Raw genomic sequence first — 115,343 nt, 5'->3', positions numbered from 1 at the left:
AACTGCATGTTTATCAAAATCAGAATCAAAAAATAAGGTGTGATGACATACTTCTTTTATTTTTTTATCAAAACCTACATAAAATAATAAAGAAGATGGGGCTAATACTTTTTTATCCCAATACTTTTCAGAATACTGACGGTATGGTTTATCTAACAACGTTTCTGTATGATTATAATCTGCCCCACTTAAAACAACATCTGCTTTTAAAAGCAAATTATCTACTTGGACTCCTATTGTTTTACCATCTTCAACTACAATTTTTGAAACATTGCTATTTTTTCTTATCTCTACGCCTAAACTGGTTGCAAGATTTGTCATAGCTTTAATAACTTCATGCATACCACCCTTTGGATGCCAGGTTCCTAAACCAAAATCGGCATAATTCATGAAATTATAAAAAGAAGGTGTATTACTAGGCTTAGCCCCTAAAAATAGTACTGGAAACTCCAATATTTGTATCAACTTTTGGTTCTTTATTTTTTTTCTAACCTTTTTTCTAATACTTGTAAAAAACTGATTGACTCTTTTTATAGTAACTGGAGTTATTAGTTCAGCAATAGAAACCCCTGGTTGATAAACCAAATCCTTTATGGCTACTTCATAATTAAATTTAGCAGAATCTATAAAATCTTGAAGATATTTAGAACTTCCTGGTTCAATTTCATCAAAAGTCTTTTTAATATCATTTAAATTATCTGATATTTTTATACTATCTGATGTATTGAAGTAGACCTGATAAGCAGGACTTAATTTACTCAAATCATAATAATCTGACACTTTATGCTCAAAATCAGCGAAAAAACTTTCAAAAACGTCTGGCATCCAATACCAAGAGGGTCCCATATCAAATTTAAAACCGTCTTTTTCGAACACTCTCGCTCTACCCCCAACCATTTCATTTTTCTCTAAAATAGTAACGGAATAGCCCGCCTTAGCTAGATAACAAGAGGCCGCTAATGAAGAAAAGCCTGATCCAATAATAATAATTTTGTTTTTCATATTGTTTAACAAATATACAATTTTATTAAACAAAACAAAATTATATTATTTATATTTTATCTAAGGCTTGCACGAGTGAACCAATGGCCTCAATTTGTGAGTAAGATTTTGAATTTTCATATTGTGAAGATTTCCTTCCTAAAAACCAAAAATTATTATCTGTTCCTTTCAGCAACTTCTCATTGATGTCTTCTAAATATTGTCCAATATTATTTTCATTAGGTTCAACTGTAAAATAGGAAATAAACTGAACATTATTATATAAAGGTTTTATGTCTTGTACTGCATCAATAGCAATATTTTGACCTAAGTAAATTGAATGATAACCACGTAAAATCAATTCGTAATGCAAATACAAAAGTCCTAATTCATGTATTTCTTTCATGGGTAAAAATAATACATACGTCTTTTCATTTTCTTTAAAACTTGTTACCTGACTTCGTTCAATATTTGACTGTATTTTTTGCATAATCAAATTTGAAACAAAATGTTCATGTACTGGTTTTATAGATTTATGCTGCCATAAAAATCCTATTTGAATTAACAAAGGAATAAATACTTCTAAAAATATTTCTCGAAAAGATTTATATGCTAATAATTTATTGTAAGCTTCATTAAATGAAACGGCATCAAAATTGAGCATTGCAATCTTAAATTCATTTATAACTCCGTCTTCCAACGCCTTATCAGTAGTCAATTCTTTAACTTTCAAGAGCAATACATCATCCGAGAAATCAGCAATTTTAGAAATTTTAAAACCATTATTATATAATAAATTGATGTTTAATAATTTCACAAAATTATCGCCATCATAGTATCTTATATTGGTATCTGTTCTAGAAGGCTCAAGTAGATTATATCTTTTTTCCCAAATTCTAATGGTATGGGGTTTAATTCCTGTGAAATTTTCTAAGTCCTTAATAGAAAATTTAGTTTTAATATTGTTTAACATAATTAGGTTATTGTGAAACAAATGTACGTTTTTTTATTTATTAATAAAGAATCTTGTAACAAAACGTTATTTTGTACTACTAATACCTTGAAATTAACCACCAGTGAACAAAGAATTAGAGCTAAAATTTATTTCAGATTTAGAAGAAAATCAAAATATAGTGCATAAGGTATGTAGGATATATACCAATAATAAAGATGCTCATAATGATTTGTTTCAAGAAATCAGTATTCAGTTATGGAAGGCCTATCCCAAATTTAGAGGAGATTCTAAGTTTAGTACTTGGATGTATAGAGTTGGATTAAATACGGCTATAACCATATATAGAAAATCGAAACGCTCAATTAAAACACAAGATTTTGATTCTGTTTTACACAAAATTGAGTCTGTTGATTATGATGATACCGAAGAAGAGCAATTAAAATTATTATACAAAGCTATTTATCAATTATCTGATATTGATAAAGCTTTAGTACTACTTTACTTAGAAGAAAAGAATTATAAAGAAATTTCTGAAATGATGGGAATTAGTGAAGTAAATGCTAGAGTAAAAATGAATAGAGTAAAAACTAAATTAAAAAACATACTTAATCCGTAAATATGGATCAACTAGATTTATTAAAAAAAGATTGGAAAAGGCAAGATAGTGTCAACCCTAGATTATCTAAAGACGCACTATCCAAAATTATTCATAAAAAATCATCTTCCATTGTAAAGTGGATTTTTATAATTAGTGTTTTAGAACTGGTAGTTCCGATACTTATATCATTATTTACGGGAAAAATGGGTTCGGCAGAAGAATTGGAAAATTTGGGTTTATCTACTTTTATGAAATCCTATTATATAAAATCTTTTTATGTTTTTTATTATGTAGTAATCATATACTTTATCTACTTGTTTTACAAGAATTATAAAACCATTGCTACCAACGTAAGTTCAAAGTTATTGTTGCAAAACATTTTAAAAACTAGAAAAATTGTGAAGTATTATATATGGTTTAATTTAGCATTAATACCTGTAATTTCATCCATTCTATTTTATAAAATTTTTCATTCTGAAAATTTTCTAGAACAATTACCTCAAGACACCAACATGCTTGTTGTATGGGTATTATCTGTAATTATCACCTTAGTTATGGTAGTACTATTTTGGTTGTTTTATCAGTTGATATATGGCTTTTTATTGAAGAAACTAAATAGAAATTATAAGGAATTGGTTAGTAATGATGTTGCTTTATAAAATATCTAAACTTCCTTTACCCTCTCTAATTACTTCTATTTCATCTTCAGATAAATCGATGACAGTTGATGGTTGGTTATCACCATAGCCTCCATCAATAACAATATCTACTAATTTCTGCCATTTCTCAAAAATTAATTCAGGGTCAGTAGTATATTCAATAACATCATCATCATCACGAATAGATGTTGAAACAATTGGATTACCTAATTCCTTAACTATTTCACGGATTATATTATTATCTGGAACTCTAATACCCACCGTTTTTTTATTCTTAAAAGCTTTTGGTAAATTATTATTACCTGGTAATACAAACGTATAAGGACCAGGTAATGCCCTTTTTAAAATTTTATAAGTTGGTGTATTAATCTGTTTTACGTAATCAGACAAATGACTTAAATCGTTACAAATAAATGAAAGGTTCGCTTTCTCTAATTTAATCCCTTTTATGCGTGCAATTTTACTCATTGCTTTGGCGTTAGTAATATCACATCCTAAGCCGTAAATGGTATCTGTAGGGTAAATAATTAAACCTCCTTTTCTAAGAACTTCAACTACCTTGCTGATTTCCTTAGGGTTTGGGTTTTCGTTGTATATTTTTATGAATTGAGCCATTTTAAAATAAAACTACAATTATGCAGTATAAAATTAATAAAATAATAATAACATTTTCCATTTCTGCACTATTACTTTTATTTATTTCTTGTACTGATGACACTCCTAATGCCGAAATTGAATTAGAAAAGTCTGAAATAATAGATGTTTCTTATGGTGATCATGAAGAGCAAAAATACGACATTTATCTTCCAAAAGGGAGAACAACACAAGCAACAAAAGTATTTATTTTAGTGCATGGAGGCGGTTGGGTTGAAGGTGACAAAAAGGATATGAAAGATTTTATACCTGAATTACAACAAGAATCACCAAATTATGCTATTGTTAATATAAATTATCGTTTGGCATCTCAAGGTAATAGCCCGTTTCCAATGCAAATTGATGATATTAAAGCCGTAATAGCACAATTAAAAGCAAAAAAGGATGAATATCAAATAGCTAATAATTATGCTTTTATTGGTACAAGTGCCGGTGCACATTTAGGAATGCTTTATAGTTATTCATATGATACAAATAAAGATGTTGAAATGGTTTGTAGTATTGTAGGACCAACAAATTTTACGGATAACGCTTATGTGAACCCAACGGAGCTTACTTATTTGTTTTTAGCCTTACAAATACAAACAATTACAGGAGTAAGTTTTGAACAAAATTCACAATTTTATATAGCTAATAGTCCTTACCATGTGGTTACTGAAGATGCTCCACCTACACTATTATTTTATGGTGATGAAGATCCTTTAATTCCCTCTTCTCAAGGAATAGATATGCATGCCAAATTAGATGAACTTGGAGTGACCAATGAATTCACTCTTTATAGTGGTGAAGGTCACGGTTGGGAAGGTGCAAATTTATTAGACACTACTGTAAAGCTAAGAGCTTTTATTCAGGCAAACTTTTAACGCTATAAAACTAAAGTTTTAATTTGTTTAAAGGCTACTGAAAATGTAATCGTAAAAATTAATAATCTTTTTGAATTACGAATTTTATTTCATTTTCTGTTTCACCTTTTTCAACTCAAAACTCTCGCCTAAATACACTTTTCTTACCATTTCATCTGCAGCCAATTCTTCTGGTGTTCCTTCTTTAAGAATACCACCTTCAAACATCAAATAGGTTTTATCAGTAATAGCAAGCGTTTCTTGTACATTATGATCGGTGATTAAAATACCTATATTTCTGTCTTTTAAATGAGAAACAATACTTTGAATGTCTTCAACTGCGATTGGATCTACACCGGCAAAAGGTTCATCTAATAATATAAAGTTTGGGTCAGATGCTAATGCTCGAGCAATTTCTGTTCTACGACGTTCTCCACCTGACAGTAAATCACCTCTATTCTTTCTGACATGACCTAGACTGAATTCTTCAATGAGCGATTCTAATTTTTCCTTTTGTTCCCTTTTAGACAATTTTGTAAATTGTAAAACGGAAAGTATATTATCTTCTACAGAAAGTTTTCTAAATACGGATGCTTCTTGAGCTAAATAGCCTACTCCTTTTTGAGCACGTTTATACATCGAATCATCTGTAATATCTTCGTTGTCTAAAAATATTCTGCCTTCGTTAGGTTTTACCATTCCTACAATCATATAAAAAGAGGTGGTTTTGCCTGCTCCATTTGGACCTAGTAAACCGATAATTTCACCTTGTTCTACTTGTAACGAGATGCCTTTTACAACCTTTCTACTACCGTAAGTTTTTTCAATATTCTCCGCTCTTAAAATCATTAGCTTAATTTAATAATTTTTATTTATCATTTAAAACAATGCTTTTTACATCCATTGGTATCTTAATTTTCTAACCGTTCCCTTTCGACCTTATCAGATTTTACGAAAAAAAACTAACCCTTAGCGGCCCTCTTTCTTGCTTTTCGTGCCATTACACTAGCTATAACAATACTTACTTCATACAAAATTGCCATAGGTATTGCCACAATAAATTGACTAACAACATCTGGTGGTGTAATAATTGCCGCTAATAAAAGTAACACAACAATGGCATACTTTCTATATTTTCTCAAAAACTCAGGAGTTACTATTCCCATTTTTGCAAGAAAATAGATAATAACAGGCATTTCAAAAATTAAACCTGCGGCTAATACCGAAGCTCTTAACAAACCAATATATGAACTTATATCAGTATTATTCTCCACTTGCATAGAAACTCTATAAGAACCTAAAAAGTTTATAGACAACGGTGTTATTAAATAGTAACCAAATAATACACCTAAAAAGAACAATAACGAAGATATTATAATAAAACTTCGGGCATGTTTCCTTTCTTTTACATACAATGCTGGCTTTATAAATTTCCAAATTTCCCATAAAATAAATGGAAACGCCGCAATAAACCCTACCGTAATTGACGTCCAAATATGAGCAGAAAACTGCCCTGCCATGGTTCTACTTTGAACTATAAAAGGTATTTCATCAATACACAAACCATCGGTACCAAACCTTTGTGAAAGATCACATAAAAACCTATACGTAATAAATTGAGGGTCTTTGGGAAGAAAAATAATCACATCAAAAATAAATGATTTCATTAAAAAAGCGATAGAACTCATTACAAGTACCGCTAATGTTGATCTCACTAAAGTCCACCTCAGTACTTCAAGATGGTCTAAGAAAGACATTTCCTTTTGTTCTTTAGTCTTTTTCTTCGCCATCTTAAATTATACCTTCTTTTATTAAATCATGTAAATGTACTACTCCTTTATATTCTTCGCCATCTGCAACCAATAATTGTGTAATATTATTGCTCTCCATAATATTTAATGCCGCAACAGCCATAGCATCTGAACCGATAACTTTTGGATTTTTACCCATAATTTCTTTTGCAGTCAAGTGCGTAAAGTTATTATTATTTCTAAGCATTCTTCTTATATCACCATCTGTAATTATACCGATTATAGCACCATTTTCAATTACAGCCGTAGCTCCTAATCGCTTTTCAGAAATCTCAATAATTACGGTTGTAATAGAATCATCTGGTTTTACAATAGGCTTTGTATTTTTCTCTATCAAATCAGAAACTCTAAGATATAATCTTTTACCCAATGTTCCGCCAGGGTGATATTTTGCAAAATCTTTACTCGTAAAATCTTTCATTTCCAACAAACAAATGGCCAAAGCATCACCCATAACCAACTGGGCAGTAGTACTGGTTGTTGGTGCCAAGTTGTTCGGACAAGCCTCTTGTTCAACAAAAGAGTTTAAAACAAAATCGGCTTGCATTGCCAAATATGATTCTAAATTACCTGTAATTGCAATAATTTTATTTTTTGAATCTTTTATTAACGGTAATAACACTTTTATTTCTGGTGTATTACCACTTTTTGAAATACAGATAACGATATCATCTTTTTGTACAATACCTAAATCTCCATGTATAGCATCTGCCGCGTGCATAAATATAGACGGTGTTCCTGTTGAATTTAACGTTGCGACTATTTTTGTGGCAATATTGGCACTTTTGCCAATTCCTGTAACAATAACGCGACCTTTCGATTTAAGAATAAATTTAACAGCATTTTCGAAATCTTTGTTCAAAAAATTTATTAAATTCGCTATCGCCTTACTTTCGATAGTAATACTATTTTTGGCAATTTCTAAAATATCTTTTTTAGTATTCAAAATGGAAATTATTAGTATATAAAAATAAAGTAGTATCTTTAGTTGCAAATGTATCTAAAATTATAGATAAATAATAAAAAGAGTGACAAATTTAAACTTACACGACGCCTTAAAACAATATTTTGGATTCACCAAATTTAAAGGTTTACAAGAGCAAGTTATTAGAAGTATTATAAATAAGGAAGATGTCTTTGTTATAATGCCTACTGGTGGCGGTAAATCTTTATGTTATCAGCTACCGGCATTAATACAAGAAGGTACTGCAATTGTAGTATCTCCTTTAATCGCTTTGATGAAGAATCAAGTAGATGCCATAAGAGGTATTTCAGAAGATGAAGGTATTGCCCATGTGCTAAATTCCTCTTTAAATAAAGGAGATGTTGCACGGGTAATGAATGATATAAAATCAGGCGTAACAAAATTGTTATATGTAGCTCCAGAATCTTTAACGAAAGAGGAATACATTGATTTTTTAAAAACTCAAAAAATATCCTTTGTAGCTATTGATGAAGCCCATTGTATTTCTGAATGGGGACATGACTTTAGACCTGAATATAGAAATCTTAAAAAAATAATTGAACGTATAGATGATGTTCCTATTATAGGACTCACCGCTACGGCAACTCCAAAAGTTCAAGAAGATATTTTAAAGAATTTAGCCATTACAGATGCTACAACTTATAAAGCTTCTTTTAACCGACCTAATTTATATTATGAAATAAGGCCGAAAACTAAAGACGTAGAAAAAGATATTATCAGATTTGTTCGAGATTTTAAAGACAAGTCAGGAATTATTTACTGTCTAAGTAGAAAAAAAGTTGAAGAGATAGCAAATGTGCTCATCGTTAATGGGATAAAGGCTGTGCCTTATCATGCAGGTTTAGATGGTAAAACCAGAGCCAAACATCAAGATATGTTTTTGATGGAAGATGTCGATGTTGTAGTTGCTACTATTGCTTTTGGAATGGGGATAGATAAACCGGATGTTCGTTTTGTAATACACCATGATATTCCTAAAAGTTTAGAAAGTTATTATCAAGAAACAGGAAGAGGTGGTAGAGATGGTGGCCAAGGTCATTGTCTTGCTTTTTATGCCTATAAGGATATTGAAAAATTAGAAAAATTCTTGTCTGGTAAACCTGTTGCCGAGCAAGAAATTGGTCATGCCTTACTGCAGGAGGTGGTTTCTTATGCGGAAACTTCAATGTCTCGTCGTAAATTTTTATTGCACTATTTTGGAGAAGAATTTGATGAGAAAAATGGAGACGGAGCCGATATGGATGATAATGTTAGAAATCCAAAAAAGAAAATAGAGGCTAAAAATGAAGTTAAAATATTATTAGAAACTATTAGGGATACAAAAGAAGAATACAAATCTAAAGAGGTGGTTAACACTTTAATAGGAAGGTCAAATGCTTTATTAAAATCGCGAAGAACGGATGAACAGACTTATTTCGGAGTAGGAAAAAATAAAGAAGGCGTATTTTGGATGGCTTTAATTCGTCAAGTTTTAGTGGCTGGGTTTATAACCAAAGAAATTGAGCAATATGGTGTACTAAAACTTCCACAAAAAGGTTTAGATTATATTGAAAACCCAACGTCATTTATGATGACTGAAGATCATTTTTATGGAGATGAAGATAATAGCAACATCATAACAAATAGTAAAGCATCTGGAGCCGTTGTTGACCAACAGCTGATGTCTATGTTAAAGGATTTGCGTAAAAAAGTGGGTAAACGTAAAAATGTACCACCATTTGCTGTTTTTCAAGATCCTTCGATGGAAGACATGACCATGAAGTACCCCATAGACTTAGAAGAATTAGCTAATGTACATGGTGTAGGTGAAGGTAAAGCAAAAAAATACGGTAAAGAATTTGTAGACTTAATTCAGCGTTATGTTACCGATAATGACATTACTAGACCTGATGATCTTATCGTAAAAACAACAGGTGTTAATTCCGCTTTAAAATTATTTATTATACAAAATACTGATAGAAAACTTCCATTAATTGATATCGCAAAATCTAAGGGTTTAACCATGATTGAGCTTACTAAAGAGATGGAACGAATTGTTTATTCAGGTACTAAAATAAATATCAACTATAGTTTAGACGATTTACTTGATGAAGATCAGCAAGAAGAAATTCATGATTATTTTATGGAAGCTGATACCGATAAAATACAAGAAGCTCTTGATGAATTTGATGGCGATTATGACGAAGAAGAATTACGCCTAATGCGAATTAAATTTATAAGTGAAGTTGCTAATTAATTAATCAAAAAAATACAAGTACACATTAATAGAAATAAAAACTAAAAAGCTCTTGAATTACTTCATGAGCTTTTTTTATTTGTAATTAAGTAAATTAGACTAAACAATTATACATTCAATTTGTCTATCTTTTTTAATTCTTCAATGACCTCCTAATTGAGTTCCTAAAAAAGCTACTATAAACCCTAACAACACTGCGATGAACTTGCGGATATTAAATTGATGATTTTGAGAACTTTCGAATAATATTGCCGTGGCAATATGTAAGAAAACTCCAATTATTATACCCGTTATCTGCGTGTGATAATTTTCAAAAAATGTAATATTTGAACTGAATAACAGGCCCATTGGGCTCATCAGTGCAAATAAGATAACAAAGGTGTAAATCAACTTTTTTGACAATGTAGATTGTAATAAAAAAACGGTTAGCACAATGGTTACCGGTATTTTATGAATAACAATTGCCCACAATAGTAAATTGTTTTGAGCTAAATTAAGTGGAATTCCTTCCAAAAAAGAATGAATACATAAACTCAAAAACAATAACCATGGTACTTTTTTAATATGAGAATGGTTGTGAACGTGAATATGACCATGCTCCGCCCCTTTCGAAAAATATTCTAAAATAGTTTGTATTAAAATTCCTATCAGGATATATACACCAACGTCTTCTTTATGCGATTCAAATACCTCTGGTAATAAATGCAGTACCGTCATAGATAATAAGTACGCACCACTGAATGATAAAAAAAGTTGAATTATTTTAGTACTTGGCTTTAATGAAACAACAACGAGAACACCAATTAAAACAGATAAAATTAAAGCTATAAAACTCATTCTAATAGTAGTATTAAGCGGCTTGAATTTTCAACATCAAAATCTTCAAGTGCATACGATCCAAAAGTGTGTTTCAAATGCAAACCAGCAGTTATAAAGTATTCCTTTAATGTTTCAAGAGGTAAAAATTTAATTTTTTCCGTATAATGATGATCTCTGCCATCAGCAAAAAAGCGAATATCTTTAATTATGGCATTGCCATCAACAGTTCTACTAATATCAAAATCAATATTGTTTCGCGACACAGACTCCTTGTAAACTATGTGTTTTTTAACATAATCAACATTCAAAAAATCAATAACCAACAATCCATTTTCTTTTAATCCGTTTTTTAAATTCTTTAAAACTTGAATATTTGTTTCTGCATCGTCGAAATATCCAAAACTTGTAAATAAATTGAAAATAGCATCAAATTTTGTTTCAAATGAATCACGCATATCGTGAATTTTAAAATGTAATGATTCGTTTTCAAACTGTTTTGCAAAAACGATACTGTTTTCTGAAAGGTCAGCACCAATTACATTATAACCCAATTGATTTAAAAAAACCGAATGTCTTCCTCTTCCACACGGTAAATCTAAAATTTTGCTATTCTTTTCCAATTTTAAAAAAGAAATGAGATGTTTCATAAAGTTTTGTGCTTCATCATCATTTCTATCTTGATACAAAATATGATAATACTTTGTGTCAAACCAATCTTTAAACCACTCCTGTTTTTCTTTCATAACTATTAAAAAAGCAAAAGTAAGGAATTGCTTTTAGGTTACAAGTTTCAATTTTAATATTTGACATGCCTCTTTGAATTATTTTCATGCTGTACCTTAAACATTAAAATAAGAGTTCTCCATTCTTCAATAACTTACACATTTTTATAGGCATCATATAGTAAAAAGAATTTTACTTAAAAATAAACCAAGTACTGATAATACATAATTCTTACAATTAAAAGCTACATGTTATTTCGACAAAACTATATCTTCACAATCTTTGACTTTACCGTAATAAGTTTCTCTATATTTATGTACTATTTTTATCGGAAAGCCCAAGGCATATTTTTTTATATAAGTAACTCTAGATTTTAACTGACCCATTTTTTTTGTATAACGTATTTCTGTTTTTGTGCTCCGTTTTACATATATTAATTTCATCATTTATAATTTTATTTATTTAAATTTAAATACCAAACATTCATACTTTCAAGGGTGTTTTCTACCAACGTATTGTTAATTAATGTGCCTCCCGGAATAAAACCTTGTTTTGCAAAGGTTATATTCAACCCATAAGAAGTTGATCTTACAATAGCATATAGTGTATTCAATCCTTTTCCAATAATCGCTTCTTTTATTTTGTTCATGATATAAAACGATAAATTTTGACCTCTATAATTAGGGTGTATGGCAAAATCAATAACTTCTGCATTAGATTCTTTCTTATCAATTTTCACCATAGCAGAAATCACTAATTTAGAGTCTTTATAAGCTCCATAAAACTCATAATTATTTTGTAAACATTCTTTAAGATATTCTATTTCCCATATAGGAAAAGCATAGGTTTTAAAAGATAATTTATTTAAATCACTCAATCTTTCTAAATCTTTTGATTCCAATTTTCTTAAATCATATGCTAAAGGCAAGTTCTTATTTTGATTATCTAAAGTAGCTGCTAACGCAATTTTTTTTACTGATTCAATTATTTTCATTGTATTCAGACTACAATATTCTCGTTTTTCATTCAAATATTCAGAAATAAAATATCCTGTAGCATCTTTATATAAATTTGGAATTTTTGCCTCAACCTTAAAGCCATTCATTAGAAATTGTTGTAATCCACTTTCTGGTACTTTGCCAATAATTTTATCGTACTTCTTCTTATTTGCTAATCGGTTTACATTCGTTATGATTTTATCAAAATTAGTATATTTAAAACCCATAAAGTAAACCCTGTTATTTACCGTACCATGATGGATAAGTGTTCCTTCAATTTCTTCGAGAATATCAAAATTCATTCTATTTATTTTCATTTTCATTCTCTTATTTGACCATCACCAAACATATAATACTTATTTGTTACCAGCTGTTTTAGACCTAGAGGACCTCTATGGTGCAATTTATCAGTACTGATTGCTAATTCAGCACCAACCCCCATTTTACCACCATCAGTAAATCTAGTAGATGCATTTTGATAGACCGCTGCACTATCTACCTGTTGCATAAAATCTAATGCAGTTTTGTCATTACTTGTAATAATTGATGCAGAATGACCTCCTGAATATTTATTAATCTTACGGATTGCTTCTTTCGGTGTTTCAACTTCACCAATACAACATTTCATAGACAAAAACTCTTCATACCAAATTGCATCTTCCTGAATTAATGTTTCATTAATTAAAACTTCATTGATTTTCTCATCAACTAGAATGTCAATATTGTTATCCGATAAAACACGTTGTAATTCGTGCAATTTTTCATTGTAATTTTTAATTTTCCTGTTAATTAATATTTTATCTAAGGCGTTGCATGCAGAAATTTTATCCATTTTTGCATTAAGTATTACTTTTAGACTCATTTGCCAATCGGCATTCTCATCAACATATAAAAAATTATTACCTCTTCCACTAATAAGTACAGGACACTTAGCATGTTCTTTAACAAAGGCAATTAATTTTTCTCCACCGCGGGGAACAATTAAATCTAATTTTTCAGTTGGATTTTTTAAAAATTTCTGAGTAGCTACTCTATCCATATTCAACAATTGAACATAATCGATAGGTAAATTATTTTCTTTTAAGGCTTTATGCCAAAAATTGACTAATACCGTATTGCTGTGTATGGCTTCTTTACCACCTTTTAGCAAAATTTTACTATTTGCTTTAAAAGCAAGTACACTTGCTTCAACAGTTACATCTGGCCGAGATTCATAGATAATCATAATCGTACCAAACGGTGCCGTTTTATTTACAATTTTTAATCCGTTTTCTAGAACATTATTTGAAATTACCTGATTTACAGGGTCTTCTTGAGCTTCTACTTCTTTGATAGCTTGAATCATTCCATCAATTTTTTTAGAATTTACAATCAACCTATCATACATCGCCTGATCTTCTTTTTTAAAAGCTTCTAAATCCTTTTTATTTGCTACTATTAAATCTTCACGATTTTCATCTAATATGACCATCATTGAATTCAGTACCTTATTTTTTATATCTGTTTCTAATAATTTCATTTTTATAATTTTTCTAAATTTATTAATGTTGAAGTGTTTTAATTTTAGCCACTTTAGTACCCACATTTTTGCCATCAATGATATCAATGATGGTATTATCTTTTTTACCATTGGCGATATACGTGGGGATATTATTTGCTGCCGCCTTTTGAGCATAATCGAGTTTTGAGCCCATTCCACCACGACCTTCGGCTTCCCCTTTATTACTTTCTTTGATGTATCTATTAACATTTTCTTGTACACCTACATTTTCAATAAGTTCACTTTTTTCAGAATCAGGATGACCATTATATAAGCCATCAATATCTGTTAATATAATTAGCTTATCGGCATTTAATAATTGAGCCACCAAACTAGCCAATTCGTCATTATCGGAAAACATAGACATTGTTACCGAAACGGCGTCATCTTCATTCGCAATTGGTATAACTCCTTCAGATAACAAACCTTCACAACATTTAATCATATTTTCACGATGCACACCTGGGTTAAAATCACGCTTGGTGGGTAATACCTGTGCACACTTCATTCCATAATCTTGAAAAATATTATAGTACAACCGCATCATTCTAGGTTGACCAATGGCGGAATATACTTGTCGCCGTTGCGTTTTATCCTTAATTTTTGATTTTCCTAAAATTTCTTTTCCCGCGATAACGGAACCTGATGAAACCAGAACGCAAATAATATTACGCTCATACAGTTCAGCAATTTGACTAACCAGTCTACGTAATACAGGTCTCACAATTCTATTATCCTTGTTGGTCATTACATTAGTACCAACCTTAATTACTATTCTCTGTTTATACATATTTTTATTTATTTTCCTTTCCCATTTCAATGGCACGATTAAAAGCGGCATATGCGGCTTCTTTAATCAATTCATTTACATTATTATCTTCCATAGAATCTAAAGCAGCTCTTGTTGTACCTCCTTTGGAAGCCACTTTTTGCATCCAAGAATTTGCAGATAGTGAAGATTGATTAAAAAGTTCAACAGCACCCGTAAAAGTCTGACTTACTAACACTTTAGAAACACTTTCTGAAAATCCCATTTGTAAAGCGGCTTCAGTCATACTTTGCATAAAGTAAAATACGTAAGCAGGACCACTACCCGAAATTCCAGTAGAAGCATCGATAAATTTCTCGTTACTTACTAAAATCGATTTACCTGTAGAGTCTAGTAGACTTTCAACTGTAAGGCGTTCTATTCTAGAAACGCTTTTAGAGGTGACATAAGAGGTAAGGCCTTTACCTACTTGTGCAGGTAAATTTGGCATTGCTCTCACTATTTTTTCTAGTCCCGTAAGTTTTTTTATGGTATCTATAGTTACCCCCGCCATAATTGATATAATTATTTGTTCTGGTTTTACTAGCGTAGCCATTCTACCAAAAAGCTCTTCAGCGTGATATGGCTTTACAGCGATAAAAATAATATCAGCTTCTGGCACACAATCTTCCAAATTTTTATAAGCATCAAAATGTGAAATTTGATGTAGTTCCTCTAATTTTTCTTTGGAGTTGTCCAGAATCATAATTTGATTTTTCTTAAGCATTTTTGATTTAGACATTCCTTCTGCATAGGTTAAACCCATATTCCCTGCTCCAATAACTAATACTTTCATTTAAATTTGTTTTATTTAATATTCTAGTCTATAACCTAACAAATATGTACTCTAATCCAAACGAATAGCCTTTTAATAAAATAGAATTACGATACCAATAATCCATAAAGTTTATATACAGAATAACTCAATAAATAAGGTTAACTCTTTTAATAAATGTATTTTTGGGCTGTAATAAATGTTAATCATTAAATACTGCTATTCACAAAACTTCTAAAACACTGTTAAACAGAGTTTTAGTGATTTAATAGATCTAATAGAATGAACGAAAATTTTAAAATGTTAGCCAAAACCTTATTTGGCTTTGAAGAAATACTTGCAAAAGAGTTACGTAACCTTGGTGCCATGGACATCAAAATAGGCATAAGAAATGTTACTTTTTCTGGTGATAAAGGTTTTATGTATAAGGCAAATTTAGCATTAAGAACTGCAGTACGAATCTTAAAACCAATACGACAATTTAAAGTGAATAATGAACACGATTTATATGATCAAATACAAACCATAAAATGGGATAATTATATTGATGTGAATGGTACTTTCGCTGTTGATGCAGTTGCCAATGCTGATAATTTCACCAATTCACATTATGTTTCTTTAAAAACAAAAGATGCAATTGTTGATTATTTTAGAGATAAAGTGGGATCTCGCCCCAATATTGATTTAGATCATCCTGATTTACAGATTAATATTCATATTCACAATAGAGATTGTACGGTTTCTATAGACAGTTCTGGAGATTCATTACATAAAAGAGGTTACCGAAGTGCTACGAACATTGCTCCTATTAATGAAGTACTCGCAGCAGGTTTAGTTTTAATGACAGGTTACGATGGTACACAACATTTTATAGACCCTATGTGTGGTAGTGGTACTCTATTAATTGAGGCTGCCATGATTGCGAATAATATTCCGGCAAATATAAACCGACGTGAATTTGGTTTTGAAAAATGGAGCGACTTTGACCCTGATTTGTTCGATGTTATTCGGAATTCGTTACTTAAAAAAACGCGAGAATCTACAGCAAAAATTATTGGTTATGATAAGGCTCCATCTGCAATATATAAGGCTCAAGACAATATTGAAAATGCCAATTTAGAAGAATTTATTACCATAGAAGAACAGAATTTCTTTAGAACAGAAAAAGAAATAGAAGGAAAAACCATTGTCTTATTTAATCCACCTTATGGTGAACGTTTAGAAATTGATGTCCCTGTATTTTATAAAGAAATTGGTAATACATTGAAGCGAGGTTATCCTGGCACAAATGCATGGCTCATTACTTCAGATTTTGAAAATGGATTAAAAAGTGTAGGCTTACGTACCTCTAAAAGAATTAAAGTTTTTAATGGTAAATTAGATTGTAGATTGGTAATGTATGAAATGTATGAAGGTAGTAAGAAGGGAAAATATATGAAAGACTAATCCCCTATTTACTCATATTTTCAATACATTTTTCTCTAATAATCCAAACTTGATCGAAACTGAGGTTGCACTTTTCTTTTAAAATCCATTTTTTAAGAAAATCCTTATGATAATCTATTTTAAATTGAAATACCTGCTCTGGTACAATTTCAATTTCCTTGATAATATCATCTTTAATTTTCGAAAATGAAGATTTAGAACTTGTTATATCAATATTCTCTTCCTCAATGCTCAAATAGCAATGAGCTTCTGGATTATAAGTGATAGGTTGACCATCTAGTGCATTACCAATACTGGGCGTGTTTACTGTATTCATTTTAAACATACACAACATCAGCTTTACATTTGGAATTTTATTCAAATCAGCCACTTTTTTTAAAAAAGCATGTTTTGAGCTGCAGGTACCTTTTTGTTCCGTCCAAACTAATTCTAAATCTGATCTTTTAGAAGTTCTACCGTACTTTATCCTTTTTACCGTATCTATGAGATCTTTCCACGATTTTACACCTGAATTTCTTATTTGAAAAGTTAAATCGTCATTTGAATGTAATTGGAAGTCTTTCATTTTTTTAGAACTTTTAGAAATACAAATTTATTGAATTTAGGTAAGTCCAGTGTATTAAAAAACGAATTAGTAAGGCTGAAAAATTAAATTTTTTAAAAGTTGATAAAAATTATTCGCCAATAGGTTTTATTGTCTTTTTCAATAGATGCTACAAATTTAGCAACCCGCTTAAATAAATTTGGTGTGGCGTTTCAACAATCTTTCCGTCGTTATCTTTTAAAAGATAACGATTCTGTAGAATTTCTTTTACTTTTGTTGTTAAAACTGACATCGATCATTCATTTATTTAGGTTTTATAATCATTTGCGAGCTCAACATCTGAACCATAATTTAATGGTAAAAACCCCATACAATATGCACGATTAAACTGCCATAAAAAGGATGTGCTTCCACCCATTTATTTTTAATTACAAGAGTTTGCATCTGGTCCAAATTAAATGATGTTTATAGTTGTATTTCAAAACCATTTAATAATAAAAATTGATATTGTCATTTTCATCTTTTACTTAAAGTGTATGAAAACTATTGCATCTAGAATTAAGGATTAGGAATAATTCCACTCATAAACCTATAAATTTCAATTTTTAAGTTTTTATATTCTTGTAAATAATCAAAAATATTTTCGGACAACTGGTTATATTCGTCGAGGTAAAAATCGTCACAGCTAACATCGTTACATTCTAGCTTTCCCTCCAATTGATTGTTATGATTTCTAATTTCTTTAATTAGTATTGGTAATTCACCCTCAAACTTGTCAAGTTGCTTAATAAATAATTGAATATTTTCAAATAAATTAGGAATGGTATTTTTATACGGATATGATTTTATTAATTGTCTTAAAAAAGGCAATTCAAACGCCGAAAAATCTAGCTCTACTGACCATTTTTCTGTGCCATAATGCAGTTCATCAATACTTTTATCTCGACTAAAGGTTTTGTGTTTTATTTGCTTTATCATAATAATTTATTATAAATTATCTATAACTTTCTTTAACTTATCTCTAATTTCTATAGCAATCGGGGCTAAAGATTTATTCATAACCGCTTGCATGGATGCAACTGGATCAACAGCTGAAACTTCAATTATACCATGTTTCTGTTCTTGAACAATAACATTACAAGGAAGCATAGTACCAATTTTATTTTCAGCCATTAATGCTTTATATGCATAAGTAGGATGACAAGCACCTAAAATTTTATAATTATAAAAATCGACATCTAACTTTTTCTTAAAAGTTGATGTAATATCTATTTCAGTAAGCACACCAAATCCTTCTTTTTGGAGTTCTTGGCTTATTTTTTCAACTGCGTTAGAAAAAGTAATATTGTTTAATATTTTAGAAAAATAATAATCCATAATATTTGTTTTATTTTTAACTTAAATTAAATTATTTCACGTCTGTATATATAATAAAAACAGAAAAACACTTTCATATCTTCCTGTTTTCTATGATAGAATTTGTTCTTGTTTAACATGAAGGTTTAGGCATATAACCATTTGTATGGCATATACAAACCACAACAATGTAAAAACCAATTTTACTGAACGCTATCAATAGCCTTTAAATGATCTGTTTTAAAGGAATATTTAGATTTCTCTTAGCAATTACTTGAATAAAGAAGATGAAAAAAGAACAGGAAGTCGAAACCTCCTGTTCCACATGATTTAAGGCCGTTTTTAAAACATCTTCAAACTTACATATTGATTTTTAAACAATACACAAATTATAATGGATTAAAAAAATCCTTAAACTTTCCTTTTCATGCAAATATTTTCAAAATAGAACAGGAAGCCGAAACCTCCTGTTCCTAAGTATTTATTTTAGTTTATCGCTATATTGGTTTATCACATAATCTTATCTAAAAAATTCATATTAAAACCTAAATCACTAAACTAATTTTAAATACCCATTTATGATATGAACTGGTTTAAACTTTCTAAATTGGCTAAAAAAATTGCACATTTACAACTAATTTTCGCTTTATTATAAAATATTTAAACCAGTTCATTGTAAATAAATAACTGTACATTTCTACCTATTATTTTGTATATCAATAGCTTTAAAAATACTTGCATAGCCACGCTACGATTGGTTTTTTCGACTTTAAGATATTCAAAATACATTGTATATTTTGTTTACCGTATTTATTTACAAATCAATAACTTAAACCGTAACTCTACAGTTAAATCTATTTACTTGAGTAATTTTATAAACAAATGATTCAAAGAACATATCTTTTCGATTAATATAACAAATATAGATACCTAATATTGAGTATACAATGACCTTGATCAGTTTTAAAGATGATTCTTATCAGTTTTAATGAAAATTTAAAATAGACATTATAGCTATTGCTCAATCATCTTTCCAAATATTATGGATAAGAATATTTAGAAAACCAATAATTATGGCTTTAAATGAGATATGAATTACAAACTTTTGGTGTTATAGATAATTTAAAGTTTTAACTATCCTTTTCAAGGTTTAAACTCAAAATAAAAAAGATAATAATATAACACCCTAAAATTTTGCTAAAAATATTGATAACATCTTCATGAGAGTAAGTATTTAATGGACTAAATTTTTATTTAAAAAAGCAAATCCTCAATTTAAAAAAATGACTTAAGTCATTTTTTTAAATATTAATAAATTCTATTTTTATCTTCCAATTATAATGATGAATTTATAAAATGTTCATATTCAAAATTTTAAATATAGCCGATTGGTTTTCTTTTTACAGAGTGCTTGCCATACCAATACTTTTATTGTTATTATTTATGGGCGAACGTCAGATATTTGCCTTTGCTTTATTGGTTAGTTATAGTACCGATATGATCGATGGCTTTTTGGCAAGAAAACTAAAAGTTACAAGTATTGGGCCATGAGGGATAAGAGAATTTCAATAAGTAAAAAACAGAACTATGAAACCCAAAAATGAGCATTAAAAAAAAGTGAGGGCTATTCAGGAATAACATAACCCAAAAACCCCCACTTACTCAATAAACGTTATGATGACTCTTCAATCATCTTAACACAAAAAATTAACTAACTAACTAACTAACTATTTTTCTTAAATTTTTAATTGTAAATTATCAAGAACCTCCCGTAAGTCTTCGTTTAATAATTCAAAAGCCTTCTTTTAATTTTTTTGGAACTGTGCATTTTTCTTTTTCAGATCTTCCAGTTTTTTTTCTAAAGTTGAAATAATATCTTCAGCTTTATAACTCATATTGGATAGTGTATCATCTAATTTTTTATCAAACTCAGCCTTTTTTACTTCTGCTGTTTTAGTCAATTCATCTTTGGCATGACGCATACGTTCCGAAATATCATGACCTGTATCTTCCAATTTGTGTTTAATTTTGCCTCTAGTATTTTTCCCTTTATCAGGGGCAAATAAAATCCCCATTCCTGCTCCTAGGGCTGCACCCGCTGCCAGAGCTACTAATACATTACCTGTGTGGTTTGACTTTGCCATGGTTTTATTGTTTTAAAAAGTTTATAATTATGTTTTTATTATAATAAATTTACCATTGTTACAAGTACTTTACAATGACATGGCTCAGTTTTCAATATAAATTAGCCAAACTTCATATTGAATTTTAAACTGTAAAGATCATTTTATTCTTCGTATTTATGATTTTACTTTGTTACAACATAAAATTGTAAGCCATTATGTTGGGTACCTTAAACAAAAAATAGATTGAGTATCTATTGTACAGTCTAATTGTTGGCAGGATAGGCTGCCATGCTGATAACATTACCTACTTAGTCAAACTTTTATATGTTTAAGTTGGAAAATATATTTATGGGCATACCAACGAAGGCATGAAGATTGAAATGATGCGAAAAAATCCGTTGGTATGTGTTGAGGTAGATGTTATAGAAAATATGAGCAATTGGAGAAGTCTAATTACTTGGGGTAAATTGTAATAATGAAAAACTCCAGAAGAACGCGAAGGAGGAATACTTAAATTAATGGATATAGTTATGCGATTAATGACTGGCGAAACAACAATTAGTCATCCAATAAAAGATACATATCCAACATACATTGATGCCATGCAGGGCGGCGTAGTTTATAGAATTAAACTGACCAAAAAAACAGGCTGATTTGAAAAGAATTGATTAAATAAAAATTCTATTTCATCTTTCCAAAAGGCATTTTCGTTGTCCCATTGCTGATGCTCAAAATGAAAACCTGAGTCATATAAAACTTCTGTTTTTATTATTTTCAATTTATAGTTTATTCCTGTTATTTATTTTCATTTTTTACAGCCAACTGAATTTTACTTAGGGAAAATTTTTTTAAAGTTATTTCCTTTTTTTAACTGCACCTTTGTTCTGAATTCATAACTATTTTTCAATCTTCTGATTGTAACAATTCTGTTGCTTTTCTTTTTCCTAAAACCTGCTCTAAATCTTCTTTGTTCGCTACTTCATTTTTCAATAATAGCTGTGCCAATTCTTCCAATTCATCTTTATGTTTAGTTAAGATATTTTTGGCTCGTTGGTATTGTGTAGTTATCAAATTTAACACCTCGGTATCAATGAGCTTACCCATACTTTCGCTATGAGGTTTACTTAATAACCTTCCATATTCTCCAGTAGAGTCATAAAAACTAATAGGACCAACTTCCTCATCCAAAAAAAAATAAGCGACCATATTATATGCTTGTTTGGTTACTTTCTCTAAATCATCTAGTGCTCCAGATGATATTTCATTAAATATAATATCTTCACCTGCCCTACCACCTAGAGCCGCACAAATCTGATCTAGAAATTGAGATTTAGTAATAATTTGTCGTTCTTCCGGCAAATACCAAGCAGCTCCTAAAGATTTTCCCCTAAGTATGATTGATACCTTTACGAGAGAATCAACATTCTTCAAATACCAACTAGCAACCGCATGTCCTGCTTCATGATGGGCCACAATATTTTTTTCCTTGGGTGATATAATTTTACTTTTTCTTTCTAAACCGCCAACAATACGATCACGAGCTTGGTTAAAATCATCTTGTCCGACAAATTCCTTTTTTTACGTTCAGCTATCAATGCTGCCTCATTACAAATATTAGCTATATCTGTTCCAGAAAACCCCGGTGTTAAGGAAGCCAATAAATTCGCATCTACACTTTTTTTTAAGTTTTAATGGTTTTAGGTGTACCTGAAAAATTTCTACACGTTCTTCTCTTGTGGGTAATTCTAAATAAATATGACGATCAAACCTACCTGCCCTTAATAAGGCTTTATCTAAAATATCAGCTCTGTTGGTGGCGGCAAGAACAATAACACCTGTATTGGTACCAAAACCGTCTAATTCTGCCAACAATTGATTTAAGGTGTTTTCTCTTTCATCATTAGATTGGAAGTTATTTGCTTTATCTCTAGAGCGACCTACAGCATCAATTTCATCAATAAAAAAATACTTGGGGCTTTTTCTTTGGCTTGTTTAAACAGATCTCTTACTCTAGATGCCCCCACACCAACGAACATTTCCACAAATTCTGAACCTGATAATGAAAAGAAAGGTACTTGTGCTTCTCCCGCTACTACCCTTGCCAATAGTGTTTTACCTGTACCTGGTGGTCCAACCAATAAAACACCTGTTGGAATTTTAGCTCCCAACCTTGTATATTCTTTTGGGTTATTTAAAAAATCTAAAATCTCCATGATTTCAATTTTAGCTTCTTTTAAACCAGCTACATCATTAAAAGTCACCTTACTTTTGGTGTCTATATTTGCAATTTTAGCCGTTGATTTGCCAAAATTAAACATTGAACTACCCATGCTACCGGGGTTCATTCTACGGAGAATAATAATCCAAAAAAATAGAATAAGTACAAACGGTAAAATCCATGAAAATGTTTCAATCCAATTGGTGCGGTTTTCATAGATTATTTTCGACTTTTTCTTGTGGAGGAAAATTATCTTGAGCTTTTTCTAATTTATTTTCAAAACTTTCTATGGAGCCTAGTTTTAGATAGTATTGCGGACTGGTAGCATTAAGGATGGTGTCTTTAGCTACCCCTTCATATTTCTTAAGCAAAAGCCTTTCCTTCTTTATATAGATTTCAGCAGTTTCTTTATTTACAACAACATTTTTTTCCACATCGTTCTGGCTCAACATATTTTGTTCAAACTCCAACCAACTAATTTCTTTAGTCTTAACGACAGGATTTATGTAAAAAACAAAAACGATAAAAGCAAAAAACAGCAAATACAACCAATTTGGGTTATATGCCTTAGGTAATTTATTTTTGTTTTCTTTTTTTTCTTTAGTCATTTTATTTAGATTTCATTCAACCATTTTGCAGCTATATCCATTTCGTGGTAAGCGAATGATTTAAACTGAATGCCAGGAGTTACCAAATTTGTAATTTTAACTAATGATTCTATATTTTTATTAGGTACTATAGCTATCTTTTTAAATTTTCTATAATGGCTAAAACCCATTTTAAGATCTTCTAAAAATGCCCTTAGTGTTATACCTTCAAAATCTAAAAACTGAATAAGTAAAGAAACCTCTTTTTCATAATCTCTCATGGTTCTATTTAAGATTTTATAATCTATCATTGTGAGTTTATCATAAACTATTAGGTGCAAAAAATTTTCTTTAGGCCAGATTGCCATGCCGTGTTTTTCATTTATAGTTGGGGAATTTACCCAATCAATTGCCTCATCCATATCGACCATATCAAATTCTTTTAATTCAACTTTTGGAGTTAAGACACCTACTATTTCTGTAAGGTTTTCAATCCAATCTTTGTCAGTGACAATGGCAAATTTTCTGAGATGCTTAAGGACAAACCACTTATCTCTTAAATCAGAAAAAAATGATTTTAAATTTTTTATACTTTTGATATCATTGGCTTGTATTATTAAATTCACCTCTCCTTTGCTATCAATAACACCTTTCATTTCAGTATAAAGTCTGTCTATAACATTTTGATTAATACTATCTTCAATTATGGTACTTACGGTGGTTTCTAAATTTAACTGTGTTCCTTTTATTGTTTCCATTTTTTTGATTTTTGACTTTTCACTACTACTGTAAATTAAATTAAGACTTCAGGGATTTCATAACGATACATCAAAGACGTTCTGCCCCGTTAGATTAGCTTTCCAATGATTTAAATAATTTCTTAGGATGATGCTCCGGATCTAATGCTATACTCTCGGAATGCAATTCGTTAAAACTTTCAAAAGTTTTAGGAATTCGTAATCCCAATACTTTTATAGTTTTGATTATAGCGTTATAGCGGTTTGAATAATTTCTAAACATAGTTTTTATAATTATTAATCCTATTAATTGCATTGATCATTTTTCTATTAACAATTCAAAGCTATTGATTAAGATGAATCTTTAAAATGACCATAGTCATTTGTTATGTTTTTATTTCTAGTTAATTTAGCTACATCAAAATAAGTGTATAAAATTAATTGTTGACGTAATTTAAATAGGATAAATAATTATTGTGAAGACAATTAGTAAGATAGTAAACCCTTATTATTAATAGAGGAACATTCCATTTACATTTTTGAAAAAAAATTTCAACCATTAGAACTATATCGGTTGAAGATAATGGTGATACAAAAAAAATATCGCCATTTTCAAAATCATGGATGATAAGATTAAAGCAAATAAAGAGAAATATAAATTTGTAACAAATAAGAAGAATTGGTAAATCTTATACCTAAAAAATGGCAATTAACATCTTTTTTATGTGACTACTATAAAAAGATAAAAATTCTGTGACTATTGAAGATAAAAAAGGCTTCCATTTTAATGGAAGCCTTTGTTTAATAGTAGCGAGAGGGGGGCACGATCCCCCGACCTCCGGGTTATGAATCCGACGCTCTAACCAACTGAGCTACCTCGCCAAAATTTCAAGATTGCAAATATAAAAACAAATTTACGAGTGGCAATAATTCTTTCTCATTATTTTTATCAAAAAAGTTTTTTTTAAATTGAGATAATATATATATTGCCCATTCAAGATAAAAATTGACCTATGGCCGATAAAGTAAAATATAGTATAGAGTTTATTATGCACTCTTCACCAGCATTTTTATATCAGTATCTATCAACACCAGACGGATTAAGCGAATGGTTTGCCGATAATGTAAATTCGAGAAGTGATGTTTACACCTTTCTTTGGGATGGTTCGGAAGAACAAGCCAAAAGATTGTCTTATAAAACCAATGAGCGAATCAAATATAAATGGTTAACAGATGAAGAAGAAGGTACCTTTTTTGAATTTAAAATAGTTGTTGATGATTTAACCTCTGATGTTTCTTTAATCGTTACTGATTTTGCAGATGACGATGAAGTTGACGAAGGAAAAATGTTTTGGGAAAACCAAATTTCTGAGCTTAAACAAACTATTGGAGCATAAAAAGTAATACAAGTTTAAAAGAATAGCAAGCCTTGATTTTTTCGAGGCTTTTTTTTAGCCTCACCCAGAATTACCTGAAAAGTAATTCTGACCTCTCCAAAGGAGAGGTAAAGGGGAAATTAATTAACTGGCAATGATAAATTATAACGGCAAAATTTCTAAGACTCCTCCTACTTTAAGTATCAATAATAGGGCCTTTAAATATGGAGATGGTTTGTTTGAAACCATAAAAGTAATAGATAGTAATGTGATCTTTTTAGAAGATCATTACTTTAGATTAATGGCTTCAATGCGTATGTTACGCATGAAAATTGATATGCAGTTTACCTTAGAGTTTTTTGAACAAGAAATTTTAAAAACCGCTGCTGCTAATAATTTATCTAATGCAAGAATACGTTTTACCATTAATAGAAAAGACGGTGGACTATACCTGCCCATCACTAATAACACTCATTTTTTAGTAGAAGCAAATTCACTTTCTGTATCACTTAAAAAAAATTACGAAATTGATCTCTTTAAAGATTATTACGTGTATTCTGGAATTTTATCCACTTTAAAAACAAATAACAAGGTATTAAACGTTGTTGGTAGTATTTATGCGGACGAAAACGGATTGGACAACTGTGTGTTGCTAAATGAGAAGAAGCAAGTAGTAGAAGCTCTAAATGCCAATATTTTTCTGGTAAAAGGAAAGCATATTGTTACTCCTCCCCTTTCAGAAGGATGTTTAAAAGGTGTTTTTAGAAAAAACTTACTAGAATTAATCTCAAAAGACACTACACTTACATTTGAAGAAAAAGAAATTTCTCCCTTTGAACTCCAAAAAACGGATGAAATCTTTTTAACGAATGTTATGGTGGGTATTCAACCGGTTAGTAAATATAGAAAAAAAGAATTCACATCTGAAATAGCATTCTATTTAAGAGATAAAATGAATCTATAAATAAAGGATCGTCAATTCGTATACCCTACTAATTACGTTTCTACTCTATTTCAAAAATTACTTTAAGATCAAAAAATTCATCATAAGAGTTAAAGGTTGTCCAATAATTATTAAGCACTCTATTATCTACTAAAGAAACAATTGCTCCTACTTTTCTATCAATTTTAGAGGCAATGTTGTTCGCCCTTAATCGAGCATCAACCAAAGCCGCTTCAGTCATTTCATCATATAATAGTTCATCAATTACATATTTACATTCTAATAAATTAACATAAATACCTGGTACTTTAATATCTAGCAATTGTGAAATCTCTTTTTGCGAAGTACATTCATATTTTAGCATGGTGCCTTCCCCTTGATAATTGTACGTTCTAAATTCAAAGGTATCTTCTTCAAATTTGGTTACATCAATACCATTTTCAACCAATGCTAAATAATATTGATTTTTTATTTCTGCTAAATCAGTAATTTCTTCATCTCCGTAAGGGTTTTGAGTCACTTCTATACTAATTTTAGCTCTATATTTAACAATTTTCCGCACTAGTTTAACAGATCCACTTACTTCTATTGTTTTATTCATGGTATTTTTTGGGGTTATCATTCAAGTTATAGAATACTATATAACTTAAAAATAAACGGATAATTCTTTTTAAAATTATGATGAACACTATTTATCAATAAAAATAGTTTCAATTAAACACAATTTCATTCATTAAAATAAAGTAAAATATTATTATTTTATTTTATAATTACCTCATTAAGAGGCAATATAACATAAAAAACCCAACCTGACATATAAAAATATATAACAGATTGGGTAACATCAACTAACCTACTTTTATGTTATAATAATTCAAAAACGACGTTAATTCTTAAATATTCATCTTTGGGTGAATAATATACCCAATCTTCAAATCCATAAGAATTATCTGAAATCATAGCAATTTCCCCAACTTTTTTATTCGCTTTTGTTGCAATTCTTTTGGCTTTATCTTTAGCTTGAATAATAGCTCTTTCTATCAAACTGTCATAAGTAGCATCATCCAATTGCATTTTATATTCTAACCCATTGTTAGTAATACCATTGACTCTTGCACTTAAAACCTTAGAGACTTCTTCTTCAGTACTTGCCTCGTAATAATAAACAGTACCTTCTCTTTGATAATACATGCTTAAATATTCAATTTTTTTCTCTTCAAGTTTATTGGGATCAATTCCTTTCTCTTTGAGTTTATCGAAGTACTTCTTTTTTAACTCATCTAACGTATTACATTCGTTATTACCATATCCCATTTGGTCTAACCCCATGATCAATTTTATTCTGAACGCTTTTACCTCTTTCTTAAACTTTACATTACTACTTACACTTATTGTGTTTTTTGTGCTGGCTTGGTCTTGAGCAAAGGTGTTTGCAACGATTAATAATAATACAGCGATAATTAATTTTCTCATTATTGTAGATTTTAATGTTTCAACTATTTATGACAAAAACATAAATGAAGCTACAATCATCCAAGCTCCAACTATAAGTCCTAATACGCCTAATTTTCCTTGCATTGGTGCAATTTTCTCACGAATTAAGGCCGCTTTTTCTTGTGCTTTTGGATTATTACCTAAAAACATTTTACTGATTTGTCCATAGCCTAATAAAAAGCCAAGACCTGCTTCTACAACACTACCTGCTAATAAGGTTATCCACCAAATTGGTGCAGATGTTAACCATGCCATATTTAAAAAGGCAGAGATAATTCCCCAAACACCCCAGAAACAAAACACAAGACCAATCCATCCTTGATAAGGCTCAATTTTTGCTAATAGCTCAGCTGCGTTTGGTTTTTTTGATAAGATTAATGATGGCACCGCTATGATGCTTAACAATACTAATGAAATTCCGTAAATCATAATTTTAATTTTTATTGGTTATTAATTTGATTACAAAAGTGCATCAGAATGGTTAGGTGTAAAACACTATTTTAAGGTAAAATCTGACCCCTGAAAAATGGGGTGGTTCAGTCTTCAGTAAAACTGAGTTTAAGCGTTAGTAGCTGTTTTTTTTTTAAACAAAGACAGAAATATTCAGGAGACAGAACTAAAAAAAGTTGGCAATGCAAAATGTCCATTGGCAATTTTTAATCTATAGGGAACTATGAAAGTGGTAGGAATCAGTTATAAAAATGGTCAGTAGTTTGAGATTAAATTCAGTATTGATTTTAAATCAAATTCGCTGAGAATCCACAAGAATTAATGTCAAAACAATTATCAAAACAATAAATAAGCCTGTAAAAACCTTTCTCAAATGAATTTTTCTCATTTTTTTCGTCCACTCATCTTGGCTTATTCCGTCTTCTTTGTTGAAAAGTTTTCTATTAGTATCAACCGTAATTCGAATTACATAGACTATCCAGCCAATAAATATAATACTCAATATAATCCTTAAAAGTGTTGTTCCCATTTGGTTTTGGAATCAATTTTTGAATTATGAGAAAAAAACAATACTCTTAAGATTTATCAGCTACCCCCTCATCTAATCCAACAAGCCTAACTGTATAGCATACTTCGTTAAACCTGCAAGGTTGCGGACTTCTAATTTTGAGATTAAATTTTTTCTATAGCCTTCAATCGTGTGTTTACTTAAAAAAAGTTTATCCGCTATTTCTTGCGTAGTGTGTTCTTCAGCTATTAGTTTTAAGACTTCTTTTTCTCTCTTTGTTAACGAAGTAATAACATCTTTTTCCTTATTGAACATACTGTCCATATATGCTTTTTTTATGCTTTCAGAAAAATACTTTTCTCCTTTTAATATGGTTTCAATAGCTAGAATTAATTCTCCTTTTTCGGCATTTTTAGGAACATATCCATCTACTTGATCCTCTGTTAATCTATGTATTGTCTTGGAATCATGTCGCATGCTTACTACCAAGGTTCTAATATTAGGAAACTTAGATTTAATATGTTTATTCAATTCAATTCCCGTAACATCAGGCATATTAATATCCGTTACCACTAAATCAACATCTTTACCTTCACAATTATCAAGGTATTTAATAACATTCTGACCACTATTTGCTGTCATTACAATTTCAAAATCTGATTCATTTGCTATTATACTTAGCAAACCATCTAAAAACATTTTGTGGTCGTCTGCTACAATTAATTTATACTTTCTTGCTAGTGTCATGTTATAAGGGAATTTCAATGGTAACAGCCGTACCATGGTTAATTGATGAATCTATATTTAATTCGGCATTTAATTTATCTAAACGACTTTTTATGTTTTGTAAACCAATACCAGTTGGTGTTTTACTTTGGTCAAAGCCAATGCCATTATCTTCAAACAACAATTGTAAAGAATTATTATGTATATTCAAATGAATTTCTACATTTTTTGCTTTGGCATACTTCAACGTATTAGTCACTAATTCTTGAATAATATTAAAAACTTCAACTTGAATACTTTCGTCCAATGCATTTATTTTTTCTTCAGGATAAGGCATAAATACAATATCTTGGTCTGAAGATTTATCTAATTTATTAATATATTCACTTATTAAAGTGGTAAAAGCATTCTGACTAAACTTGCTTGGAATTAAATTATGAGATATTTCTCTAACTTGTTGATAGGTATCATCAATTTGTGTAATAATAGCACTAGAATCCGCATTATTATTTAGATTGTTCATTTGCAATTTTATAGCTGCCAAATTACCACCAATACTATCATGTAATTCTCTCGCTATTCTTGTTCTTTCTTCATCTTGAGCTTCTACCGACGCTTTTACTAACTTTAACTCTTGCTCTCTGATTAACGAACTCACCTTCTGTGTATTCAATTCATCTTGCTGTGTATTCAGTTGACTTTGAGCTTGTAACTTTTGGTAATAAACTATAAATAAAGCAGTTACAGGGATTAGCAATACTAAAAATCCGATTAAAATAGCATATTTAATGGTTTTTTGTCTTTTAATTTCACTCTCTTTGAGTAATTGTTCTTCTTGCAGTGAACTAATTTCCTTTTCTTTTTGCAAGGTTTGGTATTGAATTTCAAGTTCCTTAATTTCTTTGCTTTTTTGCTCTTGTACTATTCTACTAGAAACATTAACATATTGAGTCATTAACGCATAGGCATTTTCATAATCTTCTTGATCTCTATACAAGTCTACTAAATTTTGTATGATTTTTTTTTCTAGCCCCAATCTGTCCCATTGTACTGAATTTATATGAGCAACAGACAAAATTATTTGAGCATTATGATAATCCTTTTTACGCTTATAAACATCTCCAATTCTCAATACCGCTTCAACATACAAATCGTAATATTTTTTTTCATGAGCGGTATTTTTTACTTCTTCAAAAAGAACTAATGATTCATCCAGTTTTTTTTGAACCACGTCCATGGTTCCTAGATTTAGTTTAATATCTAAGGCTATTTTTTTATCAGGGGATAATTCTAAATCAGCTAAAGCCGCCTTATAGTATGGTGCACTTTTTGCAATATCTCTTTTTAAGTAATAAACATCACCATAATACTTTTTTGCTAAGCCAGTAAAATAGCTATTTTTACTACTTTCAATAGCATTATCTAATAATGGTGTTGCTTTTTCAAACTCTTCTTTATTTATATAAACCGATGCTAGTCCTAAGGAATGTGTAAAATATAAATATGGACTATTGGTTATTTTAGTTATTTCTAAACCCTTTAAATAATACTTCATAGCTTCATCAAAAAGCCCTTGTAACATCTTCCCTTTACCAATAATTCGATATGCTTTTGATAAATACAAATTGTCAATAACTCCTTCTGCTTGAATATTTGAATTTTCATCTTCAAGTAATTTACCATAATAAATTATAGAATCTGTATTACCTAATTCTATATGGATATTTGCAATTTCCTCAATAAAAAAAGCTTTATCCTTAAAGCTATCAGCATCACGTAATTGTTGATATAGAGAATCTGGTGCTCTATCAAACGTTTCTCCAAATGCGGTATACCAAGTTTTACCATCATCTTTATCTTGAGACATGCCCAATTGCGATAAAAGTAATCCGAAAATAAAAATTAGTTTAAAAATTGATTTATGCATTTGGCTAAATTAAAACAAAAAACCACTTTAGTAAAAATAACTAAAGTGATTTTAATAGGCTTTTATAAAGTATAAATTAAATCTTTAATTCATCGAATAAAGTAATCAGCTTTTTATCTGAAGGTCTTGGAGCGTTTGAATTAACAATATTACCTTGAGGATCTATTAATATAAAACGAGGAATACCCATAATTTGATAATCTTGTACAAATTTTGAACTAGAATCATTATCCGCTATCAATTGAATACCACCTAATTCTTTTTCTGTTACCATTTTTTTCCACTTGTCATGATCCTTTTTCTTATCTATTGACAAACTAACAAATACTATGTTTTTATCATGATATGTTTTTTCTACCTTTTTCAGTGATGGTATTTCAGCAAGACAAGGGCCGCACCATGTTGCCCACACATCAATATAGACATACTTACCTTTTAAATCGTCTAACGAAGTAGTACCTCCTGCATGATTTTCATAATTTGTAAATTGTGGAGAAACATTCCCTTTTGACACTGATTTTATTTTAGTGTATGTTTTAGTAATTTCTTTTTTATTATTTTCATTAGTTGAACCCTCCATAAAAGTGTTATAAAAAGTTTCTAAATCATCTGTATATGAAATTTCAAATTTACTGTGATTGTATAATAGCCCATTCTTAATGGTCTGATTGGGTGCAGATGAAAATGATTTTAACGTTACTAGACTTCTAGACAAGGTTGAATCTGCTTCCAAAGTCTTTTCTGCTTTTTTTATATAATGAGAAGTAACTAAACTAACATAAGCTTGAGATGATAAAAAATCTTCCTCATTATTAAAATCTAAATCTTCAAGTCCTGTTAAAAAACCTTCAGACACTTTAAATTCTGGCTTTTTAGCATAATGTTTATGATAAGATTCATAATTGTTTAACGCTGATAAATATTCGTAATTTAGATTTCTTTTTTCCTTTGTTCTAAAGTCATTAGAAATACTCGTCATCGAATCTAATAACGCTTCATTTATAGCCTTTATTTCGTTAGATTTCTTCTTATAGGCTTCTTCTTCCAATTCAAAATAGGAATTACCTGGTCCTTGCAAACTTTTTATTTTTTTACCTTTCGCCAAAAAATAATTACCTATATCAGCTCCAACGCCAGATATTTTTATTGTTTTGTCAAAGTCATCACTATCGTAATTTATTTGAATATCATTACCTTGTTGTAAATGAATTGGAGTCACACTTTTACCGTCATATAAAACAAAATCACCGAACTTGGCTCTCATGGTATCTCTAAATACACCATCGTCTGAAACCTGAATAGTGTCTATAAAACTCATATCTCCACTATAGAGTCTTAATAATCCATCGCCTTTATTAATAACTTTTCCAGAAATAATTGCATATTCAACCGCTGGGCTCTCACTTTTACATGCCGACAACATAATTAAAATACTAATTGCGTAAAATACTTTTTTCATAATTTAATTGTACGTATTTGATTAATGAGGGTAAATTTAATTAAAAGAATTGATAGGAGCTTTAATTATTTTATTGCTTTTATTTTATTTATTTCATCCTTTAATTTTTTAACCATCTCTGGATATTTTAAGGCAACATTATGCTGCTGTCCTATATCTTCTTTCACATTATATAATTGATAAATCGTATCTCTTCCCGTTTCAATATTGGTGAACTTCCCTGTAGTTTTTGGGCCTTTATGTGGTGGAATTAATATCCAATCTCCATGGCGAATAGAAATTCCATTCGTTCTACCTAAAATTAAACTTTCCCTTCCTAAATCTGATTTTCCCAGCAATGCATCTATCACATTTTCACCATCTTCAGTTGTGTTTTTTTGTCCCGTAAACGAAGCGAATGAAGCCGGTAAGTCCATTTGCGAAACCAAAGCATTTGAAATGTCTGGTTCAATCGTGCCTTTCCACATTAGCATAAATGGCACATGCGTTCCTCCATCGAAAAGGCTATACTTCCCTCCTCTTAGATTCCCTGCTGGTGTGTGATTCCCATTTTTTTCAACGGCATCACTTTTATAACCATCATCTAGTACAGGACCATTATCACTCGAAAAAATTATAATCGTATTTTCTGTTAGTTTTAATTCATCTAGATAATCTAACAATTGTCCAACATCCCAATCAGCTTCAATAATTACATCACCTCTTGGACCTAGACTAGATTTCCCAGCAAATCGAGGATGGGGTACTCGCGGCACATGTGGTTGATGCAAACTATAAAATAAAAAGAATGGCTTTTCTTTATTACGGTCTATAAATGCCTTTGATTCTCGTAAAAAGTCATCTCCCATGTTTTCGTCAGTAAATAATGCTGATTTACCACCACGCATAAATCCAATCCTCGAAATTCCGTTATGAATACTCATGTCATGCCCGTGACTAGGATGTAATTTTAGTAATTCTGGATTCTTTTTTCCTGTTGGTTCACCTTCAAAGTTTTCTTTGTAGCTCACTTCAATCGGATCTTTAGCATCTAAACCATCAATGCGATGCCCTTTAACATAAACAGATGGTACTCTATCATTTGTTGAAGCCATTATATAAGATTCATCAAAACCTATTTCTAATGGTCCTGGTTTAATTTCACCATTCCAATCCATATTTTCACTACCTAACCCTAGGTGCCATTTACCAACTACACCTGTAGTATAGCCCGCATCTCTTAACATAGATGGTAAAGTTTGCTTACTCGTATCAAAAATTAGAGGAGCATTTCCTGGGAGTACTCTAGCATTTTTCTTTTTAAATGGGTAATTACCAGATAACAACGCATAGCGACTTGGACTACATGTAGGTGAAGCCGCGTAACCATTCATGAATTTAATACCTTCATTCGAAATCCGATCAATATTTGGTGTTTTTAAAATCTCACTTCCATATGCACTAACATCACCAAAGCCCAAATCATCGGCATAAATAACTATAATATTAGGTTGTTGATTGGTCTCTTTTTTTTCTTTTTCGCTTTTGCAAGAAATGAAACTCAAAGCCATCAACAACGTAAGTGCTTTTATATTATGTATCTTTAACATAGACCTATACTTTTTAAATTATATTTTATAAATATAATTCAATCTTAACAATTCTAATATTTTAAAAGACAAACAACTTAAATAATTCAACGAATGTAGTTTATTTCCGTTGTTTATCTAATTTAAAGGAGCTATTGTCTAAAAAATTCACCTCTTTTAAAATTTTATATTTATTTTAGGATCTATTAGAAAAATTAACAATTTCAAAAAATGAAAAAAATACCCCTTACTATTTTACTATTGTTTTTTGGTTATTACAATTTAATTGCCCAAAACATCAAAAAACCGAATGTAATTGTGATTTATACAGATGACCAAGGTGCAGGCGATTTAGGTTGTTATGGTGCCACAGATATTTTTTCGCCAAACATAGATAAGCTTGCAGAAGATGGAATCCGGTTTACACAAGCTTATGTAGCAGCACCTGTATGTGCTCCTTCAAGAGCTGCTTTATTAACAGGTAATTATCCTCAAAGAGCTGGTGTACCAGGAAACACGTCTGCAAGTATTGGTTCAGATGGTTTACCTGACGAACAATATACCATGGCCGAATTATTTAAAGATAATGGTTATAAAACGGCTCATGTAGGTAAATGGCATTTAGGAATGAGTGAAGCCAGTAGCCCTAATAATCAAGGTTTTGACTATTATTTTGGACATTTACGAGGTTGCATTGATAATTATTCCCATTTTTTCTTTTGGGAAGGGCCTAACATTCATGATTTACATGAAAACGGTAAAGAGGTATTTTATGATGGAAAATACTTTCCTGATTTAATGGCAGAAAAAGTGGATGCTTTTATAGATAAAAATCAACCGGATCCTTTCTTTTTATTTTATGCCATTAACATGCCACACTATCCCTACCAACCTACTCAAAAATGGAAAAATTATTATTCAGACAAAGGCGTCGAGTTTCCAAGATCTGATTACGGAGCATTTATTTCTACAATTGATGAACGCATAGGAATGCTAATAGACCAACTTGATAGCTTAGGATTACGAGAAGACACCATCATTGTTTATCAATCTGACAATGGTTATTCTACAGAAATGCGTGCTTTTAATGGGGGTGGTAGTTCTGGACCTTATCGTGGAGCAAAAAGTAGCCTATTCGAAGGTGGTATACGATTACCAACCATTATAAGCTGGAAAGGAAATTTACCCGAAAATAAGGTGAGTAAACAGTTTTTATTAAATACAGATTGGATGCCAACGCTATCGAAATTATGTGGATTGGAAAATAATAAATCCACAATTGACGGTATTGATTTGTCTTCAATGTTAATGAACACACAGCAAAAATCACCAAGAACGTCTGCGTTCTGGAAATATGGAAGTCAATGGGTAGTCCGAGATGGAAAATGGAAATTAATTGCGTACCCAAAAGACACATCTCATAAAGGAGAACTTGATTTGGAAGGTGATGCTTTGTTTTTATCAAACTTGGATGAAGATGTATCAGAAATGACAAATTTGGCTTCAAAACATCCAGAAATTGTAAAAAAACTAATAAAAAAATACATTGAATGGGATTATGGTTCTATCGATGACGTTCCTAAAGAAACAAAAAAAGTAAACCATTTGGCCGTAGATGCAATTATTAAAAGCACCTTGCCTTTGCATGCCAACTATAAAAATATTAAAGTATTAACAGATGGTAAAAGAGGTTATTTAGATTATAGCTCAGGACAATGGATTGGTCAAGAAGGCCAAGATTTAGAATTTTTCATTGACTTGAAAAAAGAACAAAATATAGAAAAAATTTCTTGTGGCTATTTAGAAGATTCAGGGAATTGGATTTTCAAACCTAAACAAGTTTCTGTTAGTTTTTCTTCTAATGGTAAAGACTTTAAAGAATCACTATTTTTAACTGACGAAGAAAACAACAAAAATAAAAATACCTTTAAAGGAAAATTTAGTGTTGAGAAACCATTCACAGCAAGATATTTAAAAATTAATATTAAAAACATTGGGGTATGCCCTCCTACTCATCAAGGTGCAGGTAGTAATGCTTGGTTATTTATTGATGAGCTCTATATAGAGTAAAAGTACAAACTATTCAGTATGCTGTGCGTTCTCAATTTCTTGTTTTAAGCCAATAAACGGTAGAAATAAATTGTTATGTTACACAACTCTTTAGTAGGTTAAAAATCCTAGATGTATCACTCAAATTAAATATCTTTTTATAAAAAAAAAGAGCTAGACTTCTCTAGCTCTTTAATACTAATTCAAATTACTCAACTTAAATATTATTGCTATTTCCCTATAAAATGTTATAATTAGTTGATTACTGTAAAAGTAAATAAGAAAAAAACTCTTATTATAAAATATTCGACGAATGACAGTTCCAAAAGTCTAAACATCAAAAATTTAAACTTATAATAAGTATTATTTCTATTATCACATCATGAAAAATTCTATCCCAAAATTGATTTTTTTATTCTTTTAATTACTTTTACGAAGTTCCTCCAAACTAAAAAATTCAACGGCTTGGAGGTAATCATTATTTTTAGCTGCCAAAATGATGTTTTTATCACCAATTTCAATCATTTTCATGTCTTTTACATCGTTTGGCGTGTAAAAACCACTTTCTTGAATAGAAACTGAAGTGAAATTACCCTTACCATCTCCATGTAACAGTAGCCCTGTACCTGCATCATTACGAGGTGTTTCTATCTCTGATACATATAAATTTCCTGAAATCAGCATGTCTTTATTACCATCCAAATTATAATCATCAATTAAAATGCTATTTATTGAAGATACTTGAGCCAATGATGGCAAAGGTTTAATAATAAATTTACCATCACCTCCATTTTCAATAATTGCGGATGCAAATGTTTTTGCTTTTAAGTTCAATGCGTCAGTGAGCGTACTACCATAAATATTTTGTAAATTAGAATTTCCAAATTCTTCATAAGTTGGAAATTTCTCTTTTAGCGATGGAATTTGTTGCGTTGAACAACTTTTACCTCTTACAGGAAACGCAATTCCATGTTCATAATAACTCAACACAATATCTAAACTTCCATTACTGTCAAAATCATAGCTGTAAACTTCAAAAGGTTCTTTTGAGTTTGCTTTATATTTGTAATTTAAACCGAGATTACCAACAATGATGTCATTATCTCCGTCATTGTCCATGTCCGCCGTTTTAACTTCATAATACCATCCTTCGCTATTTGGAATGGTTTCTTTCTTGAAAGTACCATTTTCCGATTGCATAAATAAGGTTACTGGCATCCACTCACCTACCACTATTAAGTCTTCAAAACCATCATTATTATAATCTGTCCAACTTGCAGCAGTTACCATTCCTAAATCTTTCATCTCAGGGGCTATTTTATCTGAAGCATCAATAAATTTTCCTCCAGTATTTTCCAGTAAATAACTATTTGCTGCATGCGGATATTTTCTCGGTGTTAATCGTCCACCAATAAAGAGATCTAAATCGCCGTCTTTGTCAAAATCAAAAGGCATTACACACGATCCACTAGTAAGGTATTTCGGTAAATTATTGCTTTTGGTAAATTTCCCTCTGCCGTTATTTATATATAACCTGTCTTGTAACGCAGTATCGCCTTCATTAAATTCATTACCACCACTTACAACAAATAGATCTAAATCTTTATCATTGTCAACATCTATTAATGCGATACCCATATCTTCACTAGCCTTGTCTTGAGACCAAGCTCCATCTATAATTTCATCAAAAGTTCCTTTATTATTTTGTATATATAGCTTCCCTGAATACCCTGCAGCACCGCCTAAATAAAAATCTTCTTTATTATCACCATTTACATCACCAACACCTATGGCAGGTCCAAATTGCGACATTTTATGTGGAAGCAATACTTCATAAGCATAATCATCATTTTTATTCTCTTGATGGTTCACTTTATCTAAATTAAGAGATTGGGTTACATCTTGAAATTGTAAAGTTTTATTAGGTTTATCTTGAGTTGCTTCTCTTTGTAACTCTTCTGTCTTTATCTGATGGACTTTATTTACCTCTAAATTAGAAAGTGTTGAAGTTGTGCCATCATTCCATTGAATTATGGCCTTATCAATAATTTTTTCATCTCCAATTCCAAAATGAGCTACATCTTCACTTTTAGACATAAACCCTCTCGAATTCGTTATTTGAACAACTTGCAACAATGAATCTTTTTTATACAATGCTATTTTTGTCCCATAAACAGGTTCGTTATTATCAGTAACAAACTTAAAGCGTATATAATTACCTAATCTTCTGTCTGTAGTTGTATTTTTATATAATGATGCGGTTTCATTAATATTATTCACAACCAAATCTAAATCACCATCTAAATCAAAATCGGCGTAAGCTGCTCCATTTGATAGTGTTGGTATTTCCATGCCCCAATCTTTTACTTTATTATTAAAAGTTAAGTCTCCGTTATTTTTATAAATATAGTTCGGTAATTTATCTGTTGGAGCCATATTTACAAAATCCATCACGTCTATCATGGCGTTCGGATTTACTCCTTTCTGTTGGGCTACCTTGTTTATACTATCAACTTTCTGGTCATATTTTGTCGTTAAATCGCTATAACGGTTATTGTAAACAACGCCGTTGGTTACAAAAAGGTCTTTAAAACCGTCGTTGTCAAAATCGGCCAATAATGGTGCCCAACTCCAGTCTGTACTTGTAACGCCCGCGAGTTGACCTAATTCACTAAACGTACCATTTCCATTATTTCTTTGTAATGTATTAAACATATATTGATAGTGACCACCTTTATTTACGATAGACCAAAACTGTTCGGGATTCATACCACTCATGTTCGTTTTAATCCTTTTATGATCTTCTGCTACCATGTCTACGACCATAACATCTAAATTTCCATCATTATCATAGTCCGCAATATCGTTACCCATACTAAAGTTTGAAATATGTTTAGTGGCCGTGCGTACTTCATCTTTAAAAGTGCCGTCTTTTTGATTAATATAAACATGATCCGCCACATCAAAATCATTGGAAACATAAATATCTTGCCAACCGTCGTTGTTAAAGTCTCCTGTAGTTGCTGATAATCCGAAAGCAAAATTTCTAAGATTGGACTTTTCGGTATAATCTTCAAATTTTCCATTGCCCAAGTTTTTATATAATCGATCACTAAAAGCAATATCTGGAAACTGTTCTAAACTCATTTTATCTCCAATGTTTGGGATACTTGGCGGTTGATTTATAACGTAAACATCTAACAACCCATCGTTATCAAAATCGAAAAAGGTCGATTGCATGGAAAAACCTTTATCATCTAAACCAAAAGAGGATGCTTTTTCGGCAAAGGTTTGGTCTCCATTGTTAATGTATAACTGGTTTTGACTTTTTTCATTTTCTAGATAAGTAAACCTACAAACATAAATATCCTTATCGCCATCATTATCAATATCTACAAACGTTACGCCAGTTGACCAATTATTATCCTTGGTAATACCCGCTTTATCAGAAATATCTTCAAATTTTAAATTTCCCTTGTTTAAAAATAATTTATCCCTTACTTGATTTCCCGTAAAATAAATATCGTCCAAACCATCATTATTTATATCACCAACGGCTACGCCTCCACCAGATATAAATTGAGAGTTTATCATATGATTGTTCTCTCTGGTTTGCGTTATGGTGTTTTCGAAAGTTAAATTAGAGTCATTAGAAGACACCAAGCTAAATAATGTATTCTCGTTTTTTGCCGTAGCAGTACTACTATCATTTTCCTCGCTTTTATTACAGTTTGTTAACACGAAAACTGCTAGGGTAATAATAATTTTGTATGTTTTTGTCATATAGTTCCAATTAAAAAAATACTTAATGCTACGTGAATACTAATAATTTAGACTAACGTCATACTTAATTCATTTAAGTATCTCATCACTATTGGTGAGTACCTAAAACAAGTTCAAGGTAATGTACTTTATGCAATAATTCTTTTATTTATATAAAAATAATTCTACTGCAAAATAAAAAAAAAGAGTTGTTTTTAGATTAAAAACAACTCTTTTTATATAAATAAACTTAAATTTTAAAAATTTGATGCAGAACCAGTGTCCCACCAAAGTCTAGTACTAATTAAGTCTGGACCACCAAGGAAACCTGTAGCTTCAGCAACTGAAGATGCATTGTTTTCTCTCTGGCTTGTTAAGAATACTTGCCTTTTTAAGAATTCATTTGCTGGTATTACTCCCCAATCTGCACTACTATCATTTTTATAATTGTAAGGTAGTTTTGGGTATCCAGTTCTACGATGATCTACCCATGGCTCGATTGAGTTTGTATATCCATCAATCCATTTTTGGGTAATAATTTTTTCTAGCTTAATTTCATTACTTGCCCCATCATCCCAAGCTACCGTATTTGTAATTCTAGATACAAAATCATTAATTGGACCTGGATCTGCTTTAGGATCATTATAGTCTAATGGCAAACTCGTATTGTCTGCTAAATACTCTGCAGCACTACCAGCACCCCAATCTGCAAAAGAAGTACTAACGCCAGCCTCATAATTCTCTTTGGCATCACCTGCACCAGCCCAACCTCTTAAGGCCGCTTCTGCCTTTAGAAATTTAACTTCAGCAGCGGTGAAGCAACGTCGACTTTCAACACTATTAAAATCATCGCTTATATTAGAATAACTCAACCTATCACCTTTTGCAACTAAAACCGCCCCATTTCTTATTCCTTTATAAGGATAATCAGGATGATCTGGATATAACGTATCATCAGTTGCCGGATCAAAGAATTTAGCAACTCTAGCATCTTTATATCCTATAAGGATAGACTCCATTGAAGCACTCATTCTCGTATCTCCCCAACCAAAACTAATTCTTGCAGGAGGGAAAATACCTCCATATAAAGAAATTAAAAAATTATCTCCGTTAGCTTCTATTAAACCTCCTGGTTCGCTCAACGCTTTTTCTCCTTGGGTCTTCGCCAAAGCAGGATCTACTTTTGACAAACGCATTGCCAAACGCAAACGTAAACTATTGATCAATTTGTTCCATTGAGGAATACTCCCTCCATAACTAGCATCAAATTTTCCAAGTCCACCGTAATCAGTATTTGCATTAAAAACCGCCTGAATTTCATCTAACTGCGTAAAGAATGCATTATAAAGTACTGGTTCTGAATCATACAAGGCAGGTTCTTCACCAAACTTTGTAAATATAACTGGACCATGGTAAGCTGTTAATCTAGACATCCCTAAAATTCTTATTAATCTTGCCCATTCTACAAAAACAGGGTAACCTTCAGCTTCTGCAACTTTCATTACCTGAGCAGAAGGAGACATAATGCTACCGTAAATTCTATTCCAATAGGTATTCCAACTAATATAATATGTCGTATTATTTATTCCACCTAAAAAATTTGTTGGAGTTCCCAAATGTCTTACCCAAGAATCATGAGATAAGTTGTGCTCAATTTGGTCGCCAAATAGATTTTTTAACATGGGCGGATAAAATGCCCCTACATTGTTAAAATCTTGTGTTAATGATTCATCAGTAATCTGATAAGGGTCTTCATTTAACTTTTCAAAATCATCTGTACATGCACTTAAATTAAATAAAAGTGCTGTCAAAAATATATATATTATTTTTTTCATTTCTTTTCTTATTAAAATGTTAAACTTAGGTTTAAACCATACGTTCTCGTTGATGGTAAATTGTAATTATCTGAACCAGGTTCATTTCTTCCTGTACTTTGAGATAATTCAGGGTCATATGGTGCATCCTTATGGAAAAAGAATAGGTTGTTTCCTATAAAAGATAAGGAAGCATTTTTAAGCCAATCAACACTATCAACCTTAAAATTATAAGATAATGATAATTGAGCTAACCTGATACTTGTTCTGTCATAAATATGAGCTTCATCAATACCATTTCTACCACCAACAGCATCATAATACGTAAAAGGATCAATTTGAGTAACTGCTACACCATTTTGCACCGCATTAATATTTTCATAACCTCTATCTCTAGCTGCCGCAGATCTTTCTGAAACACCGTTACCATCAAATAAAGCCTCTGTTTGGCTTACTGTATAACCACCAAATTTACCATTAATCTGCATATTCAAGGCCCAGTTCTTATAAGTAACTGTATTGCTCCAACCAATAGCATAGTCTGGCTCAGCGTTACCTATTAATTCTCTTGTTGCCGTTTTTCTTGGTCTTCCACTAACATCATCCAACATAATTCTACCTTCGTCATCTCTCAAAAATTTAAAGGCATACAAATCACTAATAGCTCCTCCTTCAATTAAAGTATATCTAAAACCTTCAGAACCACCTTGACCTATAGTCTCTACACTTGGATGCAATTCGATAATTTTATTTGTATTTTTAGAATAGTTAATTGCTGTATTCCAAGATAAATCTTCAGTTACAATTGGCTTACCAGTTAAGGTAAGTTCAACCCCTTTATTTTCAATTTCACCTGCGTTAACGAAAAAGGAAGTATAATCTTCAATAGGTTCATTTATCTGAATGAACTGATCTTGACTATTTATATTATAATACGTAAAATCAATACCTAATCTACTTTGAAAAAATCTAAAATCAAATCCTATCTCAGTAGTTGTAATAATTTCCGGTTTCGCATCTAAAAATGGTTTAACAGTATTAAATCCAACAGAACCATCTGCATTAATATTATGTCTTGGGAAAATTCTGTTATATGGTACTTCATTACCAATCTTAGCATATGTACCTCTTAACTTAGCAAAACTAATTGCCTCTGGCATTTCAAACATTTCGCTTAAAATTGCCGTAAGACCGACAGATGGGTAAAAATAAGAATCATTACCCGTCAATGCTAACGTAGATGCCCAGTCGTTTCTACCAGCAACGTCTAAAAATAGCATTTCTTTAAAACCTATAGTTACGTTACCAAATAAAGATTGTTTTTCTATTTTACTAGTTTTACCGTTATTTAAATTAGATCTAACTTGAATTACATCCGTTAAATTATTGAAGTAAAACTCATTGGCATACAGCAATTGATCTTCTGCTGCACCAGGGTATACTCCCACACCATTACCGTAATTAGTATTTTGGTAGGTGGCTCCTCCTAAAGCAGTAAGAGAGAAATCACCAAAGTTATTGGTGTAACTTAAAATACCATCCAAATAGGTACTCGTATCATCATACTTTTCATAAATCCAGTTTCCATTTGCCGAAACTGTTGTTGTATTACCACCACCGTTACGTATTGTTTCATATTCTTTTACTGCATAATCCATATTTCCTCTAATTTGAAAAGTAAGCTGCTCAGTAATGTTATAATCTAAATTTAAACTTCCAATAACCCTTTTAGTTTTGTCTTCTTGAGATTCTTCATTCAATAACCAATATGGATTTGATTGATGATGGTCAACTACAAACCAGTTTTGTTCATAAACATTTCTATCAGTGTTAAACGTTCTATAATTATCACCTCTAAAGTCATTAATATCTCTGTCTCTTGGAAACCAATACAAACCAGTAAGCGGATTGTTGTAATACCCTGCTCGGTTTCTATTATCTGTTTTTTCTTGTGCTAAAATAATATTAGAAGTAACTTTAACTTTATCATTAAACAATTTTGTAGACTGCTTAAATGATACGTTATTTTTACCGTAATCATTACCAGGTGTTATACCAGATGCCGTAGTATTTGCATACGAAAAATAGGCTTGGGTTTTATCATTACCACCGCTTACCGAAACTGAATTGAAGTAATTTGCTCCAGTTTCAAACCAATCATCCACATAACTACTATCATAATCTCCTCTAGTAGTCGACCAGTTTTCTTTAGCACCACCTTCACTACCATATCTGTATTGCAATTCTGGTAATGCGATAATACTTTCAAAAGTAATACCTGAATTTACTTTAACAACTGTTGTCCCCGCTTTACCACTTTTTGTTGTAATTACTATAACTCCATTCGCACCTTGACTACCATATAAGATAGCAGCATTTGCTCCTTTTAAGATACTCATACTTTCAATATCGTCAGGGTTTAATTGAGATAAACCATCTCCTTGATCAACACCATCCCAAACTCCTGGTTGACTACCTCTGTTGTTTACCATAGGTATACCATCAATTACAAATAGAGGAGAACTATCTCCACTTAAGGATTTACTACCTCTAATTTGAATTTTGGTAGAACCACCTGGCCCTGAACTACTTTTTCTAATTTCTACACCCGCTGCTTTACCAGAGATACTGTTAACAAAGTTAACGTCTCTGGAATTTGTAAGCTCTTCGCCACCAACAGTTTGTTGGGCATAGGCTAATGTTTTTTCGGCACGTTTAATACCTAAGGCTGTAACAACTACTTCGTCTAGTTGTGTACCTTCTGCCAAGGATACATTAATAGTGGTTTGTCCACCGACTACAACTGCCTTTTCGGAATAACCTATCATAGAAAATTGCAATGTTGCCTCTTCTGAGACTTCAATGCTATAATTTCCATCAAAATCGGTTGTTGTTCCATTGGTAGTTCCTTTTTCAATAACATTTGCTCCTGGAAGAGCAATGCCAGATTCATCGGTAACCTTACCAGTAATAGTTTGAGCAATAGCTCCTTGTAAAAAGAGTAATGCCACAAGCATAAATAAATACCTAAATTTTTGGTTCATAATAAAGTTTTTGAGTTAATAAGGTAGGAAAGATAGTTAAAATTTTCTTAAAATTGAATAACCAATTCGACTAACGACAGTTTTTAACGCACAAACGACATCTCTACGTTAATTAATCACATTTTTAGATCATTATTTAACAAAAAAAGAGCCTGATTTCTCAGGCTCTTTTAAACTATTAATATATTCAGTATTTAATTATTGCTTCGCATACCATAATTTAGTAGCTTGTACATCTTCTCCTTGAGCTGCAACGGCCGCATTGTAATTAGCTTCATTACTTGTTTGCTCAGCAGTACCATAACGTAAACGTTGAGGGTATTGTCCAGCTAAATCACCGTCTGCAAAAATAACTTGGTTATTAACTCCTGTAGCTAATTCAGATGGATAACCTGTATCTCTAACAACAGCCCAACCTTCAAAACCATCAGTATATGTATTTAACCATCTTTGAATTGCTATTTTTTCTAATTTTTGCTCCATGGTACCAGCAGAAATATCTGCTATTGCTGATTGAGCTATATATGTATCTGCATCTCCACCAGAAATACCCCAAACTTTCATAGCCTCTTTTATACCCATTGCTAATAATTCTTGAGCATCACCAGTACCTAAACCTCTAACTGCAGCTTCTGCTTGTAAAAAATAAGCCTCTGCACTTGTGAGTACAATTTCAGGATACATAGCACCATCATTTTTAGCTCTTATTACTAAATCAGAAGGCGTACTGAAAAATTTAAAATTAGCAAAAGATGACATTTCACCTCTTAATCTAGTCGGTTGGCCAATATATTGCCCTGCTGGTACATTAAAGGTAACTTGATCTGCGGCATCCGTTCTCGTATATGTAGCACCTGCGGCATCAAAAATACTTGATAAAAAGTTCGCACGAACCCAAAAGTTGTCCGCTGTTTCACCACTGGCTGGCTTGGTAATAGTTACCTCACCACCTTCAACAGGTTTCGCAAATACCGACAATCTAGGATCGTTATAATTTCTTAAATGATCAATTAGTGTTTTACCAACTGTCCATTTAGACCCTAAACCACCAAAGTTATGCCAAACATCACCATATGCAGCACTCCCCCATTGACTAATGATTTCATCCTTATCCATTAAAATACTACCAGAAGTTGCATCTAATAAATCTGCTGATAATGCTTGATTAATTGCTCCTGTTGCAAAATCATCTCCAGTTGCTCCTAGAGCTCTCATTCCTATTCGTAATTTTAATGTATTGGCTAATTTTTTCCATTTCTGTAAATCGCCACCACAATACACATCATTCTCACCGAGGTCATTAATACCTGTTCCAGTTCTCTCTGCATCACCGATAGTAGCCATTGCTGCATCTAAATCAGCAATAATTCCTTTATAAATATCCTTTTGAGCATCATATTTAGGTGTTACAATTCCTTCAACACCAGCTTCACTATAAGGTACCATACCCCAAGTATCCGTATACATTTGGAAATACAACGATTTCATGATTAAACCAACGGCGTACATGTATTCATTTTCAAATTCACCACCAGATTTTACTAATTTCATAAAACCATCAATCTTACCAAACTCTCCTGATAACCAACCCCATGCAGCATCAGTATATCCTGAAGAATAATCATAACCTAAACCGTCACTCCACCAAGAACCACTATGTCCGAATGTGAAATGACCAGCATAACGGTCCGTATGAATTAACTGAGCTCTCCAATAAGGATAGCGATCTTCAGCATATAATTTATACTGAGGCTCTGTAATAAAGAATTTTGCACTTACATCATCTGCTGTAAACCCATTTGGGTTTTGATTGATCTCATCGAAATCACCAGTACATGATATTAACGTACCTACAAAAATCAATAAACATAATTTAATTATATTTGTTTTCATATTTTTAAAATTTAATATTTAAGTTTAAACCTATACTTCTCGTTGTTGGTAAATTATAATATAATAAACCTTGTGAGAAGTTACTCGTCGAATAACTTGATTCTGGATCAAAATTATCAATTTTCTTTGAAATAAAGAATAAATTTCTTCCAATCAAATTAATAGAAGCACTTTTTATAAATGCATTTTCTAGTATTTTTCCAGGTATTCTATAGGTCAATGCAATTTCACGCATTCTAAAATTCGTTTGGTCATAAATATAATTCTCTGTAATACCACTAACAGATCCCCAATATTGTTGACCTGTAATATTTGTCGTATTTTGAGTATAACCTGCACTTGGATCGGCTGGGTCATTGGCTATAACACCATCAACAACCACACCACTTTCTCTGTATTGCAATGTTCTAACTGAAGTACCACTTCCATCTAAGGCTGCATCTGTACCTGAATAAACTTGACCTCCAATTCTAAAATCAATTAAAAAACTTAATCCTAAATTCTTGTAATTAATATTATTAGTAATACCACCTACATAATCAGGTTGATAGTTTCCTAACTTCTTAAGTTCACTTTCGGCTTGAGGTCTTCCTTCACTACTCAATAATAATTTTCCAGCATCTACACCTTCTTCAACTCTCTTCCATGTTCTACCATAAATATCCCCAAATCCACCACCAACAGTTGCTTGTACTTGAACATCACCACCATTATTACCTGCGAACGAGAAATTATCGAGGTCATCAATTAATGAAACTAACTTATTTTCATTTTTTGAAATATTAGCTGAGATTACCCATTCTAAATCATCCGTTTTTACTGGAGTACCACCTATTAGAATTTCAAAACCTTTATTTGATAACTCCCCAACATTTTCTCTAAACGTACTATACCCAGTTGCTGCTGGAACCGGTACGTCAAAAATTAAGTCTTTTGATGTTATACTATAATAAGATAAATCTCCAAAAAAGCGATTGTTAAACATTTTGAATTCTAGACCAACCTCTGAAGATGTTACCTGTTCTGGTTTTAAGTCTGGACTATATTTAACAGATGGTCTTGAAATTTGCACCAAATCCAAATATCCATTTGCCGCCAAATTAAAGGTTTCTGTTAATTGGTAAACACCTGTATCATTACCTACTTGTGCCCAACTACCTCTAAACTTTAAAAAATTAATTGGAGAACTTGAAAAATCAAATGCTTGACTCGGTATAAAACTTAAACTTGCAGATGGATAAAAATAAGATCTGTTATCGGCAGACAACGTAGAAGACCAGTCATTTCTTCCTGTTAAATCTAAATATAAGTAGCTATCATAAGCGAATGAAGCTGATCCATATAATGAATTCACTTTTTTCTCTTGTAAAGGTGTATATGATTGTTGCGGATCAACTAAATTAGAAACTGTAACTCTCGTTGGCACCTTAAATCCTCTTCCACTAATTCCAATACCTTTTCTAGTTCTATATGAATGGTTACCACCAAAATTAGCTGCTATATTAAATTTATCTGATATATCCTTATTAAAAATAAATAAGAAGTCAGCATTCGTTTCCGAGATACTATTTTCGCTAATCCCTAAAGAGCCAGTTGGTTGGAAATGATGTCCCCATTGGCTAACACCATAAGTGTCGTGTTTTACAACATCTGTACCTACTCTTGCAAATGCAGATAAATAATCTGTAAATTCATAATTTATTTTGGCAAAACCATTTACACGTGTTCTGGTATCTTCATTAATATCATGATTTAAGATCCAGTATGGATTTCCTCCAGCTGAACTTGTAGAAATAACATCATAAGGTCTGTCTGGATTAACTGGATTTTCTAAATCTTGATATTTCTCCATGTCTCTAATGTCAATATTTCTTGGTATTCCATATACATATGCCATGAGACCTTCTGTACCTTGAACCACTCTATTGTTTGCATCTTGTTGAAAGTAGGTTACCTTTGCATCTAAGGTAAATTTATCTGTTAACTTAGAATAACCTCTTAAATTAAAGTTATGTCTTCTTACATCAGAGTTTGGCACAATAGCTTCTGCTTTTGTATGTGTATAAGAAAATAAAACAGATGACTTTTCTCCACCACCACTTAAAGTAACTGAGTTCGTAAATGTAGTACCTGTTCTGAAAAAATCTTTTACATTATCAGGTTGTGCTGAATACTCTCTCATTTCTCCATTATAATACAATTGTTGAGAACCATCAAATTTCGGCCCCCATGAAGAATTACTTTTAACAGCAGCTAATTGTTCTTCTAATGTACCTCCAACTGGTATTTCAGGAAAATTACCATTACTACCTCTACCATAATCATTTTGATATTCAGGTAATAATAAAGGATTTTCGAAAGTTGCACTAGATGAAATACTTACACCTAATCCAGAATTCATTTTCCCCCTTTTAGTCGTTATTATAATTACCCCATTACTGGCTCTTGAACCATATAATGCCGCTGCATTTGGTCCTTTTAATATAGACATTGATTCTATATCTTCTGGATTAATATCTGATACACCAGTACCAAAATCCGATCTAGAATACTCTCCACCACCATTACCTGCGGCAGAACCTATACCAGAGTTATCAATTGGCACACCATCAACTACATATAAAGGTTGATTATTACCTGTAATTGAATTGTTACCACGAATTACAACACGTGTACCACCGGCAGGACCAGAAGTTGATTGTGTTAACACAACACCAGCAACCTTACCTGATAAAGAATTTACTACATTGGTTTCTTTAGCAACATTTAAATCATCACTTTTCAATTCAGAAATAGCATAACCTAATGCCTTTTTCTCTCTCGAAATACCTAAGGCTGTTATTACCACTTCATCTAAAGCCTCAGCACTTTGAGCTAAAGAAAGGTTAATAACTGTTTGATTGTTTACTGTAATTTCTTGAGGAGTATATCCGATAAAAGAATATTGTAATACAGCACCTTCGGATACGTCAATGCTATACTTCCCGTCAAAATCTGAGGTTACACCATTAGATGTACCTTTCTCGATGATGTTAACACCTGGAAGCGTACTTCCATCTGCAGCATCCTTGATAGTTCCTGTTACTGTTGATTGTGCGAAGATACTATGTGAACATAATACTACAACAAAAAACAGCAGTTTTGATAAATTTTTTTTCATAAATATATTAATTTGAGTTTATTGAGTTAAAGATAATAAATTATCCTAAAATTTTACTAATAATTTCGACCAACAACATTTTTTTTCTACTTAATAACTGGATTAATATATTGTTTCTTTAATAATTCCTTGAATTTATTAATAAATGATAATAAGGAAGTTCCAAAAAAACAACATAAAAAAATTGGAATATTTTTCAAGTTCTAAATCTATTAAAATCTCAATTCTTTTTAGATAAATGTTAATACTATTTAAACCCATTCATAAGAAGTAATTTTTCATTAATACTAATACTACGTATTCAATAAAAAAATAAAATCATCAATAAATTCAGAAAATAAAAATGTTAATTGTAAAATAAAAAAAGAGTCTGATTTCTCAGACTCTTTTTAATTACTAACTCAAATAACAAACTTAACAAGAACTATATTTTAAAGCACAGATGTGGCTAAACTAGAAGTTCTACTCTCTCCATAGGAGCGTTTAATTTGTAAAAACAAGTAAAAACATAAAGGAATTGTTCTTAGTTATTTGGTCCTGCTCCATATTGAGGGTTTTCTTTATCAAACCAAAGTCTTTGTGTATTTAAAAGAACTGGGTCATTACTACCAGGAGTAAAACCTTCTTCATCTAAAGCTGCTTGTTCATTCGCATAGTTTTTACTTGACTCTAATGGTTCAGATGATTTAAATCTACGTGGTACCGTTAAATCTACACCACCAGATAAGAAAGGTTCTCTTGGCCATACAGCACTACCAGTTTTAGGTACACCTGAACGACGTGCAGTTGTCCATGTATCATGTGGTGTACCAGCATGGTTAATCAATTGTTGTATATAAACTTTTTCTAAGCCATCAGTACTTAAATCATAAGCAGGTCTTGCCAATAAAGCTGTAATTTCATTAGCTTGTAATTTAGTTGCTCCGGCTGAAGCTATACTTGCATCATCATATACAGGGTCATTGTCATAGTAAGGATATCTGTGTTCTTCAGCTATTTTGTCCATACGCATAATCGATAACTCAACACCTTTATTAAAGTATTCTTGTGCATCTCCAGCAATATTAGCACCTAATAATTTAAACTCTGCTAAATAAAGGTTGGTTTCTGCAGCACTCCCTAATATTACTTTTAGTGGTGGATAATTATCTTTTAATTCTAAGAATCTACCTCCTGGTTTTGTAGGATATGTAAAAGAAAATCTTGTACGTGTTAATCTTTCAGAAAAATCAGAAGTAGAAGTATATGTTTTCTCAACACCTCCTTCACTAATTCTATTTCTTATACCTTGACTAAAGTAAATGTCATTTTCTGACGCCAATACGGCATCAGGAGCCAATGGTACACCAAAGTATCTCACCCATGGTTCTCCTGGACCTGACCAACCTGAAAAATTACCGCTTCCATCTTTTACAACGTATTGATCTACATAAGGAGGTAAAGGTTTACCTGCATCAATAAATGCTTGTACCACTTCCCCATTAAAATCATTTTTTTCAAACAATACTCTAACTCTTGGATCTTTATTGTCTACCATAAAATCGACAAGATTTTTTGCACCGATACCTGGTTGTTGTCCATTACCTGTACCATAATATTCGATACCTTTTTGGTAAATAAAATCGTCGCCTAATTCATCCATATATCCAGCAGCTGAATTGACTACTTCTTCGACAATTTGGATCGCTCGAGCTTTATCTTTATTAACGAGCCTTGCTGCAATTCTTAATTTTAACAAATTAGCAAACTTTGCCCACTTCATATAATCACCATTATAGATTAAATCTTGAGCACCCATATCTATTTGGTCTTCTGCCATTAATAAAGGAATAGCTGCATTTAACTCCTCTAACCAAGTGTTAAAAAGTAATTCTTGATTGTCATAAATTGGCGTAATAAGAGCAGGTGTTGTATATGGTGCCATTGCCCCTTCAGAATACACCAATGAACCTGAAACATCAGTTTGGGTCATAAAAGTTTGGATAGATATAGGATAAGTCATCCCTTTCATTCCCAAACTTTGAGCTTTATCCTCTTCTGGTAATGCATCTATTTTAGACCGTATATCTCTAATATTTGCAAAAAATGTTGGGTAGGTAGAATGTCCACCTGCGTTATCCATCTCTACCATTAGTTCACTATTACCACCTCCGGCACTTGCCGTAGTAATTTGGCTCCAAGGATAGATATAATCAAAATTATTATAAAACCATATCGTATAATCATCATTATACATTTGATTGATGGTCTGTGTAACTTGAAACCTAGTATCCGCTTGAGAAAGCTCAGAAGGGTTACTGTTCTTATCTGCAAAATCATCTTTGTCACATCCTACAACAAATAGGACTGACATCGTTAATATGAATTGAAATATTTTTTTCATTTTTTTATCTATTTTATATTAAAAATCTAAAAGAATAGTCATAGTATAACTTGACAAATATGGAGCAAAAGCACGTTCTCTATATGATTCTGTACTTGATGTTCCTCTAAAACTTTCAGGGTTAATGTCATTAGGCATAGAATTGTATAAATAACCTAGATTTCTACCATTCAAACCTAAATAAAGATTAGATGCTCCTATACTGCTACTTACTGACTTTGGTAAGTTATAACCGATTGATATATTACGAACTGCAATATATTTTAATTCCGTAAACCAATCAGGGTTTACAACACCTTGTCCCCAAGAATTAATTCTGTAATTGTAATAACTTGCATGGGTAGGCTCAACATAACCTGCATCAAAAGCTTCTTGATACGTCATCCCTCCAACATCTACGCTAGATCCACTTGGAGTTGTAACCATTTGCCCATCTTCAAAAACACCATCAGGAATTATACCATCTGAGTACTCTCTTCCTTGTTCGTCTGCATGTTGAGAAGTCCAAGTTACACCACCATGTTCGGCATCTCTACCTCTTAAAGATTCTTCTAAATAACCATAAGCAGTTCCGTAACGGCTACTATAAGAAGCAATATGACCACCGTAACGTGCATCTAACAATACAGAGAAACTAAATCCTTTGTATCTAAATTCATTATTCCAAGATCCTTCAAAATCAGGTTGTATTTTACCTACTTCAGTTGCCACACCTGTTCTTTGAAAATATGCACCACGTCTTGAATCAACCCAAGTTAATAAGTTCTTTCCATTATTTGGATTATCTATTTCATTACCGTTAACGTCAGTAGCTTGGTACTCTTTGATAGCCGCATCAGACATCAATACTCCATATTCACCACCTTCATAAGCTACAGAACCAACACGGAAGTTACCATAATTGATATTACCCCCTAACGTTTTATATGCACCATAGTCAGCATGTAAGTCTTTTACTTTAGTTGTATTCTTCCAATAATTAAAGGTAGAATTCCAACTAAAATCATCTGTTCTAATTGGTGTTCCTGTTAAAGATAGTTCAATACCAGTATTGGTAAGTGTACCTACATTTGTTAACAATCCATTATAACCAGAAACTGAAGGAATAGGCACTTGACCTATTTGCTCTGTAATTGTCTCGTTATAATAAGAAAAGTCAATTCCTAAACGATTTTTAAAGAATCTAACATCAGCACCCACTTCAAACGAGTTTTTAAGTTCAGGTTTTATACTTCTATCTACTAAAACAGAATTTACAGAGTTTGTATAAGCAAAACCGCCACTTAATTCATACCTGTCACCTGAATATCCTCTGTTAATTGAATAAGGATCGGTATCACTACCCACTTGTGCCCATGATGCTCTTAATTTACCAAAACTAACCCATTTTGGCATTTCAAAAGTTTGGTTAAAAATCCATGATGTTGATACTGAAGGGTAAAAATAAGAATTATTACCTGTACCGTCTGTATATACTAAAGCAGATGACCAGTCATTTCTACCTGTTACCGTTAGGTATAATTGCTCTTTATAAGACAAATCTGCCATAAAATAAGCTGAATTAATTTGTTTGGTAGCATAAATTCCACCGTCTGACTGAAGTGTTTTCTTTGAGTTCCCCAAATAGAATCTACCCGGAACAATCAATCCACCATCAGTGTTTACTCTGGTATTAGACTTTTCTTGATCCCAAATTTCACCACCAAGCAATAAACTACCTTTTAGATCTTCATTAAATTCTTTAGTGAAATTAAAAGTTAATTTACCTGTTTTACTCACATCATCAGCATGACTTAATTGATAATAACCACCTTCCATAGCATAACCACTACCTAAATCCTTTTGTTCATATTTAGTAGTATAAAAGTTCATATTACCTTCTGCAGTAATCGTAAGCCAATCTGCAACAGTAGCTGTTAAACGTACTATAGGTCTAGTCACTTGCTCTTTTCTTTCTTGGTTATTTTTTTCATAAGAAAACCATAAACCTCTATTTGGTGCATTTGCGAACTCATCACCATAAGCGGCATTAGTAACACCTCCATGAGAAGCTAACCAATATTGCTCTTGTTGATACTTTTCCGTATTGTAAGTTCTTTCAAAAGTACCATCAAAGAAACTCTGAGAAATATCATTTCTAGGGTTTTTAGAGATAGATGTAGTATATGATACACTTGCATTGGCTGTTAACCAAGATGCTAAGTTATATGAACCAGAAAATAACATTGAATTTCTCTCAAATTTATTGTTTGGCAATGTTCCAGTTCTTGTATTATAAGAATCTGATAAGTAAAAATTACCTTTTTCATTACCACCACTCAATGATACAGAAGTATTTGAATTAAACCCATCATCATAGGCATCTTTCATATTATTCGTATTGGCACTATAAGGTATTACATTTCCATCATAGTCAATTATTGGTTGACCATCAAATTTAGGTCCATAACTTAGTCCACCACCTGCATGATTAATTAATGTTCTATCTCCATCATCATTATAATAAAATTGTTCCGTATCATAACTGAAATAATCACCGTTAGTATCCTTATTACCATAGCCAATATACCCTGCTAAAGTACCAGGTCCATATTCATTTTGTAATGCTGGTTGTTTATATACATGGTCAACACCAAAAGATTGTTTTACAGAAATGCCTAAACCTTTTGACCCTGCACCATCTTTAGTTTCAATTAAAACAACACCATTAATACCTCTTGAACCATACAACGCTGTGGCAGCGGCTCCTTTTAATACAGAAACACTAGCATAGTCATCAGGATTTAGGTTTTTAAGAATATTACCATAATCATTTGAACTACCATTCCAGTCTGCACTCTCATTGGAAGTACCATTTTCTAAAATAACACCATCTATTACAAATATAGGCTGGTTGTTACTAGAGTTTAAAGTTGACACTCCACGTACCTGTATTTTAGAGTTACCAAAAAGACCACCATCAGAGCTACCAATACTAACACCAGAAACTTGGCCTTGTAAAGCTTGTACCGGGTTAACGGTATTCGTTTTTGACAATTCTTCACCTTTCAATTCTGTCATAGAATAACCAAGAGACTTCACTTCTCTCTTGATTCCTAATGCAGTAATTACCACTTCGTCAAGTGCCTCGGCACTTTCAGCTAAAATGATATTAATTGTAGTTTGTCCATTTACAACAACTTCTTTTGGTGTATAACCAATAAAAGAAAAATGTAAAGTGGCTCCTTCAGCAACATCTATACTGTAATTACCATCAAAATCGGAGGTAATACCATTGGTTGTGCCTTTTTCAATTATGTTTACACCAGGAAGGGTTTCGCCACCTGCTGCATCTGTAATTGTTCCTGTCACTGTTGTTTGTGCTAAGATACTATGCGAACATAATACTATAGTAAAAAACAACAGCTTAAATAAAATTTGTTTCATAAAAATATATTTTGAGTTTATGAATACAAAGTTAAAGTTATCATAAAACTCAACTAATAATTTCGACTAACAACCAGCAGAAATAGTTCAATAACTATAGAAATAAGATGTCTTTTTTAGTAAGATAATTTAACACCATTTATTAGGAATTCTTATATGTAGAAAGAACTCAATTAAACTTAAATTTATTGAATAATAATTGTCATAAGTATTTATATGAATTGTAATCTTAGACCTGATTTTAGCACAATAAGGAAAACTAAATTACAATAAAATTAAAGCAGACTATTAAACACGTTCATGATTTTGATATATGCTAACCTAAAACTATTCCACAATTATTTCATCTGCAAAAATCCAACTTGGTAGCCCAGCAGCATGATGCCAATACGGAGCTGTATTCATATTCTCAGCCTTTATTTTAATATAACGAGCAGCAACTTTTGGGAAAGTAAATTCAAAATATTTGATGTCATTTATTTTGCTAGTTTTACTTAAGGGCTCATCATTGACCAAGACACCTAACTTCTTGAATGTTTTGTTATCATTTGAGTAATAATAACTAACATTTAAAGGATAAAAAACAACATGATTTGTAACTTGTAAAAATGCTGTAGAAATAGAACTTATGGTTTGTATGGAATCTAAGTCTATAACCGCTTCTAAATGATTGCCTTCGAAGCCTAACCAATTGGCATAAAAATTATTACCACCAAGAGCTCCATCGGTTAATACCTGTGGGTTTTCATTAGCATACTTTTTAGGCTTGGTGAGTAAGGTTACTTTTTTGCCTTTGGCTATATTAGGTTTTATGGCGACTTCAATTGTTTTTTTATAAGAATTATAATATTCTTCTACTGTAAAGCCCATTTCATTCATTAAGTTAATATCAGCAGCCTTACACGTTTTGTAAAAGTCTTCCAATTTTTCTTTAATAAACACATTGGCACTGTTGGGATTTTCTTGAGATACTAAGGAAAGTTGTGAATTAAGATTCTGTTTAGCAGCTTCTAAAATAGCATAATCAGTACTTAATCTAGCTTCTTTTACCCTTTTTAATACTTCAGGTTTTGTAGCCACAGCTTTTTCCGCAGCATCAAAATATCCTTTATAAATCTCTAATAATTCAGGATTCAAATAAGAATCAAAAGCCTGTGAGGGATCTCCATAAAGAAATAAGAAAAAATCAGGATGTTTTTTAAGTTCCGCATGAATTAAATCGACATATTTTTTAACATACACTCCTGCCTCTTCATAATAACCATCTGTAAATTCAGTAATTAAACTATCAACATCTAAATCAGGATTCCATAATAATTTTGCCGTAATATATGAGCGTAATTCAAATAACTCACTTGGGTTATTACTATGTTGTTCAAAAACCCATTTTGCATTATTATCTCTGAATAATTGAACATTAGGTTGTAAGGTGTTCATATTTGGAAATGGAGCCAAAAAATTAGTGAATTGTGTGGTATAATCCCAAATACGGATATTATCTGTCAACTTACTCCATCCCATTAAATCTTCCGTAAAATCATTGCACTTTTCTGTAATTGGAGCACTTCTATCACACTCTATGGAACATAGTGTAATCAATACATTTTCTCTTGGTTTAGTTTTACAAGGCTTTCTAGTATGTTGATACGCCAATGTTGATATTTGCTTATCTGGGAAATTTTCAGCAATTTTATTTACAAACAAAATCAACGAACCAGCTGGACTCCCCTCTTCTTCATCAATTTTTGAACAATTTTCACATTGACAATATTGTGTATTGTCATCTTGACTTACGGATACAACTTTCGCTAAGGGGTTTTTCTTAAATAAAGAAGCCACAGAATCTTTTACTATATTATATACATCAATATTCGTCAAACATAATTGTGTAGGCAATCTCTTATTCTCTCTTAACGCAAAATATTCAGAATGTTCTTTGTAAAATTTTTCTTCAGGAATAAATTTATGAAAAGTATGGACTCTTGCATCTGACACATAAGTAGGAAAAGCTTCTGTAGTAACTTTTAATTTGTCAGCAAATTCATCGTTCTCATAAAATAATCTTGAATGTACCGTTCTTGTAGTAATTTCTGGCTTATAATTATAACTAATAGTATCGGGTATCGAAATTGTATTTTGCGAAGGAATTTTCTCTACAATTGGTGAAAACCATTTGACACCCAAATAATCCTCTATAAAAATATAAACAGCATTCTGTAATGCGTTATCAGACCCTCCAGAAATAAAAATGTTTTTATCTTTTAGTTGGATACTCACTTCATGTGGAGTCAAACTCAAATCATTAAGACCGCCTACATATACTTTATGACTTTTTTTATTTTGAGACCCCTCATCTACTAGTTTGATATCCGTTCCTGCAATTTTGTCTATATATTTTTTAAGTATTGCTGCTGATTGATATACACTTTCAGATGTTTTTCCAATATAAACAATTTCATAAGCTGTTGTTCCATTAGTTGTCAATTTGATATTACTATCAGAACATGAAATAAAAACATTACTAAATAGTAAGCAAAATATTCCAATGCTTATAACTTTTGTTTTTATCCGAAATTTGTTAATTCTGTTTGAAAAAGTCATAGTTTATATTTAAATATCCACTTTCAAATATAATTTAGACTTCTATAAATCAATAATCTAATCGACAAACAACAACTATGAACTTATAAATAGTAGATTATCTAATAATAAAAAGAATTTTACACTGTATTCTTTGTGCTACTCCAGTAAAAACTTTAATCTAAAGCCATTTACCAACTCAAAATGATTGATAAAATATCCTTTATGCTCTTCTCCATTTAATAAAATTTCTTCGATATTTCCAGATCCTTCTTTTTCAATTACCAGTACTCTACCTTTATAATATTTAGGATTTAATTCAATGGTAATTTTATCAAAAACAGGTGTAGTTAATGTATACATTGGATCCGCAGGACTTACTGGATAAATACCCATCATGGTATAAATAATCCAAGCAGACATGGTACCTGTATCATCATTACCTGGCAAGCCATCTGGTGTGTTCTTAAAATAAGATCTTCTTAGAGCATTCACCATATTTTGCGTACGCCATTCTTCTCCCTTTACATAATTAAATAAATATGGATAGGCTATATCTGGTTCGTTAGCCATATCAAAATGTCCTTTATCAAATACTTCTTGTAATTGCGTTGTAAATGCTCGCTTACCGCCCATTAGTCTTATTAAATAATCAGCATCATGACTTACCATAAAAGAATACTGCCAAGAATTACCTTCTATAAAACCAACATTTTTTGTAAAGTTTGCACCTGCTAATGGGTCAAAAGGACTGTACCATGTTCCATCATCATTTTTAGGCCTTAACAAATTATAATCTTTATCAAATAGATTTCTATATGAAGTTGAACGTTCTCTAAATCGTTCTTCATCATCTTTTTTTCCAAGTACTTGAGCTAATTGAGCAATTGCAAAATCAGAAATATTATATTCTTGTGTTGTAGACACTGAACCCGCATCTGAACTTGTTAGGTATCCTTTTTCAATATATTTTTTTAAACCCGGCCTTAACGGATTGCTATCAATTTGATCTGCACTTTTCACCATCGCTTCATATGCCTTCTCTATGTCAAAATTACGAATACCACGAAGATAAGTATCTGCCAAAACAATTCCTGCAGGATCGCCAACCATTGTAGTCGTTTCTGTAGCATTTAATTCCCATTTCGGCAACCAACCGCTTTCGTCATAAATATCAAGCATACTATTTACCATGTTTAGCTGTTGCTCTGGATAAACTAACGACATTAATGAATGTAAATTTCTATAGGTATCCCAAAGTGAAAAAACAGTATAGCGAGTACCATCCGTTTTTAAGGTCTCTCTAGTACTCATTTTAGGATATTCACCATTGTAATCATTCAATGTATTGGGATGAATAAGCGTATGATATAAGGCCGTGTAAAATACCGTTTTATCATCTTTTGTTCCACCTTCAACTGAAATTTTAGAAAGTAAATCATTCCATTCCAATTCTGTTTTATGATAAATTTCTAAAAATGTTAAATTTGAAGTTTCTCTTTCTAAATTTTCTCTAGCATTTTCAATACTAACATAAGAAACCCCTACTTTCAGCTCCACTTTTGTCGGCTTATCAAAATTATATGAAAAATAGCCACCAATACTATCTCCCATTACTTCTTTATAATAATTTTTATAAAACCGATCCTTTCCGTTATACCCCATCCATTCTGATTCAACGCCAGATTCCTTTCTTGTTTTTTTCCAAACTCCAAATTCGTCACTTTTAACATTCACTTGTGCGACAAAATACACAGGATACGTCTCTTCTGGTTTGTAATAACAAAATCCACCAACCGTTCTTATACCTTCAATTTCTGTTGGAGATACTACTTTAATCATGGCTCCTTGCTCATTTGTTAAGCCCAAACCTAAATTCAGTAAAATATTTGCTTTACCAGCGGGGAAACTATATCTACTTACTCCAACTCTAGTAGTTGCTGTTGTTTCCACATTAATACTCGACTTATCTAAAGTGGTGCTATAATAACCTGCTTTGGCTATTTCATCTTTATAGGTAGTGCCATATTTTAAATGGTCTATTTCTAACTCACCAGTAGTAGGCATAGAAATAATAACACCAAGGTCAGGACAACCCACACCACTTAAATTTACATGAGAAAATCCCGTTAGGAATTCATTTTCATGTACATATGGATTGGATAACCACCGGCTATCTTTTTCGTTTTTATTTTGTTTGCCAGCTACATTAAAAGGAGAGACACTTACCATACCTCTTGGAGCAATAGCACCAGGATTTGTAGCTCCAAAATTTGAAGTACCAATAAAAGGATTTACATAATCTACGGCACGTTGTGCAATAGACGAAAAACTAATAAAAAAACTTATGGTAAAAAATAATAATATTTTGGTATTGAACAATTTAATTAAGGGGAGCATTATTTTTTCTTATTATCTGCAATTGTGCAGGTTAGCATTTAATTTTCCGCAAAAGTATCAAAATAAATCAATCTTTATTGACGAATTATTATGCAGTTATTAACAACATTATACAAAGCTGACAATCAACTATTCTAACACAACAATTTAATGTTATATATACATTTCTTTTCCCTCATCAGGTTTTGCTTTTTTATCATTTTCTGATGTTGCTTCTTTTTGAGGAACAACCTTTGGTTCTTTGATTAATAAATCCATAATAGCACTAGATAAATATTCAATAATATCAGAAGCTATAAATGTTTCATAAACTTTTATCTTCATTGCTAATTCAGCTGTTTTTCCATGCAAATACACACCCATTTTGGCAGCTTCAAATGGATGGTAATTTTGAGCAATTAAACCTGTAATTATTCCCGTTAACACATCTCCACTACCCGCCGTTGATAATGCAGGATTTCCTGTAGAATTAAAAAACAATGAACCTTCATGAGCAATAGCTGAATAGGCTCCTTTTAGTACTATTATAATCTTATGTTTTTTAGATAATGAACGTAGTTTTTTTAATTTATCATAATCATTTTTCCATTTCCCTACTAATCTTTCAAATTCTTTCGGATGTGGAGTTAAAACAGAATTTTCTGGTACTAATTTTAGTAATTCTTTATTTTTTGAAATAATGTTTAAAGCATCTGCATCTAATACCAACGGCACTTTATTTTTATTTAAAAATTTTGTAAATCCTTTAACCGTCTCTATATGGGTACCCATACCAACTCCAATACCTATAACCGATGCATTAACCTTTATATTAAAATTTTGCATTTCATTTTCGGCATCCACTTCTACCATTATTTCAGGAACTGAAGTTTGTATAATTTGATACCCACATTGTGGAATATGAGCAGTAACTAAACCGCTACCAATAGATATTGCGGCCCTTGTAGACAATGTAACAGCTCCCATTTTACCATAGCTTCCTCCAATGATTACAGCATGACCAAATTCACCTTTATGAGAAAACTTCTCTCTAAAACGATACATTGGTTTAATATCTTGTTTATACAGGAGGTAATTATCAGTTTTGGCGTTGTAAATATATTCGGCATCCAAACCTATATCAAGTACTTCCCAAGTTTTAGTATAATAACGATTCTCTGGTAATAAAAATGCTAATTTGGGAGTTTGAAAAGTTAATGTATGATAAGCCATTACAACAGATACAGTATCAGTTACAGATTTTTCTGCATATAAACCAGACGGGAAATCTATGGATAACACAAAGGCATTTGAAGCGTTTATATGCTCAATAACTTTTTTAATTAAATTTTCTGGTTTTCTACTTAAACCTAACCCAAAAATAGCGTCTACCACCATGTCATTTTCTGACACTGCTGGAAGTTCACTTTCACAAGTAATCATCTCTGCCCAAACACCAATTTCTTTTAGTCTGTCGTAGTTCTTAAGAAAGACTTCCGAACGATCATTACCACAATTAATAATATGTGTTTTAACGTTGTATCCATATTGTTTTAAATGTCTCGCAATTACCAATCCATCACCACCATTGTTACCTGTACCACAAAATATTTGTATGGTTATCGGATCTCCTTGAAGTCGATCATGAATCCATTGAAAACACAACGTACCTACATGTTCCATTAGGTCGATAAAACTAATGTCATTTTTTTTTACCGTTGCGGTATCAGCTGCGTATAATTGTTTTACAGAAAGAATTTTTGGCATATTTTTATTGTCTTATATGCTATAAAATTAAACAACATTTTCTAATTTAGAATTAGAAAATGTTGTTTAATTAAAAAATACAATAAAAACGTAATTGTTATGGTCTTAATTCCAGAATACAGAATACAATAAGACTAATATAATCATAATTACAAATGCACCAATATTAAAGACGGGACTCGTTTTAAATAAGCCCTTCTTAATATCTATACCTTTTTCATCATTTTTGCCATGATGTTGTATTAAACTGGCTATAATTATAACTACCATCGTTAATATAAATGTATATCCCATTTGATCCATAAAAGGAACATCAACAAATAAAGAACTTGTTGACCATCCATTCGGACCAACTTTAAAATACATAGCAATAGGAATGGAAGATAATGCACCAATAATGGCCGCTTTATTTGTTGTTTTTTTCCAGAATAAACCTAACATAAATACTGCTAAAATACCAGGACTAACAATACCCGTATATTCTTGGATAAATTGGAATGCTTGATCTAAATTACCCAATTGTGGAGCTAAAAGTGCTGCAATAAGTAAAGCAACTCCTGCAGATATTCTTCCCATACCTACCGTACTTTTATCATCTGCATTTTTATTGATATACTGTTTGTAGATGTCCATTGTAAAAATGGTTGACGTTGAATTTAACATCGAAGCTAATGATGATACGATTGCAGCTGCTAATGCGGCAAAGGCAACTCCTTTGAGACCCGTTGGTAAAAATTGTAATAACCATGGATATGCTTTATCGGCTTGTTCTAAAGAGGGTAAGTTCTTTAATCCGGCATCACCAAGACTTGCCATAATTTCTGGGTCATTGATCATTACATAGGCTGCAATACCTGGAATGACTACAATTAAGGGAATTAAAAGCTTTAAAAAAGCAGCTAATAATATTCCTTTTTGAGCTTCTTTTAATGATTTAGCGGCTAATGTTCTTTGAATAATGTATTGGTTAAAACCCCAATAATATAAATTGGCAACCCACATACCTCCAACCAAAACAGCAATACCTGGTAAGTTTTTAAATTCAGGATTTGATTTATCTAAGATCATCGCAAAACGATCAGGTACTTCTTCATAAACTCTGGTAAGTCCCGCTAAAAAACCGTTTCCACCAGAAACTGTATCCAAGGCTAAATAAGTAGTCACCAAGCCTCCTAATATTAAAAATACGACTTGTATTACATCTGTCCATGCTACAGCAGATAATCCACCGTAAAGTGAATAGGCAGCCGCAAAAAGTGCAAGTCCCAACACACCATAAACCATAGGTACGCCCATAATCGTTTCTAAGGCTAAAGCTCCTAAATACAACACTGTCGTTAAGTTGACAAACACATATAAAGCAATCCAAAATACCGCTAAAATGGTCTTAAGATTGGTAGAATACCTTTTTTCTACAAATTCGGGAATGGTATACAGACCCTTTTCAATAAAAATAGGTAAGAAATATTTACCCACAATTAATAAGGTCAATGCGGCCATCCATTCGTATGAGGCAATAGCCAATCCAGAAGCAAATCCTGATCCTGACATCCCTATAAATTGTTCTGCGGAGATATTCGCAGCTATCAAAGAAGCTCCAATTGCCCACCATGGCAATGACTTACTCGCCAAAAAATAATCCTCAGCGTTCTTTTGATGTCCTTTTTTATCGCGTGATACCCATAAACCTACTCCTAAAATAAGTAGTGCATAGGTTATAAATATAAAATAATCCCAAAATCCGAAATGTGCTGTCATAATTGTATTAATAGTGATTAGTTAATTGATATACAAATATCGTTTATTTAAAAAAATGTCGCAATATATTGCCTCCATTTTTAAAGGTAATTTTACTTAAAAGTAATCGGCTGAATCCATGCTTTTTCAAATTCATTTTCATCAAAGAAATTAATATTTGTTTTGGTTGAAACAACTCGAGCTCTTATAAATAAATAATCTTCATTTAAAACTAATGAAGCTTCTAAACCATTGACTGCTTTAATAATCTTTGTTTTATTATCTGACGCAGTAACACCAATGAATTCAATCTTGTAATTCACATTAGGCTCTTCTTTTACTTTTATGTGCCATTCATTGTTTTCTCGAGATAACTCTTCCAATTGAACACCTGTAGTTGCATAAAAATCACCGACTTCCATTGCCGTAATAATATTTTCTGGCTTTAAACTATCTGATTGAACCATTACCCATCCCCTACCTGCATTACTATATTTTTTTGAGAATTGGTGGTATTGGTGACTGTCATCTGAGGCTATACCATAAAGCAATGGTTTGTTTTCTTGTACATATGCCGTATTTACAACATCCCAAATTTGTTCCGTACTTAAATGCGTTGAATCGCCTTCATTATGAACAGCGGGATGACCATTATAAACTTCGAAAAATTGCACATTATTTAATTGTACAAAATCATCGGCCGTTAAGGAAAATCCAAAATTTGGATGATTAATATGCGGCATAATGGGTACGTTCATTTCTTTTCTTTGAGCGAGAATAGCATCTATATTCTTTTGAATTATAGCTACTTTTGAATCGCCCTTTAAGGGTTTAATTACTTTCTGAATATTTGTGGCATTGATATGAATATGCTTCCCTTCAAATCCAGTTGTTATTTCCTCAGAAGGAATCATTATAAAACTTTCATCCTCAAAAAGTGACTTATATTCTTGTAGTGTTTTTAATTTGACCTGTATGTTATCTGCACTGTCTAACTTATGCTCCACCCAATCTTCCCCAAATTTGTTTAGGTAATTTTTAAATCCTTTTTGCAGATGTTCTTTCTTAGATATCGTAATCCATTTATCGCCTTCATTTAAGGTGTTATGATCAGAAAGTACCGTAAAATCATATGAATTGGTTTTATACCAATCCATTATCATTTCTGGAAAATCGTCGCCATCACTCCAATAGGAATGGGCATGCAAATTCCCTTTCAACCACTTCTTCGTTGGTTTTTCTTTTGGTGTACATGACACCATGCACACTAAAATTAACAAGGTAATAAGTTTACAAATTGTAGCAGTAATTTTCATAAGGGGTCGGTTTATTTTTAGAACGTCTAAGGTAAACAAATTAAATAAATTGTTAAAAGTCTATCAAAGGTTCAGTACCTCTCAACCTTTTAAATTTTTCATAATTAAGATTCACCGCATTCTTTGAAGCCTTTTTAAAATCCTTTTCAGTTACTTTATATACCTTTTGCAGTGAATCTAATGTAATTAATAAGCTTTCTTTTATCGCTTTGAATTCTGGGTTATCTATTTGGTTTTTATTCTCCTTTGGGTCTGTCTGTAAGTCATATAACTCCCATGCGTCAATATCATCATAAAAATGAATTAACTTATAACGTTTTGTCCTTACTCCATACTGCTTATGAACCATATGAAATGCAGGAAAATCATAGTAATGGTAATAAATCGCATCTCTAAAATCCTTATCCTGTAACTTACCTTCTAACAATGGCTTTAGTGATTTTCCTTGCATATCTGCGGGAATTTGAGCTTGGGCATAGTCTAAAAAAGTCTCCGCAAAATCTAAGTTTTGTGTTAATGCTTCTACTATTGTTCCTTTTGTAATACCTTTAGGATATTTCATTAATAAAGGCATGCCTAAAGACTCTTCATACATATAGCGTTTATCAAAGAAACCTTTTTCTCCGAGATAAAACCCTTGATCTGAAGTGTATATTACAATAGTGTTCTCTGACAACTCATTTTCTTCTAAATAATCGAGAACTTTACCTACCCCCTCATCAACTGATTTAATGGTAGCCAAATACTCTTGCATATAACGTTGGTATTTCCATACCGCCAATGCTTTACCTGTCAAGTTAGCATCATGAAAAGCATCATTTTTGGATTGATACGCTTTGTCCCATTCCGCTCGTTGCTCAAAAGACATTCTATCAAAATCATTTGTCCATGGATTATGAGCTAATTCTGGACTACCTTTTCTTAGTGTCATTTTTAAGTCGTGCCCTTCATACATATCCTTATAGACTGTTTGCAATTGCAGCTGTGCTGATAACTGATTTTCGTGTTTTGAGAAATAGCTTTCAGGCATAGGAAAGGTAACCGAATCATATAAGTTCATGTGTCTTGGAGCAGGCATCCAGTTTCTATGTGGAGCTTTGTGATGAATCATCATAAAAAAAGGTTTCTCTTTTTTTGAATTTTCTTCCAACCATTTTAAACTCATGTCTGTAATTATATCTGTGGCATAACCTTCTATTCTTGTTGTATCTCCATTATGTATAAAATCGGGATTATAATAGTGCCCTTGATCTTCAATAATGTTCCAGTAATCAAAGCCTTGTGGATATCCATGTAAATGCCATTTCCCTACGATAGCCGTTTGATAACCTTCTTTTTGTAGTAATTTTGGTAAGGTAACTTGATTGCCATCAAATTTATCACCATTCATTTTAAATCCGTTAATATGACTGTGCTTCCCTGTTAAAATAACAGCTCTACTTGGTCCGCAAATTGAATTGGTATTAAAATTATTATCAAAGCGTACTCCAGCTTCCGCTATTCTATCAATGTTTGGCGTTGGTGCTAATTTACTTATCGGATGTCCATAAGCACTAATGGCTTGTTCGGCATGGTCATCTGCCATTATAAATATTATATTCGGTCTCGCAGGCTTCTCGAGTTGTTCTTTGTTGTTTTTCTGTTTATTATTACAAGACAGCAAGAATAAAGATAAAAATATAACAATGAGAAGATGATGCATAATTTATTTATTGTTTATTTTCTTAATCTGTATGGTTTTATCATCTAAAACGGTTTGTTTAAAAAAATTAAACACATTGTCTAAATCATATAAAGGAACTCCAGCCATTTCATGTTTTCCACCTTTTTTTACATAAAAATAATAAGAGGTTTCCAATTCCCTTAATTTTTCAGCAATAATACTAGAGCCCTCCAACACAAGGTATCCTGGTTTTTCAACATCACAATAATGATGTGATGCCGCACCAAAAGGAACTAAATTATCGTCTGTTCCATGGAATAATACTGTCGGAATTGCATTTTCTTTTGTTATATAATTAGCATTTACGATGGCTCCTGCCAACGAAAATACACCTGCAAATTGTACTGTTTTATATTTCTCTAAATTTTTAATAAAATATTCACGCATGTACACAGCATTTAAAATACCCTCTGCTCCTGCACTACTACCACCAGCTATAATTTTATTTGTATTTATATTTAATTTTTTTGCATTATTTGTCACAAATAATGCCGCGTCCATATAATCTTCAGCGGCACCTTTGAATGTAATAAGTTTTTCCTCTTTGGGACAATTACATCCAAAACCTGTAGGCTCCCCTTTTCTCATTAAACGGTATGAAATTGATATCCCTACAAAACCATTATTCGCTGCATATTCTGCTAATATTTGCTCCCGTTCGTCGTCTCTTGCTCCACCTCCAAAACCACCACCATGCATCCATAACAATGTAGGTAATGTAGCTGTAGTTACACTGTTTTCAGGCTGATAAACATCTAATTGCAACGTATCCTTTCCTTTTATAGCGTAGGTATAGGTCGTTTTTGTTTGTGCATTAACTGTAGCTAAAAGTAAAAAAATAAGTAATGTGGTAAGTTTTTTCATTTTTGATTTTTATTGAGATGCTAATTTAACAAAAAGTTTAAGCTTGATAAGGTTATTTAAGCAGCTTCAATTGTACATTCAGTTCTTTATTTTTTTAAGACAAAACCTTCTTTAAACTCAAATGCAGAAGAGCCTTCAATCGCAATGTCAAAATCGCCAGGTTCCGCAACAAAATTTAAATCACTATTATAAAATTTCAAATCTTCTATTGATAGCGTAAAACTCACCTTTTTACTTTCTCCTTTTTTTAGGAATATTTTTTGAAAACCTTTTAATTCTTTTACGGGACGGGTAACACTTCCTACCTTATCTCGAATATAAAGTTGCACTACTTCTGCCCCATCATAATTTCCTGAATTCGTAACCGTTACAGTGGCTGTTAATTTTTCAGAAAATGAAATTTCTTTTGTAGATAATTGTAATTTACCATAATCAAATGTCGTATAACTTAAGCCATATCCGAAAGGATATAAAGGCTCATTTTTAACATCTAAATAGTTACTTTTAAATTTTTCAAATCTGCCTTCCTTATTCCCCAAAGGCCTTCCCGTACTTTTATGATTATAAAAGATAGGAACTTGACCAACATTCATCGGAAACGTAGCTGTTAATTTACCTGAAGGATTTACATCACCAAATAATACATCTGAAATTGCTAAGCCTGCTTCGCTTCCTGGAAACCATACATTTAGAATTGCTGGTACATTTTTATCTTCTTCGGTTATGGCCAATGGTCTGCCTGTAAACAACACAAGAACCAATGGTTTACCCGTTTTTAATAAGGCATTCAACAATTCTTTTTGTACTTGTGGTATCTGAAGATTAGTTACACTACTACTCTCTCCACTGAATTCAGCAGTTTCACCAATTGCAGCCACGATAACATCAGCTTTTGAAGCTACGTTTAGAGCCTCATCTAATAGATCTTTGTCCGTTCTACCATCTCTTGGAATTTCTTTCCCAAACATGGTCACTCGTTTTTCAAAGTCTAAATCATTATCCACATTACTTCCTTTGGCATGTACTATAGTTGCTTTATTACCGACCACTGTTTTTAAACCTTCCAACAAGGGAATTGATTTTTCTTGATCTGTTGCTACGCTCCATGTCCCTGCCATATTCAACGCCGTATTTGATAATGGGCCAATTAAAGCTATAGTTCCTGATTTTTTTAATGGTAAAACATTATTTTCATTTTTTAATAAAACCATTGATTCCGCACCAACTTTTCTTGCAAAATCTCTATTCTCTTTAGTAAAAACTTCCTTCTTTGCTCGTTCAACATTACTGTACTGATATGGATGATCAAAAAGTCCCAACTTATATTTTGCAGTTACTATTTTTTTAACGGCATTATCTAATTCATCTATACTAACTTTACCTTGGTCTATAGACTTTTTTAGTGTGGTTAAAAAACCTTCACCCACCATATCCATATCACTTCCTGCTTTTAAAGCCATAGCAGACACTTGTTGCAAATCACCCATACCATGAGCTATCATTTCGTTAATACCTGTATAATCAGTGACTACAAAACCATTAAATCCCCAATCCTTTCTTAATAAATCGGTAAGTAACCATTTGTTACCCGTTGCTGGCACACCATCTATTTCATTAAATGACGCCATTACTGTACCCACACCAGCATCAACAGCAGCCTTGTAAGGAGGTAAATATTCGTTATACATTCTAATTTTACTCATGTCTACCGTATTATAATCTCTACCTGCTTCTGCAGCACCATATAGAGCAAAGTGTTTTACACACGCCATAATGGTGTTATCTAGAGCTAAATCTTCACCCTGATAACCTTTTACCATGGCTTCAGCAATTCTACTACCCACATATACATCCTCCCCAGAACCTTCCGAAACTCTACCCCATCTAGGGTCTCTAGATATATCAACCATAGGAGAAAACGTCCAGTTAATACCATCTGCAGAGGCTTCTTTCGCTGCTACTCTGGCCGTTTCTTCAATAAGATCCATATCCCAAGAAGAGGATAACCCTAAAGGAATTGGAAATGTAGTTTTATAGCCATGAATGACGTCCATTCCAAAAAGTAAAGGAATTTTTAAACGGCTTTTTTCCACTGCAATTTTTTGTATTTCATGAATACTTGCGGCTGATTTTATATTAAAAAGTCCACCTACTAAGCCTTTTTCAATTTTACCAGCGATATCAGAATTTGTAGCTTGCCCTGTGGTTATTTGGCCTGCACTTGGTAAATTTAATTGACCAATTTTTTCTTCTAATGTCATTAAATTTAACAGTGAATCTACTTTTTCTTCGATTGATAATGTGGTCTGAACAGTGGTTACTTTTTGGCTTTGACAAGACATAAAAAGTAACGAAAAAGTGATTAGAAACAAGGTGTTTCGTAATTTTAGTCGATTCATTTTTACTTGATTTTAAATCCTGATTTCTCGGTTAGGATATTTTTTTAAAATTTTAATGAGCTACTCTTTTTTATTGGAAAACAACCAAGACAATAATTCTGGCTCTGCAAAAGCACTATCCCAACTGTTATGATTGGCTTTACTATAGATATTGAAATTTGGTTTTCCTCCATACTTTAATAATGCAGATACCATTTTTACGGATAATTGTGGATTTACAACATTATCTTCCGCTCCATGAAAAATCCACATGGCGGTATTCTTTGCATATTTTTCAGCCAATTCTGGATTCCCTCCTCCGCAAATGGCAATAGCAGCCGCGAAAAAATTTGGTTTTCTACTTAATAATTCAAAAGTCCCCATACCTCCCATCGAAAGACCACCAAGATAAATCTGTTCCTTTTTTATATAGGAGTTCTTCACCAATTCATCTAAGTATCGCATTACTAAGTGCATCGATTTTGTAGGTTTACTTTCTGTTGGAAAACTTAATGTTAAAGGTTGTGTGGTTCTATCAACAGTTGCATTTGCCCAATAATCTTCTTCTTTACATTGCGGAAAAATTACAATAGCAGGATATTTTTGAATAGAATCTACAAACAATTTACTCCCATGTGTCAATTGCTTTTTATTATCATTCCCTCTTTCGCCTGCTCCATGAAGAAATACCACCAAGGGGTAACTTTCAGTCTTTTTAAAATCTTTTGGATACAAAACCCTTAATTTCAACGTATCTGTTCCTTCTACCAAATATTCTTTTACAAATTCCTGTTGATGTTGTGCATATATTGAGAATGCAGAACAAAAGAAGACCATGGTAAGTATTATTTTTGTTTTCATCTTTTTTTATTTTTATTTGGACCTTAAAGTTAAAATAATTTAAACAGGTGTTAGCACTTTTTTATCTCAAAAACTAAACTTTCTAAAACAATTTAAAAACACCTTATATTGGGTCAAAAGGATCGCAATTATCCAATGCCATTCTTTTTATATCCTTACGTGTAATTCCATACCAAATGTTTTAATTTAAGAGATCCTATATGGCATGACCTACTAATAATTAAACCCTAATTTGTTTAATCCATTTTTAACATCATTGTTTTGCATAAATAAATTCCATAATAACCCAGTTCTATAATTTTCTATCATTATAATTTGTGGACCTTGATCTATTGCTAAATAAGCTTCCGCTACCCAATCATTGTATTGCGGACTAAAGGCATCATAAAAACCTGCTGGACCTAATAAAATATCTTTATGTTCATAAAAATAATGTAATGCTTTTAAAGATTCCTGAGGGGTATAGGGTATAGAACTTATTGCAGCCGTTGGAGAAATAACGCCAATATCGTTAGTTGGACTATGAGCCATATAACCTATGGAGCCATCAGTATTTCTAGAATAACTTGCGGTCAACCCCCAACAGTCTTTTCCATAGTCTCTAAAGTTTTTAGGGTTTTCTACACAGTATTGATAATTGATATTAGCATGACTTATATTCAGCTGCCAATAATTAGCATATTGATCTGATAAATTGGTGGGATTTAAACCCAAATAAGAATAGTGAGCAAAAAATAAAGGCCCACCGAATTGTGGAGCACCAGCATGTTTCAATATCAATGGGAATCCATATTGAGTTTCAGTTGATTTTATAGTACCGTTATCCGCCCAGCCTACTTCATAAACTTCTTTAGAAATACTATAATCTGGTGATGCTGCGGCCAAAATATAAGTGATTAATGTTTCATTATATCCCTTCAATCTTAAATTTATGTCAAAACCAAAATTAGGGCTCCAATGCCATAACAATTCATTATTACCGTTAGTGTACCAGTTCCAATCTACTTCTTTCCAAAGAACATCTGCTTTTGCAGCCAGTTCCTTTTCGGAATCATTTCCGTTTTTAAAATATTCTTTAACACAGATTAAACCCTGCACTAAAAAAGCCGTCTCCACTAAATCACCACCATTATCTTTGGTACTAAAAGGTTTTACAGCACCTGTATCTCCGTCTAACCAATGTGGCCACGCTCCATGAAAGCGGTCTGCATTTTCTAAAAAAATTAAAATTTTAGTTAGCCTTTCTGATGCTTCTGTTCTACTTACAAACCCTCGTTCTACACCAACTAAAATAGCCATTAATCCAAAACCAGTTCCTCCTGTAGTTACTGTATTGGCATCATTTGAAGGATTACCAGGATGATAACGTTCTCTCGCTGCTCCAGAATTAACATGAGCAAAATCCCAAAAATACTTGAAGGTTTCTTTTTGTGTTAGATCTAATAACTCTTCATCTGTAAGTGTTGGTACAGGGTCCGGTTCAATTATCACAGGTGGTTCATATACGTATGCATCGTCTTTACACGAAATAATTGTAATTAGTAATAGTATATATGTGATTCTTTTAATCATTTGTTTTTAAATTTGGACTTTGAAACCCTAATTTCTTTAATCCTTTTTGAACATCTTTATTTTTCATAAATAAATTCCATAGTAGGCCAGATCTATAATTTTCAATCATTACAGGAATTGGACCTTGGTCAATGGCTAAATACCTTACCGTTTTCCAATCACTATCTAAAGCAATAGCATCATACGGTCCATATTTACCAATATATTCTGGCATGTCTTTATAGAGGTGCCTTAACATTTGCATACTCTCCTTGGGTGTATACGGAAATGAAGAAAGTGCTGCAGTAGGTGAAACTACTCCAAGATCTCTATCGGGACGATGTCCATCATAACCTTTAATGGAGTAACTAGAAGTAAGTCCCCAATAATCCTCACCATAGTCTTTATATTTTTTAGGATTATCCAACGCATAATTATAATGAATCATAGCATGATTCTGATTTAACTTCCAATAATCTCCATACTGATCAGTTAAGCCTTTAGGGTTTAATCCTAAATACGAATAATGTGCCCAAAAAAGTGGTCCCACGGGAGATTTATCATGTTCATAATGATCTAATTCAGTTTCTAAACCATAATAAACCGTGTCTTTTGTTATATCTCCGTTTCTTGCCCAACCTTTATCATAAACAGATTTTTGAATTGGATGTGTTGGCGAAGAGGCCGCAAGTACATACATAATTAAGGCCTCATTATAACCGCCTACAGGAAAATTCATTTCCCATTGATATTCAGGTGACCAATGCCAGTACAATACATCTTCTCCTTTTGTATACCAATTCCAATCAATAGTTTTCCAAAGTTTTTCAATGCTACTTACCAATATTTTTTCATCGGTATTTCCCTCTCTAAAGTACTCTGCAACCGTTAATAAACCTTGTGCTAAAAATGCGGTTTCTACCAAATCTCCACCATTATCTTTTTTGCTAAAAGCTACTACTTTACCATTTTCTCCGTTAATCCAATGCGGCCAAGCCCCATGAAAACGATCAGATTTTTCTAAAAAGGCTACTATTTTTTGATACCTTTTAAGAGCCTGTTCTCTAGTTATAAACTTTCTTTCAACTCCTACTAAAATAGCCATGAGTCCGAAGCCACTCCCTCCCGTGGTTACCGTATTTTTAGGTGATGTGGGATAAATATCATCCATATGCAAACGTTCTCGGGCTAATCCAGAATTTGGTTCTGCACCTTCCCAAAAGTAATTAAACGTCTGTTTTTCAATGGTATCTAGCAAAATTTCATCCTCAGCTGTTAGTTTAAAGTCAACAACTTCTTCGCTACCACTAGTTTTAATTTCTTCTAACTCTTTTTTCTTTTCACAAGAAAAGACAAAAAACAGTATCAAGGTCAATATATATAGGTGATTGTATTTTTTCATTTTTTGTAATATTATTATAATAAAGCTCTCTACTAGTTTTGAACAGATTCTTCGCTCCATTTAATTTGTAGTTCGCTGAAAAACATTCGTTTATTTCACTAGGAATGACAAATAGTATAGTAAATTTTGGCTGCATTCAATTAAGAATGCAGCCAAAAGACCATCCAGGTTTTAGTTGGTTTGTCAACTAATAAAGCTATTAATACCCCCAGACGGAAATTACTAACTCAACTTAAATATACGTTACATTAAATCTTGTATTTCTTCACTTGATAATGCCTTATTAAACACTTTTAATTCATCAATATAACTTGAATCTGATAAGTGATTCCAATAACCAAAAGTTGGCATTCCTGAACCAATACTCATATTATTGCAGCCCGTCCAATCAATAGGAGATGCCATGTCAGAAGCTCTTTTTTCTACACCATTAAAAAATATTTTACTTTTTGTAGTAGTGACCGTTACTGCAATATGTACCCATTCACCGGCTGTCACATCAATAACGTCTCCATCATTCCATACCTCACTTGTGCCGATACCAATGTTAGATTTAATTCTTTGTTCAGAACCATCACCTTCTCTAAAAATTCTAAAACCTTGCATTCTATTTTCTGGTGTATCATTTCCTACAACGATAATACCTGCTCTATCAGGTTCTCCATTTACCTTATACCAAAATGCTACACTAAATGCTTCACCGAATAAACCATCGATAGGATATGTTAGGTATGAATCTGTAGCTCCTGCAAAAGCATTTGAGCCTTTTTTTGCTTCACTTGCAAAACCTAAACTACCAACTTCTTCGGCAACTACTCCGCCTACTTTATTGCTAAAATTATCATCAAAAGTCATATACAAAGTCTCACCATCGGCAGGTTCATAAGGATTGGTTACACCGAGAACATTCTGAATTTCTTCTTGAGATAACGCTTTATCAAAGAAACGTAATTCATCAATATAACTTAGGTCATTTGCATGCCCCCAGTATGAAAAAGTTTCACCGCCAGAAGCTATATCAAGAACGGAAGCACCTGTCCAATCAATTGGGGCTGACAAACTTCCCGAATTTTGTTCAATTCCATTAAAATAAATGACACTTTTAGTATCAGATATAGTGAATGCAACATTTACCCAATCTCCAGCGGTAACGTCAATAACGCCACCATCATTCCAACTATCACCATCACCAGTACCTACATTTAATTTTATTCTTTGCTCTGTACCACTACCTTCCCTAAACAACCTAAAGCCTTGGTTACGATCATCAGCATTATCCCCAATAACTAATATACCTGCACGGTCAGGACTAGCATTAACTTTATACCAAAACATACCCGTTATTTCGGATCCTAAGTTCATTTTTTCAACAGGAAATGTTAATTCAGATGCTATTGCACCCGCATAAGCGTTGGGACTTGCAACACCCTCACCTGAAAAACCAGGTGTGCCAATTTTAGTAGCTTTAGTAACCGTTATTAATTCCGTATAATCGCCATCAAAAGCCATATAAAACTGTTCGCCTAAATCTGGAAATAAAGGAATATAAGGTGGTTCTTTTTCAAAATTCACAGTAGATGTAGTCGATTTACCGTCTAAATCAGTTGCTGTAACTTTTAATTCATGAACACCTGTAGTAACATTATCAAAAGCTACTTCTGCTAATACGCGACGATAGTCTAAAAAATCACTCATCATAGCAATTTCAGTACCATCCATCAGCACCTGAATGTCTGCAACCTCGATATCATCTGTAACTTCAAATTCAATGGTAATTGGCACAACAGGCTCATTTACCTTTATTTTTGTGCCCTCAATTGGATACTTAATCATTACATCTGGTGCCGTGGCGTCTGGCCCTGGAGCTACCTCAGTAAGTGGGTCAATTCCATCATTACAGGAATATATAAATAGTACTAATAATAAGTACGGAAGAATATTTCTAATTTTTTTCATCTTTAGTTTTTTTTATAGTCCTTGAACATAAGCTCTTAAAGCAGGAATTTGATCAATTTGATTTTGAGGAAAAGGTAAAAATCTTTTATTGTCAGAATATATATGATCATCATAGTTTAACTCATTAGTTGTACCCAATCTAACCATATCATAATACCTGATACCCCATTCCATTCCTAATTCAGCAAATTTTTCATCCATAACTTGTTGTTTAGTTACCCCAGATAAACCAGCTAATCCAGCTCGGTCTCTGACTAGATTTACAGCCTGATCTGCAGTCATTCCAGTACCGGTGGCTCCTTGTGTTAGAGCCTCTGCATACATTAGCAATACTTCTGAATAACGAATTACGATAAAATCTTTATTGCTACCATAAGACGTTCTTCCTGCAATGAGCTCATTAGAGGGTAAATAATGTTTACCACTAGCAAACATTGCTCTTGCATAATCATTAATTACATCACCATCACGGGTAGTATTTGATATCCAACTAGGCAACGTTGCATAATCTGGATCTTCTTTAATTTTAGCAATTCCTCTATCTGTAAATAATACTGAAGTTTCTAACCGTACCGTTTCATTACGATCTAACATAAACTTAATAAATTTTAAGCTAGGTTCGTAAAACCCCCATCCAGCACTCGCTCCGGTTACCGCAGGAGTCCAGCCTTGAGGTCCATAAGGTGCCCATAAATGATTTTCACTAGGCCCTGAACCTTGTCCAAAGTCAGAATACTGCATTTCCAATATATTCTCTTGACTCAATTTTCCAGCAGTTTTAAATTCCTCATAAAAATCAGGAAATAAACTAAATTTATTAGAGCTGATTATTTGACCTGTAGCCTCTGCCACAGCTTGATAATTTTTCAGTTCCAAATTTGCTCGAGCCTTTATAGCCAATGCAGCATGTTTTGTAACGCCTCCAGTAACATCTGCTCTATTTGCAGGATGTTCATCTAATAAATTCGGAATAGCTTCATCCATTTGATCAGAAATATGTTGTAATACTTCATCCCTTGATGACACATTAGCTTGATACAATTCAGAAGCATCTGACGAAGTTGTTATAAACATTGCACTCCAAAGACGACTAATTTCAAAGAGTAAATGTGCACGTAAAACTTTAACTTCTGCCACATATTGATTAGCAAGTGCAGCATCGGCCCCAGCATCTTTATATTTTTCTATACGTTCCATGGCATTGTGTAAATCAAATATATCTCTATATCCGTTTTGCCATACTGAATTGTACATCCAATAATCTTTATCATAATTATAAAAATCGGTATCTGCGAATGGTTGTTGATCGCCTAAACCACCATGGTTTACATCATCTCCCCTTACTGAAATCAATAACGACTCCTCCCATCCACGACTATAAAACTGAGCATAAGCACCAATTAAAGGTGAAATCATATTGCTCGATTGCGTAAAATCTTCTTCTGCTGACAATGATAAATTTTCAACAGGGTCATCTAATTTGCTGTCACAGTTAATAGCTACCATTGCTACTAATATGACCAAAAAATACTTTGTGAAATTTTTTATGTTTTTCATAATTTCTTTTTAAAATATGATATTTAATCCTACTGTATACACTGCTGGTATTGGATAAACTTGTCTATCAATACCATTTTGCACTTCTGGGTTAAACCCATTATAACTAAACACAGTTAAAGGTCTTTCTGCCGTTAATGAGATGGTTGCATTTGGCATAGGTGTACCAAATAATTCTTCACCATTAAATTTATAGGCCATACGAACATTTTGCAATCTAAAAAACGAACCATCCTCTACTAAGTAGTCGCTCATCTTTTGATTCCATCCTCTTCTTAAACCTGAAGATGATGGGTATGTATTAGAAGTCCCCTCACCGTGCCAACGATTTATAGCCAAATCTGCATCCATATTACCATCAGGAGTAAAGATCACTTCTCCTCTTTTTCTATTTAAGATTTTATTACCTGTTTGCCCCAACATGTTCGCTGAAAAAGAAAAGTTTTTATAATCTATACCTAAATTAAATCCGTAATTAAATGAAGGTAAATAAGAACCAAGAACCACTCTATCATCTCCATCTATTTTTCCATCGTTATTCACATCTCGATATTTGAAATCACCTGGAACTAAGATATTGTTATTATTATTGATTTCATTTTGAGCGGTTGGATCTGCAGCAATTTCAGCATCATTTTGATATACACCTGCTACTTCATATCCAAAAAATGCCAATAAGGGTTCACCTACAATAGTTCGTTGTCTAAATTCTGCTGAACCACCATCAATATAGTCTTGACCAAAAATATCAATAACTTCATTGTTTAAGGTACTCAAATTGACACCAACATTATAACTTAACTTATCTGAAATTGATTTTTTCCAATTTAACGATAATTCAAAACCAGAATTTCTTATTTCACCACTATTCCTTCTAATACTTTGACCTGTAGCGGGTACATTAATAGGAATTATAGCATTTTTAGTATTTCTAATATAATAATCAGCTTCAATTGATAATTTATTATCCAAAATTCTTGAAGTAATTCCGATATTATATTCTTCAGTTCGTTCCCATTTTAAGTAGTCAAAAGTACTACTGCCTACTGTACCTGTTTCTAATTGATCTCCAATTGCAACTTCCTCTGTACTTAAAGAATTGGCACCATCACTTGCAGGAACTTTGTCATTACCTAACTGCCCCCAACTTGCTCTTACTTTTAAATAGTCTATTACATTATTGTCTTCCATAAATGACTCACTAGAAAGTACCCATCCTGCACCTATTGTAGGAAAGTATCCCCATTTTTCTTGAAATTTAGAGCTGTAGGCCATGCCTCAGTATTTGACGGATCTAATACCGGCATAATAGGTACCGCATAATAAGCGGTGAACCAAGCACTAGATTCTTGTGCATACGTTGTTCCATTACTAAAAATGGTATTACCTCCAACTGTCAACCAATTGTTTACTTTAAAATCAAGTTTTGCTCGCACATTAAATCTCTCATATTCATTTTTCATATCTAAAACCCCTTCTTGAGCGAAGTAATTGGTTCCAATAGCATAACTGGCGTTTTCACTACCTCCTGTAAAATTTAAACTGTGATTCATAATTGCAGCTGGTCGTAAAATTTCATCATACCAATCGGTATTAACATCAGGAACATTAGGATTGGTTCTACTTCTTCCATAACGTTGCATTGCGTTTTGTACATAGCCAATATCTGTAGGTGAACCTGATTCCATTGCCATATTTACAAATTGCTCTGAATTGGCCATTTTTAAAACATTTTGGGCAATTTGAGTTCCATAATATCCATCATATGTAATTTGCCCCTTTTGATTAAACTTTCCTGAATTGGTCTCAATTAAAATTACCCCATTAGCAGCCTTTACTCCGTAAATTGCAGACGCAGAAGCATCTTTTAAAACAGATATTGAAGCAATATCTGATGGGTTCAAAAAATCAATATTATCATAAAACATACCATCCACAACATATAGTGGACTTTCATCACCCACACCAGGATAACTACCTATACCTCTAACACGTATAGTTGGAGATGCACCAGGTGCACCGCTACTTACAACTTGTAAACCTGCCACTTTTCCTTGTAAAGCTTGCATAGCTTGACCGGTAGGTGTTTTACCAATTTCTTCTGCTTTAATCGTTGTAATAGCTGAAGTTAAATCTTTTACCTTTAATTCACCATATCCAACAACAACTACTTCATCTAAGGCTTGTGCATCAACTTGCATCACCACATTAATTTCTGTTTGGTCTTCTACAGTTATACTTTGATTTGTAAAACCAATAAAACTGAAGTCTAAAACTTCACCTTTATTTACCAAAATGGAATAATTACCATCAAAATCAGTACTTGTACCATTTGTGGTTCCTTTAATAATGACATTAACTCCGGGTAGTGGTAAATTATCATCTGCACTTGTAACCATCCCAGAAACAGTTATTTCTTGGGCATTTGCTGTTAGCGTGAAGATAAAAAATAACAATAGTAAAGGTATTTTTGAAGTCATCCAAAATCCTATTTTAATTAAAGGATTTGAATTTGATTTAACTATACCTTTTTTACTAAAGTTCGTGCTTTTTAAACATGCTCTTTTCATAAAATTATATATTTGAATGTTAGTATGGTTAAATTTAATACAAGTAAATCTGTATTCAAAAAATGAAATACATTTTAGTTACGTCAAGAGATGTTAAAGTTAAAAAAATCACTATTGACGTAGTTTAAATCAATCTAAATTATATTAATTTGGGGAGATTTATATATAAATGACGTAGTAATGACGTACGTATTAAGCAATCAAAATTCCTGTTTTTACAAATTATTGTAGGTGGAATTATCACATTTACAAAATAGACTAGTAAATTTTCAAGAATGTTTGCAAATCTTCCTTGTCTAAATTTAATTTCTTTTTTAGGCGGTAACGGTGTGTTTCAACTCCTCTTTCAGAAATATTCATTAATGGGGCAATTTCTTTAGTTAGTATATTCATTTTAATATAGGCACACAATTTTAAATCTTTATGTGTCAATTTTGGAAATTGTTTTTTTAAGCCTATAAAAAAATCTTCATGAACCTGATTAAAATTATATTCAAAGATTTTCCATTCATCTTTTTGACCTAATGATCCATCAATTTTCTTCAGTAATTTTTGATAAAGTTCTAGGTCAATGCTATTCCTGTTTAAAACGAATTCTCTTTTTAAACTCGTTAACGTTTCATTTTTCTTTACCAATGACATCGCATTGTTTGCCAGTTGCTTGCTTTTTAATTTAACTTCACTTTTTAGGCCCTCATTTCTAATTGATATCAACCGTTTTTCATTTTCTATTTCTGCTTCTTTAAGTATAATGGCTTGCTTTTTTTCCAATTCGAGTTGTAAAAGTCGTTGCTCCTTGGCAATTTTCCCCTTATGCAGAAAATAAAAAATAGCAATTATTAATAGTCCTAATAAAACATATAATAAATAACCTGTCTTTGCTCTATACCACGGTGGACTCACATCAAAATTTAAACATATAACTTCTGAAGGTATTTTAAAAGTGTTATTTGATCGAAAATATAGGGAATACTCTCCTTCAGTTAAATTGTTTAATTCTATTTTTTCGTTTTCAATAACAATCCATTTTATTGGAGCAATGGTATCAAAAGTATACTCAAAGAAATGGTTTGATGTACCATTAACTGTCAAACCAATGGAAACGTTACTTTTATATTTAAAATCTTCATTATTTATATGCTCAAGTGAAAGTTTTTTTCCATTTAACTTAAAATCATCGATAATAGGTTTTAACGGTTTCTTATTTAAGATTGTTTTTGATTTATCAGTAATCATAAAGCCATCATTTAAACTTAGTGCTAACTGATTATTGTTAAAATTTGAAATATTTTCATAACCTATAACCAACCTGTTTTTTAAATATTCATCAGTTACAATCATCTGATAATTAATGGTATTGAATGATTTGAATTCAATGGAAAGCACTTTTTTTAAGCTAAGAATGTTTTCATTTTCTTCTGAAATAACATAGGTGTGCTTACCAAATTCATTATTTAAAATGGGAGCATCTACTATGCTATCTTTTAAAGCTTCATATTTTTGCCATCCTTCGTTCGTTTTAAAACAAATGTCATTTTTAATTTTGTAAACACGAACATTGTATTGAGAACTCAAACCTTTGGTATTATAATTTTTAATACTGACTATGCTATCATAATTGGTATCAAATTTAATTCGATACAACCCCTTATATGCATGTGCAGCCCAGGCAGTATATTTGTTTTCAAAAACCAAAAATCGAAAAGGGTTTGTTGTTGCTCCCAAATGTTTTACTTGCCAAGAATTGCCTTCCTTTTTATAGGATACCAATCCGACATATGTACCTTGGACATAAATATTTTGCCGCTCTGGTACTTTTTTGATTACCCATCCACCAGCATGTGCTGATATTAGTTTTAATTTATTATGCTCTACTAAATAAGTTCCATTATTATGACCACAAAATAATTGTCCATTAATCTCTTTTAAATCCCAAACTTGACCTTGAGAATGAGCTATAAATTTTAATTTGTTTTCTTTGTCCAAATAATACAGTCCGGTATTACTACCAATATAAGTGGTGTTTCTAAAATTAATTATATCATAAACGGCCCCTAATTTACCTGAACTGTCATTATAAAAAATAAGATTTGAGCTTAGATCAATTTGAGCAATACCACTATTTAAGCCCAACCATAGTTTTCCATCATTAGTCAATGTCTGCCCTAAAATGGTATTATTAAGCAACCCATTTTCCTTATTTACTTGAAATTCAATTTGCCCTTTCTTATTCGTTATATAGAGTCCATTTTGGATGGTACCAAACATGAAGTTATTATTGTTTTTTGAAAAATTATTTAGCTGATACTTCTTTAGTTCATTATTTATTGGAGCTTGCCAAGGAATGAGTTTTTTATTTTCATAAATAAAACAACCATGCAAAGCTGTCCCTATTAACAAACTATTATTTTGATAGGAAGTAATAAAACTCACCTTTTTTTCCTTTAATACTTCTTCAGTAATAAAAGGCATTAGTTTATTATTTTTTAAGCTAAAAATACCATGCCTTAAAGTGGCTACATAAAACTGATTATCAACTACGTGGCAAGAAATTGTTGTTGAAGGAGGATGTATAATTTCTATTTTATCGTCTTTATATATGTAAATATTAAAAAATGAACGAAAAATAATCGCATCATTCCAAGCTGTAATTTGCCAAAATTCTTCATCTTGAAAAGGTTGTCCTTTAATCAAATCACTTAAAGAATGATATTCTAAAACACCTTTATCATCTTTTTGCCAATAACCAAATTCTTCATAAGAGCCCACATAAATTCTCCCTTCTTTATGCAATACGGAACGCATAACTGTTTTATTAGGCATTTCAGAAAGGGTCCACTTAATGCCATCAAAAGTTAAAAGCCCACTGTTGTTCGCTACATATAGTTGACTACTATCCGTTTTTGATAATCCCCAATTTTGATTACCCGCATTATAATCGGCAATAGAATAATTTTTAAAATAAGGGCTAAACTGAGCATTTAAGACCGTACAAAAGAAATTAACGAGTATAAAGAATATGTAAAAAGATTTTCGCATTGATTGTTGGAAAACAGAAACCAAAGATAAAAAATAAATTATGGAATACTTTGATGCTAACTTAGCTCTTTAAATTAACTATTTAATGGAAATAAAGCTAAAGGATAAGAAAATTGATGCTTAGCACTAATTAAAATTAAAAGTTTAAAAAATACTACATAAATATGAGGTTTTGTCAAAAAAGCTTTCGGTTTTTAAAACTATAAAAAAATAGAAGGTATTCAATTTCCTTACCTTTATAAATAAGTTTTAGGTCCACAAATAATTGTGTTTATCGTTTCTGCAATTAAAATCAATAGTGGTATCGGAAAAAATGATTTTAAATGGGGTTTTAATCAGGATTAAGTCGGTTATAATTAAAAAATTATTACTTAAAAAAATCTTTGTCTATTCTTACAACTAACTTTAACCTAATTTTAACAACACTAGACTGACAGTAAATGGTTATTTTTACGGCTAATTAAGCCTGTTTAATTTTAAAAATTTATCATGAAAAAATTATATATACTTTTTTTAATAGTTTCTTTAACCACTTCTGTATTGCAAGCTCAAATTATAAATCCTGTTAAATGGTCAACTTCAGTCAAAAAAATATCTGATACTGAGTATGAATTGTCAGCAATTGCAACTATTGATTCTGGTTGGCACTTATACTCACAAAATGTTCCCGAAGATGGACCAATACCCACAACTTTTACTTTTAAAAGCGATGCTAATTACGCAAAAAAAGGGAATACCAAAGAAGAGAAAGGCCATACCGTAAATGACGCTGTATTTGAGATGACCATCAAGTTTTTCGAAAACAAAACTACTTTTAAACAACTGGTAAAAATTTTAAAAACAACCAAAACTATTACAGGTGAAGTTGAGTTTATGGCTTGTAATGACGTACAGTGTACTCCACCAACAACTGTCGATTTAGAGTTTATTTTAAATTAATTTCTTTTTTTTGATAGTTCTTAAAAAAATGTTCGTCTTAGTTAAAACATAAAAAATAATTATATAAATGTCAAAATTTTTAATTACCCTTTTCTTAGCATTTTTATCGTTCTCATCAATACATTCACAAATTATTGATCCAGTTAAATGGACTACTTCAGTTGAAAAAAATTCTGATACAGAATACACGCTGATTGCTACTGCCACAATTGAATCTGGCTATCACTTATATGCTCAAAATGTACCAGAAGATGGACCTATACCCACAACATTTACTTTTTATACCAATGATGATTTTGAGTTGATAGGAAATACTTCTGAAGAAGAAGGACATACCGTAGATGATGCTGTATTCAACATGAAAATTAAATATTTTGATACCAAAGCTGAATTTAAACAACGTATCAGAATCTTAAATAATGAATTGTCAGTTGTAAAAGGTGAGGTTGAATATATGGCCTGTAATGATGTACAATGTACACCTCCAACTATAAAAGATTTTAATTTTAATATCAAGAATACGGTAACATCCGATTCTGATAAAGTAAATGCTACTACAGATGCCGAAATTGAAAAATCAGAAAATACAACCACCGATGCTGTAAACAGCGATACTCCTAAAGAAGAATCGCAAAGAGGATTGTGGACCATCTTTTTTATCGCCTTTTTATCAGGTTTTGCGGCTCTATTAACTCCCTGTGTGTTTCCTATGATTCCTATGACGGTGAGCTTCTTTACCAAACAAAGTAAATCGAAAGCAGCTGGAATTAGAAATGCGGTTATTTATGGAATTTCAATCATAGCAATCTATTTAATTTTAGGTATTGCCGTAACTGGTATTTTTGGTGCTGACTCTTTAAATGCATTAGCAACCAACGTATGGTTTAATGTCATTTTCTTTTTACTCTTGGTTCTCTTCGCCGTTTCCTTTTTAGGTGCTTTTGAAATAACCTTACCGAGTTCATGGGGGACAAAAATTGACAATCAAGCAGACAGAGGTGGACTTATAGGCATCTTTTTTATGGCTTTGGCATTAGCTATTGTTTCCTTTTCTTGTACAGGCCCTATTGTTGGTACTTTATTGGTAGAAGCAGCTTCTAAAGGTGGACTTGCCCCAGTTATTGGTATGTTTGGCTTTTCGTTAGCCATTGCCCTACCTTTTGCCCTATTTGCAGCTTTCCCAGGATGGTTAAATTCATTACCAAAATCTGGTGGATGGTTAAATACAGTTAAAGTTGTATTGGGATTCTTAGAATTAGCCTTGGCGTTTAAATTCTTATCACAGGCCGACTTAGTTTTACAATTACATTGGTTAGAACGTGAAGTATTTATTGCAATATGGATCGCTATTTTTGGAACCTTAGCACTTTATTTATTCGGAAAAATAAAATTACCACATGATTCTCCTTTACCTCATATTTCAGTAGGTAGATTGAGTTTAGGGTTGGTAGCATTAACCTTTACCATTTATATGATTCCTGGCTTATGGGGAGCTCCATTAAATGTAATTTCAGCCTTCCCACCGCCATTAGATTATAGTGAATCACCTTATGGTGTTGGTAACTCAAAATCTGGAGGTTCATCTACAATTACAGAAATTCCTGAAGGAGCTCATTTATTGGCCCCACATGATATACTAGCATTTAATGATTATGACTTAGGATTGGCCTATGCTAAAAAAGTAGGTAAACCTGTGATGTTAGATTTTACAGGCTGGGCTTGTGTTAATTGTCGTAAAATGGAGCAAAACGTATGGCCGAAACCTGAAATTTTAAATAAGTTGAAAAATGACGTAGTCTTAATTTCTCTTTATGTAGACGATAAACGTCCATTGCCTGAAGGTGAAGAAGTCGACTCAAAATTACGACCTGGTAAAAAACTAAAATATATTGGTCAAAAATGGAGTGAATTTCAAACTATTCGTTTTAAAGCCAACACACAACCTTTTTATGTTTTGATGGGCCATGATGAAGAAAATCTAAATACACCTGTTGCCTATACACCAGACGCTGATGAATACTTGAAATGGCTTGAAGATGGTATTGGGAACTTTAAATAAGATAGGAGACCGAAGTCAGAAGTAAAAAAACACATGTTTAAAAATTAAAAAAAGTACCCTTTTAACTTATAAATGGGTACTTTTTTTTATACAATGACAACTTGTAGATAAAGATATCAATTAAGCGTTATAATCCACTGCTACTTTACTTCACAAAAGAAACGCTTATCCTTAACTCTCGACTTCGTTCAAACAGAAAGTAAGACATTCTAAACACCACTTTCTGTATTTTTTTTTTTAAAATTAAACTAAAAGACTTCAATTTGTCGTACTCGACTTTAGCCTGTCTTGAGCGTAGTCGAAAGGCTCGAACTGACATTTTAAACAGGGTGTTATAATTCTAATTGAAGTGTAAAAGAATATCTTTATACTTTACAGCCACCACCTTCTTCTTTTACGCCTAGTTTCATTAGTATTTTACTTAAAAGGCACCATTTTGTAAATGCAGATTGAAATAAATTGGCTCCTACAAATAAGGTGAACCATAACCAATTTGGATTTACAAACATACCTAATAAGACACTGGCCATAATAAAGACCCCAACAATTGCATTCATATAATTCTGTAACATATCTTTCTTTTTTTTAATTAAATTGATCGTTCTATATCCATAACAACCACATGCACTTTTGACAGTGTTTCTTGTCCGTTGTTAAATTTCTCTACCAAAGAAAACACGTGGTCTACATTCTCTTTTTTTACAAAAGCATAGAACAGTAATGATTCTCTTTCGTTTGTTTCACCAGCAAACCAGTTAGAACCCACAGATTCTTCAGAACTGTCTCTAAACCCTTTAATTTCTTGATATGAAAAAACTTTAACTTCAGATTTTTTTAATATGCTTTTGATCTCTTTTTCAAAAGCCGATACTGCGGTAATTATTAATAGTTTCATGGTTCTATTATTTGTTGTTTATAATTATCTTCCCCCCTAAATAGGAAATTTTTTGAGTCTTAAATACCTAATAAATTAACAAAAGCTATCAGATTATACTACTCCTCACCTTTGAATTCAATTTCTTTTGTCTCCGGACTTCCATCTTCACTTTCATCAACATGTTCCCATTTTTTCTTCTCTATCATGTAATACACTAATGGCACTACTAATAAAGTCAACACCGTTGAAACTATAGTTCCCCCCATTAATGATATGGCTAACCCTTGGAAAATTGGATCAAACAAAATAACGAAGGCTCCAATAACCACTGTTCCGGCCGTTAATAAAATAGGAGTGGTTCTCACTGCTCCAGCTTCAATAGCCGCTTGTTTTAAGGGAATGCCATCGGCTGTTCTTAGATTGATAAAGTCAATTAATAGCACTGAATTTCGCACCATAATACCTGCTAACGCAATCATCCCTATAAATGAAGTTGCTGTAAAAAACGCTCCCATAATCCAGTGTCCTAGAATAATTCCGATCAATGATAAAGGAATAGCCACCATCATCACAATTGGTGCTTTAAAGTTTTGAAACCATCCTACAATTAGTATGTAAATCAAGATAATAGCACCTAAAAATGCAATTCCTAAATCTCTGAACACTTCTAAGGTAATTTGCCATTCCCCATCCCATTTTACAGTATAGTTATCTTCAAATTCAGGTTGACCCAAGTACATTTCATTAATTTCATAGCCTTTTGGTAATGGAATCTCTTTTAATTTTTCTTCCATTCCTAAAATAGCATACGCGGGACTTTCTAATACACCAGCCATATCAGCCATCACATATACCACACGTTTTTGATTTTTATGAAAAATGCTTTTCGCACTTACTGCTTCTTTAATTGTTACTAAATCAGCAATCGGTACCATATTTCCTTGTTTAGATTTTACTTTAAGTTGAGAAATATCAGTTATAGTCGATTTCTCTTTTTCGTCTAGACTTAAAACTAATCCCACTTGGTTAATAGCATCTTCATCATATAATGTGGTAATGGCTCTATTAGATAACGCCATATTCATGGTATAAGCAATCTGCTTTGGTGCCACACCATACAACATGGCTTTTTCTTTATTGATTTCAAATTGATACTCTGTCTGATCAGCTTCGACCATCCAATCTACATCTACAACATCATCTGTATTATTTAAAATTGATTTAATGTTATCAGCAATTTTTATTTGCTCGTTATAATCAGGTCCATAGACTTCTGCTACAATGGTTGACATTACAGGAGGCCCTGGTGGGACTTCTACTAACTTCACGTTGGCATTGAATTTTGAAGCTATTTTTTGAATATCTGGACGCAATAATTTAGCAATATCATGACTTTGTGCTGTTCGGTCGTTTTTATCAATTAAATTTACTTGAATATCAGCCATATTACTACCACCACGTAAATCGTAATGACGTACCAAACCGTTAAATGTAATAGGTGCCGATGTACCCACATAATTTTGATAATTGATAATCTCTGGACGTGAAGATAAGTATTGAGCAATTTCTTGTGTTACAACACCTGTTCGCTCTAACGTTGTGCCTTCTGGCATATCAATTACAACTTGAAATTCATTCTTGTTATCAAAAGGCAGCATTTTTACCACAACCGATTGCGTGAAAAACAATAGCATCGTACCTAATAAAACCACAAACGTAACTCCTAAAAATATCCAACGTTTTGATTTACTTTCCATTAATGGACGCTCAAATTTGTTGTACAAACGGTAAATTCGGGTTTCTTCTAAACGTTTTTCAACTTTTTCTGGTTGCCCTTTTTTAGTTTTTTCTCTTAAAAAAATATAACCCAAATACGGTGTAACCGTTAAAGCCACAAATAGCGACAATATCATTGCAATTGATGCTCCAATTGGCATTGGTGCCATATAAGGCCCCATTAATCCAGAAACAAAAGCCATTGGTAAAACGGAAGCAATTACCGTAAACGTTGCCAAAATAGTTGGATTTCCAACTTCATTAATAGCATACAACGCCGCTTGTTTAAATGGTAAACGCTTCATTTTAAAATGCCTATGCATATTTTCTGCAATAATAATGGAGTCATCGACCACAATACCAGTTACAAAAACTAGAGCAAATAATGTAATTCGGTTTAACGTATAATCCATTATATAATAGCTTAACAACGTCAATGCAAATGTAATAGGCACAGATAAAAATACCACCAAACCACCACGCCAGCCCATGGCTAGCATTACTACAAAAGTTACCGCTATGATTGACCCTATAAGGTGTAACAACAATTCAGATACTTTATGAGATGCTGTTTCTCCATAATTTCTAGTAACTTCAACATGTACATCATCTGGAATCAATGTGGTACGCAAATGATCTACTTTTTCAATAATTAATTCTGCAATTTTCATAGCATCTGCACCTTTTCTTTTGGCAACAGAAATGGTTACTGCAGGATAATCAGATTTATAATCAGATGCTTTCTCACTACCTTTACCAAAACCTAAACTCACATAATTTTGAGGTACTTCAGGGCCATCAATAATTTTTGCAACTTGTTTTAAATAGATCGGTTGATTTTGTTGCACCCCAACTACCAAGTTTTCAATATCCGTAACGGTTTGTAAAAACTTTCCGGTATTTACAAGAAACTCTGTATCATTTTTATCAAAACTACCGGAATTCAACTGGCTATTATTAGCCTTTATCATTTCAGAAACCGATAAAAAATCTAAACCACTTGCAGCCAATTTGTCTTTGTCTAAAACCACACGCAATTGACGGTCTCTACCTCCAATTTTATGCGTAATAGAAACATCATTGACTTTTTTAATTTCCTCCTCCAGTTCATCAGCCATTTGGCCTAATTGATAATCGTCGTAATTCTCACTCCATAGTGTTAAACCAAGCATAGGCACATCATCAATGGCACGTGTTTTTACTAGCGGAAACGTTACGCCTTCCGGCATTTTGTCCATATGCTTATTGATTTCGTTGTATAATTTCACAAACGAACGTTCTATATCTTCACCTACATAAAATTGAACAGTGACCATGCCCTGTTCCTTCATAGCTGTAGAGTACACATATTCTACACCTTTTATATTAGAAATTAATTGCTCTAATGGTTTAATAACACGTGATTCTACTTCTGTAGGACTTGCACCAGGATACCCTATAAAAATGTCTGCCATAGGCACATCTATTTGAGGCTCTTCCTCTCGTGGAATTAAAAACGAACTATAAACACCAACAACCATAAATACAATCATTAACAGCACTGTTAATTTCGATTGCATAAAGACTTTGGCAATTTTACCTGCGATTCCTTCTTTCATTTTTTACTTATTTTTTGGGCGTTTAACAAGGTTTCTTTTCCATCTTTTTACTTGTTCTCTATACAAATTTGCTTAGGCAAATTCACTCGAACTGACGTAAAAAGGATTTCTATGATTACCATTAACGCAACGTATTAGTTATTGAACTGTAATTTTTGCTCCATTATAAAGTTTACCTTCCGCGGAAACAATATATGCTTCGTCAGCATTTAAACCTGATAATACTTCCACTTGATCTCCATAGGTTCTCCCTAAACGCAACCAACGTAATAATGCTGTATTGCTCTCACTTACCGTATAAATACCAGACAATTGACCTTTTGATATTATGGATTCTAGAGGTATTAAAATGGCTTGATTCTTAGTTTGTTTTTCAACCGGAAATTGAACACTAACAAACATTCCAGAAAGAATATCTGCTTCCGTTTTATCTATGTCAATTTTAACTAAATATTGACCACCTGTATTTTTAGCTGATGTGCTAACTTCAGTAACCTTACCTTTTAGCGTAGCTCCAATTGACTTCACTAAAACAGCAACTTCTGCCCCCTTATTGATGCGTGAAATCTCTGTTTCTGGCACCATGGCCATTACTTCAAAATTACCAGGAGTTTCTATACTTATTAGAGGCATTCCTGGATTTGCCATATCACCCGCATCAATGTTTTTACTCGTTACCACACCGCTAAAAGGTGCTATCATATTACTATAGGTGAATTGTGCATTAATTTCATTTTTCATTTGATTTGCAGATTCTAAACGTGCTTTTGCCATTTCAAAATTAGCCGTCATATCGTCCATTTCTTTTTGCGATGCACTTTTTTCTGCTAATAAACTTTGAAAGCGATTATAATCTTTTTCAGCATTATTAAAAGCTGCAGTAGCTTCTGAAATACCTGCGTTTACTTGTGCTCTTTTAGCTTGTAAATCCGCATTATTAATTGAAACCAATAGTTGACCTTTCTTAACCTTATCGCCAACATTAACATATACCTTATTAACATACCCCATCATTCTGGTACTTAAATCGGCACTATTAGAGGCTTCTATTTTACCACTTACCGTAATAAATTGACCATCAGCTTCAGTAGTCTTACTAACCTTCACGGCAATAGGCGTTGAATTATCCGCAAGGGTTTTGCTTTCTTCGCTTCCACAATTTGCTAACAAAAGCGAAAGGACTATTACTATGGTTATTTGAATATGTTTTTTCATTTTTATTTGTGTTTTTATTTTCGTAGTTCGTTGATTTCTTAAGTAATTATTGGTATTGTCTAAGTTGATGATGATGCTATTATTTCGTCAAAAATTCAACATACTTCAATACATAATTGTGATTAAATACGGTACCGTAATATTCTAATTGTTTTTGTGCAAATTGCGTTTCTGCCATTAACAAATCTGATGTTTTCTCAAGCCCTTGCTTAAATCTGTTTGTCCGAATTCGCAATGCTTCTTTTGATTGCTCTACTCCTAATTTTGAAAGTTTTAAATTGTTTTTGGCATCTTCTAAATTCCGTTTGGCTTTATTGAGTTCTAAAGAACTTGTGGCTTTATATTGTGCCATTTCAAATTTTGATTTTTCAAAATCTGCTTTACTCTTTTGTGTTTTTCCAAAACGTTTTGAACCTTCAAAAATGTTCCAACTCAATGCAGCTCCTATAAGATATCCTTCAGCATCTCCTTTAAAGATTTCATCATCATACAATTCATAACTTCCAAAAAGGTTTAACCTTGGCATAAAACTCATTTTATCGGCTTTATACATTTTTTCAAAAGCCAAAGATGCCTTTTCATAAGCTTGTATGTCTTTTCTATTATTTAGTACACTATTTTCTGTTATCATAGTTATAGCAACCGTCAATGAATCTATAGGCTTTAAAATCTTATCATTATCATCATTCATTAAAACCGATAAATAGTTTGACGCATTGGCAATATTACTTTTAGCATATTGTAATTGATTTTCAATTTCTGTTACACGGACTTCAACTGCTAAAAGATCTGCCTTTTGCATATAGCCTTGTTTAAAACTATTATCTGCAATTCGTTGATTATCCAATGCTGTTTCTTGTGCTTTTTGCAACACATCAACTGTTTTATAGGCCAATTGCAATTGCATGTACGCTTTTTCAACTTCTAGAGACATATATTCTTTAGTACGTTCTGATTGCAGTTCAGTAGCTTTTAATTTTGCTTTTGCAGCTCCACGTTGGTAAAATCCATCAAAATTTAATACCGGTTGTTGTACCTCTATTTTAGTCGCGTAATTTTGAACCGTAGTAGGGTCATTTAGTAAATCGGGATTAAAATCATTTTGCGTTAAAACTTCTTGATTGAGTTTAAACCCAAAAGCCATTAAGGGATTTGTGGTTGACATTGCGGTATGCGAAACTCCAATTGTTGGTAATAAAATCGCATTTGTTTGCCTAAAATCACCTTGAGCTGCCTTTACATCTTGCTCTGCCATTTTTAGACTATTATTTTGATCGTTCACTTTAGCGATCACTTCTTCTTTCGTTATTAATTTTACTTCTTGGGCATTTGATAGTAAAGGCATTAATATCAAAATTCCAGTATATAGTATTTGCTTCATTTCTAGTTTATTTTAATGCAAAAATAGTGGTGGTTACTTCAATTGAAAGTAACCTATGTTACTGAGATTTGATTTAAAACACCATTAGGGATTAACAGACGTTTCAATACCTCAATTTTTAATGATTATTATGATTCAAAACGACACGTTAGTCTTTAAAAACAATGTCATCCTCAAGGTTTATTTACTAAAAAAGCACCTTACCACATGGGTAAGGTGCCTCCAAAAATCAACCAACTTATTATGAAAGAATCCGAAGATCCTTAAATAACCAAATTATTAAACTTTATTTCTAGTCCCCCCATGTCCACCTGCAACAACGACCAGTATTTTAATACTTAAATAAATATATTTAAAGAATTGAATAACGGGATTCATCATTATAAAACGCTTAGTTTTTGAAATTCTTTGTGTCATGGCTTCTTAGATTTTATACTATTCTAGATCTACTTTTTATTTTTGTTATACTACCCGAAACTATTCAGGTATTAACCACCAAAACGGTTTCATTTTAGCTTTATAAATAAATGCATAGTGTAAGGTTAATTTTAACCAGTGTCCAGCCAAACCTATTTCACCAAAGGTTTTTCCTAATTTTCGACCTTGCGTATCTGGATATTTTACATAATCAGGTACAATTGGATATGTTGTTATACTTACACCGCTACCTTTTGTCATTCCAAAACCAGCAGAGGCAATACAAGCTGCTCCCATATTACCCATAGAACCTTTATGATTCAATGTTTTTTTACCATTTATAATGTCAACTATATTTTCAGCTACCAATTTTGCAGTGATACCAGATGGCATTCCTGTTCTTGGTGGTGCCGGAGAGATGGCTGTCCCATTTTTACTTACTCTTGGCTTAGAAATAGCATGTGGTGGTGCAAATGCAATACCTGGAGCAAAAATGTTTTTATAAGACGGGTTCTGATACGTTTCAGGCCAATCTTGTACGGTCCATTCTTCATATGGTCTTGGTGTATAATCAGCATCAACAATCATAAAGCCTTTGAATAATTTCTCTGTGATATCATTATCTTCTTTATCATAAGCTTTAAAGCCATGACCAGAAAATGCAGGAATTAACATGGCAAAATCATAAGTTTCTGTTTTGTATTCTCCATCCAAAGTTTCATAGTGAGCTACACCATCTTCAATTTTATTAACCCCCGCTCCAATAATCCAATTGATACCTCGGTCTTCAAAAATCATTTCAATCATTTCGTTAGACTTCATAATATTGCTACCATAACTCAATAGCATCCCGTCCATACCGAAATCTCCTAATTGATATTCATTGGCAATCCATGTTACTTCTACCAATTCTCTTACATCATGTCTTCTTAATTCTTGCTCAACATTTAAAATGTATTCAAATGCCGCACCTTGACACGTTGATTTGGCATGTCCCGTACCAATTAAAATTTTAGCTTTTTTTCCTTTTTTAACTTCTTCAATAAGTTCTTTTAATCCGTGCCAAGCATGTTCTGCGTGGCCATAGGTACACACTGAATATGCTTTATTTTTACCTGGCTCTAAGCCTTCTGTCATATCAAATGCCAATTTCGGTCCTGTGGCATTTATTAGAAAATCATAGGTTACTTTTTCAAAATTATTTTTATCTTCTCCCTTTACATATTCAACCATTACATAAGGCTTGGTAACTTCTTTGTCACCTTCAGGATGAAATGAAACCGCTTTAGCCTGTTTAAAACCGATGTTTTTCTTTTTGTAAAGTGGTTCTAGTGGAAATAAAATTTGTTCTGATTTCATTCTACCAATGCCTACCCAAATGTTAGAAGGAATCCATTGGTAATTACTATTAGGTGAAACCACTACAACTTCATGTTGTTTAGATAGTTTTCTGCGTAAATGCGAGGCCGCAACGTGTCCTGAAATACCAGCTCCTAAGATTACTATTTTTGCCATTGGTTGGTTATTTAATTGTAAAATTATAGCATTACATTTCATTGAAAAATGATTTGCATCAGTTTGATGAAAAATGATTTGCATTCGTAAAGTTCAGATTTTTATTTAACCTAAGTTGTAACTATTGTTACTTAGGCAATTAGAAGTAGGACGAAAGTTAATTGTCTGTAAACTTTCGTAATTAAATTAGTAATTGACCATCCTATAAAGTACCCCTTCGCCCTTTAACTGTTTTTAAAACTAAAAGGGCGTTAGGGGCATACTGAAACCTATTCAGTAAATGCTCTCCCCTAGAAAAAAGGAGAGAAATTTCCACTCTATAAAATTATAACCACGAAACTAACATAATACTGCTTTGTGGTACTCTTAATGCTATTTATAATTGTTTTTGCTAGATAAATGTTATATCATTCACCCTCTTCAAAAACAACATTCCAGATACCACGCACTTCATTGATTGCATATCCTTTGGCTTTGTCTTCTGGATACAGTTTATCAATCATGGTCATCACCGCTGGTTTGATCTGTTCATTTGGTGTACCATGACATTGCAGACACATTTGATTGGTGGCTATTGGATAATAAAAATGTACTTTTCCGTTTTTCTTTTTAACAATCGCTTCTGGTTGTTGACCTGCTGCTAATTGTTCTTTAAACGTTTTTATATACCCCAACTCTTCTGCATTGGCTTGATTGTCTGGATTTCTAGGCTTGTCTGATACTCTTTTTATCGTTGCTTTTTGAGCCACAGCCATACTATCCGTTAATGGAATGGCTTTCGTATTACAAAATTCAAGAGCATGTTCAGTTCCGTTTTTCTGGATGACTCCCATTAAATTTTTACCCAACGTAGCTTTCGTACTCATGGCATATTTTAATCCTATTGCCTTATAAAGAGAGTCTTGAACTTGTTGCGTTTCTTGTGTTGCTTTTACAGTATCTTTTTTGGTGTCAGATTTACAAGATGATAATCCTATCAATAAAAAGAATGCAATTAAAATAGTGTATTTCTCCATTGGTTTCCATTTTGATTGTTTTGCTAAATTACGTTCCTAGTCCTAATTCAACGTAACAACAGTTACATTGAAATCAAGCTTTATTCAGCTTTTTAATAATGAGTTTAGTCAGTATTAAGCCAACGGCACCACCAGTTAAGGAGACGAACATATTAATGAAAAATAATGTGATATTTACTTCTCCTGTCCGCATGATAGCAATGGGATCAAAACCGAGCCTACTTATAAATTTAATAAAAAATATACTCCCAAAAACACCTAAAATAGTATTGCCAATAACACCAAATGAGTATTGCCTAAAAAAAAAGCCTGTACTATTAGCTCCAATTATTCCTATAAAAATACTAATTAAAGAAATTAATGTTTCTGTCATAATAACATTTTATACTAATGTCCATAATCCATTTTATCTATTTTCCCTCCCATTAATCTTTTTTGGATAATCATATAAACAAATAGAAGGATAAAGCCTATAATTCCCCAAGTTAAAGCTACAGACAAACCATATTCTGCTGCTGATGTATTGTATATGGTCAAAGGTTCATTAATAGTATTAACAGAAGGTAATAGCACTGGAAATAAAGATGCTAAAGAGGAAGTAATCCCACCCAATATCAATAAAGTGGACAGCATAAAACCATAGATATCTTTTTTTATTTTTTTTATAAAAAATAATCCAATTAATCCTGTCATATAAATCAAAGGGAAAACTATTAAATATGGCTTATCTATGAAATTATCTAACGAACTAGGATTAACTATTTGCCATACCATTAAAGAAAATATGGTGAGAGCTGTTAGCACTATGTTTAACTTAAAAATAATGCTTTTAAGTTTATTATTTATTGATGAATTAGTTTTTAAAATCACCCAATTAGCACCATGAATTGCTAAAGTAACCACTGATATTAAACCAATAATAATGGTAAACCAATCTATAACTCCAGGTGTTGTACTCAATGGACTAAAACTACTATCCCATAATGGTAAGAAAAAATAATGCCCTTCATAAATAGATACTCCATTTTCAACACCACCTAAATTTACACCTCTTACCACATTACCCAATGCAATTCCAAAAAATAAGGCTAATAATAAACTAGAAACACCAAAAGATTTATCCCAAATATCTTTCCACATTTGATACTTAAATTGGCTTCTAAACTCTAACCCAATAGCTCTAAAGACAATTAACCACAAAACTATTATTAATGGTAAATAAAAACCACTAAAAACGGAAGCGTAAAAAGTTGGAAAAGCCATGAAAAGCATCCCCCCACCAGCAACTAACCAAACCTCATTTGAATCCCAAAACAAACCTGCAGATTTTGCAATTACTTCTTTATCTTTTTCATTTTTAGCAAAGAACAAATGAATTATTCCTGTTCCAAAATCATAACCATCTAAAATAAAAAATACAGCTAAAACAATAGCTATTATTATGTACCAAAATATTTCCATAGTTTAATGTGTTTGAGGTTTTGGACCTTGGTTAATAGTTTTACCAACTAAGAGTAAAAACAACAACCCTAGTAGCATATATAAAGCAACAAAACCGAGTAGGGTAAATAATGTATTACCTGATGAAACTGTTGGAGAAATACCATCACTTGTTCTTAATAAACCATAAACTAAGTATGGTTGCCTTCCTAATTCTGCAACATACCAGCCTGTAATGTTTGCTATATAAGGAAACGGAACTAAAAACATAATTGTCCAAAGTAGTGCTTTAGAGTTATACAATTTTTTCCTCCATAAAAAGAAAAGGGCTAATGCCATAACACCTATAAATATGGTGCCTAAACCAACCATTATATGATAAGAGTAATATAGTGCAGGGATATTATCTGGCAATTCTTCTTTTTTAAATTGATCCATCCCTGCAATTTGTTTATCCCAATCTTGATAGGTTAAAAAACTTAATATATTAGGTACTGCAATTTTATTATCTAATTTTTTTTCAACCATATTTGGTTGTCCAATAAGTACAATTTCAGCTCCAGCATCTTCTGTTTGAAAAATTCCTTCCATAGCAGCAAAAGATGCTGGTTGGTATTTTGCAACATTTTTAGCATTCCAATCTCCTGTAGGAAAAGCTAATAATACACTTGAAATTAATCCGAAAATTACACCTGTTTTTAAAAACAGTTTTCCGTATTCCGTTTGTTTATTTCTTAAAACATAAAATGCACCAATACTTGCAACGACAAAAGAAGATGTTACAACAGATGCTAATTGATTATGTAAAAAAGCTGGTAGAAGCCAAGGGTTACTAAATAGGGCTGAAAAATTTTGCAAAACGTATTTACCATTTTCCAAAATTTCATAACCTACAGGATGTTGCATCCAAGCGTTGGTTGCTAAAATAAACCAACCACTTGCCCAAGAACCTAAAAAAACTAAAAAACCTGTAAAGAAATGCAGTTTTTGTCCCATTAATTTTTCACCAAAAATAAATAGTGCTAAAAATGAGGATTCTAAAAAGAAAGAAAACATTCCTTCCATAGCCAATGTTTGACCTATAATACCACCTGTTAGTTCCGAAAATTTTGCCCAATTGGTACCAAATTGAAACTCCATTGGAATTCCTGTTACCACTCCCATTGTAAAGTTAATAGCAAATATTTTCATAAAAAATTTCGCTGCGGTGTTATATTTTTCAATTTTAGTTCTTAAAAATTTCCATTTAAAATAGACCACTATTAATGATAATCCCATTGTTAATTGTGGAAATATATAGTGAAATGTGATAGTAAATGCAAATTGCAACCTATCGTAAAAAATCATGTCTTCCATACAAACGAAATTTTAGAATAAAAACACAAAGTTATCCTTTAGTATATTTTAAGGTGTAACAATGGTTACTTAAATATTAAACCTATTTGACCAAAAACTCAAAAACTGTTTCATTGCGATATGTTTCATTAGGTTTTAACAAAGCTGACGGAAAATCAGATTGATTTGGAGCATCAGGATACGCCTCTGCTTCAAAACAAATGGCTGCGTATTTCGTAAAATTAGCCTTATTCTTATAGGGTAAATCAGGTAATTGAATTGGTGTATACACTACAAGTGTTGGCTGATTGGTATGTACTTTCATTTCAATACCTGTCTTTGATGATGACAAAACTGCCTTATAAGAAGGATCATCATTCAACACAAAAACATCATCCAAACCTGTAAAACCTATCTTTCCGATAATAGATTTATTCGAAAAATCATAGCTTGTCTTTTGGGTTTCAATAAAATTACCGGTCACCAATAACTTTTCATTAAGCTCTACATATTTATTACTTTTCAATTCCAATTCATGATCCAAAACTGAACCATATCCTTCCAAATTAAAATAAGAATGATTGGTTAAATTAACAGGAGTTGTTTTGTCAGTTGTCGCTTTATATACAATTTTTAACGCATTGTTTTCCGTAAGCTCATAGTGTACCGTAACTTTTAAATTACCGGGATAACCTTCTTCTAAATCCACGCTAAAATAAGATAAGGTGACACTACTTTTTGTAACCTTTTCCATCTTCCAATATTTCTTACTAAAACCTTCCTTGCCACCATGTAGATGCACACCATCTTCGTTGTAAAGCGGATACTCCTCCCCTTCTATTTCAAATTTTCCACCTGATATTCTACCTGCCCACCTGCCCACAGAAGCTCCTAAACAATTATAATTATTCAAATATTCTTGACCAAAATAAGCTACAGGCTTCTCTAGACCTACAACAACATTAATAGGGTTATTCTCTTTATCAAGAACTTTTAAGCTTAAAAGAGAGGCTCCTAAATTGGAAATTTCTGCTTCTAATCCTTTACTATTCTTTATGGTAATTACTTGTGGCTGTAGATTCATTTTTGAATTAAAAATTTGAGATGTAAAGTTAAAAATAAATACGCCTTCTGTCACTCATAAAAGAAGAACTTTTGTTGCTCATAAATAAATTCAATTTAAAAAAGCAAAATTTTTTATTTCACTATATTTACAATAGCTTTATCCTCTCATTTGTTATCGCACTTTATGCCTAAAATAATTACTTTTTTTCTACTACTTGCTACGCTATTATTGACCGCCTGTGTGGATAAAAAAGAAAAATACAAAAAAATAGAAACCACAAAAAATACCGGATTATCAACGAAATTGATACCCGATGCTCATTTTTTAGGTAGCGAATCGTGCAAGGAATGCCATCAAGACCAATTTAAAGACTGGAAAGGATCTGATCATGATAGGGCCATGGAACTTCCAACACGTGAAACTGTTTTGGCAAAATTTGAAGGAGAAGTATTTAAAAGTCAAGGCGTAACTTCTACCTTCTTTATAAAAGATAGTGTGTTCTATGCCAATACAGAAGGACCTGACGGATTAAATCACGATTATAAGGTAGCTTATACCTTTGGTGTAAAACCCTTACAACAATATTTAGTTCAATTTCCAGATGGAGCCTATCAAGCCTTACGAACGGCTTGGGACACTGAGAAAGAAATATGGTTTGACCTTTATCCGGATTTTAAAGTAGTACATTCTGAATGGCTACATTGGTCTAGAGGTGGTTTGAACTGGAACAATATGTGTGCTGATTGTCATTCTACAAATGTCCGTGAAAATTATGATGAGACTACTAAAAAATACGACACCAAATATTCTGTAATTAATGTAAGCTGTGAAGCCTGTCATGGCCCAGGGAAAGACCATATTACTCAAGTAAAGGATTTGGGAGATGCCTATGACACTGCTACTAGTAAGTTACACATGACTTCTGATATTTCTTCACACCAATTGGTAGATGCCTGTGCAAGATGCCATATGAGACGTGAACAAGTTTCAGAGAATTTTAATTATGAAGGAACAATGCTTGACCATTATTTTCCGCAATTATTAGAAGCCCCTACTTATAATGCTGATGGTCAAATTTTAGATGAAGATTATGTTTATGCTTCCTTTGTTCAAAGTAAAATGTATAACAATGGTGTTTCTTGTAAAGATTGTCACAATTCACACTCCTTAAAATTAAAATTTGACGGTAATAAACTCTGTATGCAATGTCACGAACCTACAACATACAATGTAGCTTCGCATCACAAGCATGAAGGGTTTGAAGACGCTACACAATGTATTAACTGTCATATGGTGGGCAGAACGTATATGGGCAATGATTACAGACGCGATCATAGTTTTAGAATACCGAGACCTGACCAAAGTATCAAATATGATACGCCTAATGCCTGTGTGCAATGCCATACAGATAAAACAAATGAATGGGCGTGGCAAGGTTTTCAAAAATTATATGGACAGCCAGATAGTATCCATTTTTCAGATCAATTGGCTCCGGGAATTATTGGATTACCCAATGCACATGAAGGGTTGTTTGATTTAGTTCAAAACAAAAAACAACCAGATATTGCAAGAGCTTCAGCAGTAAAGGCTCTTCAAAACTATAATTTGCAAAGTCGTTTTGATGAATTTATGGCGTTTTTAAATGACAAATCACCCTTAGTTCGTGGTGCTACACTTGATGTGTTAAGCCAATCGAATACAACCGATTTTATGTCGTATTTATTACCCTTATTAAAAGATGCGAAAAGATCTATTCGAATAAAAGCCTATTTTGCCTTAGGTGATGTGCCTGAAGTAAATATACCAGCAACTTATGCCGATGCTTATACAAAAGCGGGTAAGGAATTTCAGAGCTATTTAAAAATAAATGCCGATTTTAGTGGTGGACAAGCAACAAAAGCAACCTATTACCAAAAGAAAGGTGATTTACAAAATACTAAAATAGGCTATGAAAAAGCTTTAGAAATTGATCCTAACAATAATATAGTTCGTAGTAATTTAGCCAATATCTATTATAATTTAGGAGAGCCTGACAAGGCCGAAAAAGCATTTAGAGAGGTCATTAAACAAGAACCTGAGTTCGGAATTACCTATTATTCTTTAGGCCTGTTACTTGCTGAACTAAATAGGGTTGACGATGCCGTTACAGAAATGGAAAAAGCCCATGCATTACTACCAGATAACATTCGTGTGATCTATAACTTGAGTTTAATGTATGGTAAAGTAAATAATTTGAAAGCTGCTGAGAAAACGTTAAAAGAGGGCATTAAAATCTATCCAAATAATGAGGATTTACTATATGCGTTAGCCTTTCAGTATGTGAACCTGAAAGAAGTTAAAAAAGCCATCCCTATTATAAATAAATTGATTCAGCTAGATCCTAATAATACCAATTATCAAAACTTGATGAAAACATTAAATCAAGCATAAGTAATTTGTGAAGCAATTAGTACGCCTATATACCATTAGTAATGAAAAAATTATTTTTTAGAAAATCTCCTTTAGACCTTCATGGTGTTACCTATTCGGAAGTACAAGAATTGGTAGAAGATTATGTACTGCTAAATCAGCGTTTTTTACCGTTACAAATTATCACTGGTAATTCTCAAGGTATGAAGAACAAAGTAACACGTTGTTTAAAAGAACATGGTTTTAGCTATCAGATTGGCGATGCTTATAATAAAGGATATATTGCGGTTTTAAAATAAGTACACGTTTGTGGTGAAAACAAATTTCTTAAAGAATACATGTAGCTAAATTTAGATAAACATATAGATTTTTATACCCTTTAACCACAATTATAATATTGAACATACTGAATTGAGTTCAGCACAAGTTGACCGTCCAAATTAAGGGAGGTGCTTATAACATGCGTGCAAACCACATCGAAATAAATAGCGTACACATTTAAAATAATACCTGAATTCCACTAGTTTAAAAATTACCCATTTCCGCTATTGATTACTATCAAAAGTTATTGTAATTTAAACACACTCTAACTAATGTTTCAAAAAAAAAAGGGGAAAACACCTTTCGTAAAAGGGGAAATACCCCCTTGACAATAGTTATATATAAGTGTATTTTTGATTTGATAATAGGAGTTATCACATTTAAAATCTTCCCAAAATTAATTCATAACCGACTAAAAATGATTCCAATTGGAAAACATAAGGTTTTTGATTTGACTCGGAATTTTTTAATATCAAAAATTTCGAAAATTATCAACGCAGATGAATCTTCAAAAAATTCAATGATCAGCATCTATGTCATTGAAACCGAACAATTTTTATGTTGTAATGAAGGAATAAAAAAATTTATTGGTGAAAATTATCCTAAGTTGTTTGATCAAGGTTGGGAGTTTTGGTTTGAGCTGATTGATTTTAAAGAATCAAAAGTAGTCAAGGAAAAAATAAAAGCCTTTATCACCCCACCCTATATTTATCAAAAATTAAACCTTAGGTATCATATCACTAACGTTTTTAAAAAAAGAATTTTTATAAAGCATGAAATATTCATGTACAAATTAAAAGATTATTCCCTCCTTGTAAATTATCTTTTTGATATTTCGGATAAAGAAAAAATAGAACATTGTTTTAAATCAAATGAACTCATAAAATTTAACGCATCAAATAGCGAACAATTCTATCCAATTTCATCTAGAGAAAGAGAAGTATTGGGATTAATTGGAGATGGTTTTTCCTCTAAACAAATAGCAGATAAACTTTATATTAGTAACCATACGGCTATCTCTCATCGTAAAAATTTAATCGAAAAATTTAAAGTTAAAAACACGGCTCAACTTATTAAAAGGGCTTCTAAAGTAATTGATTTGTAAATTTTTATCTCTTCTGCCTTCAGTGTCAATTAAGAAACTTTAGTATTCCATTTCTTTTGAGCGACTATTACTGTTAATGACAATTCAATCGGTCTGTAGGGTTAAATCATTTCTATCATTATTTATAATGCTAAAATATTTTAACCTATTTAATAACTCCTCAGCTTGTTTAGTTATATTATAACCCTCAAGAGATGTGCCTTTAGAAAAATCTAACATTTTCTTAACGGCATCATATTTATGCAGTTTTATTTTTCTAACTAAGAGAACTTGGTAAATCCAAGGTAAGAGTTCTTTTTTTTGGTCCTTATTTAAAACACTAAAATATTCCATCCAATGAACTTGTTTTTCTTTTTGTAGTTCACAATTTAAAAGCATATTTAATTTTGAAAAATCATTGGGTTCATTTTGCGTAATCTTTATAGATTCATAATTTTTAAGTAAGCTCCCAGATAATAGCCCCATTACAAATACGGTATGATAGTTTAGACTATATAGATATGTTCTTCTTTCTTTTTGGTCCTTTCCTTCAATTACTTTTAAGTCAAGATTTGGTGCAGGTAAAAAGCCTACTCTTTTTTCAATATAATTTAAACATCTTAATGCGAAAATAGCTAAATTACTGAATGGTTTTTTTGTTAATGTCCATGCAATTAATAGTTCTCCTGCAATGTCATAGTCTTGTCTGTCCATGAAGATTATTAATAAGGCCTCTAAATCATTTATTAATTTATCCATATCGATTTTAACAGTGGTTACTGAATTGAAAAAAGTATACATTACTGAATGTGTAAGAGCGTAGACACCGTCCGTGCTTTCACTAAAAAAATCAAAGGAATGGTTCAAGCAACCCAGATTAGTCCAAAATTGAATTTCTTTTTTGTTATCTGTATTTTTCCATATATTAAATAACCATTCTTGTTCAAGCATTCTATAGGGTGTCCGTTCTATACTTTTTTCATCATTCAACACATTTTCAAGAATCTTATCAAACGATGAATTTGGATATCCAGAATAATGTAAACAAATATGTCCGTGGGCATAATCTAAAGCCAAAGCTGGTTTAAGACATATATTTGTTAAAGTAGCTTTGCTTCTCGCTAAAGGTTCAATTAACTTATATAGCGTGTTTACTGCATTTGCTACTTTTTTATGTGATAAACTAGCTTTGGCATAAACTATTAAAAATGCTGCCTCAGCAATTATTTTTTCTGACCTGACAAACCAGGGAGCATTTTCAGGTGCTGCATGCCCTTCGATGATGAGATGCCTGATGGTACGTGAGGCAAAATCTAATGCGTAGGACAATCTATCCTCAAATAATTGTTTTTCAGGCAAGCTATTTTTAAAAGTATGCTTAGAATCAACATTTATATTTTCATTCAATTTTCTCACTACAACTGTCTATCTAGCTCCTCTAATCTTTCTAATCTATCCAATTCTTGAACATTAGAGCCAAATGGGGCTAGTCGGAAAATTCTAATATAGTATCTCATTGTTCCACAAAAATTTTCCCAAGGATCATCCATTAACGCTAATTCAGGTCCAAGCTTAGCAATTGTTTTACCTAATGCTTCGTAATTCACAATTTTAGAGCCCAACACTTGTTTGGCAACATCTTTTGAATCTTTCATTTGATTATAATTTTAATTTATACCTACTCTATTCTGTTTTCGGTGTCCCAGATTTTTATTAAATTTCATTTATAATTTCATTATAAGAATCCATTAGTGTTGTGTATTGCAACTTTAAACTTTCCAGGGTATTAACATTTAATTTGGTTGAATTTGATTTATTACAGTACGCTTTTAAGCATTTTATCATTCCATCAACATGAATACCTTGTTTAACCATCCTCGCTTTAAATTCAGTAGAAAAGTTCTTTTCGCTTAATAAGCAACTTAACAATTTACACAATTCCTGTTTGTCTTTATTACTTCTATTGCTCTCTGGTGCTGGATTATTTCCTCCTACCCATACTGCACCTGTTCTAACTTGTTCTCTTGTAAAATCTCTTCCTCGTAAGGTTGTTCCTTTTGCTATAATTCTGAATTGATAGATTCCCGAAGTTTGAGTTTTCAAATCAAGATTGTATTCGCCAATATCGCCTTTGATAAATGTAACGGTCTTTTTGATACCGTTAGGAGGTGTTAATATGGCTGACACAAAGACATTGTTTGGTAATGGGATACCATATTGCGTAAGTATCACTTTCAATTTTATTGTTGCTCCTTGCTCAAAACCGTCTTGACTTATATCAACTTTCATCTTCAGATTAGAAAAAGCGTGAACTAAAAGACTATAGGGTATTCCTTTAGAGATATTAGTGCCTGATGATTGATACTCTTCTTCATAATTTATATGTGTAAGTGAACGATTTTTATATTTATGATAATACTTTTCGTTTACTTTTAAAATAGCATGCCATTTCCCATCCCTTTCCCCTGCACCTATTGGAAGTGGCATGGTCATTCTATAATAAGAGACGTTATTACCGTAATTAAAAGTAAGGCCAGGTATCGTTGTGCTGTCAGAAGGTTTTATTATATGACCATTTGGGGATTCTAATGCAAAGTCAATCATTTGAGGATTGGGTAACATCAGAATGACATCTGAACTAATATCGGCTTCATTTATAACAAAAGGTATTTTGTGTTCTTGCCCTAGAAATAACTCTCCATCTGGATCAACTACCACTTCTTCGTTGTTTACACCTGCTAAAATTTGAAGAAAATATTTTGCCAATTTAAAAATGCTATTATTATTTAATGCGTCAGTCAAAAGTAAGTAGCCTCCGCTACTATTTACAACTGCATTTAAGGCTGATGGCTCAATATTTTCAGCTTTTCCTAATCCAATTGCAAATACTCTGTCATTGATACTACCTGATACATCGGCAATGTACTTAGAATCCGTTTCTTTACCGTCTGTTAATACAATTACGGACTTTGTATCATAATTAGTTATAGGGTTTAATCTTAATTGTGCCCTCTCAAGCCCATCACCAATAGCAGTTGACCCATTTAAATTTGGACTAAAAGTGGTAATTGCTGATTTAATATTGGTTCTATCAACATCAAAAGGAGACACTGGTCCGAGGGGTCCTACTAAAGGAATTAATATGTCATGTGGGTCTTGATCAAATGAAACAATTCCCAAACCATTTCCTTGCTGAATAACATCAGCTAAAATTGACGCTGAAAATCTCAAAACGTCTATTCTTTTAGAACTATCAATACCAGAAGGAAAATCCATACTACCTGATTGGTCTAAACAGAGCATTATAGCAGAAGTCTTTCTACCTATGGTATTGGCAGTGATTGGTATAATCCATTCTTGTTCAGTTTCTGGGTTCGTTACGGTGACCGAATACCCATCAGCCATCGTAATTTCATCACCATCTGTGGTACCTCTATACGTTACCCATAAATATACCTCCCTAACTATACTTGCATCTGAAGACGTTCCTAAGTTTTCAGAAGTACCATAAGGAGTGTCAAATGGTGTTCCAGGATTTGTCATATTAAAATTAGTACTCCAAAGGCTCCTTACATTAAATCGTATTGCTCTGGCTACTTCTTCTCCTTCTGGCACATCATTAAAGTTAAGGTTGGTAGTTACCAATTCAATATCCCAGCCTGCTTCGCGAACAACTCTAGCGGCATCGATTCGTCCAAATCCGTAGAATTCACTAAAAATGGGATTTCCATCATAAGTACCGCTATTTGAAAAATTACCATTGATGTCTTGCCACCGACCATTAGCATTACTTTCACCAGGATTTATTTTAACAGCAGTATTTCTCATCAAATCTCGTACTTCTGTCCATGTTAATTGCGGATTTGCAGATAAGATTAAAGCAGCAACTCCAGCACATAATGGTGTGGCATGAGAAGTGCCGCCAAAATTATTTCTATAATCAGCTTGAGTTGCAAAAACGGTTGTTCCAGTAGGGTGATTATTAAATAAATTTCCATCTAAGGTTAGCTGTTTTCCTGCATTATTAACTGCAGTTATCGAGTGGGTTTCTGCATTTCCGCTACCGGGATTGTTAATCATAATGGCTTGGCCTACGTTAAAACCAGCACTATTATTAACGGTTATACTATTGCTACCCGAAGTTGCATTTGCCGAGAGTGTATTTTGAACTGAAGGACGTCCAACGGCCACATCTTTAGTGTTAGGATTACCCATTCTTGTGGCTGTAAAGGCACCATAATTCGTGGTTGGATTATGTAAGGGTTGACTGGACACGTAGGCATCATGGCTAGGGGCACAAAACTCTACAACCGAACCAAAGCTACTATATCCAGCTCTAGTTTCTGTAACTCCGTCATTCGCCAAAGTGGAAGCGGAAACAGAAAAGCATTTACTATACATACCCCATGGACGAGCAAAAGTAATATCTATATCAGAATTTGCATTGCCTGCTGAAAAAAATAGTAGTGTACCTAAGCCATTTCTACCATCATCAGTAAGTTTATCAAAAACGGCACTCATTGTTCCTGAAATTGGCGAACCGGTACTAAAACCAAAACTATTGGTAATCACATCAGCCCCGGGTGTAATTTGAGCTGGAAAATTGGCGGTATCACTTTCCGGATCAAAGCCAGCTGCCCATAAGTACATATCGGCGTATCTCGCTTCATCACCACCTCTTTTAATGGCCAAAACCCTACAATTACCAGCAACTCCAGCAACGCCTTCATTAATTCCCGTAACGGCAGTTGCATTATTTGCATTAGCTGCTGCTGCACTTGCACAACAGGTTCCATGATCGCTGGTTAATGTGTTATTATTTGCTACCATATTTCCAAAGTCAAAAGCTTGATACGTTTTGGAATTTCCATTACTGACATTCCCTGAAAATTCAGGATGATTTGGATCAACTCCTGAATCAACAACGCCTATGATAACATTGGCATTTCCAAAAGTTCGATTGGTATTTATATTTCTTAAAAATTGCCAAGCATCAGGTGTGTTTAAAATTTGGTGATCCCATTGTTCAGGATATAAAAAATCTGTTGGAGTTACCGCATCTTCTTCTGTGGTGTGCATAAGATTGGGCTCAGAAAAAATAACATTTTCCAATTCAGCAATTTCATTGGCTATTTTTAAAACTTCATAAGTTGGCGTAGTTCCAGTAGTAAAATGATAAAGATTACCTAAAACAGACATCTTTCTTTTTATTTTTAATTTAAACTTTTTCGCCAATTCTTCTATGGTATCTTTGGTTACGTAATCTTCGAATTTTACCATAATTTCATTAGTCAATGCAGAAGCATTGTTTTCACTCAAATGCAGTAAGGGTGCCGTAATCAAACTTTCTTTTTCAAAGGCTTTACGTACTTCTAACTTTTCTTTTTCGGAGGTCTTTGATGAATATTTAATGATGTAAAAACCATTATTCTCAATGTTTTCACCTTGTTCTTCAATACTTAATTTGTACTTCTTTACCAAAGTAGTAAGTACATGCTTTTTATCTATCCTTGTTTTACTTTTGGGCTTTTCAGGTTCTTCCTCAATTACCACTACAATTTCATTTTTATAAGGGGTGAAAGGAGTTTTTACTTTACCCCTATAATAAAAAGGAGTATTATTTTCAAATAAAATAAAGAGTTCTTCGTGTTTACCTCCTTTAAAACTAATTTTCCGTCTTTCTTCATCGAATGGTTTTTTAGAGATAATTACTATATATTCACCTTTTGGAATATTATTTTCACTTACATAATTCCCTTTTTCATCTAGACAATTTAGATAAAATGTTTTTCTCTGTGATTGTAATACAACCGAAGCATTATCTATTCCTTTATATTTTTTATCGACTACTCGAATCCTTAAATTGTTTATTGTATTTTTCATATTTTTTATTTTAAGTGTCTAGTCTATTTAGTTTTTCCAAATGAAAAATTATTAAGTAATATGAAATGACATACGTCGATTTATTTTCACATTAGATATAATTCAACAGCGTAACAATTTCAAAAAAATAGTAAACCATGTCAATCCCCATTTTTGGGGATTTTGATTTATAAAAATAAAACAGCTCCCATTGGATAGGAGCTGCTTTACCAATTAGGGAAGGTTTAATTTATTTCTCTTTCACTTTTTCCATTAGAGGTTCAGCCATTATACTAGCTGCATCTCTATGATCTACGTACACAATATCTCCAATTATTCTAAATGTATATCGTCTCGTAGTTACCGCTCCTTTTATGGTTACCGCCCTAGAACCAAGATATTTAAATGGCACATTTTCTCTGATAATCGGTATTGATTTTGAAGCACTGCTATTATGACGAACTGAAGGTTGTTTATTCTGCTGTCTCAATGCTACTCTTTTTTGACCGCAACATCCCATAACTATTGGTTTTATGATATTTTTTAATTGATTATTGTGCTCACTAAGTTTTTGTAATGGCTTTCTCAGTGATACATGCAATTCCTGATAATGCCCCCCAGAACAATAACATGTCAATCATTGTATTTCCTAGAAAATAGGCAAAGGGAATGGCTATCCAAATACTGAGGCAGTAGAAACAATCGAGCAGGGTTCCAAAGAACCCTTGCCCAAATAGTTTTCTAAATTTAATGACTAGGTCAAAGGGACCGTCTTCTTGGCTTAACAGATGGGTTATTCGCCAAACGGTTAATCCTGATAATATAAAGATGAACCCTACTTCCATTACGCTGGTTCTGGTTTTTCAATTCCAATTAATATGTCTATTGCATTAAAAGGCTGATATCCAGAATTTCCATTTGTTAATCTGAGGTTTCCAACAAGACGTATTTTAAAGGCACAGAAATTTTGCTCGGCTGTCAACCATCCTCCAGAGGCAGGTTGCACTATTACTGTATAATAGTCTTCGGCATCTGCCATCGTCTCATTACCTGTACCTTTAAAAGAAATATTACAGTTTAATGGATTATTTTCAACATAATATCTACCTCTATTAGGGTCATTAATACTAAAGTCTGCAGCTCTTAAAGGTACATTTAATGGAAATACCTCTGTCGCTCCTTTACCCATAGTTAATTCGTAACTATTCATAAATCCTTTTGCTTCTCCAGGGTTGTGATCTACCTTAAACCTTATTGTCATTGGGGCATCATTAATGATATTATTACTGCTATCAACCGGTAAGGTAAACAAGCCGCATTCGCCTATCGTATTTCCACCCATAGTAACATTAAGATCAATTACCGCTGTTACATTTCTCGTTTTTTGCAAATACAAACGAATTGTATCTTCAGAATTTGCGAACTTTGAACCATCATCTTTATAACCTTGAATTCTAAAATAATATGTACCATTATCAAATTCATTTGTTAAAATTTTGGCCTTAATATTTTTGTAACCTTCTAGCCATAATCCAGAATCGGTTTCTATATTTAAATAGCCATGTAAAAGGGAGGAAGGAGTTGAGAAGGTACGATTTACTAGAGCATTAAAACCCGTAGTTAGATATGGCAAGCGGAGATCTTTAGTTAAATATTGCCAAGAATCTAATCCTTTTCTATATTCTATCGTATAATATTTAATTCCTACATTTTTAAGACAGCCTCGCAATATAAGTTGACCGCTCCATGCCGCACATTGCACTTTGGGAGCTATGTCTGCGTTGGCAGTAATAATACCCAAATTGTTCAACGTATTATTAAAATCGCCTCTAACACCACTCTCTTCTTTACCTAAAGCAATATTTCCGATACCTTGTAAAATATGTTGGCCTTGACAGGCAACTGGAATGAGTCCTGATCTCTCTATAGGTATACATAGATTAATCCGCTTTAAATAGGGCACATTCCAGTAAGGAGCCGTTTCAAACAAACTTGACGAAGTGGCTAATGGATCTAATAGTTTTATTGTAAGATCAGGTCTGGCTTGTACAAAAGCATTTTCACCTGAAGCGGTATCTATCTCCGATTCATTAAAATTTTGCGGATCAGTACGGTTAAACCTTAAAATATAATTACCAAAATGATCTGCATTAATAGTTCCTAAATTTTCTCGTTCGCCAGTACCGGTATAAGCACCACCTGAGAGTTCTGCAGTGGTTCTATCATATTCTTCAAAATTTAAAAGTGCATAAGGTATCGGACCCGTTTCACAACGTCGTCTAAAACGGTCAACAATTCTTGCCGCATCAATAAATTTATTTTTATCTATTGCTGCTCCAGTGTTTATATTTGAAGTTTCCAGTCTTATAGATTGCGTAGATTTTAAAGCATTGTATGTATAAGAAACAGCTTCTCTATTTTCCTTTTTATTGGCTTTTATGGAAATTTCCTCTGGTTTTGAAATGACAGTTATTTCTTCCTTTTCAGGGATAGCAGGGCCACCAAATGGAACCACAATCGGTTTGAATGTTCTTGGAGGATCAGGTTGTGGATTAAACATGACACTATCGACCAATTGGGGATAATAGCTTTTAACCGCCTCTCTAATTTGAGGGTTTATCAATACTTCTTTTAATTTTGGATAGGTATCTATCACAATAAGTCGCCAACAAGGATTAATTAAACAACCTTTATAATAACTAATGTTACCATAAACGACATAATCTTCTGGGGTTGCTGGAGTTCTAAAGCTCAGGATTAAGTCATTAAAATCGGCATCTCCTCCACTGTCATTCGATTCAAGATTGAATCGATACTCTCCTCCTACAATTTGAGGAAATTTCAGTTTCATTGTCGAATTTACATAGCTGGAACTGGAACTTGGTTTGTTTTGAATAGCAATATTCCATGAATTTCCAGAAACAAAATATTCATTATCTGAAACAACTCCGTTATAAGTTCCATTACCTTGGTTAGCCCCTGATATAATGAACCTTTGGGCAAAACTTGCTGATTTTGATTTTACTCGGACGAACCAAGCACCTTGCATTTTAATTGGCATAGCGTTTTGTTTTTAAATTATATTAATTTTGTTAGGAGCTAAATTAGATGCTAAGGCTACAGTAGTCAATCCCTAAAAATGGGGAAATTGAAACTTATTGTTATTAAAAAATAAATTGAAAACTTTAATATATTCGAGTAAAATCAAAATAAAAAAAAACCATTACTTTCGTAATGGCTCTCTATTCGTAAAACTCAATGGTTTTACAATACTTTATATATCGAAATAGAATTTAAATTATTTACATCTTTTAAAAACTAAAAATAGCTTATTTAAATTACGACCTTTTTAATTTCACCTTCGTAACTCATGATACCTCTCGCACTTGAAGAAATTTGAACAGTAGTTTTTCCAGTACCTAAAATGGTTATATAGATACTATAACTCTCATTTTTATCTTTGGCTTCGAATTTTAGAAATATTTTTCTCTTTTTGTCATTATAATCAGCAATAAAAACCGTTTCTTTAGTTTTAAACTCAATATTATTTGGTCCGCTTAACGTACCTCTATTCATATTTCCAATAAAAGGAAAATTTGCATACGTTTTATCACCTTCAATTAGTAAACCATCACCAATGGCTTCTGTACGATCGCCTTTTTGAGTAACAATCCATGCCGTTTTAAAAACAAAGTGACCATTTTGAACTAGTATTTTCGTTTTAGCATACTCGGCTAATTTCTTTTGCTTTTTTAATTCTTTTTTAGATTGAGCTGTCAACATTGTTGTGCTCATTACAAACATTAAACAATAAAATAATATCTTATTCTTTTTCATAAAATTTGGGATTATTGGGTAGAATGGATATATTTTAAGCTCCCATTACTGTTAAAACTAGACATTCAAATGATTCATATAAATTTAAGCGACATGTTTTTTTAAAACAATGTAGATTTTAAAAGTAATGATTTTTACCTATAATGAAGTAAATTAAAAAGGTTATTTACAATTAAGACCGTGTAATTTATAGGAATACACACGATAAAAAAGGAATCAAGGATTACCCAATACTAAAAAAACGCTCCCTATTTTCGGAAATCACCGAATTATGGAGCGTTTTAATTTTAATTAACAAATAGTCTGCGTAATTAAGAAATTACTATTTTTTTACTGTAGTTTTTATTGTCTTTATTAATATTATAAATATAAACACCAGCGGCTAAATGTGGCCACTTTTCTGAAATAGAAATATCATGTTGTCCTGCCTCTAAACGATCTTCAAACAACACACCTGTTTGTTGACCTATGATATTAAATAGGGATATTTTATACGTACCTTCTTCGTTATTCTCTATACGTATGGCTACTTGATCTTGATCATATATCGCCGTATGTTCAAACTTTTCTCTGATTAAATAATCGTGATTGGTCACTTTACTACTACAAGAAAACCCTAAATCTAAAGGTACATAAGGTCGTGGTATCGACTCATTGATGGCTGCAGAATCTACACAAAGCCATTCTTGCATTACCGTACCATATACATTGATAAAATCTTGCGTATAATTTAAGTTCCCTCCGCGTGTTAAATTGGTTAAACTAGGATGTTCTCCGATAAACCCGTTACCATTTAAGGCGGGACCAAAAAGTAACATTGGTGCAGCTGTACCATGATCAGTTCCGTTAGAGCCATTTTGTTTTACACGTCGCCCAAATTCTGACATGGTCATCGTTAACACATCACGATCGCGTCCACTTGGTTCTAAGTCCAAATAAAAAGCTTGTACCGATTCAGAAATATCCGTAAGTAATTCTTGATGTCTTTCGGGTTGATTGGCGTGTGTATCAAACCCATTCAGGTTTACCATATATACACAAGTACCCATCCCTGCTTTTACTGTTTTAGAAATAATAGATAAGGCTCTACCCAAATTAGAATCTGGAAATTCAACCGTATTGGTTTGTGTTGCCGC

Annotated in this window: 87 protein-coding genes, 1 tRNA gene and 1 pseudogene (2 of these 89 only partly in view); 15 read left to right on the top strand and 74 right to left on the bottom strand. The window is 32.2% G+C overall.

Features of this window, described 5'->3' with window-relative positions; translation table 11 throughout:
• Both D3P13_RS06940 and D3P13_RS06935 read right to left on the bottom strand, forming a co-directional pair.
• Positions 1–1,002: the 5' portion of a phytoene desaturase family protein gene (locus D3P13_RS06940; RefSeq protein ID WP_117880588.1), read on the bottom strand. Its footprint begins 483 nt before the window's first position; 1,002 of the gene's 1,485 nt are visible here — the first part of the coding sequence; it begins with the start codon at positions 1,000–1,002; its stop codon lies beyond the left edge, outside the window.
• Positions 1,003–1,051: 49 nt separating this feature from the next.
• Positions 1,052–1,954 carry a MerR family transcriptional regulator gene (locus D3P13_RS06935; RefSeq protein WP_117880587.1) on the bottom strand — a complete coding sequence of 301 codons (903 nt, stop codon included), beginning with the start codon at positions 1,952–1,954 and terminating at the stop codon, positions 1,052–1,054.
• Between the two features lie 103 nt (positions 1,955–2,057).
• Between D3P13_RS06935 and D3P13_RS06930 the strand changes: the two genes are divergently transcribed.
• Together D3P13_RS06930 and D3P13_RS06925 are read left to right on the top strand one after the other, a co-directional pair.
• The gene (locus tag D3P13_RS06930; protein WP_117880586.1) at positions 2,058–2,552 is read left to right on the top strand and encodes an RNA polymerase sigma factor; all 495 of its coding nucleotides are present in this window, start codon (positions 2,058–2,060) and stop codon (positions 2,550–2,552) included.
• A 2-nt stretch (positions 2,553–2,554) separates the two neighbouring features.
• Entirely contained in the window at positions 2,555–3,193 is a 639-nt protein-coding gene (locus tag D3P13_RS06925; RefSeq protein WP_117880585.1) for a hypothetical protein, read from the top strand.
• Here D3P13_RS06925 and D3P13_RS06920 read toward each other — a convergent pair.
• Positions 3,188–3,808: an L-threonylcarbamoyladenylate synthase gene (locus D3P13_RS06920; protein WP_117880584.1), complete on the bottom strand. Its 621-nt coding sequence runs from the start codon at positions 3,806–3,808 to the stop codon at positions 3,188–3,190. The two genes, D3P13_RS06925 and D3P13_RS06920, sit on opposite strands and share 6 nt — an antisense overlap.
• Before the next feature lie 20 nt (positions 3,809–3,828).
• On the opposite strand from D3P13_RS06920, the gene D3P13_RS06915 reads away from it, so the two are divergent.
• Positions 3,829–4,710, top strand: coding sequence for an alpha/beta hydrolase (locus D3P13_RS06915; protein WP_117880583.1), 882 nt, complete (start codon positions 3,829–3,831; stop codon positions 4,708–4,710).
• A gap of 84 nt (positions 4,711–4,794) precedes the next feature.
• Here D3P13_RS06915 and lptB read toward each other — a convergent pair whose 3' ends face one another.
• The 3 genes from lptB to D3P13_RS06900 form a co-directional block, all read right to left on the bottom strand.
• Complete coding sequence (gene lptB / locus D3P13_RS06910) at positions 4,795–5,538, bottom strand: LPS export ABC transporter ATP-binding protein (protein ID WP_117880582.1); 744 nt, start codon at positions 5,536–5,538, stop codon at positions 4,795–4,797.
• Positions 5,539–5,651: 113 nt separating this feature from the next.
• Positions 5,652–6,479, bottom strand: a complete 828-nt coding sequence (gene tatC, locus D3P13_RS06905; protein WP_117880581.1) for a twin-arginine translocase subunit TatC — start codon at positions 6,477–6,479, stop codon at positions 5,652–5,654.
• Position 6,480: 1 nt separating this feature from the next.
• Positions 6,481–7,446, bottom strand: a complete 966-nt coding sequence (locus tag D3P13_RS06900; protein ID WP_117880580.1) for a KpsF/GutQ family sugar-phosphate isomerase — start codon at positions 7,444–7,446, stop codon at positions 6,481–6,483.
• Between the two features lie 82 nt (positions 7,447–7,528).
• Between D3P13_RS06900 and D3P13_RS06895 the strand changes: the two genes are divergently transcribed.
• Entirely contained in the window at positions 7,529–9,721 is a 2,193-nt protein-coding gene (locus tag D3P13_RS06895; RefSeq protein ID WP_117880579.1) for an ATP-dependent DNA helicase RecQ, read from the top strand.
• A 141-nt stretch (positions 9,722–9,862) separates the two neighbouring features.
• Here the strand turns inward: D3P13_RS06895 and D3P13_RS06890 are convergent, their stop codons facing one another.
• The 7 genes from D3P13_RS06890 to proC form a co-directional block, all read right to left on the bottom strand.
• A complete protein-coding gene (locus tag D3P13_RS06890; protein ID WP_117880578.1) occupies positions 9,863–10,558 on the bottom strand; it encodes a ZIP family metal transporter in 696 nt (231 codons plus the stop codon).
• On the bottom strand, positions 10,555–11,283 hold the full coding sequence (locus D3P13_RS06885) for a class I SAM-dependent methyltransferase (RefSeq protein WP_117880577.1): 729 nt from the start codon (positions 11,281–11,283) through the stop codon (positions 10,555–10,557). Before D3P13_RS06885 ends, D3P13_RS06890 begins: the two co-directional genes overlap by 4 nt.
• A gap of 231 nt (positions 11,284–11,514) precedes the next feature.
• A complete protein-coding gene (locus tag D3P13_RS06880) occupies positions 11,515–11,706 on the bottom strand; it encodes a hypothetical protein (RefSeq protein WP_117881215.1) in 192 nt (63 codons plus the stop codon).
• 11 nt (positions 11,707–11,717) lie between these two features.
• Positions 11,718–12,578 (bottom strand): putative beta-lysine N-acetyltransferase, encoded by an 861-nt coding sequence (gene ablB, locus D3P13_RS06875; RefSeq protein ID WP_157972850.1) that lies wholly within the window; start codon positions 12,576–12,578, stop codon positions 11,718–11,720.
• 2 nt (positions 12,579–12,580) lie between these two features.
• The gene (locus tag D3P13_RS06870) at positions 12,581–13,780 is read right to left on the bottom strand and encodes a glutamate-5-semialdehyde dehydrogenase (protein WP_117881212.1); all 1,200 of its coding nucleotides are present in this window, start codon (positions 13,778–13,780) and stop codon (positions 12,581–12,583) included.
• 22 nt (positions 13,781–13,802) lie between these two features.
• Positions 13,803–14,591, bottom strand: coding sequence for a glutamate 5-kinase (gene proB / locus D3P13_RS06865; RefSeq protein ID WP_117881209.1), 789 nt, complete (start codon positions 14,589–14,591; stop codon positions 13,803–13,805).
• A 4-nt stretch (positions 14,592–14,595) separates the two neighbouring features.
• Positions 14,596–15,405, bottom strand: a complete 810-nt coding sequence (proC, locus tag D3P13_RS06860; RefSeq protein ID WP_117880575.1) for a pyrroline-5-carboxylate reductase — start codon at positions 15,403–15,405, stop codon at positions 14,596–14,598.
• A gap of 261 nt (positions 15,406–15,666) precedes the next feature.
• On the opposite strand from proC, the gene D3P13_RS06855 reads away from it, so the two are divergent.
• Positions 15,667–16,830 (top strand): THUMP domain-containing class I SAM-dependent RNA methyltransferase, encoded by a 1,164-nt coding sequence (locus tag D3P13_RS06855; RefSeq protein ID WP_117880574.1) that lies wholly within the window; start codon positions 15,667–15,669, stop codon positions 16,828–16,830.
• A 4-nt stretch (positions 16,831–16,834) separates the two neighbouring features.
• Here the strand turns inward: D3P13_RS06855 and D3P13_RS06850 are convergent, their stop codons facing one another.
• The 3 genes from D3P13_RS06850 to D3P13_RS06835 all read right to left on the bottom strand — a co-directional run bounded on the left by D3P13_RS06850 (position 16,835) and on the right by D3P13_RS06835 (position 18,751).
• Complete coding sequence (locus D3P13_RS06850; RefSeq protein ID WP_232829150.1) at positions 16,835–17,395, bottom strand: hypothetical protein; 561 nt, start codon at positions 17,393–17,395, stop codon at positions 16,835–16,837.
• A gap of 537 nt (positions 17,396–17,932) precedes the next feature.
• A complete protein-coding gene (locus D3P13_RS06840) occupies positions 17,933–18,352 on the bottom strand; it encodes a hypothetical protein (protein ID WP_117880572.1) in 420 nt (139 codons plus the stop codon).
• A gap of 9 nt (positions 18,353–18,361) precedes the next feature.
• On the bottom strand, positions 18,362–18,751 hold the full coding sequence (locus D3P13_RS06835) for a DUF302 domain-containing protein (RefSeq protein ID WP_117880571.1): 390 nt from the start codon (positions 18,749–18,751) through the stop codon (positions 18,362–18,364).
• Positions 18,752–20,086: 1,335 nt separating this feature from the next.
• Here D3P13_RS06835 and D3P13_RS06830 point away from each other — a divergent pair.
• Positions 20,087–20,281, top strand: a complete 195-nt coding sequence (locus tag D3P13_RS06830; protein ID WP_117880570.1) for a CDP-alcohol phosphatidyltransferase family protein — start codon at positions 20,087–20,089, stop codon at positions 20,279–20,281.
• Between the two features lie 254 nt (positions 20,282–20,535).
• Here the strand turns inward: D3P13_RS06830 and D3P13_RS06825 are convergent, their stop codons facing one another.
• Positions 20,536–20,874: a YtxH domain-containing protein gene (locus D3P13_RS06825; RefSeq protein WP_117880569.1), complete on the bottom strand. Its 339-nt coding sequence runs from the start codon at positions 20,872–20,874 to the stop codon at positions 20,536–20,538.
• A 500-nt stretch (positions 20,875–21,374) separates the two neighbouring features.
• Here D3P13_RS06825 and D3P13_RS22310 point away from each other — a divergent pair, with 500 nt between their 5' ends.
• Positions 21,375–21,509, top strand: coding sequence for a hypothetical protein (locus D3P13_RS22310; protein ID WP_262511825.1), 135 nt, complete (start codon positions 21,375–21,377; stop codon positions 21,507–21,509).
• Positions 21,510–21,759: 250 nt separating this feature from the next.
• Here the strand turns inward: D3P13_RS22310 and D3P13_RS22375 are convergent, their stop codons facing one another.
• The 7 genes and pseudogenes from D3P13_RS22375 to D3P13_RS06800 form a co-directional block, all read right to left on the bottom strand.
• Complete coding sequence (locus D3P13_RS22375) at positions 21,760–22,329, bottom strand: ATP-dependent metallopeptidase FtsH/Yme1/Tma family protein (protein ID WP_232829149.1); 570 nt, start codon at positions 22,327–22,329, stop codon at positions 21,760–21,762.
• A 41-nt stretch (positions 22,330–22,370) separates the two neighbouring features.
• Positions 22,371–22,514, bottom strand: a complete 144-nt coding sequence (locus D3P13_RS22370; protein ID WP_232829148.1) for a hypothetical protein — start codon at positions 22,512–22,514, stop codon at positions 22,371–22,373.
• A pseudogene (locus D3P13_RS22425) lies at positions 22,471–23,069 on the bottom strand (AAA family ATPase). Before D3P13_RS22425 ends, D3P13_RS22370 begins: the two are co-directional and overlap by 44 nt.
• 217 nt (positions 23,070–23,286) lie before the next feature.
• Complete coding sequence (locus tag D3P13_RS22355) at positions 23,287–23,682, bottom strand: ATP-dependent metallopeptidase FtsH/Yme1/Tma family protein (RefSeq protein WP_117880568.1); 396 nt, start codon at positions 23,680–23,682, stop codon at positions 23,287–23,289.
• Positions 23,683–23,687: 5 nt separating this feature from the next.
• Positions 23,688–24,419, bottom strand: coding sequence for a SpoIIAA family protein (locus D3P13_RS06810; RefSeq protein ID WP_117880567.1), 732 nt, complete (start codon positions 24,417–24,419; stop codon positions 23,688–23,690).
• A gap of 94 nt (positions 24,420–24,513) precedes the next feature.
• The gene (locus D3P13_RS06805; RefSeq protein ID WP_117880566.1) at positions 24,514–24,714 is read right to left on the bottom strand and encodes a hypothetical protein; all 201 of its coding nucleotides are present in this window, start codon (positions 24,712–24,714) and stop codon (positions 24,514–24,516) included.
• Between the two features lie 492 nt (positions 24,715–25,206).
• Positions 25,207–25,280: transfer RNA gene (locus D3P13_RS06800), tRNA-Met, on the bottom strand.
• A gap of 131 nt (positions 25,281–25,411) precedes the next feature.
• On the opposite strand from D3P13_RS06800, the gene D3P13_RS06795 reads away from it, so the two are divergent.
• Both D3P13_RS06795 and D3P13_RS06790 read left to right on the top strand, forming a co-directional pair.
• Positions 25,412–25,795 carry an START-like domain-containing protein gene (locus D3P13_RS06795; RefSeq protein WP_117880565.1) on the top strand — a complete coding sequence of 128 codons (384 nt, stop codon included), beginning with the start codon at positions 25,412–25,414 and terminating at the stop codon, positions 25,793–25,795.
• 133 nt (positions 25,796–25,928) lie between these two features.
• On the top strand, positions 25,929–26,738 hold the full coding sequence (locus D3P13_RS06790; RefSeq protein ID WP_117880564.1) for an aminotransferase class IV: 810 nt from the start codon (positions 25,929–25,931) through the stop codon (positions 26,736–26,738).
• A 40-nt stretch (positions 26,739–26,778) separates the two neighbouring features.
• Here the strand turns inward: D3P13_RS06790 and D3P13_RS06785 are convergent, their stop codons facing one another.
• The 7 genes from D3P13_RS06785 to D3P13_RS06750 form a co-directional block, all read right to left on the bottom strand.
• Complete coding sequence (locus D3P13_RS06785) at positions 26,779–27,318, bottom strand: SIMPL domain-containing protein (RefSeq protein ID WP_157972849.1); 540 nt, start codon at positions 27,316–27,318, stop codon at positions 26,779–26,781.
• Between the two features lie 263 nt (positions 27,319–27,581).
• Positions 27,582–28,190 carry an SIMPL domain-containing protein gene (locus D3P13_RS06780; RefSeq protein ID WP_117880562.1) on the bottom strand — a complete coding sequence of 203 codons (609 nt, stop codon included), beginning with the start codon at positions 28,188–28,190 and terminating at the stop codon, positions 27,582–27,584.
• 27 nt (positions 28,191–28,217) lie between these two features.
• Positions 28,218–28,640: a hypothetical protein gene (locus D3P13_RS06775; protein ID WP_117880561.1), complete on the bottom strand. Its 423-nt coding sequence runs from the start codon at positions 28,638–28,640 to the stop codon at positions 28,218–28,220.
• 622 nt (positions 28,641–29,262) lie between these two features.
• The gene (locus tag D3P13_RS06765; protein WP_117880559.1) at positions 29,263–29,916 is read right to left on the bottom strand and encodes a response regulator; all 654 of its coding nucleotides are present in this window, start codon (positions 29,914–29,916) and stop codon (positions 29,263–29,265) included.
• A gap of 1 nt (position 29,917) precedes the next feature.
• Positions 29,918–31,822: a tetratricopeptide repeat-containing sensor histidine kinase gene (locus D3P13_RS06760; protein ID WP_117880558.1), complete on the bottom strand. Its 1,905-nt coding sequence runs from the start codon at positions 31,820–31,822 to the stop codon at positions 29,918–29,920.
• Positions 31,823–31,898: 76 nt separating this feature from the next.
• Positions 31,899–33,281, bottom strand: coding sequence for a TlpA family protein disulfide reductase (locus D3P13_RS06755; protein WP_117880557.1), 1,383 nt, complete (start codon positions 33,279–33,281; stop codon positions 31,899–31,901).
• A gap of 65 nt (positions 33,282–33,346) precedes the next feature.
• Entirely contained in the window at positions 33,347–34,870 is a 1,524-nt protein-coding gene (locus D3P13_RS06750) for a sulfatase-like hydrolase/transferase (protein WP_117880556.1), read from the bottom strand.
• Positions 34,871–35,080: 210 nt separating this feature from the next.
• On the opposite strand from D3P13_RS06750, the gene D3P13_RS06745 reads away from it, so the two are divergent.
• Complete coding sequence (locus tag D3P13_RS06745) at positions 35,081–36,919, top strand: sulfatase-like hydrolase/transferase (protein ID WP_117880555.1); 1,839 nt, start codon at positions 35,081–35,083, stop codon at positions 36,917–36,919.
• Positions 36,920–37,318: 399 nt separating this feature from the next.
• Here the strand turns inward: D3P13_RS06745 and D3P13_RS06740 are convergent, their stop codons facing one another.
• The 23 genes from D3P13_RS06740 to D3P13_RS06635 form a co-directional block, all read right to left on the bottom strand.
• Positions 37,319–40,681, bottom strand: coding sequence for a VCBS repeat-containing protein (locus tag D3P13_RS06740; RefSeq protein WP_117880554.1), 3,363 nt, complete (start codon positions 40,679–40,681; stop codon positions 37,319–37,321).
• Positions 40,682–40,917: 236 nt separating this feature from the next.
• Positions 40,918–42,495, bottom strand: coding sequence for a SusD/RagB family nutrient-binding outer membrane lipoprotein (locus D3P13_RS06735; protein ID WP_117880553.1), 1,578 nt, complete (start codon positions 42,493–42,495; stop codon positions 40,918–40,920).
• 11 nt (positions 42,496–42,506) lie between these two features.
• Entirely contained in the window at positions 42,507–45,518 is a 3,012-nt protein-coding gene (locus tag D3P13_RS06730; RefSeq protein ID WP_117880552.1) for a SusC/RagA family TonB-linked outer membrane protein, read from the bottom strand.
• A gap of 198 nt (positions 45,519–45,716) precedes the next feature.
• Entirely contained in the window at positions 45,717–47,411 is a 1,695-nt protein-coding gene (locus D3P13_RS06725) for a SusD/RagB family nutrient-binding outer membrane lipoprotein (protein ID WP_117880551.1), read from the bottom strand.
• Between the two features lie 4 nt (positions 47,412–47,415).
• Positions 47,416–50,571 carry a SusC/RagA family TonB-linked outer membrane protein gene (locus D3P13_RS06720; protein ID WP_117880550.1) on the bottom strand — a complete coding sequence of 1,052 codons (3,156 nt, stop codon included), beginning with the start codon at positions 50,569–50,571 and terminating at the stop codon, positions 47,416–47,418.
• Between the two features lie 523 nt (positions 50,572–51,094).
• Positions 51,095–52,954: a SusD/RagB family nutrient-binding outer membrane lipoprotein gene (locus tag D3P13_RS06715; protein ID WP_117880549.1), complete on the bottom strand. Its 1,860-nt coding sequence runs from the start codon at positions 52,952–52,954 to the stop codon at positions 51,095–51,097.
• 18 nt (positions 52,955–52,972) lie between these two features.
• Positions 52,973–56,380 carry a SusC/RagA family TonB-linked outer membrane protein gene (locus D3P13_RS06710; RefSeq protein ID WP_117880548.1) on the bottom strand — a complete coding sequence of 1,136 codons (3,408 nt, stop codon included), beginning with the start codon at positions 56,378–56,380 and terminating at the stop codon, positions 52,973–52,975.
• A 327-nt stretch (positions 56,381–56,707) separates the two neighbouring features.
• Complete coding sequence (locus tag D3P13_RS06705) at positions 56,708–58,981, bottom strand: DUF4838 domain-containing protein (RefSeq protein WP_117880547.1); 2,274 nt, start codon at positions 58,979–58,981, stop codon at positions 56,708–56,710.
• Between the two features lie 138 nt (positions 58,982–59,119).
• Complete coding sequence (locus D3P13_RS06700; protein ID WP_117880546.1) at positions 59,120–61,360, bottom strand: GH92 family glycosyl hydrolase; 2,241 nt, start codon at positions 61,358–61,360, stop codon at positions 59,120–59,122.
• Between the two features lie 153 nt (positions 61,361–61,513).
• Complete coding sequence (locus D3P13_RS06695) at positions 61,514–63,106, bottom strand: NAD(P)H-hydrate dehydratase (RefSeq protein WP_117880545.1); 1,593 nt, start codon at positions 63,104–63,106, stop codon at positions 61,514–61,516.
• A gap of 105 nt (positions 63,107–63,211) precedes the next feature.
• Positions 63,212–64,864 carry a sodium/sugar symporter gene (locus D3P13_RS06690; protein WP_117880544.1) on the bottom strand — a complete coding sequence of 551 codons (1,653 nt, stop codon included), beginning with the start codon at positions 64,862–64,864 and terminating at the stop codon, positions 63,212–63,214.
• A gap of 92 nt (positions 64,865–64,956) precedes the next feature.
• Positions 64,957–66,159: a PHP domain-containing protein gene (locus tag D3P13_RS06685; protein WP_198679984.1), complete on the bottom strand. Its 1,203-nt coding sequence runs from the start codon at positions 66,157–66,159 to the stop codon at positions 64,957–64,959.
• 52 nt (positions 66,160–66,211) lie between these two features.
• Positions 66,212–67,861, bottom strand: coding sequence for a sulfatase family protein (locus D3P13_RS06680; protein WP_117880542.1), 1,650 nt, complete (start codon positions 67,859–67,861; stop codon positions 66,212–66,214).
• 3 nt (positions 67,862–67,864) lie between these two features.
• The gene (locus tag D3P13_RS06675; protein ID WP_117880541.1) at positions 67,865–68,746 is read right to left on the bottom strand and encodes an alpha/beta hydrolase; all 882 of its coding nucleotides are present in this window, start codon (positions 68,744–68,746) and stop codon (positions 67,865–67,867) included.
• A gap of 86 nt (positions 68,747–68,832) precedes the next feature.
• On the bottom strand, positions 68,833–71,145 hold the full coding sequence (gene bglX / locus D3P13_RS06670) for a beta-glucosidase BglX (protein ID WP_198679983.1): 2,313 nt from the start codon (positions 71,143–71,145) through the stop codon (positions 68,833–68,835).
• A 60-nt stretch (positions 71,146–71,205) separates the two neighbouring features.
• Entirely contained in the window at positions 71,206–71,985 is a 780-nt protein-coding gene (locus tag D3P13_RS06665) for a carboxylesterase family protein (RefSeq protein WP_117880539.1), read from the bottom strand.
• Between the two features lie 213 nt (positions 71,986–72,198).
• On the bottom strand, positions 72,199–73,557 hold the full coding sequence (locus D3P13_RS06660; RefSeq protein WP_117880538.1) for a glucoamylase family protein: 1,359 nt from the start codon (positions 73,555–73,557) through the stop codon (positions 72,199–72,201).
• Positions 73,550–74,938 carry a glucoamylase family protein gene (locus D3P13_RS06655; protein ID WP_117880537.1) on the bottom strand — a complete coding sequence of 463 codons (1,389 nt, stop codon included), beginning with the start codon at positions 74,936–74,938 and terminating at the stop codon, positions 73,550–73,552. The genes D3P13_RS06660 and D3P13_RS06655 overlap by 8 nt, the downstream gene beginning before the upstream one ends.
• 243 nt (positions 74,939–75,181) lie before the next feature.
• Positions 75,182–76,894 (bottom strand): LamG domain-containing protein, encoded by a 1,713-nt coding sequence (locus D3P13_RS06650; protein ID WP_117880536.1) that lies wholly within the window; start codon positions 76,892–76,894, stop codon positions 75,182–75,184.
• A gap of 12 nt (positions 76,895–76,906) precedes the next feature.
• Complete coding sequence (locus D3P13_RS06645) at positions 76,907–78,451, bottom strand: RagB/SusD family nutrient uptake outer membrane protein (protein WP_117880535.1); 1,545 nt, start codon at positions 78,449–78,451, stop codon at positions 76,907–76,909.
• Between the two features lie 9 nt (positions 78,452–78,460).
• Positions 78,461–79,726, bottom strand: coding sequence for a TonB-dependent receptor domain-containing protein (locus D3P13_RS22185; RefSeq protein WP_232829147.1), 1,266 nt, complete (start codon positions 79,724–79,726; stop codon positions 78,461–78,463).
• Positions 79,675–81,021, bottom strand: a complete 1,347-nt coding sequence (locus D3P13_RS22180; RefSeq protein WP_232829146.1) for a SusC/RagA family TonB-linked outer membrane protein — start codon at positions 81,019–81,021, stop codon at positions 79,675–79,677. Before D3P13_RS22180 ends, D3P13_RS22185 begins: the two co-directional genes overlap by 52 nt.
• 258 nt (positions 81,022–81,279) lie before the next feature.
• Positions 81,280–84,060 (bottom strand): helix-turn-helix and ligand-binding sensor domain-containing protein, encoded by a 2,781-nt coding sequence (locus D3P13_RS06635; protein ID WP_117880534.1) that lies wholly within the window; start codon positions 84,058–84,060, stop codon positions 81,280–81,282.
• Positions 84,061–84,549: 489 nt separating this feature from the next.
• Here D3P13_RS06635 and D3P13_RS06630 point away from each other — a divergent pair, with 489 nt between their 5' ends.
• Both D3P13_RS06630 and D3P13_RS06625 read left to right on the top strand, forming a co-directional pair.
• Positions 84,550–84,999, top strand: a complete 450-nt coding sequence (locus D3P13_RS06630; RefSeq protein ID WP_117880533.1) for a protein-disulfide reductase DsbD domain-containing protein — start codon at positions 84,550–84,552, stop codon at positions 84,997–84,999.
• 67 nt (positions 85,000–85,066) lie between these two features.
• Positions 85,067–87,058, top strand: a complete 1,992-nt coding sequence (locus D3P13_RS06625; protein ID WP_117880532.1) for a protein-disulfide reductase DsbD family protein — start codon at positions 85,067–85,069, stop codon at positions 87,056–87,058.
• Between the two features lie 365 nt (positions 87,059–87,423).
• On the opposite strand, the gene D3P13_RS06620 is transcribed toward D3P13_RS06625, so the two are convergent.
• From D3P13_RS06620 to D3P13_RS06570, 12 genes are all read right to left on the bottom strand, one after another.
• Positions 87,424–87,630, bottom strand: coding sequence for a YgaP family membrane protein (locus tag D3P13_RS06620; protein ID WP_117880531.1), 207 nt, complete (start codon positions 87,628–87,630; stop codon positions 87,424–87,426).
• A gap of 17 nt (positions 87,631–87,647) precedes the next feature.
• Positions 87,648–87,953 (bottom strand): hypothetical protein, encoded by a 306-nt coding sequence (locus D3P13_RS06615; RefSeq protein WP_117880530.1) that lies wholly within the window; start codon positions 87,951–87,953, stop codon positions 87,648–87,650.
• A 98-nt stretch (positions 87,954–88,051) separates the two neighbouring features.
• Positions 88,052–91,309 carry an efflux RND transporter permease subunit gene (locus D3P13_RS06610; protein ID WP_117880529.1) on the bottom strand — a complete coding sequence of 1,086 codons (3,258 nt, stop codon included), beginning with the start codon at positions 91,307–91,309 and terminating at the stop codon, positions 88,052–88,054.
• A 138-nt stretch (positions 91,310–91,447) separates the two neighbouring features.
• Positions 91,448–92,524, bottom strand: coding sequence for an efflux RND transporter periplasmic adaptor subunit (locus D3P13_RS06605; protein WP_117880528.1), 1,077 nt, complete (start codon positions 92,522–92,524; stop codon positions 91,448–91,450).
• Positions 92,525–92,603: 79 nt separating this feature from the next.
• Positions 92,604–93,905 carry a TolC family protein gene (locus tag D3P13_RS06600; protein ID WP_117880527.1) on the bottom strand — a complete coding sequence of 434 codons (1,302 nt, stop codon included), beginning with the start codon at positions 93,903–93,905 and terminating at the stop codon, positions 92,604–92,606.
• A gap of 279 nt (positions 93,906–94,184) precedes the next feature.
• Entirely contained in the window at positions 94,185–94,322 is a 138-nt protein-coding gene (locus D3P13_RS22075; protein ID WP_198679982.1) for a hypothetical protein, read from the bottom strand.
• Between the two features lie 60 nt (positions 94,323–94,382).
• Positions 94,383–95,837 (bottom strand): NAD(P)/FAD-dependent oxidoreductase, encoded by a 1,455-nt coding sequence (locus D3P13_RS06595; protein ID WP_117881203.1) that lies wholly within the window; start codon positions 95,835–95,837, stop codon positions 94,383–94,385.
• A gap of 407 nt (positions 95,838–96,244) precedes the next feature.
• The gene (locus tag D3P13_RS06590) at positions 96,245–96,853 is read right to left on the bottom strand and encodes a Tll0287-like domain-containing protein (protein ID WP_117880526.1); all 609 of its coding nucleotides are present in this window, start codon (positions 96,851–96,853) and stop codon (positions 96,245–96,247) included.
• Between the two features lie 73 nt (positions 96,854–96,926).
• On the bottom strand, positions 96,927–97,226 hold the full coding sequence (locus tag D3P13_RS06585) for a hypothetical protein (RefSeq protein ID WP_117880525.1): 300 nt from the start codon (positions 97,224–97,226) through the stop codon (positions 96,927–96,929).
• 14 nt (positions 97,227–97,240) lie between these two features.
• Entirely contained in the window at positions 97,241–98,314 is a 1,074-nt protein-coding gene (gene cydB, locus D3P13_RS06580; RefSeq protein ID WP_117880524.1) for a cytochrome d ubiquinol oxidase subunit II, read from the bottom strand.
• A gap of 3 nt (positions 98,315–98,317) precedes the next feature.
• The gene (locus tag D3P13_RS06575; RefSeq protein WP_117880523.1) at positions 98,318–99,649 is read right to left on the bottom strand and encodes a cytochrome ubiquinol oxidase subunit I; all 1,332 of its coding nucleotides are present in this window, start codon (positions 99,647–99,649) and stop codon (positions 98,318–98,320) included.
• 82 nt (positions 99,650–99,731) lie between these two features.
• Positions 99,732–100,712 (bottom strand): aldose epimerase family protein, encoded by a 981-nt coding sequence (locus tag D3P13_RS06570; protein ID WP_117880522.1) that lies wholly within the window; start codon positions 100,710–100,712, stop codon positions 99,732–99,734.
• Between the two features lie 165 nt (positions 100,713–100,877).
• On the opposite strand from D3P13_RS06570, the gene D3P13_RS06565 reads away from it, so the two are divergent.
• From D3P13_RS06565 to D3P13_RS06555, 3 genes are all read left to right on the top strand, one after another.
• On the top strand, positions 100,878–103,124 hold the full coding sequence (locus D3P13_RS06565; protein ID WP_117880521.1) for a tetratricopeptide repeat protein: 2,247 nt from the start codon (positions 100,878–100,880) through the stop codon (positions 103,122–103,124).
• Between the two features lie 41 nt (positions 103,125–103,165).
• On the top strand, positions 103,166–103,402 hold the full coding sequence (locus D3P13_RS06560) for a Smr/MutS family protein (RefSeq protein WP_117880520.1): 237 nt from the start codon (positions 103,166–103,168) through the stop codon (positions 103,400–103,402).
• 440 nt (positions 103,403–103,842) lie between these two features.
• Positions 103,843–104,529 (top strand): response regulator transcription factor, encoded by a 687-nt coding sequence (locus D3P13_RS06555; protein ID WP_232829145.1) that lies wholly within the window; start codon positions 103,843–103,845, stop codon positions 104,527–104,529.
• Between the two features lie 84 nt (positions 104,530–104,613).
• Here D3P13_RS06555 and D3P13_RS06550 read toward each other — a convergent pair whose 3' ends face one another.
• From D3P13_RS06550 to D3P13_RS06515, 8 genes are all read right to left on the bottom strand, one after another.
• Positions 104,614–105,924: a DUF6895 family protein gene (locus tag D3P13_RS06550; protein WP_117880519.1), complete on the bottom strand. Its 1,311-nt coding sequence runs from the start codon at positions 105,922–105,924 to the stop codon at positions 104,614–104,616.
• Positions 105,924–106,163 (bottom strand): hypothetical protein, encoded by a 240-nt coding sequence (locus tag D3P13_RS06545; protein WP_117880518.1) that lies wholly within the window; start codon positions 106,161–106,163, stop codon positions 105,924–105,926. The genes D3P13_RS06550 and D3P13_RS06545 overlap by 1 nt, the downstream gene beginning before the upstream one ends.
• Positions 106,164–106,221: 58 nt before the next feature.
• Complete coding sequence (locus D3P13_RS22350) at positions 106,222–110,391, bottom strand: S8 family serine peptidase (protein ID WP_117880517.1); 4,170 nt, start codon at positions 110,389–110,391, stop codon at positions 106,222–106,224.
• Between the two features lie 229 nt (positions 110,392–110,620).
• The gene (locus tag D3P13_RS06535) at positions 110,621–110,890 is read right to left on the bottom strand and encodes a hypothetical protein (RefSeq protein WP_117880516.1); all 270 of its coding nucleotides are present in this window, start codon (positions 110,888–110,890) and stop codon (positions 110,621–110,623) included.
• A 43-nt stretch (positions 110,891–110,933) separates the two neighbouring features.
• A complete protein-coding gene (locus D3P13_RS22420) occupies positions 110,934–111,215 on the bottom strand; it encodes a DUF1360 domain-containing protein (protein ID WP_117880515.1) in 282 nt (93 codons plus the stop codon).
• Complete coding sequence (locus D3P13_RS06525; protein ID WP_117880514.1) at positions 111,215–113,431, bottom strand: hypothetical protein; 2,217 nt, start codon at positions 113,429–113,431, stop codon at positions 111,215–111,217. The genes D3P13_RS22420 and D3P13_RS06525 overlap by 1 nt, the downstream gene beginning before the upstream one ends.
• 272 nt (positions 113,432–113,703) lie before the next feature.
• On the bottom strand, positions 113,704–114,165 hold the full coding sequence (locus D3P13_RS06520; protein ID WP_157972848.1) for a DUF4251 domain-containing protein: 462 nt from the start codon (positions 114,163–114,165) through the stop codon (positions 113,704–113,706).
• Between the two features lie 353 nt (positions 114,166–114,518).
• Positions 114,519–115,343 carry the 3' portion of a DUF1501 domain-containing protein gene (locus D3P13_RS06515; RefSeq protein WP_117880512.1) on the bottom strand. It continues 774 nt past the right edge of the window, so 825 of the gene's 1,599 nt are visible here — the last part of the coding sequence; the start codon falls outside the window, past its right edge; its stop codon occupies positions 114,519–114,521.

Source organism: Aureibaculum luteum (genome assembly GCF_003449015.1).
GTDB classification, from domain to species: Bacteria; Bacteroidota; Bacteroidia; order Flavobacteriales; family Flavobacteriaceae; genus Aureibaculum; species Aureibaculum luteum.
Note: the sequence above shows the minus strand (reverse complement) of the source record. Positions and strands in the feature narration are given on the sequence as shown.

Coding starts and splice junctions, on each gene's coding strand:
- D3P13_RS06935 (WP_117880587.1), bottom strand. CDS start 1,954: ATGTTAAACAATATTAAAACTAAATTTTCTATTAAGGACTTAGAAAAT.
- D3P13_RS06925 (WP_117880585.1), top strand. CDS start 2,555: ATGGATCAACTAGATTTATTAAAAAAAGATTGGAAAAGGCAAGATAGT.
- D3P13_RS06920 (WP_117880584.1), bottom strand. CDS start 3,808: ATGGCTCAATTCATAAAAATATACAACGAAAACCCAAACCCTAAGGAA.
- D3P13_RS06915 (WP_117880583.1), top strand. CDS start 3,829: ATGCAGTATAAAATTAATAAAATAATAATAACATTTTCCATTTCTGCA.
- lptB (WP_117880582.1), bottom strand. CDS start 5,538: ATGATTTTAAGAGCGGAGAATATTGAAAAAACTTACGGTAGTAGAAAG.
- tatC (WP_117880581.1), bottom strand. CDS start 6,479: ATGGCGAAGAAAAAGACTAAAGAACAAAAGGAAATGTCTTTCTTAGAC.
- D3P13_RS06890 (WP_117880578.1), bottom strand. CDS start 10,558: ATGAGTTTTATAGCTTTAATTTTATCTGTTTTAATTGGTGTTCTCGTT.
- D3P13_RS06885 (WP_117880577.1), bottom strand. CDS start 11,283: ATGAAAGAAAAACAGGAGTGGTTTAAAGATTGGTTTGACACAAAGTAT.
- D3P13_RS06880 (WP_117881215.1), bottom strand. CDS start 11,706: ATGAAATTAATATATGTAAAACGGAGCACAAAAACAGAAATACGTTAT.
- ablB (WP_157972850.1), bottom strand. CDS start 12,578: ATGAAAATAAATAGAATGAATTTTGATATTCTCGAAGAAATTGAAGGA.
- D3P13_RS06870 (WP_117881212.1), bottom strand. CDS start 13,780: ATGAAATTATTAGAAACAGATATAAAAAATAAGGTACTGAATTCAATG.
- proB (WP_117881209.1), bottom strand. CDS start 14,591: ATGTATAAACAGAGAATAGTAATTAAGGTTGGTACTAATGTAATGACC.
- proC (WP_117880575.1), bottom strand. CDS start 15,405: ATGAAAGTATTAGTTATTGGAGCAGGGAATATGGGTTTAACCTATGCA.
- D3P13_RS06855 (WP_117880574.1), top strand. CDS start 15,667: ATGAACGAAAATTTTAAAATGTTAGCCAAAACCTTATTTGGCTTTGAA.
- D3P13_RS06850 (WP_232829150.1), bottom strand. CDS start 17,395: ATGAAAGACTTCCAATTACATTCAAATGACGATTTAACTTTTCAAATA.
- D3P13_RS06840 (WP_117880572.1), bottom strand. CDS start 18,352: ATGATAAAGCAAATAAAACACAAAACCTTTAGTCGAGATAAAAGTATT.
- D3P13_RS06835 (WP_117880571.1), bottom strand. CDS start 18,751: ATGGATTATTATTTTTCTAAAATATTAAACAATATTACTTTTTCTAAC.
- D3P13_RS06830 (WP_117880570.1), top strand. CDS start 20,087: ATGTTCATATTCAAAATTTTAAATATAGCCGATTGGTTTTCTTTTTAC.
- D3P13_RS06825 (WP_117880569.1), bottom strand. CDS start 20,874: ATGGCAAAGTCAAACCACACAGGTAATGTATTAGTAGCTCTGGCAGCG.
- D3P13_RS22310 (WP_262511825.1), top strand. CDS start 21,375: ATGGATATAGTTATGCGATTAATGACTGGCGAAACAACAATTAGTCAT.
- D3P13_RS22355 (WP_117880568.1), bottom strand. CDS start 23,682: ATGACTAAAGAAAAAAAAGAAAACAAAAATAAATTACCTAAGGCATAT.
- D3P13_RS06810 (WP_117880567.1), bottom strand. CDS start 24,419: ATGGAAACAATAAAAGGAACACAGTTAAATTTAGAAACCACCGTAAGT.
- D3P13_RS06805 (WP_117880566.1), bottom strand. CDS start 24,714: ATGCAATTAATAGGATTAATAATTATAAAAACTATGTTTAGAAATTAT.
- D3P13_RS06795 (WP_117880565.1), top strand. CDS start 25,412: ATGGCCGATAAAGTAAAATATAGTATAGAGTTTATTATGCACTCTTCA.
- D3P13_RS06790 (WP_117880564.1), top strand. CDS start 25,929: ATGATAAATTATAACGGCAAAATTTCTAAGACTCCTCCTACTTTAAGT.
- D3P13_RS06785 (WP_157972849.1), bottom strand. CDS start 27,318: ATGAATAAAACAATAGAAGTAAGTGGATCTGTTAAACTAGTGCGGAAA.
- D3P13_RS06780 (WP_117880562.1), bottom strand. CDS start 28,190: ATGAGAAAATTAATTATCGCTGTATTATTATTAATCGTTGCAAACACC.
- D3P13_RS06775 (WP_117880561.1), bottom strand. CDS start 28,640: ATGATTTACGGAATTTCATTAGTATTGTTAAGCATCATAGCGGTGCCA.
- D3P13_RS06765 (WP_117880559.1), bottom strand. CDS start 29,916: ATGACACTAGCAAGAAAGTATAAATTAATTGTAGCAGACGACCACAAA.
- D3P13_RS06760 (WP_117880558.1), bottom strand. CDS start 31,822: ATGCATAAATCAATTTTTAAACTAATTTTTATTTTCGGATTACTTTTA.
- D3P13_RS06755 (WP_117880557.1), bottom strand. CDS start 33,281: ATGAAAAAAGTATTTTACGCAATTAGTATTTTAATTATGTTGTCGGCA.
- D3P13_RS06750 (WP_117880556.1), bottom strand. CDS start 34,870: ATGTTAAAGATACATAATATAAAAGCACTTACGTTGTTGATGGCTTTG.
- D3P13_RS06745 (WP_117880555.1), top strand. CDS start 35,081: ATGAAAAAAATACCCCTTACTATTTTACTATTGTTTTTTGGTTATTAC.
- D3P13_RS06740 (WP_117880554.1), bottom strand. CDS start 40,681: ATGACAAAAACATACAAAATTATTATTACCCTAGCAGTTTTCGTGTTA.
- D3P13_RS06735 (WP_117880553.1), bottom strand. CDS start 42,495: ATGAAAAAAATAATATATATATTTTTGACAGCACTTTTATTTAATTTA.
- D3P13_RS06730 (WP_117880552.1), bottom strand. CDS start 45,518: ATGAACCAAAAATTTAGGTATTTATTTATGCTTGTGGCATTACTCTTT.
- D3P13_RS06725 (WP_117880551.1), bottom strand. CDS start 47,411: ATGAAAACAAATATAATTAAATTATGTTTATTGATTTTTGTAGGTACG.
- D3P13_RS06720 (WP_117880550.1), bottom strand. CDS start 50,571: ATGAAAAAAAATTTATCAAAACTGCTGTTTTTTGTTGTAGTATTATGT.
- D3P13_RS06715 (WP_117880549.1), bottom strand. CDS start 52,954: ATGAAAAAAATATTTCAATTCATATTAACGATGTCAGTCCTATTTGTT.
- D3P13_RS06710 (WP_117880548.1), bottom strand. CDS start 56,380: ATGAAACAAATTTTATTTAAGCTGTTGTTTTTTACTATAGTATTATGT.
- D3P13_RS06705 (WP_117880547.1), bottom strand. CDS start 58,981: ATGACTTTTTCAAACAGAATTAACAAATTTCGGATAAAAACAAAAGTT.
- D3P13_RS06700 (WP_117880546.1), bottom strand. CDS start 61,360: ATGCTCCCCTTAATTAAATTGTTCAATACCAAAATATTATTATTTTTT.
- D3P13_RS06695 (WP_117880545.1), bottom strand. CDS start 63,106: ATGCCAAAAATTCTTTCTGTAAAACAATTATACGCAGCTGATACCGCA.
- D3P13_RS06690 (WP_117880544.1), bottom strand. CDS start 64,864: ATGACAGCACATTTCGGATTTTGGGATTATTTTATATTTATAACCTAT.
- D3P13_RS06685 (WP_198679984.1), bottom strand. CDS start 66,159: ATGAAAATTACTGCTACAATTTGTAAACTTATTACCTTGTTAATTTTA.
- D3P13_RS06680 (WP_117880542.1), bottom strand. CDS start 67,861: ATGCATCATCTTCTCATTGTTATATTTTTATCTTTATTCTTGCTGTCT.
- D3P13_RS06675 (WP_117880541.1), bottom strand. CDS start 68,746: ATGAAAAAACTTACCACATTACTTATTTTTTTACTTTTAGCTACAGTT.
- bglX (WP_198679983.1), bottom strand. CDS start 71,145: ATGAATCGACTAAAATTACGAAACACCTTGTTTCTAATCACTTTTTCG.
- D3P13_RS06665 (WP_117880539.1), bottom strand. CDS start 71,985: ATGAAAACAAAAATAATACTTACCATGGTCTTCTTTTGTTCTGCATTC.
- D3P13_RS06660 (WP_117880538.1), bottom strand. CDS start 73,557: ATGATTAAAAGAATCACATATATACTATTACTAATTACAATTATTTCG.
- D3P13_RS06655 (WP_117880537.1), bottom strand. CDS start 74,938: ATGAAAAAATACAATCACCTATATATATTGACCTTGATACTGTTTTTT.
- D3P13_RS06650 (WP_117880536.1), bottom strand. CDS start 76,894: ATGAAAAAAATTAGAAATATTCTTCCGTACTTATTATTAGTACTATTT.
- D3P13_RS06645 (WP_117880535.1), bottom strand. CDS start 78,451: ATGAAAAACATAAAAAATTTCACAAAGTATTTTTTGGTCATATTAGTA.
- D3P13_RS22185 (WP_232829147.1), bottom strand. CDS start 79,726: ATGGCCTACAGCTCTAAATTTCAAGAAAAATGGGGATACTTTCCTACA.
- D3P13_RS22180 (WP_232829146.1), bottom strand. CDS start 81,021: ATGAAAAGAGCATGTTTAAAAAGCACGAACTTTAGTAAAAAAGGTATA.
- D3P13_RS06635 (WP_117880534.1), bottom strand. CDS start 84,060: ATGCGAAAATCTTTTTACATATTCTTTATACTCGTTAATTTCTTTTGT.
- D3P13_RS06630 (WP_117880533.1), top strand. CDS start 84,550: ATGAAAAAATTATATATACTTTTTTTAATAGTTTCTTTAACCACTTCT.
- D3P13_RS06625 (WP_117880532.1), top strand. CDS start 85,067: ATGTCAAAATTTTTAATTACCCTTTTCTTAGCATTTTTATCGTTCTCA.
- D3P13_RS06620 (WP_117880531.1), bottom strand. CDS start 87,630: ATGTTACAGAATTATATGAATGCAATTGTTGGGGTCTTTATTATGGCC.
- D3P13_RS06615 (WP_117880530.1), bottom strand. CDS start 87,953: ATGAAACTATTAATAATTACCGCAGTATCGGCTTTTGAAAAAGAGATC.
- D3P13_RS06610 (WP_117880529.1), bottom strand. CDS start 91,309: ATGAAAGAAGGAATCGCAGGTAAAATTGCCAAAGTCTTTATGCAATCG.
- D3P13_RS06605 (WP_117880528.1), bottom strand. CDS start 92,524: ATGAAAAAACATATTCAAATAACCATAGTAATAGTCCTTTCGCTTTTG.
- D3P13_RS06600 (WP_117880527.1), bottom strand. CDS start 93,905: ATGAAGCAAATACTATATACTGGAATTTTGATATTAATGCCTTTACTA.
- D3P13_RS22075 (WP_198679982.1), bottom strand. CDS start 94,322: ATGACACAAAGAATTTCAAAAACTAAGCGTTTTATAATGATGAATCCC.
- D3P13_RS06595 (WP_117881203.1), bottom strand. CDS start 95,837: ATGGCAAAAATAGTAATCTTAGGAGCTGGTATTTCAGGACACGTTGCG.
- D3P13_RS06590 (WP_117880526.1), bottom strand. CDS start 96,853: ATGGAGAAATACACTATTTTAATTGCATTCTTTTTATTGATAGGATTA.
- D3P13_RS06585 (WP_117880525.1), bottom strand. CDS start 97,226: ATGACAGAAACATTAATTTCTTTAATTAGTATTTTTATAGGAATAATT.
- cydB (WP_117880524.1), bottom strand. CDS start 98,314: ATGGAAATATTTTGGTACATAATAATAGCTATTGTTTTAGCTGTATTT.
- D3P13_RS06575 (WP_117880523.1), bottom strand. CDS start 99,649: ATGGAAGACATGATTTTTTACGATAGGTTGCAATTTGCATTTACTATC.
- D3P13_RS06570 (WP_117880522.1), bottom strand. CDS start 100,712: ATGAATCTACAGCCACAAGTAATTACCATAAAGAATAGTAAAGGATTA.
- D3P13_RS06565 (WP_117880521.1), top strand. CDS start 100,878: ATGCCTAAAATAATTACTTTTTTTCTACTACTTGCTACGCTATTATTG.
- D3P13_RS06560 (WP_117880520.1), top strand. CDS start 103,166: ATGAAAAAATTATTTTTTAGAAAATCTCCTTTAGACCTTCATGGTGTT.
- D3P13_RS06555 (WP_232829145.1), top strand. CDS start 103,843: ATGATTCCAATTGGAAAACATAAGGTTTTTGATTTGACTCGGAATTTT.
- D3P13_RS06545 (WP_117880518.1), bottom strand. CDS start 106,163: ATGAAAGATTCAAAAGATGTTGCCAAACAAGTGTTGGGCTCTAAAATT.
- D3P13_RS22350 (WP_117880517.1), bottom strand. CDS start 110,391: ATGAAAAATACAATAAACAATTTAAGGATTCGAGTAGTCGATAAAAAA.
- D3P13_RS06535 (WP_117880516.1), bottom strand. CDS start 110,890: ATGGGATGTTGCGGTCAAAAAAGAGTAGCATTGAGACAGCAGAATAAA.
- D3P13_RS22420 (WP_117880515.1), bottom strand. CDS start 111,215: ATGGAAGTAGGGTTCATCTTTATATTATCAGGATTAACCGTTTGGCGA.
- D3P13_RS06525 (WP_117880514.1), bottom strand. CDS start 113,431: ATGCCAATTAAAATGCAAGGTGCTTGGTTCGTCCGAGTAAAATCAAAA.
- D3P13_RS06520 (WP_157972848.1), bottom strand. CDS start 114,165: ATGAGCACAACAATGTTGACAGCTCAATCTAAAAAAGAATTAAAAAAG.